Here is a 115,343-nt window from a genome sequence, read left to right on the forward strand (position 1 = left end):
GTCCCGCTATCGGGTTGCGTGGTCCCACTGTCAGGCTGGGTTGTACCACTGTCAGGTTGGGTCGTCCCGCTATCGGGTTGCGTGGTCCCACCGCCGGGTTGGGTTGTTCCACCACCGGGCTGAGTGGTGCCGCCGCTAGTAGCGGTTCCAACCCAAGCGTCATAAGAGAACGGAAACTGCTGAGCCAAATCCGAACCCGCATTCAAGTTGTCAACGATGCTGCCCGGTATGACGCCATACTGGTTGTATCCATCTTGCGCGCCAGTCGCATGATACGTGAACACGCCGTCATATTGGTGGGTCTTGACCAAAGCATTGTCCGTTACATTCCAGTCCGATTGGCCGGAATAGCCATTGATCTGGGAAACAACGTTTTGATTAATCGTGACATTGGTCGAACCACTGGCCACAGATAGCTTCGGAATTGACACACCGCCGGTCAACGCGCCAGGCACTGCCAGAACCGTGTTGTTCGAGATCGTCAAACCGTTAGTTCCGCTCACGGAAATTCCGTGTGTGTGGCCGTTGTAGATCGTGTTATTTTCGATCAGAACATTTTGGTAGGGCTGGACGATTTTACCGTTCCCCATGAAAATCGATTGCGCCCAATCCCCGGACCCCATGTCCAGGACGTTGTCGCGAATGATGATGTCGGTACTTACACCCGTAAGCCTCGAAAACTGGATAAAGTCTCCATGACCTCCAGCATTCGGATTACGTTCAAAGTCGTGAATATAGTTGCCTTCGATCACGGCGCCTTTGATGTTTTCATAAAACATCCCGTCCTCACTGATCGAATGTAAGTTGTTGCCCGAGACAGTCACATCCGTGCTGATCCCCACATACATCCCTTTTAGCCAGTCGTGGAACTCGTTGTTTGTAACATTGATGTTGTCGCTACGAAAAACAAACAAGCCCTGACCCCATCCGTACCCGTCAGCTGTCGCGGATACTCCGGTGGCCACATCCCCCGAGAACGTGGAGTTATCAACCGTGATGTTCGAGCTGTTCACGATTGAAAACGGCCGATAGCTTTTTGCTTCCCCATTAAAGCTATAGTCGAAATTCAGATCTTCGAACGCAATGTTCGACGCGTTGTTCACGTTCATCGCCGTGATCGTAGCGGGTGCGTTCGCATCCGCGGACTTGATTGTTACAGTCGATGCATAGTTCGCGCTTAAGTTCAGCGCGCCATAATCACCTGCTGCAAGAAGTATCGTTTCCCCACCTTTCGCCTGAGACAAAGCCTGATTCAGCTCGGCCGCAGAGGTTACCGTAATTGTGGTCGACATGTTTCACCTTCTGTTTCATAGGCGCTGTGAGTGGCAGCGCACGAGAACCCGCTCACCCGGGACAAAGGGAACAGCCGCACAAGGGCGACAGGTTGGCCAGAATATGGCTATGTTTGGAAACTGTTGCCTGTATTGAGACAGTTTTGCCTCATTGCCTTCATTTCCGAGTGAACTCGATACTCGATACCGGGAATTGTTCCCCATCCCTTAGCGGTCATCTTAGGGTGTGACGAATTGATTCCGGGGTCGCAACAATGGTCAACAAAATGCCATAATTCAGGCGTGACCTCGCGTATCTGCGCTAGACATCGGCAATCACTTGCTGGGTTCCCCAACGTCAACCGCTCGGCGAGCCTCCCTGCCCACGCTCACTTAGTTTCATTTCGATACTGAAAAGTGGCAATGAGAAGATGAGGCGACACCGCAGAGCGCAATTGGCAATCAGCTGGACATCAGATGCAGACCGATAAAAAAAGGTTTCGCACCTCGGCCGGGTGAGCCCGTCTGGCCGCACAGCCAAACCAGGCGCTCAATACTGGCGGCACCGGGCCAATCCTTGAATCCCATCTTGTTTGTTTCCGCATTCACGACACTGTGCGCGATTTCTGCGCGCAAACCGACCTCAAAACCGGTCCTTGCGCCCAGAATTTTGGGAATAGCGCCCATTTGCCAAAAAAATTTGCGACAACAGCACAGCCTGAGTGTATAAATTAACAAAGTTGGTTTCCCTGACTGGTTGTGCAGGGCGGCGTATGAGTTCTTAAAGTTATCCGATGAGATGATCTTGTTATGATCGATATTGAGGCACGACACGAAGTCCAGGGTGGCAGCAACCGTAATTTTGGTTTCGTTTTTGCAGCCGTATTCACCATCATTGGTCTATGGCCGCTGATCCACAGCGGAGGCTTGCGGTATTGGGCGCTGGCGATTGCGGTCGCGTTTGTGCTGGTTACTTTGCTGCGCCCCTCGTTGTTGTCGGGCGCAAACCGGCTGTGGACTAAGTTCGGCCTACTGCTGGGCGCAATTGTTGCGCCTATCGTTATGGCGTTGGTCTTTTTTCTGACCGTGACACCAACCGGACTGATCATGAGGGCCTTGGGAAAGGACCTTTTAAGACAAAAACTAAACAAGGACACAAACACATATTGGATTAAACGCACGGAAAACGTGGGTTCGATGAAAAATCAATTTTAGGAGTATCGGATGTCGTTTCTGATGGAGATGTGGCAATTTCTCAGGTTTCGAAAGAAATTCTGGCTTCTTCCGATCCTTGTCATGATGGTTCTTTTTGGCGGGTTGATCGTTCTAAGTCAGGGTTCGGCTATCGCCCCGTTCATTTACACGCTGTTCTAGGACCGGGTCGTGACTGCAATTCTAGGAATCTCTGCGTTTTATCACGACAGCGCCGCGGCCATTGTCGTTGACGGCTCTTTGGTCGCCGCAGCGCAGGAAGAGCGCTTTACGCGCAAAAAGCACGATGCGGGATATCCGTTTCATGCGATCGAATATGTTCTGGATGAAGCTGGCCTTGGACTTGGCGACGTCGATCACATCGCATTTTATGACAAACCATTCCTAAAGTTCGAACGCCTTTTGGAAACATATGTCTCCTACGCTCCGCGCGGGCTGAAGTCCTTTCGGATGGCCATGCCGGTCTGGCTGCGCGAGAAGCTGTTTCAGAAAGACTTACTGAGCCGGGAACTGCGCCGACACGATCCCGAGTTTCGGCCCGGGGACAAGCTGATGTTCAGTGAGCACCATTTCAGCCACGCTGCCAGTGCATTCTTTCCCTCTCCTTTTGACGAGGCGGTGGTTTTAACGCTGGATGGTGTCGGCGAATGGGCCACGACGACATTGGCGATCGGGCGCGGCAAGGACCTGAAGATTGAAAAGGAAATCCATTTTCCGCATTCGATCGGCCTGCTCTATTCCGCGTTCACGTATTACACGGGCTTCAAGGTCAACAGTGGTGAATACAAGGTCATGGGGTTGGCCCCCTATGGCGTCCCCCGCTTCAAGGATGTCATTCTAGAGAACCTGGTTGACCTGAAGGAGGACGGGTCCTTCAGGCTGGACATGCAGTATTTCAACTATGCCGTTGGTCTGACGATGACCAACCAACGTTTCTCTGACCTGTTTGGCGAGCCTGTGCGCCAACCTGAAAAAGACCCACTGACCCAGTTCCACATGGACATCGCGGCCTCGGTTCAGGCCGTGACCGAAGAAATTGTGCTGCGGCTGACCCGGTCTGCCGCGCAGGAATATGGCATCGAAAATCTGTGCATGGCCGGGGGCGTGGCGCTGAACTGCGTTGCCAACGGTCATATCCTTCGGGACGGCGCGTTCAAGGATATCTGGGTGCAGCCTGCCGCCGGAGATGCCGGGGGCGCGGTTGGGGCCGCATTGGCGGCATGGCATACGGAACTGAAAAACGAGCGTCAAAGCAGCAGCCCGTCCGACAAGATGCAAGGCTCTTATCTGGGCCCATCCTTTGCACAGGATGACATTGAGCAACGCCTGACCGCGATTGGCGCAAAATTCGAGACATTCGAAACCGATGGCATGATCACCGAGGCAGCGACAGCTCTGGTCGACGGTAAGGCGCTTGGCTGGTTCCAGGGCCGGATGGAATTTGGGCCTCGCGCGCTTGGGGGACGGTCCATTATTGGCGACCCCCGGTCCCCTTCGATGCAAAAGACGCTGAACCTCAAGGTGAAATACCGGGAAAGCTTTCGCCCCTTCGCCCCTTCAGTCCTGCGCGAAGATGTAAGCGATTGGTTCGAGTTGGACTATGACAGCCCCTACATGTTGCTGGTTGCGGATGTTCAGGAAAAATTGCGCCGCACGATGACCTCGGAAGAAATGCAGCTTTTTGGTATCGACAAGCTTAATGTTGTGCGCTCGGATATTCCGGCGGTCACCCATGTCGACTATTCTGCCCGGGTTCAGACCGTGCATGCCGAAACCAACCCCCTTTACCACGCGCTGATTAGCGAATTTAAGCAGCGCACCGGTTGCCCGGTTGTGGTCAACACATCCTTCAACGTCCGAGGGGAGCCGATCGTCTGTACTCCCGAAGACGCGTTCCGTTGCTTCATGGGCACCGAGCTGGACATGCTGGTCATCGGCCGTTGCATTTTGCGAAAACCTGATCAGGATCAGGCGCTGAAACAGGATTATAAAGAAGCGTTTGAGCTGGACTAGGACAGATACCTCTCGTCGCGTTGTTTGCGACACGGTCAGTATAGTGCCTACTGGAATTCGATGTATGAGACCAAAATGACGCTCGCAAGATCCAAGTCCGGCTATCGGAAACTGCTCGGGGTTTTCCTGATGGTCCCAAGTGTGGCGTTCAACAAATGGTCGGTACAAGCACTGGTCACGTCGGACGGGCAGATTGACCGGCGCCGGGACCTTGCTCAAAGCGTTGCATTGAGTGTTGCAACTCTCGGGTTTTTGACCCTGTTGATTGAACTGTCCGCCTTGACCGGCCTCATCGATTATCAGCAGATCTTTATACCCAATAGAATTAGCCTTTTAGGACCCCATAACCGGGTCTATGAGCCGGACGGGTTCTATAGCCAACCCAAAAACGACCAGTATAGCAAGACACGACCGGGGGATGCCGTGTTAACATTTGGCGCGCGCACGCGGTCTGGTCACTTCATTGACGCGGCTTGGTCTGAAGAAACGGTAATGCATTTCGCCTATCCCCCTCCCGATAGGGTCGAGGCACGCTTGGCCTATCTGAAAGAGCTATTGATACAAGGGCATGCTCTTGTTCGGGAAAATGGCGGGAAGCTTCTGGTCGCGCACATCCCGATTAAGACAGATGTTTATCGCGATTTGCTGGCCTTTCCCGATGACAGCGTCTTACAGGACTGGGTGTCATTGGAACTGGCCGCTGAACTTAAGACATTGGCCGATGAGAACGGCATAGGCTATATGGATTTGACGCCTGCCTTGCGGAAGGCCGCCGCTGACGGAACATTGGTTTATTTTCTGAACGATGCGCATTGGACCCCAAATGGGCATCAGGTCGCCGCACGGGCAGTGATTGATCGCCTGACAATAAAAGGCTGGTTGGATTAGAGTGCTAGTATGAAAATTCTTTCCTTCAAATCCGGGCATGATGGGGCGGTCGCAGGGGTCGACGCGCCAAAACAGCATCTGATGTTTTCCTATGAAGCCGAGAAAGACAGCCTTCCCCGAAACTCACCAATTGACCCGAATACCCTCCTCGACGCCGGGCTGTGGTTCAACGAGCTTCCTGACGTTCTGGCGCTGAGCGGTTGGTCGACGCCGGGGGAAAGCCATACCGCCATATCCGGTGCCGGAAGCTTTGGCATAGACGAAAGCACGGCCATTGTCGGAACAAAGAACTTTTTCGGGAAACGGCTGGACTATTATTCTTCCTCGCACGAACGCTCGCTCATCTGGGCGGCTTATGGGCTGTCGCCCTTCGAACAGGGCGAGCCTTGTTATGTCCTGGTCTGGGATGATGCGCTGGGTGATTTCTATGAAATCGATCGCAACCTAAAGATACATCACATGGGGCGGGTGCTGGCTGCGCCCGGGCGCCGATTTTCCTTTCTCTATGCGCTTGCCGACCCCAGTTTTTCGGGAACGGATAATACCCCGGGAAAGGAGTTTTCCAGCAAACTGCAATCAGCCAGCGCACATGGCGAGGCAAACGTCATTGATGGCGACGCACAGGGTTTGATTGACGCACTGTTACAAAACGGCGCGGATTCTGGTTTCCTAAACAAGGAAGCGTTCAAAAACTCACCCTACTACAACATTGGCGTCACTTCGCCCAGATTCCACAACCTTGCGGCCAGATATTCAGACGCGGTGTTTTCCCGCTTCCACGACTTCGCAAAAGCCAATCTGACCAAGCGCTATCCGCTGTTGATTACCGGAGAATGCGGCCTGAACTATCGCTGGAACACGCGTTGGCGGGACAGCGGCCTGTTCCGCGATGTCTTCATCCCCCCATGCACCAATGACTCGGGCAGTGCAATCGGTACAGCGGTTGATGCCATGCGTCATTTTACGGGGCGGGCCAAACTGGACTGGACGGTGTATGCAGGCCAGCCATTCAACGACGACCGGGTAGATATGCAAGGTGTCACCAGCCGCGAATTGAATCTTAGAGAGGTCGCACAAGCGCTGCATGACGGAATGGTCATCGGCTGGGTCATGGGAAATTGCGAAATTGGCCCCCGGGCGCTTGGGAACCGCTCGATCCTGGCGGCGCCCTTTTCCAACGAAACACGCGACCGGGTAAACAGAATCAAAGGCCGTGCGGGCCTTGCGCCAGTGTCACCCGTTTGCCTTGAGGACGATGTGTCGAACCATTTCGACTGGTCTGGCCCCTCGCCGCACATGCTTCATTTTCAGCAAGTGACTAACCCAAACCTTAGGGCGGTAAGCCATGTGGACGGGTCGGCACGGGTGCAGACCGTGACTAAAGACCAGAACGCGATGCTGTATGACCTGCTAATCGAGTTCAAGGCAACCAGCGGCGTCGGCGTCTTATGCAACACGTCGCTGAACTTCAAACGCTCGGGCTTTATCAACAAGACAAGCGACCTTTACAAATTCGCGCGCTCTGTTGGACTTGATGGTTTTGTCGCCGGCAGATCGTTTTATCGGCTCTAAGACGCGCTCTGACTGGTAACAGGGCCGCGATAGACAAGGCTTTCTTATGTGCCTAATATTTCTTGTACAGCCAATATTATAAAGAGTTACTCCTATGAGACGTATAAATATCTCTGTTGGCATCCTGTTTTGGTCCATTCTTGTGTTCGCATCTCTGGCAACGCCATTGCTTGCAGCGTCGGCTTGCTCTGGGTTTAAAGGCGGATCACAATCGCAAAACGGCCAGGTTATCCAAAACGCCCAGGGCCTCAATCAAGCCCTCAATCATGCCAGCGGCGGGGAAACCTTGCTGTTGGCCGGGGGAAACTACGACGCTTTGATCGTCAAAAGGGCTTTCAAAACCCCAGTCACGATCCGGTCTGCTGATCCAAGTTCACCGGCATGTTTCACAGGTTTACGCCTGAAGAATGCTGGCAATCTCATGCTGGATGGGTTGATGTTCGACTATTCCTTCCAGCGTGGCGACAAGCACCGTACTAACCATTTCGGCATTGCTAACGGTCACAACATCACCATCACCAATTCCGTATTCGACGGGGATTACAACACCGGCATAGGGCACGGCCTTGGCTTGCAGATCACGGGCAGTTCTAAAATAACCATCTCGAACAGCCTGTTTCGTAAATGGTGGAAAGCGCTGACTGCGTTCAAAACCACACATCTGACGCTGAGCCGAAATCAGTTCTATGACATTCGGGCTGATGGAATGGCCCTAAGCGGAATTGACAACCTGACGATCGAACTCAACAGGTTTCACACTTTCCGCGGCGGCAACAGCCGCGATCACCGAGACATGATCCAACTGATGCGGACGACGAACCGAGGCAGTTCGAATATCGTGATCCGGGATAACGTCTTTGACATCGGAGCCGGAGATTATACCCAGACGATTTTCATGGGCAAAAGCGGTAAGAATACAAGTGACCCCCTTTTGCGGCACAAGAACGTGCTGATTGAAAACAACGTGATCTACAACGCGCATATGCACGGCATTTCGGTTCATGGGGCCGACAATCTTTCGATTCGCAAAAACTCGATCATCCGGGTCCGCCAACCGAAAGGCGGCAAGGTATCGATCCCGCGCATAAATATCTCATATTCGACTTCTGTCGTAATCGAGCAAAACGTAGTCAGTGGGATCAACGGGTACCAGAACCAAAAGGATTGGGCCGTACTCAACAACGTCATTGTTCAGGATCAGTCCCCTTCGAGCCCCGGCTATTATGACCGAGAGTTCATCTATTATGCGACCGGGGCCGCCAATGGCTTTCACGAATACGGGGTGCGCCCTGGCAGCGAGGTCGACCGCCTTAAAGCCGGGTCCACGCTCGTCAATAATTACCCGACACGCCAATAGGAGCCTGCACGCCTTCTATCAGTTGTTTCTGAAGCGAAGTCACTTGCGCCGATAGATAAGAACGTGTCCGTCCCCAAGCGTGCCAGCAAAGGTGCGTTCAAGTTCCAGTTCCTTATCAGCATCCGTCCCAAGCCGTGGAATGACGCGCAGCATCCGGTTCGGAAACAAAACCACCAGCGCCACAGGTCCGGGTTGTTCCATCGCCTTGGCATAGCCCTCTGCATCGCCGATGGTTTTCCAGTCAGCATCAAAGTGACTTTCAAAAACAGGGCCGCCGGGATTGATGGCATAAACGCGTTCTGAAGGGCCGCGCGTTTCTTCGACAAAGGCAAAAGCCCCGGCTAGATTCTGTTTAGGAGCATCATAGTTGCGCTGTACCAGAAACATGGACACGGCAACCATCACCAGAACACCTGCGATAAACAACGGCCGCGAAATCTGAGGCCGTCTGAACAGCCGCGCCACCAGACCGGCACCATAGCCGCAACCGACAACGACAAGAACAATGACCGGACCGATATCGACAAAGAAAAACCTCGGCCAAATCCGCATATCCAGCGACATGAGAATAACCAGCGTCACGACAATATGCATGGCGATGGTGACAAAAAACAGTGGCTGTTTCGCATGCGTCCCCAATGCGCCAAAAGCAACGGTCACCAACCCCGCCACGGCCACGATCACTGTCAATGGCCCGGTATTGCCAATTGCAGTTCGCACGCCTTCGACCATGGTCCAGATCGGGTTTTGATAGACCTGCATCTTGTCGACAGAGGACGTCGCCGATATCTCACCCATGGTATTCAGAACACTGGGTAAAATCGGCAAATAGGCTAAAAAGATCAGAACCAGCGCAAGGGCAACGCCGATCAGCGGCTGCAGCACCCATTCGCGAGTCAGGGGGGCCTCACGACCGAACCCGGTCACCAGTGAGATCAGCCAGACGAACCCTAGCGCGACAAAGAAAAATGCACCCGTCAAATGCGTGAAAACAGCGGCGGCGGCGGTCAGTCCAAAGGCGATCCAGGTTTTCATCGCCGGACGCCGCACACCCCGCAGAAACAGAATGAGGCCAAGCACACTCCAAAAAGCAAGCTCGGTATACCCGCGCGCATTCTGTGAGAACCAAACCTGATGATAGGACAAGGCCACGAGCAAGGCCGAGACATGCGCGATCCAGGTGTTTGCGACCTCTTTGGTCAGCCACCAGATCGCGGCGACGATGCCGACGCCGAACACTACGGCTGGGAAACGGTAGACCCAGGATTCCTCTCCGAATATCTGAGAAAACAGCTTTGCCTTCATGCTGAAGAAATAATGATGGTTCATGGAATATTCGCGCATCATGTCGCCCCAGGGCAAACGAATATGCGTGTCGACAGTCCAGATTTCATCATACCAAAGCGGTGAGTTCAGCCCTGCAATTCTCAACGCGGCAGCGAGCAGCAGAATGAACAATAGAATTGCCAAATCACTGCGGCCAATCGCGGGGGATGGCGGCTTCATGTCAGCTTCTCCGATCACGCGCGCATCTCCGGGTACCAAACCTATCCTAACCTTGCACGAGCCAGACACAGCCGCCCGCTGAAACTTGTCCGATTATCCTCGTTTCCATCCCACGCGTCGAAGCGAATGTACCGTCGCTGGTGTATTTTGATATGGACTGTCTCTTGATTGCAGACATTTTCACTAAATGGCCCAGATTGTTGTGGGGTCGGGCAGTCCAGCCTTGCGGATATGCCCCAGTGTACAGACGGAATGCACTAATTTCGCAGGAAATGCTGATCCAGCAAGGCCGGCATAACCCAGTTTGCTCCAAACTCGCTCAGATGATCGTCATCCCGGTAAAGAGGGCGACCGTCCAGATGAATACGGCAGAACTCATCGCATAAAATATCAGCCGGACGCGCAAGCGCCGCGTCGAATTCCCGCCCGGCATCCGCAAGAATTGCGTAAGAGCGGGAATTGCGTAGATCAAACTCTTCCCGTGACGGGGGCACGCGCAACTGAGTCCCGAACGCAGCGCTGCCTGCGAGGGCATCGGGGACGTTGAACCCGATCTCTGGTATTGACCCGACGATAAGAACCTCGATACCCCGGCTTTCCAGCCTTTGAAGCAGCCGTTTCAGACCCTGTTCCACGTGTTTTGGATTATCCTCAACCCCAGTGGGGCGCTCATCGGTTGCCGCCAGAACGGCTATTCTCCCCTCTTCGCCCGAAACCCGAACACCTTCGGTCGCCAAAGCCCAACGCGACGCCACGACAACCGCGTCTAATTCGGGCAGTCGTTCGATATAGCGCACCACCAATTCGTTATGAGTGTCGCAACCATGAGCAGGCGCCATGTCGGCGCGGCGGACCCCCAACAGCGCAGGGCAGCCAAACTTTACAAAGGCCTCGCCCGGAATGTTGTTGTCTTTCAGCCAGGAATCTATGCCGGGTAACAAAGACCCGGCATGGGAATCCCCCCACACGACGACGCGAGGTTCTGCGTCGGCCTGATTGGATGCTCCTATTTTGCAGGGTTCTTTACCGTCTTCCCACTGTCTGCACGCATCCATCAGATAATGGGATTCCTTGAACTTGTTCATTTTGGCTGCCAACTCAGCCGGAACCCTGCTTGGAACGCCCTCTTTCACAACAAGTATGACGGCTAGCCCCAATATAAGCGTGGCACCTGTGCCTGCACCCGTAAAAATACTGGCTCGCGAAAAGCCCCCTTTGCTGGCCGGAATGCGAAAGGGTCGCTCGATCAGATACAAGCTAGCCGCTGCAAGCAGAACAGACAGAAATACACAAATCATCGCCGTCATAGCGGGCAGATCCGCACTGCCGTTTTGCACTCTGGCCGCGACCAGTACCGGCCAATGCCACAGGTACAGCGAATAGGAAATGAGCCCAATCCAGACTATCGGGCGCAAGGCCAACAACCGGCCGGCAGACGTAGTGTTATTCATTCCCGCCCAGATCAAAAAAGCGGCACCTGCACAGGGCGGCACAGCCATCAACCCGGGGAACGGGGTGTTGTCCGAGATCAGAACGATGCTGCCTAGGATAATTGCCAATCCAATCAGCCCGATTACCTCAGCCACCAGCGGGCGACGGAGTGCCGGAAACGCACCGATGGCCAACAGCGCACCCAGCCCCAGTTCCCAAACCCGCATTGAGGTAAAATAGAAGTTGGCTATCGGCGCAGCGGTCGTCGCCCATATCGAAAGCCCCAGAGATATGAGTGAAATCAGCGCAATCACACCAACCCAAAAGCGGCGCGATTGTTTCGCCATTACCCACAATAATATTGGAAATCCAAGATAGAACTGTTCTTCGACCGCCAAAGACCAGGTATGAAGCAGCGGCGCCAATTCGACCCCCCTGCCGAAATAGTCACCAGCCGCATCCCAAAACCAGACGTTAGACACAAAAAGCAGCGTTGCAGCCGTAGACCTGGCAAGCGCGTCATACTGGCTGGGCAGTAGAAGAAACCAGCCGACAGCCAGGCATGCGACAAGCACTATAAAAAGTGCGGGCAGGATGCGCCTGGCCCTGCGTTCGTAAAAAGATAGCAGCGAAAACTGCCCGTCCCGGATTTCCCGCGTGAGAATTCTGGTTATCAAAAAGCCAGAGATGACGAAAAATATATCCACACCGACGAACCCGCCCGGAACTGCGCTAAAACCAGCATGGTGCAGGACAACAGGAACTACGGCGACCGCGCGAAGCCCATCAATGTCCGGTCTGTAGGAAATTTTCGACACATCGTTCACACAAACTATTAAACCCAGAAAATTTTCACCACTTCTATTTCATTTCACCCAAATCCCAAGGTGCATTTTTTGACTTTATACAGCAAGGCTTGCGGCCCCCTGTTCAATGCTCCCTTCTCTCAGCCGGTCTGTTATTCCAACAAACCGTCCAGATAAGTCCCATACTCATTCTTCGCGAACATCTCGGCCCGCTGACGTAACTGCGCGTCACTGATCCAACCCAGTTGCCAGGCTATCTCTTCGGGGCATCCCGTCTGTAACCCCTGACGTTCTTCAAGGGTGCGCACAAAATTGCCGGCATCCAACAGGCTGGCATGGGTGCCCGTATCCAGCCAGGCATAGCCCCGCCCCATGGTTTCGACCCTGAGATGACCTTTTTCCAGGTACATCTGCAGCAAGTCGGTGATCTCCAACTCGCCCCGCTGTGAAGGTTTGACCTGTCGGGCGCGCTGAGGTGCCGAACCATCCAGAAAGTAAAGGCCGGTAACGGCATAGTTCGAAGGAGGTACCGAAGGCTTCTCGATAATCTCGCGTGCTCGTCCATCCGAGTCAAAAGCAACCACGCCATAGCGCTGAGGGTCGGCCACGTGATAGCCGAACACAGTCCCACCCTCGGCATGCCCATCCGCGGCGGCCAGCAATTTGGGCAGGCCGTGGCCAAAAAAGATGTTGTCCCCCAGAACCAGCGCCGAAGGCGCGCCGGCAAGAAATTCTTCGGCCAGAATATATGCCTGCGCCAGACCGTCAGGGCTGGGCTGCACCACATAGGTCAGGCTAACCCCCCACTGGCTGCCATCCCCTAGCGTGCGCTTGAACTGGTCCTGATCCTGCGGGGTGGTGATCACACAAATGTCGCGAATACCGGCCAGCATCAGCACCGACAGCGGGTAATAGATCATCGGCTTGTCATAAAGCGGCAACAGCTGTTTCGAGACGGCCATCGTGATCGGATAGAGGCGTGTACCCGATCCCCCCGCAAGTATGATGCCTTTCCGTGTACTCATGACGCGTTTTCCAAATCTTGCAAAATATCCCTTAACCCCTGCCGCCAATCAGGACGTGTAATGCCAAAAGTTGTTTCCAGTGAGGAACAATCAAGGCGGGAATTCAATGGGCGTCTGGCGGGGGTGGGATATTCGCCGGACGGAATGTCCGTTACATCACAATCAATCTCTAATTCGGCAAAAATTGCCCGGGCAAACCCGGCCCAACTGGTGTCTGGTGCGCCCGCAAAGTGGTAGATACCCGTTTTGCCCGCATCCTTGATCAGTTGCTGCGCCATGAACAGACAAGCCGCCGCGATGTTCCGTGCGGGCGTCGGGCCGCCGATCTGGTCGGCCACAATCGACAACTGGCCTCGTTCGGCTCCAAGCCGCCGCATCGTCTTGACGAAGTTGTTGCCATGGGCCGACACCACCCACGAAGTACGCAGGATGCCGTAGGCCCCTCCGGCCTGCTTTATGCCTTGTTCTCCTGCAAATTTGGAACGCCCATACGCCCCCAACGGTCTGGTGGGATCTGCGGGTTTCCACGGGGCGTCCCCCGAGCCGTCAAACACGTAATCCGTCGAAATAGAGACGAAAGGGATGCCTAACGCCGCACATTCCCGCGCCATCACAGTGGGAGCCGCCGCGTTGATGACGGTTGCAAGCGCCTCTTCTTCTTCCGCCCGGTCAACGGCCGTATAGGCCGCCGCATTGATCACTGCCTGTGGAGCCGCCGCGCGGATTGCCGCTGCACAGGAGGCGGGCTGTTCCAGATCAACCTCAGAACGGTCGAGGCATGTCACACCCGCATACGCCGCCAGTTCCCGCGCCACCTGCCCGGTTCGGCCAAAGACAAGGATGGTCATGCTTTCATACCCAATCGCTTGCCAACGCCGTCGCGGTTCTGCAGCGCGCGCCACCAGCTTTCATTGTCCAGATACCACTGAACGGTCCGCTCCAAGCCTTCTTCAACACTGACAGAGGGTCGCCAGCCCAGTTCCTGTCGAATACGGGTCGGGTCGATAGCATAACGCGCATCATGACCCGGACGATCAGCGACAAAGGTGATCAGGTCGCCATAGGGCGTGGCCCTGGGGCGCAGACGATCCAGAATACCGCACAGCATCTGCACCAGTTGCAGGTTGGTGCACTCGTTTTCACCACCAATGTTATAGCTGCGCCCGATCTGACCTTTCTGGACCACCAAAAGCAGTGCTTCGGCGTGGTCTTCCACGTATAACCAGTCTCTAACATTGGACCCGTCGCCATAAATCGGCAATGGCTTACCCTCCAGAGCGTTCAGGATGGTGACCGGGATCAGCTTTTCAGGGAAATGATACGGTCCGTAATTGTTCGAACAATTCGTCAGCACCACCGGCAGGCCATATGTTGCGCACCAAGCGCGCACCAGATGGTCGCTAGCGGCCTTGCTGGCCGAATAGGGCGAGCGAGGATCATAAGGCGTCTCTTCGGTGAACTGACCGGTTGACCCCAGCGAGCCATAGACTTCATCGGTGGAGATATGGTGGAACCGGAAGTTGTCTGACCTCCCCTGCCCTTCCCAATATGCTCGGGCCGCTTCAAGTAGGGTATAGGTGCCGGTCACGTTGGTCTCGATAAAGGCACCGGGCCCGTCGATCGAGCGATCCACATGGCTTTCAGCCGCAAGGTGCATGATCACGTCCGGGGCATATTCCGCCAGCGCCCGGTTCAGGGCCGCGCGATCCCGAATATCAGCCTCTATGAAGGTGTAGTTAGGTTCATCCGCCACCTCGGCCACATTGTCGAGGCAGGCCGCATAGGTCAGCGCATCCAGATTGACCACCTGATGCCCATCCCGAACCGCCCGCCGCACGACGGCCGATCCGATAAAGCCCGCACCCCCTGTGACCAGCAGCTTCATGGCCTGCCCTCCCAGACAAATGGGCTGTCGAATTCGGCTAATATGGGGGCCACTGCGTCCTTGTCAGACAGCACCGGGTCGCCGGTCAGGCCCCAATCCACACCGCAACTGTCCCAGCGCACTGTTGCCTCGCACTCGGGTGCATAATAGTCGGTGCATTTATAGCAAATCTCAGTATTGGTTTTCCGCGTGACAAATCCGTGCAAGAACCCCTTGGGCACCAAAAGCTGTTTTCCGTTCTCTGCCGTCAGATCAATACCCAGCCACCGCCCGTATGTGGGTGAACCTTTGCGGATATCGATCACTACATCAAACAATGCCCCCTGCCCACAGCGCACAAGCTTATCCTGCGCATGGGGCGGCGACTGGAAATGAAACCCCCGCAGAGTCCCAACACCAGCAGAAACCGAATGATTATCCTGCACAAAGTCCAGGACGATCCCATGTGCGCCCAAGGTTTTTCGGTTCCAGGATTCAGAGAAAAAACCGCGCTCATCCCCGAACCGCTTAGGCGTCAGGATAAGGACGCCAGATAAGGCGGTTTCTTCAATCTGCATGCACTCAAAACCCGTGTTAACACAACATATTATTAGCAATTGAATACAGGGCTGTCATGAATGGGCGCGCGAATAGAGCAGATCATGTTGCACCCAAAGACCAGCCCACACTTTGATCAAACAGGTGGATCGATCACCGCGCATCGGCAACGTGCCGAGTAAATCCGTCACCAACTGCATCGAATCCTGTTCGTGGAGGCGTCAAGTTGCAACGCGCTTTATTATCGCCGACACCAGATCGCCCACATTTTGGAGGTTCGCAACCTCACCGGTGCTGAACTGAAGCCCTGGAAAAGCTTTCTCGATGGCGATCAGCAACTGGATGTTCGTCAGGGAATCCCAATCCTCAATCGCTTCGGCCGTGGTCTCAGGGCTCAAGGTGATCTCGTCATCCTCGAAGACGTCCTGAAAGACCGATGTTAAACGCTGCCATACCTCACTTTCGGTCACGCAAAATCCTCCACTATTTCAATGCTGACTGGAAACGGTTCGAACCCTGCAAGTGTTCGGCTCCAATTTGTACCACTTTGTTCCGCAGGACCGTCCTTTTCAAAGTTAAGGTCGGCATAGAGGTTTTCGACCAGGCCGTTCTTTGCCGTTGGCCGGTAGAGACCCCTTACATTTGCAATCCCTCGGCGCACGGCTTCCTGCAAAAGATAATTCGCCATAGCAAACTCGGCGCCTCTTTTGAAAACGCGGCAGCTCATCAGCCAAAGATCGAGTGTCAGCGTGTCACCCACAACAGATCCTGCAGCTACGCTGATGAGGCCATTGTCACCAAAGCTGTCCTTCAACCTCATATACGCCGTAAGCGTGCTGTCACTGGCTGCCAGTGCCTCTACCTCGGATTGCGTCATCCGTTGGGTAGTCAGGTTAAACTGATTGGTTTTATTGATAAGCTGCGTAATCCGGTCGAAATGCTCTGGCTCGAACGGGCGGATCACCGCTTTCTGATTCAACGAGCGCAGATAGCTGTCATAGTCTACTGCGCTTTCCGCAAGCTCGGTACGCGATCGATTGGCTGCGTATTGTTCGGATTTCTTGCGGTCCTCACTGGTAATCTCGATTGTCTCAAGCCAGCCGGACCTGCTTAGAAGATATGGGTATTCCGAAGGATCGTCGCCCACTTCCAGAACACGCACTTCCGGTAAGCTCTGCCGTACCAAAGCACGCTCCGCCGGGTTGTCATCGACAAATATGATCGCGTCGAGCCCGATGTTCAGTTCCTTTGCGATGGCTGCGATACTATCGGGCTTGGGTCCCCAGTTTGCCTTGAACGACACGAAATCGGCGAATTTCAACGCCATGTCATCCAGCGTATCGAATGGCGCGCGCGCGTTGGCGTCTTCGTTTTTTGAGGCCACGGCAAGAAGAATGCCACGCGCCTTCAACTCAAGCAGATAGTTTTGAAAGGCCAGGAAGGCCTCACCTTCAGCGCTGCCCTGGCCAATCTTGATGCCATTCACCCCATCGTCACCGACAATTCCGCCCCACAGGGTATTATCCAGATCCAGCACGATACATTTCGAAGTCTTGCCGTAGATGGCCGCGATAATCCCAGCCATGTCGCGCACAAGCGGGATCATGCAATCGAATGAGACAGGTTGTTTGGCATGGTACCAAAAGCGGGGGTCAAACCATTGTTGGACCCCGTATTGGGCCGAGAGAAGCTCCAGGTCCAGTGTATGGACATATTTTGGTGCCCGCTCCGTCAAAAGCTGATTGATCCGACGCACGAAATTGGTTCGGTCCCAAGGCAGGCGACGGCTAAGGTGACCGGTCGATGAAGTCGGTGGCAGATGCAGGTTGCCAAGGATGATTTCAGCCCCGGATTCCCGATTGAACGTTGCGCAAATGTTGTTCAGCCACAGGTCAACAAACCGGTCGGCCAGCTTTGCCACGCCCGCCTCAGTATCCCCCACGGCTGGCCATTCAGTGATATCTGATGCCCCAAGCAGAAGAACTGCAATCTGCGGAGAGAACTCGGCCGTAGCACTGGCAGAATCCATAAGCTCGGAGACATGAGTGTTGAAGTCCGGGCGGTGAATGCGGGCGCGAAGGCCAAAGCTGTCAAGCTCTGCACGAAGAGGAAGTTCAAGGAAGTCCGTTGTTGCGCCGCTCAGAAGCGCAACCCGCAATTCGGCGCGCCCGTCATCGCCGGCGGTCCGGTCGATCTTGCGCCATTTGCGACACAACGAGAGATAGTCCTGAATGGACTCAGTCGCTCGCAGAGAACCCAGAATCCGGGTCCGCGTTTGTTCGTCGGGCATAGCTGTGTCAGGGGAAAAACTCCCTGCCTTTACACCTGAAACCATTTAACCTCCCCCAAAATTCAGGGTAATTGCTTAACTAGTAACACTATAATCAATCACTTCGACAATAAATTCTCTTTCCCCCTCACATTAATTCAATAATGACTGAATCCAAGCTGTTACGTGGGCCGTCAAACGCTGTGACCCTTCTGGTATGGTGTGTTCAGCATCGAAAAATTCACTATCGTGCGCAAAAACACTCAGATCGAGAAACGGTGCTTGACCAATGCCGTCGTGGATCGCTCCGAGATAGTCGTCATACTCGAAAGTAAATCGTTCGCGGGAATATGACCGCTCGGGCATATTTACGACTGCGACGCCTATGCCATGCGCATCAAGGAACTCCATAAGCTGGCGCAGACGTTCAGCTGCAGCGCCGCTATTCTTGCGCGCATCCCAATCGAAAACGGACTCCCACCAGCCGCCTGACATAAAATTAGCAAGATCCGCTTCGCTCAGGCCAGCACTTCTGGCAAATTTGTAAGGTGATACAAGCCTTCCCTGCCTTTCGACCTGCGATTGCCACATATTCAGCAACCCGGTTTGGCGCAAGACAGACTCGCCAATGGGCCATTCTTCGAACTCGCGACCCCAATAGGCAGCCCAAGCACGCAGCGCAGACCTGAAACGCTCGGGCTGCTTTCCGACAAAGCGGATTTTGGCCCGCGCAGCGCCAAATAGCGATTTTTTGTGCAGCTCAACCCCGTTTGGACCAGTTGTCACGAACCAGGGGCTGTAGGTATCAACAATTGATTTAAAAGGCCGATCGGGCGGCAGGTTGGCAATGAAACGGGGCCCGAGGCCAAGGACGACATAATCCGGCAACGCGTCTTCACCGTATGCTGCCTCGATCAGTTTCAGCGAGATTGTCACGTCTTCAATCGTGCCCAGACTGATCCCCCCCTGATAGATGTGATAATCGGGAAACGCCTCCTGCACCTGCTCCCATCGCAGGTTCTCGCGTACTGTAGAGGGGCCAGCCAACATGATGACGGGTTTGTCCTGGACCACAAATTGCGACGGCAGCAGAAAGCGGTACCAGCTTTCCTGTTTATATGGGAACATGAAAAAGCTGCGCTCGGCGCTGATGGCCAGCCATGTCAGCGCCGAAAAGACCAACACAACGACGACCCCAATTGTCCCAAGGGCCGCGAGCGAAAGGCGCAGTTTCCTAGAAACCCGTGTAGACAAAGTCGACCTCCGTCGCGGAGAAAACAAAAAGAATACCAACAAGCCCGGCTGCGACGAGAATCTTCATGGTCATCCGAACAGACCGATTGGGGAAAAGGGCCGACCACATCACAAAAGACCTTTCAAAAACGCAATGACGCTTGGTGTGTCCAACTGGAAGAACAGGAACGCAAAGGCAGCCGCGTGCAAGGTAATCGCCATTCCGACTACCCGTCCGGGCCAGCTTGCCCTGATCTTTCGCAGCCGTTTTTTCCCAAGGCGCGCCACCAAAACGTGATCCCATATCCGATAAATCGCGAGCCACGTCCCATGCACGAGACCAAAGATCAAAAAACCGATTGTGGTGCCGTGCCAAAGGCCAGAAACAAGCATGGTCAGCATGGCCGCAATGATCCCGGCAGCCAGCGGCAAACTGGCGAATGAACTGGAACTGAGGGCCTTTTTATACACCGGGTTGAACACGTAGTCCGTTAACCACAACGTGAGAGTTCTGTGCTGGCGGAGCCAGAAATCAGCGATGTTCTGGGCAAAATACGGGTTGTTGAAATTCTCGGGTGGCCGAATGCCCATCAGACTGCCGATACCGATCACGACGTCGCAGTAGCCGGAAAAATTCATATAAAGAAAAAAGTAGAAGGCTACCAATTGAAGCCAGAATTCACCCAAACTCAACGCAAGGACATCGGTGTTGGGCTGTAGCGCAAAACGGAAGATGAATGTTCCGATGACGTATACTTTGACAAGCCCCCAGAGAATTCTCAGCCCGGCATCAAGATGAGCTTCATACGTCATCTCGATGGCTTGGGTACGATCTGCCCATTGGTCGCGAAAATCCTGATACCGTTGGATCGGACCCATCATGAACGTTGTAAACGCCAAGAGGTAGTTGGGATAAACAGCGGGATCAATGCGGTCGATGACACCCGACCGGGCATCAATCATGACATGCAAGATACGAAACAACAGAAAGCTCAAACCAACTGTTTGCAGGAATGACAGGCGTGCTGCTTCCGGCAGGAACAATCCCAGGAATTCATAGTCCAGCATGTAGATAAAAACGAGGACCAGCAGAGTTGCCGACAGAATTGCCGCCCATCTGGACGCCGTAAGATGCACCCGGGTCAGCCCCCACCCCAAACCTGAAAAGAACAAAGTTGAAGCCAAACCGATTGGACCGAGAAGCGCAAAAATGAAGGCGATATTGGCGCCAAGAAAGCCGACCGTCCGCACAGGCCCTGTCGAAGACGCAACCAAGATTATGGCAAACGCCGAAAACAGCAGGAATTCCCAAGATAGCAAATCTATGAACATTTCACTCTGAACTAATACTCAAAACCGAATACTTTTCACCCTTTCCCGCGTGCCGACCCCTGAAAACATCAGATACTGAAACCAAATAGTTTCAGCACAGATCGGGCCGTGTACAGGTACACCATTTGTCAGTTTCATAGCATTTTTGAGCAAGTCAATGGAATCCTGACGTTGTTTCCAATCAAGCATCATTGTCTCATTCTCAGGCGAAGAGATGAAAGGCATGAGGAACGAGGCCAAAAGGACAAAAAAGGCCACAGACCAACGCGGCTGGCATTCTGAGTGGCAGACAACATCGTTCCCTTGACGCGGCATTTTGTGCTATGAGCGGAATGTTACTTTGTTAAAGGGTTTGTCGTGTTGCGGATTAAAGGTCAGGACCAGTCGAAGGCAATAGGCAACAAAATAAGCTGTGGGTTGGACTGAAACCGGATGTGGCGCGTCGTTGCTATAAATGCCTTGATCCTTGCGGTTCTTCTGATTGGTCTGGAAGCCACGCTTGCCTGGCTTGTCACGCGGGAGTCTCCGACGGGCATCCGCGCAGTGGACCGGCTTGCGCAAAAGATTTACTGGGCGAATGTCTCGTATGTTCAATACCTTCCGGAATGCGCACGCTACGATTCTGAGCTGGGCTATACGTTGCAGCCCGGCAATTGCACCTTCGAAAACACTGGCTTTTCAACCGAGCTTGTAGTGAATTCAGCAGGATACCGCGATGATGAGGCGTCTCTTGATGCGCCCGAAATCGTGGTTCTTGGCGATAGCCAGGCAATGGGTTGGGGTGTCGGGCAAGGAATGACCTTTGCCGACGTTATCGAGGCCGAAACCGGGCGCAAAACGCTGAACACCGGCGTGTCGTCCTATGGCACAGTCCGAGAGCTTATGACGCTGGACCGACTTGACCGCAGCAACCTGAAGACAGTGATTGTCCAATACAGCGACAATGACGGCTACGAAAACCGACGCTATCTTCACGACGGCACGCTGTCTGCTATGTCGCAAGAAACCTATGCCAAACTCGTCGCCGAAAACGAAGGGACAGGCGGAGGGTTTGGGCATTACTTGCCCGCCTTCCTTAATGAGCTTCGCTGGCGTTTCATTGGCGGCGAGGATGGCGAGGATGAGCAGTACGATCTGCAAATGGCAGACCTGAGTGGCCCCGATGTGTTGATCGAGGTTTTGGCCAATTGGGATTGGGGCCCCACCCCACCGCACCTGATTGTATTCGACGTGAACACAGGCGGTCGGGGGGGGCGTTTCACCGAAGTCCTCTCGACCTCGCCAGACCTCGACCTTTTGCGCGCAAAGGTATCTGACTTAACGATCCTTCATACGCCGGACATACTGGAGCCCGAGGACTATCTTTTCCCGGACGGGCATTTGTCGGAAACGGGTCATCAAAAGCTTGCCCGTGCGATAGTTGAGAACCAAATTTTTGGTCAAGCAGACTTAAAGTTTGGCTCAAATTGATTTCCATCAATCTGTTTAATCTGCGCCCAGGGATCGAAAGGTGATCTTTTTTGACTGAGCGAGGCGCAAATAGCCCATCGAGAACCTGAGCCCCCTTAATTGAACCGATCTACTTCGGCGATCAGAAAATGGACAACAACCGACAAAAGCCAATGGAAATTTACAGAATCTACGACGGGTTGATGGCCTTGCCGGAGAAGCGACGAAACTAACGGACGCGACGCGCAATGACCGCCAAACCAAGGTCTTCCCACCCACCATCGTGTTCGATGCAACCGTCAATTATTGGTTATGATTCCTATCGCTAGCTCTTGGCTGAACTGCTCCAATTGGCACTGTTCCACCCAACACCGTTTCCACAAAATCCCGGGACACATAGTCTGCGCCTAGAGTTTCCATTAAAGCGTAATTGACATCTGTGACTTGGCCAATGCGACGTTGGAACGCTGAGAGACTAGTTTGATTAAGGTATTCCCAAATTGGTCTGCCTTCCAATAAGTCAACTTCTAAAACCTGGCCAGTTTCGGAAACCGATACGAGCGCCCGTTCGTTGTTCTCGCTTAATCTTACTAAGCCCTGCTCTTTTGAGAACAGATAGTGTTCTGTATCACCAGCCAATGGGAAAAGGGATGTGCCCAAACCAGATACAGGGTCTATTTCGAGTATACGAGATCCACCTTGCGACGCGAGACCACCAAGATTGTCGAACAGTACGAAAGTGCCGCGCTCTGTGACGACTGGCGAATGCTGAGCAACCATTGGCCCCATTATGACACGATGAATAGTATCATCGTGCCGATCGACAACAATTAGTGAGCTCGAGGATCGTAGTGACATAGCAATATCGCCCGCCTCTGCCCCCTCAATCTTAGCAGCGGTTGCTTCATTTATCTCCACAACCCCATTGATGTGATAAGGGTCACACCCTTCGCGCACTGAGTACGCTAGCCCCATCAGCCCATTTTGTACAAAAAGATCTTCAAACCGTACCGCACGTATTCTCTCCCCAGCCCGATCGAAGATTTGGAAACCCTCCTCGTAAACCGCTCCAAGTATTGAACAATTGGTTTCGATCCGAGTGGGTCCAACATACTGTTCCGGAGGCTGCTCAAGTTGAGCCCAAGGTAAAAGGGCCTCGCCGTTGTCCGCAACATAAGGCCAGTGATGTGCGTGATTAATAAAAGACCAGAGAATTTTGCTGTTCCGATCAATTCGCATCGAACCAATATGGTAAGGGAACATGTTTTTGGCCTGAAACGTAACAACCAGATCACCGTTGTCGTCTAGGTCAACTCCCAACACATTCACATTGTCTCTTCCGGGTTGTCCGCTGAAGCCTTCAAATTCTTGCCCATCAAAAAGGTCTGCTCTCGACACGCTCCAAGTGTGGTATACGTTCCCCTGGCGATCCATTATCCAGGCGATGCAACCGACCTCCGGACAGAGTTCGGGCTGTTCCTCGAACCCACCTGTAATCAGCAACAGATCGTCGTAGTCCCTAGGTTCAACAAGCCAGGTTGTCAGATCTTCCTTTGGGACTGCTACATATTCCACCTTTCCAAAAATTTCTTCTTTGGCTTCAAGTTTTCGCCAAGCGTCGTATCCTGCTTTGGCTTTTTGCAGAATTGGAACAGGAAACCATTCATATTTGTAGCTGACTGCTCCGTAGATATACGCTCCGCTCAAAATCGAAAGCCCAAACAACACCGCGGAGAAATGTTTCTCCAAAAATCGTACTAACTTCATTTGCATTACCAATCCCGAACTTAACGAAGCAATTAAAGGCCATTTTGCTTGAACTCACGTACAACGCGATGTTCATTGCCAGTTCATATTGAGGGCAAATAATGTGAAGGTTAGCGCGACACACGCTGCCTGGAACAAAAATGCTCTCGGCGATTGAATGTATGACATATTCCGCTTGAAGCAGGTCAGCAGGAACTTGTTCTCAAAACTTGTAGTTCTATTCGTACCAGTCTCAAATCACGTTTCGCAGCAGGTTCCGATGGGCGCATTCTTCCAATGCCTCATATACATCTTGCGCGGCCTTCAGGCAGATGGGGTCGAAATGTTCTGCGGCAGCCACGTCAGGCTTCGAATGAAAATACTGTTCGAAACTCTGGCCATCAGACGAAAGCTCAAGGGTGTCATACAACCCCTCCATCGTCGCCTGAGGCGATGCGCGCAAATCGTCCTGCAGAAGAAAGATACACCTATCCTTGTACTCAAGCAGTTCCCGAAAGGCGCAAGTCCAGTATTGCAGCCAGTAATCAGGTGTGTGGGTGTCCTTTTGCGTCGGTTCCATTCCGGAAAACAAAAAGGGCTTATGCAGATTGCCGAACTCGAAATGACCAATATCGGCCATGTAGCGGGTCACAAAATTGTCCTGGGTTTGCAGCTTGCTAAAGTTATTGTGTTGCCGCAGTAGGGACTCAGCATGGCTTTCAGGACGTCTTACGGGAACCACGATCCTGCAATCAGGAAAGGATTTCAGCAGATAGGGAATCCGGGCAATGTTGGCATTGTTCTTTGAACAATAGCGTGTCTTCTCAACGCTCTGCGGCCCGGCCTGAAGATTGCGCGCCCGGATAATGCTGCTCATGTGGTTTTGTAGAAACCGGTCGGCCTGTTCATTTGTATCCCCGGCCTGCCACAGCGGGATTGAGGCTTCCTTGTACCTCTCTGGCCAGAACATTCTCCAGATCACTTCCTCAAACGCTTCTGCGCTTTCAAGGTCGATCTCCATTCCGTCGCCGTGGGCACGCTGCCGTCTGCGCACCCCGCGTCTCTTGCCGCCGGCCAGCTTGTTCCACAGCACAGGTGCCGTAACAAAAGGCATATCCCGATACGTGTGAGTCGCCACTTCGGGTGCATCATGAAGGGCGTTGAGAACCGCTGTGGTGCCACCACGCGCCAGGGACGTCACAAAAATGGGTTGCGAAACGTCAGGCATCGGAGGGCGCGGTATCAGGCGCGCCTCGGCCCGTGCGGCCATTTTCTGAACCCCGGGGCCGGAAAAGGCTAAGTTGTGAACGAACTGATCCACAGGCGAATATTGGGGGCCGCTATTCTCTGCCGCTGCATCGGTACGACGCAGACGGTTGACGATCTTCACCGTTGCAAAGGCCAGGATGGAAACGATGACGATGTAATCCAACCGCAGCATGACATCCAGAACCGCGCTGCCGGGCACCAGGCCCACAAAATCCGCCAGCAAGATGGGAAGGCCCGCCGCAGCCAACGCCACAACAATGCGCCCTGCCAGGTTTAATCCCCCTAAAATTAACTGACCCCCTGCCCGCCGCGCTGCAACTTCTTTGGCATCGTCAGACAACTGGTTGTCAAACAGGGCGGCCACACCCGCCATGCTTGCACCAACAATCCCGCGGGCAATATCCGCGATATTCGTCCACCACAAAGCAAGAATGAACCCCGCCACCGCCAAAAGCGAAACGGCAACAGCCTGTATCATTGCGCCGCGTCGGTCTCTTTACCTGCTTCAGCCGCGACTTTCTTGCCGCGGAGCAATCTCTTCAACGGAAACCAGACGAGCCCGACAATAAGAAAGAGGCCGCCCAGCACCACAGCAATCGTGACCGCGACCGCGCCTAACCCGGCACCGGGCCCGATATAGGCGTGAGCCGGGCTTGCCTGAATCAGAAAAGACAGCGCTCCGGTAAGACAAAGCGGGATCAGACGTTCTCCTAGCCAGATTCTCCTGAACCATTTCATTGCATGCATTCCTTCCAATCAGTTTCAAAATAACTCAATGGGTAGAGTTTTGCATTGGTGATCTCACCCACAAATTCAGCATCGTATTTATTAATATATTCCCAGGTCACGTTTCCGGCGCCGTCCACTTCTAGCACTCGGCCCGCGTCGAACTCCGTGATCAGAAGCCCGCCGTCCTCCAAAACTTCATGTTGTCCCCGAATGACCGATAACATTTCCTGACCGGGCTTGTTGCCGAAGACAACTTCGGTCTCTCGTGTGACCGGGTCAATAATCACAATGTTCGTATCTCGAGGCGCAGCCAACCTTGTCTTCTTGTGCTTGTCGTATGAGGTCAGATAAGCATTATTGTTGAATATCGAAATTTTACCGTCAGGGCGAAACTCTGGGTCGTGCTGACGAATCCATGGACCGGTCTGGTGCCATTTCACCACCCGTGAGGCAGGGTCAACTACGATGACAAGGTTCAGCCCTCGCATCGAAATAACCCAGTCACCGGCATTGAAAATTGGAAACTGTTCCGCCAGTTCAGAGGGGAGTTCATCAATCTTGTTTGAATGAAGCAGCTCGTTCCGAACCACTTTTGCGGATGTGATCTCTTCATTGTTTGCTGTCAGCAACGCTGTCAGACCGCTGTCCATGATCATGCCTGGGATCGATACCCTTTCTAGTACCTGGCCATTGTCATCAAGCCTCAAGACCACGTCTTCCCATATCAAATCGTTTGTCGCCGGTGTCGAAAACGGCGGAAAACGGTCAACAACCTCGGCCGCATTCCAAACATTGCGGCCAAGCGTCAGGTACCCGCCTGTTTCCGATGCAACCATCGAATGATGAGTTTTTTCATCCAACCGCCAGAGTAGATTGGAACACTGATCCAACTTGACCGTTCCGCAATACTCGTAGTTGAACACAAGCTCACCCTTTGGCGTTAGCAACGCGCCGTGCACATCTGTCAACAAAGGGGCTGTAAGGTGGGCACAGGGACGATCTTGAACATCGGGGTAATGTTGAAAGTAGTCTAGTGTCCACTTTCGGATCACACTGCCGTCTCGCTTCACAAGCCTCGCCTGGTTCTCTCCTTCGAAATATCCCATCAGCAGGATCGTATCCTGGCGGTCAGGGTGTTCGTTTACCATGACGCCGTCGCCTTGACCGCGTGACGGTTGAAGATGCTGACGGTATGCTCTGGCTTTGCGTGACAAAGCTTCATAGACGAACAGGACATTATATGCCGTCCGAAATTGCGGGGCCGGAGGCCAATTTTTCTTTTGCGCAAACATCCCATAGAGAACAGACACACAGATAACCGAAAAGACCAGGCAAACCCGGAACAGCCGTTCTGGCAATTTTTCAAAGGCAGGCTTCATTGTCTGTTCTTCAAACTCTGTAACACGACACTCAACACCAAGCAAAAATTACACCCTGTCATCGAAACTAAACCAGCTTGCAAAAATTACGAATAACAGACGCTCATATTGCAGCGATTTGGCAACAACTTTGCGAGATCAGTTGTATTATTGCCAATTCAGATGCCTATGTAGGCGCAAGTTAAAAGGTGACCCAAACCCTTCAATTGCCTGAAAAAGCGCACGAAGCTGAATGGATATGCCGCAAAATGGGCAGTGTGAGTTGATTAAAGCTTGATCACCAACAGACAAAATTCCAACTTTGTCACACAGATTGTAGCTTAGGATTTTGAAATTATGTCTGATCGCCTGCTTGCATTGCTGTCGCTGGCTTGCCTGTTGGCAATCACTTTCTTGGCAGGGCTTGCATCAGCTTACCTGTATCTTGCCCCTTACAGGATCGCCGTTCAGACTTGGGGGGAGATCAAAGCCTTTATGAAGGAACCTGACCGGCTGATGCCGGTGCGATATGATTTTGAAGGGGTTCGCATTCACGACGCCGACGCCATTGCACCCGGCACAACGCTTATCACATCGTATTTTCCTGAATTCGACTGGCATGCAGGCCTCCGGCTGATAGATGAATCCGGCGCGGTCCTGCATTCCTGGGCGCCTGATCCGGGTGAGATCTTCGGCGGGCGGCATAATTATCCCTATATTCACGGCTCGCATCTTTTTCCCAATGGCGACATTTTGTTCAACTTCGAATTCATCGGGATCGCGCGTATGTCGGCCTGTGGCGACGTGTTGTGGGCGCTGTCAGAGCCTCGGGCGCATCACTCCATCTCAGCGAATGATGACGGTTCTTTCTGGGTGTCCGGCAATCAGGAACTGCGCTCTCGTGACGGGCGGGATGAGGCGCTTTTCGATATCGTGTCCTTCCCCGTCTACGAAGACGTATTCATGAAAGTCAGCCCCGATGGCGAGATCCTGAAATCCATCAGCTCGATCGAAGTGTTTGAGAAAAATGGCCTGAGCGACGTGTACCTGAGGACAGGCAGGAATTATCATGGCGATATCTTTCACCTCAACGACATAGAAGAACTGTCACCGGATATGGCCGCTGAATATCCGTTGTTCGATGCGGGTGACATCGTTGTTTCCCTGCGGGATCTACATATGGTCATGGTGCTGGACCCGGATACGCTAAAGGTGAAATGGCGCACCTATTCAGACACTCTGTTTCAGCACGACCCGGATTTCATCGGTGACGGATGGATCGGCATCTTCGACAACAACTACGACCGAACCGAGGGTGGAGGCCTGCAGGGAGGATCCCGCGTCGTCGCAGTGCAACCCCATACGCAAGAACGCGCCATTCTCTTTCCCAAACGGCCCGACCAACCGTTCTACACCAAGTGGTCCGGGAAATGGCAAAAGCTGCCCAATGGCAATCTTCTGCTAACCGAATCCCGCGCCGGACGAGCGCTGGAAGTGACCAGTACGGGCGATCCCGTCTGGGAATGGGTCATGGACCGATATGATGCAAGTCAGGTGCCCGAGGTGATGGAGGCGACAAGATATCCAATAACTGCCGAGGAAGTCGCTGCTTGGAATTGCCCATAACCTCAGAGGGTGTTTCAAACATTCTGTTGCAAGTGTTGATCGTCATGCTTGGAAATTTAACGAGTTGATATCCGCGAACCTGTAACTATTCGGTGGTTAGAGACCGCGTCTGCTGCACACTCGAAGGGACGGTAACTTCTGACGTTGGTGAGCGATAGCACTGATGGACCAGGAGCTAGGAATTGCCAGTAGGTTTCAAACCATTCCCCTCACCTTCCGCCTTTTTCGTGACACCGGCATACTCACCGGCACCAACTTGGGCGGTCGTGGTATGGACGAGGTTCGGTGGCTTGCTCCTGTTTTCCCGGACGACACGCTCTGCGCTCGTGTTACGGTCGAAGCGCTTACGCCGTCTCGTTCCTAACCCGACCGGGGAACGGTACGGTTTCGCTATCGGACATTTAATCAGGATGATGTCGAAGTGCTGAACTTGGTCATGCATCACGTGATGGCGCGGCGGGAATAAATCGGTTCATCTATGCATTGCGAGAGTTAGGTTCTGAGCCTTTAGCAAATCGCGAAACGCACATTCGGGCGTTCTAAACCAGCTGACATTGGTGATTTTGGATCGAAAACAGCGCCCTACTTCACACCGGCAACCTTCAATTTTAGGTTTCAGCGAAAATCTTTCAGAAAGAAATCCTTGCTTCTCCGATAGTTTCAATAAGCGGGGTTAGATGAGATTTGTAGTTTAGCCATTTTTCCTTTGAGGACTTGTACAGCGGCTGGCGCACTTGCTGAACGCTGGCGGTACGAACTCGCCGCGCATCTTTGTGAAATTCAAGGCAGCGATCATCCCATTCAAGACCACAAAAGGCGATCAGGCGACGCGCTTCAAACTCAATGTTCTCGACCAGGTTTTCATAGTGAACGGTGTGAAAACTGCCCGACGGAAGGATATCATTCCAGTGTTGCATGACGCGAACATAGGCGTTGAAGTACCGGCCCAGCTCGACCTGGTCATAGCTGTGATACTGGCTGCGCTGAAAAACCCGTGTGAAACAGGACAGGCACGTATCCATTGGATTGCGCGCGACATGCACGATCCGTGCGTTGGGCATGATCGCGTGTATCAGACCAACCATCAGAAAATTCGCAGGCATCTTATCGACGATAAACGGTTTACCAGGCGCGTGCGCGTCAAGCTGCTGGATATATTGTTGGGCGCGTTTCGAAATCTCGTGATCCGGCAGAGCGGCGATCAGACTACCCGTCTTCTTGTTTCCACCACGCAGCTGATCGGTAAACAGCTTGTGCATATAGCTCAACTCTCCGGCCCCAAAAACGTAGGGGTGGCTGGCGAGGATCGACTCGGTCAGCGTGGTTCCAGATCGGGGCATACCAACAACAAAGATCGGCTGGCTGCTATCTACAGAATTTTGGCGGAGCTTTTGGACCAGCTCTGGCGTAAACATCGAAATCAGATCGTCGGCGGTTTCCTCGATCTCGTCCGCGTCAAAATCGATAATGCTGCGCTTTAGTGCGGCCCCTTTTGCAAAATGCTCAAAAGCGCTGTCGTAGCGCTTGAGGTCCTCATAGCATTTCCCCAAAGCGTAGTGATACGAAACCGATTGTTCGGGCGGCAACTTGTCGACCCCGGGCAACGCGGCCACAAGAGCCTGAAAATCAGGGTTGTCTTCGGCAACCTTGTCCAACCTGACCAACGCGATCTGCGCATTCAGACGCGCCTTGTCCCTTTCAGCCGCCTTATTGAACCAACTGCGGGCGGCGTCAAAGTTGCCGCGCTCCATCTCCAGATGCCCCAATGCGATCATCGTGGCCGAAAAATCTGGTTTTAGTTCAAGGGTCTTTTCGTAATTGGCAAAACCGGCCTCAAGGTCGCCAAGGTGCGATTTGCAGACGGCTATATAGTGATACGCAGGTGCGTGGCTGGGGTCTAAGCGCTGCGCTTTTTCAGCCTCGACAAGGGCAAGTTCATGCAGGTTTTTCTCGGTCAGAACCTGTGCAAGCCCGACATAGGATTCGGGCTTCTTCTCATCCAGCGAAATTGCATTCCGAAAACAGCGTTCGGCTTCGTCCCATTCGCACTGCAAAACGTGTAACCGTCCCCGATTGCGATGCAACTCTGCGGAAACATGTCCCTTGCCAAGGTAATCATCTGCCAGCTCTGTGGCCTCTTCCGACTGTTCAGCTTCGATCAATACGGAAATGAGGTTGTTGACACTCTCCAGATAGCCCGGGCGCAGGTCCAGCACCCGGCGGTAGAATGAAATTGCCCCTTCTCTGTCCTCGTTGTCGCGCGCGATCGATCCCATATTGTTCAACGCCGCAATCAGATCGGGGTTTAGGGCCAACGCTCTTTTCTGACAGGCTTCGGCTTCGGACAGTTCACCCATATCATAATAGGCCAACCCAAGGTTTGAATGCGCATTTGCAACCCCCGGAGCAAGCTGAACCGCACGTTTACCGACCTTGAGTGCTTCTTCAGGTTTTCCGTTCGTGCGCAATACCTCGGTAAAATTTGACAGGAACCCGGCATTGTCTGGCTGCAATCGGATCGCTTCGCGCATGGCATTTTCGGCAGGTCCGGTCTGACCGGTTTGAAACGCAATTACGCCAAGCAGTTGATGCGCAGGGGCATATTCGGGCGCAGCCTTGAGGACTTGGTTCAGAACCTTGACAGCTTTGTTCAATTGCCCTGTTTCAAATGCCTGAACACCTTGGTTATAGGCTTCTCCGATAGACAAAGTCTGGTTTTTTGGCATTCAAGTAGCTCCGGGCTGGCGCATGATAGCAACCTGATACCAAGCGCCGTCAAATTGCCACATTGTGTTGCAGTTTTCCTACGAATTTCCAACAGCAATAGATCATCTTATGCAATGCAAAATTGGTGGATTGCATATATGTTAACGACTTTTTAACAGTTCATAAGCGGAGCCGATCGCGAATACGCGGCAAGCTTCGACAAAAAAAGACAAAAAAAATCTAACGGGATAGTAAATGTCTAAAAATGGGTCGGGGGTGAACGCCCCCAAGCTCCGTGGGGGGCGTCTTTTCAAGTGGAAAGGCCAAATTGTGAGTGCGGCTCCTGCTGCGTTGCTGGCACAGGTATCGATGGTTGCACTGACTACCGGGGACGTACATGCGGATACGATCTCGAATGTGGTGACGACGCCTCAGGTTTTCGCAACCGATGCGGATCACGAAGTGACAGCAAGCGGCGCGATTGAGATTACATCTTCGACGGCCGCCGCCCTGACGATCACTACGGATTACTCAAGCACGTTTACCAATAACGGGTCGATTTCGGTCACTGCCACCGACACGGATACGGCGACGGGCCTGCGCCTGGATGGCGGCCTGCTTGAGGGCGGCGAACTGGTGAACAACGGCTCCATATCGCTGGATATTACGGGCTCTGACCCTCAGGATATTTATGCAATCCAGGTCAATGGTGATGTCGCCGGTTCGATCGTGAACAACGGCACCATAGAGGTCGATGTGCAATCGACTGATGGGGACATCGAAGCTTGGGGTATCTATGTCGACGGAGACCTTACAGAGACCGGCGAAATCTTGAACACCGGCACGATAAGGGTCGATGGGCTTATCAACACCTCCGCGGGAAGCACCGCATCTATCTACGGTATCGCCGTTGATGGCGACGTTGGCGGCTCCATCCGAAACACGGGCACAATCGATGTACGCGCCAGATCCTTCGCCGACGATTACGCCTATGCCTGGGGCATCTATGTCGAGGATGACCTGCTAGAGACCGGTGAGATTGTGAACTCGGGCACCATAAAATCGGTTGCCATCACCACCGTTGACAGTACTGCATCTGCATTCGGGATTTTCGTTGATGGCGATGCGTCCGGTGTGATCTTGAACACGGGCACTCTGGACATTTTCGCATCTGCTCCAACGACCTATGAAGCGATCGCCTATGGCATTGCTGTCGATAGCGATCTGTCCGGCCGAATTGAAAACAGCGGTACGATCAAAGTAACTGCCTTGGCGGTTGAATCCGACGCTTCGGCATATGGTATCTTCGTCGATGACGATATGCTGGAAGGCGCAACCATCATCAACAGCGGCACGATCACTGCATTCGCAAGTGCCGATACCGATGATGAGGCCTATGCAGGCGGCTTTTACCTCGAAGATCTGGTTGAAGGCACCGTAATCAACTCGGGTACGATCACCGGGACCGCGCTTTCTCTAAATACCGGTGACGAGGCGACAGCTTCGGGCATGTATATTGGCGATGACGTTTCGGGAACGGTCACCAACTCGGGGACCATGACCTTGCGCGCCGAGGCTGCCGAAGACTCGGCAACTGCCGCAGGCTTTTATCTGACAGACAATCTGAGCGGCACCATCACAAACTCGGGCAATATCACGGCCACCGCCATCTCGCGGGATACCGAGGCCGAAGCCTACGGCGTATACGTCGACGAAATCGCAACCGGAGACATCTCGAACTCGGGCAATATCACGGTCACCGCCCAGGGTGGGATGGATGGCGGTGGACTATCGCCGGACCAATCAACGGCAATCGGTATCTACGCCAACGACATGCAGGGATCGTTCTCGAACACCGGACAGATCACTGTTCATGGGACCGGTTCTGCCGGGACACGTGCTGCCGGTATCCAATTCGACAACTTTGACGGCACGATCGACGGCCTGGGAACCATCCGGGTTTCCGGCAATGACGAAGTTTATGCCGTTTATCTCGGGACGGGTTCGGGCACGCTTAACGCTGACACCAATGATGATGTCGACGGCGTCATACGGGTTGACGCGCACAACGTAAATCTCGACGCGCAGGGCGGCAGCGCTGTGTTCAACTTTGAAGACGCCACGCCCGGAGCGGGTGTTTTCACGACCACCGTGTCCGAAGAGGGCTCTGTCTGGTTCGTGCAGGATGAGGGCGGAGCAGCACCGATATATGCTGCTGTAGATGCTGATGATTTTGCGGTTTCAGGCGACGTCGTCGCCTTTTACGGCAGCGTCGTAGGCAGCAGTGGCAACGCGCTGAACTATGCACCGTCAGAGCAAGTTGCGCAGGGGTTCACCTTTGCGGGCTTCAGGCCATTTGCGATGATCGATGCACAGTATCGAGAGTTCGACCCTGAAACCGGCAGCGATCTGGACGTATCGCTTTTCAGCGGCAGCGCCGGGATTACCGGTCAAATGGACAACGGCATTGCGTTGGCTGTTGGCATGGGCGTGTTCTCGGCGGACGGAGATAACGAGTCCGCGGACTTTGACACGACCGGCTTTTTTCTTGACGCCGCCGTGGGTCGACAGATTGGTGCCTATACGCTTGAAGCTGGGTTTGGCTATGGCTGGCTCTCGACAGACCGCACCCGTCAAATCAATGGCAGCGATGATGCTCATGCCGATTATGACAGCAGGCTGTTGACAGCGCATATCGCGGTCGAACGCGGGTTCGACGTCAGTGGTGATTTCGGGCTGCTCGGATTTGCGAACGCGCGCTATACCAACCAAAAGGACGATGGCTACACCGAAACACGCTCAAGCGCCAACGCCACGGTCGGAGATGTCACCACCGAAGTCATCGAAGCCCAACTGGGTGTAGAGGCTGAAAAGCAGTTCGGTAATGGCGGTATCCTAAGCGGGCAGCTCAGCGGTGTTCTGCGGCGCGATCTGGGAACAACAGATGCTGATGTGACCGTATTCTCATCGACTCAGTCGCTGATCTTTGCATCTACCGACTTCACCGGCGCTCGTGTCGCGGTTGGCTACGAGCAAGATATTGTTGAGGACATTCAGCTTGAACTGAATGCCGAACAGGAAATCGGCAGCGACGCCCAGGGCCCCTTCCTTCGGGCGGGACTTCGCTGGTCGTTCTAAATAAAAGATCTCCGCGGCACCCGGGACGGTGCCGCGGAATTCCAAATGGTCGAACTCACGCATTGCGGATAGAGCATCATTCGCTACAACTGCTTCGACACAAGTCACTTAGTCTTCTGCATCCCATCTCAATTCTTTGGCAGGAACTACTGCGCTTCCCATGATCTTTACGAATGCAGCCTCAATGTCCTTTTTATGCTGGTCACGAAAACCCAAGTTCGAATCCGGACCAATATCTTCTGCCAACATCACCCATTCAGAAAATTCACTTGCAGCTACGTTCCCATATTCAGGAATGAAATGCGTTACATGCATCGGTTTCCCATCAACGACACCTCCACAATAGCCATAGCGGACGCAGACGAAATCCATCAGTTCATCAAAACGATTTTGGGGCATTTAGCATTCGACACGCTAAAGCTGTCGTGTGGCGCTAGATGAGCGCAGATTAATTAGTGTAGCTTGTCAAAATCGCAGAGAACCGCTGAACTTAAAGGGCCGTTTTCCCAGGCTGTGTTGCAAAGTACGGGCTCGAACCGAACATTCGCTGCGCCGATCATATATGACCGCTCCCCTGCTCGCACAATATCAGCGAGGGCAGCGATGAATACCTACAGCAAATTCTGGGAATAGGTTCAATGGTCAGGAACTGGCCCTGATGTTCCCCGTGCAACCAAGGTCGCGGAATGCTCAAAATGACGGACTGGCAGTTCGGGTTTTCGCATTCGGTCCAGAAGGATTTCAGCCAATCGCGTGCCTAGTTTCTTTGGGTTGATTGCCATGGTTGAAAGGCCCGGCGTCGAAACGGCCGTGTCTTCGATATCGTCGAACCCCTGTCGAACCTCGACGCGCTGTTGCGGATGGAAATGCGTGCCTAGTTGAAGGGGATTTTGGCCGAAAGCGAAACCGCTGCCACTTACGTGACTCACGATAAGGTCGAGGCCATGTCCATGGCTAACCGGATCAGTGTCATGCATCAGGGCAAAATTGTTCAGGCAGCCTCACCCACCGAGGTGTACTGGGATCCAGCGGCCGAGTTTGTGGCCAGTTTCATCGGCAATCCGCCAATGAATTTCCTTCCGGCTGAGTCTTCGGGCTCTGGTCGCTGGACAGTTGCAGGGCAATGCCTTGAGGGCCCAGCCAGCGGCAAAAACCTGAATTGGGCCATTCGCCCGGAAGATTTGCGCGTTTCGGATCAGGTCCTTGGCACGGGCCAAGATTGTGGAGCCATTGGGCCCGCATATACTGGTGACGTGTGACGTGGAAGGGCACCAGTTCCGCGCGGTACTGGACAGTGAGCTTAGCGTGAAGCCCGGCGGCGTTCTCACCCTGGCGCCGCAAGAAGGCCAGGGACGCTGGTTTAGCTATTATGTTCTGGATGTCAGGCTACGATCCGATCTGGATCGGTTCATTCTTTGCGACGTTCACCATGCCGTTCTTCCTGATGGTGCTGGCCGGAGCGTTGGGCATTTCCCAAACCTCGAAGAACCTGCCGGTGATCCAACTTATCAACCTGTCTGCCGTAGCTTGGGTAGTCTACCAAATTTCCTCGCGCGGCGGTTTCACGACCCCAAGTGAATACGTTGCCGTAGGACTGGCCTTGTTTGGCGCGATCACCATGCAATTGTACATCCACATCTTCTCGAACTATGGCCGCAAGCCGAACGTTGCCATTGTGAAAGGCCAAGCGTTATCTGAATTGCCGCTGCAACGGCTGGACGAAACACACACGACCTCCGCGTCCTTTACAGGCGAACAAACACTGCTGGTGTTTTTTCGCGCCAACTGGTGCCCTTTCTGCATGAACCAGCTCAAAGAGGTGAAGGCAAAGGCGGGTGTGAAGGTAAAGTTCATCCCTAACCAAGGCATCAAGAATTCCGAGAAACTGGCAAAGAATCTGATGTTACCGGCCCATTTCGAGATCCTTCAGGACAACGGATTGGCTGCCGCCAAGACCCTGGGTATCGAAGATTTGGGTAGAGCACCGTCTGAGATGCCCGGTTACCCTAGCGATACTGTCAAAGCGACTGTCATCGCACTGGATGAAGATGGCACAGTGATCTTCGGCGATGAGACGGACAACTATCGCATTCGCCCTCATCCCGACGCGTTCCTGCACGTCTTCGAACTGCGCGGCAGCATTCAGGCCTTCTCGGCGGCATAAGTGTCGCAACGAACAAAGCAACGCGCGCCTGCGCGGTGCTGCTGCCCAACCAGACATTAGGTTTGGACAGTTTCTTCAGGACAGTGGTGATACGCAAACAATCAGAAAAAGTGGTGCGGGTGGAGGGACTTGAACCCCCACGCCTTGCGGCGCCAGAACCTAAATCTGGTGCGTCTACCAATTTCGCCACACCCGCACGACCGGCCTTGAGCGCCGGATTGACGTGCTCAATAACAAAGGCTGCGACCGAGTGCGAGAGGGAAATTGGCTTTTGGCAAAGATTATTGCCCCCTTATTGGCGACAATCTTGGCGAGGCTGATCGTCATGCCCGGCGCGCAGAATCCACGCCTCTGAGGGTGCGTGAGCAGACTGAATCGGGCCAATAGTCCCAATTTATTGAATGTTTGGAACTTAGATCCCTGGCGAAAATCAGTACGACAGCATTTGATCCCTCAATTGGTCGTCCTACCAATAGTTGACGATTCATGCACATTAAAGATGGCCGAAAAATTACACTCGCTTACGTTGAGTTATCTGATTGAAAGACGGGCGCACCTAACACGGTTGCTTCGATCATCGCACCGGGAGGGTCGGAAAACCGGCTCGTAGATAAAATCTCTCTTCTAATTTATATTGTTATAAAACAATATATTACCGGCAACTCCCTCAAGATAGTTCATCCTACAATCAACGCCTTGCTCAGCTCTGGCGCCTTGATCCTTCAGTGTCGAAATTCCTCCCACTCGGCCATGAGTTGAGCGGTTGTAGGGGCTGTGACCATATTTGCGCCACAATTCAAACGCCAAAAAATCTTATTCGTGTCAAAATAACACCGCCTTGCCAACAATTATGGAGAGCGGGAATTAATGAGTCTTTTTGCCTTCGGGCAAGTACGAGTTTCTTTTTTGCTCAACTCGAACACGAGGATCTTAACCGTGACCAATATGATGAACGCTGCTTCTGCCGAGCAAGACGCCATTGGTCTTGCCCGTGAAAGTTTTCTTGGTGAACTGAAATCCTTGAACCGGAATCATCCGAACACAGGCTTCGGCGTGTCATTGCGTACGCATTCGGGGGGTCACTACCTGTTGGCCAACTCGCGCATGCCGTTGCCCCGAACGAAATCAAAAAGTTTTCCGACCGGGCGTCGCCTGGCTCTGCTGGAAAACAGTGAACAGTTCAGCGAGATCGAAGTGCTTGCCGATTCTCAAGCTTATGAAACGATCTCACCCGGTGACGAGGCCGATATTCTGGGCACCGCGCTGAATCTGATTGCTCGTATCGACATCATGACCAGCTCTCATGACGGTCAGGACCACAATCCCATCGCTGCCACTGGAACCGGAGGCTGACCATGGCCCGAAACGACCATCTTCTGTCCGTAGGAAATGAGGCGCTGACGCCGATGACTTCGGCCATGACTGCCCTGTCTACGCAGATCGACCAATTGACAGAGGTGGCAGATGCGCGATCCTCGGCGCGGCTTGCAACGCTAAAGACGAAGATGGAGAATTTTACGGCCAGTGTGACACTGGTTGGGCAGGTCAAGGCTGGCAAATCCTCGATCGTGAACATTCTGGCCGGGCGCCCAGCCCTACTGCCGTCGGATGTGAACCCGTGGACCTCGGTCGTAACCACGCTGAACATCAACACCCGCACGGAAGGCGACAAAAAAGCCAAGTTCACCTTCTTCGAACAAGAAGAGTGGGACAACCTGATGGTCGGCGGTGGCCGATTGGGAGAACTGGCCAATCGCGCCGGGGCCGATGATGAGATGGAAGATATTCGCCGCCAGATCGGCGAGATGAAGGCCAAATCCGAATCCCGCCTGGGCCAGCATTTTGACCTGATCCTGGGACAAAGCCACCAGTATGACTATTTCGACGACGAACTGATCCAGCGCTATGTCTGTCTGGGCGATGACGAAGACCCGGATATCAACCCCAAGACCGGGCGTTTTGCCGACGTCACCAAATCTGCGGAACTGTTCATGGACATTCCGCAATATCCGATTTCGCTGAAACTCTGCGATACACCCGGCGTGAACGATACGTTTATGGTGCGCGAACAGATCACGCTGCGCAGCCTGCGCGGGTCCGAGGTTTGCGTTGTTGTTCTGGCCGCCAGCCAGGCGCTGACCACCATGGATATGGCGCTGATGCGGATCATCGCACAGTTTGAAAACCGCCAGATCATCCTGTTTGTGAACCGCATCGACGAATTGTCAGATCCGGTCAATCAAGTGCCGGAAATCCGCGACCGCATTCAGGACACGCTGAAACAGAATAATATCGACACGAGCACAAGCGTTGTGTTCGGCAGTGCCCTTTGGGCCGAAGCCGCCCTGACCGGCAATCCCGACATTCTGACAGAAGAGTCGCGGCAAGCTCTGAATACCTTCTATTTGGCAGCAGGGTTTGGTGATCAGGCCCCGTCGCTGGATAAAATCTGGGCATTGTCGGGTCTTCCCGATCTGCTACTGGCGATGAATGAACGGATCGCTGACGGAGCGGGTACTCGCCTGTTGGATCGCGTCCGGCATCGCGCCCGCAATATCGCCAGCCAAATTCGGGCGACGGCTGTGGCCAAGAACCTGTCCGACGGCCAAGGGGTCGTGCGGGATCTGGATGGTGTGTCCCCCGAAGAGGCAATCGCCAAGGTTGCTGAGGAATACGATAAGAAGGCTGCGGAACTGACGACCGCCTTGCGCGACAAAGTGCTGGAACGTCTGAAATCGGCCGAGGCGAACTTTGTCAAACGCGCAACGGACTCTTTGATTTCGCATCTCGAACAGAATGGCGAGGAAGGCACCTGGCAATATGACCCGGCGGGTCTGCGCACATTGCAGAAAGCGGCCTATTTCAGCTTTGCCCGCGCGATGCGCAAAGAGGCAGGCGCGCTTTACAGTACCGCCGCGGCGGATGTCGAAGCGCTGTATCAGAAGCTTTTGGGCAACCATCTGGGTGAATTCAGCATCGAAGCCCCAATCGTCCCTCGCGTACCTCCGCCACTGGGCATCGGGCGCACCATTGCGCTGGACCTGCAAAGCACATGGTGGCGCCGCTGGTGGCAACGCCGCAAAGGGTTCGAAGCATACGCTGCCGATTATACGCGCCTGATCGCATCCGAGGCGAACTCGATCACCAAGGACCTTGAGGAAAATCAGATCGCTGCGGTTCTGGAAAATGTCCGGGCCGGGTTGTCTGACTTCCTGCGCGAGCAGGCCGAGACCCTGTTGAACATCTCGGCCTCAGCCGAGCAAGACCCAAGCCAGGCCGCGCTTATGGCCGGTATAGCACCCAAGAAATCGCGCGACGATATCCTGGGTGACATCCTGAAAGATCTTAGTAACGAGGCAGCATAAGTAGCGATATGGCAAAAGACACACAAACCCGCTTCGTCTCTCCTAAGGCATGGGAACGCATCGAGCAGTGGTCCCGACGCAAACCGATCTTTGCGCTGATGGGAGAGTTCAGTGCAGGAAAATCGACGCTGATGAACTTTTTGCTGCGCTCGCACGCGCTGCCAACGCAGGTCACGGCCACGCAACTGCCCCCCGTCTGGTTCAGTTGGGGAAAAGGTTCGGCCTATGTGCAGCGCCACGATGGTAGCCGCGAGAACATTACGCTGGACCAGCTTGATACCGTAGGAGTCAACGACGTTCAGTTCGTTCGCATTTTCCTTGAATCCGACATTCTGGAAGCGGTGGACCTGATCGACACCCCCGGCATTTCCGACCCGAAAATTTCCAGCGATGTCTGGCGTCGCGCGGTCGGGCAAGCCAATGGCGTTCTGTGGTGTACTCATGCAACCCAAGCCTGGCGCGAGACCGAGCGGGCGACATGGGTGTCTTTGCCCGAACGGTTGCAGCATAACTCGCTGCTGTTGGTGACCCGCGCAGATGTGTTGGGCCAGAAAGATCGCCAAAAAGTGCTGCGCCGCGTGAACCGCGAAGCCGGTCATCTGTTTAACAGATCAATCCTGTTCTCGGCTCGTGACGCGATCACGGCGCGGGACAAAAGCGGTGACGCCGAACTGTGGGCCCGCAGCGGTGGCGGCAAGATGGTCGACAGCTTCCTCGAAATCACCGAACAGATCATGGACAACCGCGCTGATATGCTGGCGCGTTACCAGATCGACAACAGCCTGTCAGGCGACCTTCGTGTTCAGCCAATTCGCCCCAAGCGAAAGGAAGAACAGGCCGACGAACCGGCGCCGTTGAAACTGGTCGACCCCGTATCCGAATCCGAGGCGGGTGGCGCAGACGAAGTGGTCACCAACTTCCCAATTCGTCCAACGCGTGTCGAGCGCCGCGCCGAGGATACCGACCGGGAAGAACGCATCGATGCGGCCGAGGCCGAGCGCCTACGCGCCGAAATGGTGGCGGAAAAGCAGGATGCTGAACCCGTCCAGGACGCCCAAGAGGACGAGCTGCGCGCCTTTTTCCGCGACACACCGGATACCGGCCTGAACCTGTCCGAACACGTGCGGGGTTTCGACGAGGAAGACTCGTTCGATCTGCTGGATGATGACGAATTGGACGAAGATGACGATATCAACCTGTTGTCTGACCCCGAAGTGGACAGCCCTGCCGAAGAACTGGCCGCTTCGGACCCGATCCTTCCCTCGCCAGAAAGCGAGTTGGCAGACACGTCCGAGCAGAGTGAGAGCGCCGAACAAGCACCGGAAGACCGTCGCGCCGATGTCTCGGTGTCATCAATTACGGCTTTGCTGGCGGAACAGGCGAAAGGCGCAGATGATGAGTATGAGCCCGAGCCCGAATCCAGTGGTCTTGTGGACATGCAAGTTGTGCCGCTGTCCAACGGTGCTGCCCCTGACGAGGCAACCCCGGCCGCAAAAAACGGCGAAAAACTGGAAGACTTGCTGAACGTACCGGCAGGAAAACCGCTGAGCGCGGCATCCATGTGGCGCGACATCACTGCGGATGAGGATTTGCCGGACGACGCTGAAGGCATGAAAAATGTGTTCGACGCGTTCCTCAAGGAATTCGACCAGATCGCAGCCGAACATTACGCACGTCAGGCCAAGGATTCGATGCATACGGTTCCGAACGCTTCAAAAAACGGCGGGGCGGAATTCCATGTGTTGTGACCCGAAGCGCAGGTAGCAAGCGATGACAATAGAAGCCGCATTGAACACCGCGATGGACACCATACCCGACTGCATTGCAGCCGGGTATGTCGATATGGAAACGGGGATGTTGCTGGCGACCAACACCTTGGACACAGACAGCGCGGACGTTCTGGACACTTTGGCCATTGCCGTGGCTAACCTGTTTCAGGGTGGCGGCGTCAAAGCCTTTGAGGAATTGTTGCGCTCGGCCACAGCAGAAGAGTCGGATAGTCCGGGATTTGGGGAAATCGCGGTGTTTTCGAACGATCGGCTGCACATCTTTCTGCGGACCCGGGAATATCCCGATCACGTGGTCTGCTACATCTGTCACAACAGCGCCAATGTCGGGTTGGCGTTGACTAAATCGCATCTCAGCCTGGGGCCGGTAGCGGCTGCAGTTTAGACCGGACCAGAGGGGGGTCACGGCATGATGGACACGGACATACTTGATCTGCTCGACGATATCGGTCGCGCATCTGTCGCCCGCCTGAATCCGGCGGTGACCGTACCAGGCGAAACTGCCCAGGCGCGGCGCGAAAAGGTTTTGCGTACCATTCGCGGCACCATCCTGCCCCGTCGGTTGGAATTCACCGCCGCCAACGGCGATTGCCTGGCGATTGAGGTCAACAGCTCTCGGGTGACGGATGTGTTTCGCGTGCAATCCGGTATTGCCCCGGATTTCGAAACGGAATCGCGTGAGGATCTGGCCGTCAAACTGGCGCAGCTGGTCACGGACATCGCCTGTGCTCCTGCTCCGCTTGAGCTTGTTTCCCTGCAACCAGACACGGCGCTTGAGGCGGATGACGTTGGCATAACCTACAGCGAGATCGAAACCGCCTGTGAAAACATAGAAGTGCCGCCAGAGCCGGTTATTTCCATTGTTGCGGATGCCGACCCGAACGAAATAGCATCCGCCGATGAAGCTTTGGAAAGCAAAGAAAACGACACTCTTGCGCAGCGTTTCTATGACGGGTCCGAGCGGTTTGCACAGGGGCGTGTTCTGGCAGCCGGGGCCGACGGGGCAGCACTGCAAATGGCAGGTGATTGCCAAGAAAATGGATCATTACACCCCGATTCTGACCTGCTGGCCCTCTTTGCCCGCGATCTTGCTGGTTGGAATGGCGACAGCGCCGCCGTGATGGACCATCCGCAATTGATTGTCATGCGCCCTTCGGGTGGCAAAGACGCCGGGCTGGCAATCCTGAACGATGGTAAAAACCTGGCAATGGCCGTACACGAGGCGCGCAAGCTGGGTGCCGTCGTCAATCTGTGGACCAACCTGAAGAGGCCGGGCGGATGATTTCGGCCATAACATTCAATTTTTCGACTAATTCTATCCGTGATTACAAGTTACCAGGGTAAAGTTTATGAGTGAGAACAACCGTCGCGAGTTAATCCGTATTGCCGATGACATGAACGGCACCTCTAATGAAGAGACCCGCCAGTTCATTTCGCGCATTGTCAGCGACCTGACGAATCTGAAACCTTCGATTGCCTTTGTCGGGCAGATCAAGGCCGGCAAATCCCGTTTGATCAACGGCTTCACCGGGCAGGCCGAATACCTGCCGTCGGATGTGAACCCGTGGACGACGGTGATTACCGATATGCATTTCGGCCACCCATCGGGACGCACCGCAGGGGCCGAATTCCACTTTTTCGACAACCGCCAGTGGCAAGCGCTGATCGCCGAAGGCGAAGAGCTGCGCAACATGTTCCCCGATGACGAGGACAGCTATAAGCGCGAAATGATCGAAGAGCAGGTCGAGGCGATGAAAACCCGCGCCAAACTGCGTCTGGGTGAAAGCTATAAGCACTTGTTGGGTCAGCATCACGATCTGGATGACCTGAATTCAGACGATCTGGCGCGCTATGTCTGTGCCGGGGATGATCCAACCGAAGAGGGTGAGCACGACCCTGGATCAGATCGTGGTCTCTACAGCGACATCACCCGCAAGGCCGAAGTCTATTTCGACATCGGCCACTTCCCGTTCCCCCTAACGGTGACGGACACGCCGGGCGTCAATGACCCGCTTTTGATCCGTGAAGAAATCTCGCGCCAGTACCTCAAGGAATCCGACTTCTTTGTTGTGGTTCTGTCTGCGCATCAGGCCCTGTCGCGCGCCGATCTGAAACTGTTCCGCCTGATGCAGGCGTTGGAACTGGGTCAGATCGTAGTTTTCATTAACCGCGTCGACGAATTGGGCGGTGGAGCCGAAGATGCGGGCAAGGTCCGGGCCGATGTATTGGACGGTCTGGAAAAAGCACTTGGCAATTCGGATATCGATGTGCTGATGGGCAGCGCCCAGTGGGCGCATTATGCGCTGACCGGGGATGAAACAGGTATCAACCATGATGAAGTCCTGGCCTGGCTGCGCGCGCATCCGGAACAAATGAAGCAATATCTGGACGGGGTCGAAGAAATCAAACGCGGCTCGGGTCCGATCAGCCGCGAAGGCGTCTTGCGGTTTGCCGCTATGATCGCTTCGGGCTTGCCAGACCTGCGCCGTCACGTGACCAGTGCCCTGACAGAGGGGCCGCGCAATGAACAGTTGCGGATGGCGTGGCAGCACCTCAACAGTTTTGCCCATGGCGAGCTTGAGCGCAGCAAGGCCCATCTACGCGTCATCGAAGAAGAAATCAGCCCTGCCCCCGATAGCGGTGACGAGAACAGTAAGACGCTCGCCGACCTACGCACGCTGGTAACGCAAAAGACCTCGGAAATCGTCAATGACATGGACGATGTTCTGGCCAATCTGCGCGGCGTCATGGATGACACCGTGGCCGAGTCCGTCTCGGCCGTAGTTAGGGGTCCGAACGGCGATTCCCCCCTGCTTGCCAAGGGTGGGGATACCGAGCTGAACTTCACTCCGCTACGCGACCGTATGCGCGAACTGGTTCAGGGGGCCACGCAAGTGGTGCGACAGCGGATGCTGAGCGAATTGTACTCGATCGACATGCAAAGCAATGCCGCCCTGCGCGCCCTACCCGGCTGGCAGGACCCAAGCGACAACCGCATGAATACCAGTGCCGTGCGCTGGTTCCGCCCGGATACCACGGCACTGACCCGCGGCATTACCGTTGAACTGCGGGTCAGCTGGCTGTCGCGTCTGATTTCACGCAAAAGCGTTGTCGCCCGCGCCGAACGCATGATCGTTCAGGAATTCGAGATGATCGGCGACGATCTGGTGGACACCGCCCGCAGCGATTTGTTGGAACGCCTGAACACCGTTCTGGATCATTACCTGGCCTTGCTGGCCGGGCATCTTGAACATCGCACTGGAAGCGGCGAAACCAATGAGCGCAATGAAGCTCAAATGGCCTATGATCAGGCACAGCGCGTCGTGGCAGAACTAAGCGCCGTATTCGGTGCGGATGACGTAGACAAATTACTAGCAGAGGCGGCGGAATGATCGAATTTCCCGGAACCGAACAGGAAGTCAGACAACTTGAACGCTTTCTGAACGCGACCGAAAATGTGTCGGCCGATGAGGCCTTGGGCGATATGCGCGACCGTGCTCTGGCCCATGCCGAACGGCTGTCCAACGCGGTCAACATCGGTTTCGCCGGGGAATTCGGGGCTGGCAAGTCCAGCCTTGCCAACATGTTGGCCGGGGCCGATATCCTGCCCACCGGGCCACAACATCTGAAATTGCCACTGGTTATCGTGGCCTATTCCGAAACTCCGGAAACCACCGTGGGCTGGTGGGATCGTGAGCCCAAGGTTTACTCCGGCATCGCGCTGGAAAAAGCCGCCGCGGATGAACCCGATTTCATTTCGGTCGGGCTGAACACCCCTGCCCTGCAGGAAATCTCTTTGTTCGATCTGCCGGGAACCGGCGCGTTGGACGATAACTACAAAGAGACGCTCGATCTGCTGAAATTCGTCGATTGCGCGATCTGGTGTACCAACGGGACCAATGCCTGGCGTGAAACCGAACGGCATCTGTGGGTACAAGTTCCGCAAGAGCTGCGCGCCAATAGTCTGCTGGCCGTCACCCACACCGATCTGCCGCATGTCAGTGAAGCACTGGATCGGGTTCTGTCGCGGCTTAACAAGGAAAAGGGTGATTTGTTCCGCTCGGTCGTGCCTATTGGCACGCCGGTTGCTGTCCGCGCCATGGCGCAGGAGCCCGAGCCCGATTTTACCCTGTGGGAAACTTGTGGTGGCCAAAATCTGGCCGAACAGGTTTTGGAGATCGCATCCGCCCGCCGTCTGGCTGACCTTGAAGCCGCACAGGCAGACCTGAAACAGGACTTTCTGCCCTTTCTGGAAACGCTGGACCTGCCCGAGGTCGAGCCGCAGCCGGCCGACACTGCCTCGATGCATGCCACGCTGGAATCAGCGTTGCCGCCGCTTGAAAACCCGATCCTCGAGGACTGGCTGGCCGCAATTGCCAGCATCTACGAAGACCTGCGTGAATCGTCGGATATCGAACCGTCGGCCTTTTTGCATTCGTGTCAGGAAATCGTCGAAGATTTCGCCGAACGGTTAGAGCAAGGGGGCGAAATCGACCCCACTGCCGACTGGATCCCGGGCGAGTTCGAAAAGGCCACCGACCTTTTGTTGTTGTTGCAATTTGAAAGCGGTGACGCCCCCTTGAAGGACGCGATCAGCATTCTGGCGCAGCTCAGCGATAACCTTGCTTGGGCAGGCAGCCGAGTGGATTCGGCGCAGCCAAAAACCGGAACCTGAAAGCTTCTCGTTTAAATTGAGTCGCGATGCAGCGATTCGAATGCCCCAGAATCGCACCTAAAACTTTCTGACTCCGTTGACCAAGCGGAGACAAACAGTCGATCAGCTTGCATTTTGTGCAGGCTGATTTTCAACATTTAGAGATACTACCTCATCAAAATACAATATGTAGCATTGATCCGAAAACGGTCCATAGTGAAGCCATGAGGCGGCCCCAATAAAGTCAAATTTGAAACGTCTAACCGTCTTAAGTGTCCTGCGGTTGTGTTTGGTTGTGAGTTCGAGGGCGATTTAGCCCAGTTAAATAAACCGCAAAACGATCAGAACGGGCGGAAAGAAATGAGCCACAACCAGGCGGTCGGTGCATCGCACGACGAACCGAAAATTGAAGGACTTCAACCCGGCGCAAAACTACTGCGCGGTCAGTATGAAATCCTGCGTTTCCTAAGCAATGGCGGCTTTGGGATCACCTATTTGGCCCGCGACAGCCTAGAGCGTGACGTGGTGATCAAAGAGTGCTTTCCGGGTGCCTTGTGCCGTCGCAATGGCGACACGGTCGAACCCGCCGATCCTGACCACAAGGACGATCTGCGCGCCATCATTGATTTGTTCATTCAAGAGGCACGCAACCACGCGCGTCTGGTGCATCCCAATATCGTAGACGTCCACCAGGTCTTTGAAGACAACAACACCGCCTATATCGCGATGGATTTCATCAAGGGATGCGATCTGTTGGATTACGTTGAGAACTCCGACAACAAGGCCGGGCCGGATTTCATCGTACAGGTGACCGAAAGGATGTTGTCTGCGGTGTCCTTCATCCACCAAAGCGGCATGCTGCACCGGGATATCTCACCCGACAATATCCTGATCAACGAGAACGGCGATCCGGTGCTGATCGACTTCGGCGCCGCGCGCGAGCAAGCGGCACAGCAATCCGCGGCTCTGTTGACCCTGCGGGTTATCAAGGACGGTTATTCCCCCCACGAATTCTATGTGCGTGGCGCCGATCAAGGCCCCAGCAGTGACCTCTATGTGCTGGCCGCCACGCTGTATCACGCCATCAGCGGAGAACGCCCAATTGATGGTCAGACCCGCCTGAACGCATTCAACAATGACCAGGACGACCCATACTCTCCGTTGGCTGGGCAGTTCAAAGGCTACCCGGATGGGTTCCTTGAAGCGATCGACAAGGCGATGGAGGTTCACGTCACTGACCGCCTGCAAAGCGCGTTGGATTGGTTGCGCATGTTCCGCGGTCCGGGCGTGATGTTCGATACGTTCGACTATCGTCCGGTTTCCGTCATCGTTGCGATGGACCGTAAGGATGATGAGGTTGAAAAAGCCCGGATCAAAGCCGAAAGCGAAAACGCCGAGGCGGTGGTCACCGCACTACTGGCTGGCAACGCAGATCTGGCTCTGGGCAACGAAGATAAAGACGACGATGAACTGGCCAAGTTCACGTCCAAGGAAGACACGGCCGTCGCCGTTGACACTGTGGTTAAAAGTGGATCAGGCGGCAGCGGAAAACTGGTTGCGGGCATTGCCGTTGTTGTGGCCGGTCTGGCGGCGGGCGGATACTTCCTGATGACCAGCGAAAAACCGGAACCCGCGCAGGACATTGCAGTTGTGGCCGAACCCGCAACGACCGAGGCCACCACCCCAGCAACAACCCAGGTCGAAACTGAAACGGCAGCACCTGTCGAGCAGACTGCTGATACCGAAGCCCCTGTCGAGCAAGCGGCCAACACCGAACCTACGCCGGAACCAGTTGAACCGGCGCCCGTTACGGCAGAACCGACGCCAGAGCCTGTCGAGCAGACACAGGCCCCCTCGGCTGACACACAAGAGGCCCAAGCCCAGACAGCCGAACCTTCACCCGCGGTGGTTTCGTCGGGAACCCCTGCGGAAACGCAAGTTGCCTTCTCGCATTGGGATGTCGAGATTCCGTTCCAGTTCTCGCGACGTCGTGTATCCACCGGCAGCATCATCGCCGTTACCGGTGTTGACCCGGCACAAGACATGTCGGTGATCGGCGATTGGGTCACGCGCGGCGCTGCGATCTATACGCTGAATGGCAAACCCATCCGCGAGAACGCAAGCTTCGCCGCGCATGTTCTGGATGATCTGTCCGTTGATCCTGACGGGTATATCCGTGTGACCGCGCGTTATCGTCCGCTGGGCAAGACCTTGGCCCAGAACGGCTTGCTGGCCCTGCCTGCCATCCGTGTGATCGGTTTGGAAAACGGCATTGGCTTTACCGTCCGCAATGAAGACGGTCAGGGCTGGAAGGCGACTGTAACGAGCACCCCCACCGACACGGCGGGAAGCCTTCGGGCTGGTGACGTTCTAATCTCGGAAGCGCAAACCGGGGCCATCCTGAACGAAGAAGAAAGCCTGGATGCCCTGCTGAAAGCTCTGGTTTCGGACAATCTCACGCAGGCCCGACTGACCGTGCTGCGCAACGGGGCCGAAGCTGAGGCCGTGATGCAGCTAGCGCAGGAGTAATCTGACCGGTTCGAAAGTGATCTGCCGCAAAGTGAAAACGAAGGGTGGTGCCTGGAAATCCGCCACCCTGACGGGGACCGGCCCGTCGCGGCAGATAAAAATTGGTTTGATTTCCAAATTGTAAGTGCCGTTGTGCCGATGCGCGCAGAGGTGAGTAGCAGCCCCGCAGGACGAAAACCCTGTGTCAAAAAGCAAAGGTGTCGACACCATGTTCAAATATAAAAGCCCTCTCAGCCGGCTTCTCGAAGGTGCCGGCAAACCTAAAGAAGCAGAAACCGAAGTAGAAGTGGTCGCGGAAGAAGCCGCAGAGCCCGAGGCGGAAAAACCCCAGCCGATTGCGGATTTCAACGCACTGCGTAACGCGCTGGCCGGTGGCAACATGTCGTCGGAATCCTACGAAGAAGCTGACGAACTGATCCCCGAAAAGGACATGCCTGAGTTTTCCGACGAGCCGGAAGAAGATGCCTCGGATGACGTCGTGGTGACCGAAGTGGTCGAAGAGGCCGAGGATAACATCTTCGAAACGCCCGAAACCCAGCCCGAACCAGAAGAGCCGGTTGTAACCCTGCACATCGCCACCGACGAAGAGGTCGAGACGGAAGAAACCGCACAGGCCGAGGAGCCGCAGGAAGAGGCCATTCTTGAGGTTGTTGTTGAAACACTTGAGACCGCTCAGCCCGAGCCGGTTGAACCTGCGCAACCCGAACCAGTCGCTGAAATCGCGCCTGAACCAGAAATTACACCGGAACCGCCTCAGCCGGTTCAAGCGCCCGCCTCCGAGGACCGCCGTGGTCGCGTCAAGACCACGTTCCTTGGATTTGAGCGCGCCGACACGCACGTTCAGGAGATGATCGAAAGCGCAGAACCGGTAGCCAAGACCGAGACTGCGCAGGAAACCTTCCCTGTGGGTTGGCTGGTCGTAACCGCCGGACCGGGTCGTGGATCCTGCATCACCCTGACTGAGGGGCTGATGCAGATTGGTCGCAACGACGACCAGGCTATTCAACTGGACTTTGGCGACACCGGTATTTCACGCAGTAATCATGCGGTGATCGCCTATGATCCCGAAGACCGCAAATGCTATCTGGGTCACGGCGGCAAAGCCAACCTGGTCCGTCTGAACGGCAAACCGGTGCTGAGTACTGTTGCGCTGTCCAGTGGCGACCTGATCCGGATCAGCGAAACCTCAGTTCGATTTGCCGCCTTTTGCGATGACGGCTTTGACTGGCGGGATGCTTAATAGATGCTGGCGCAACCGGCATATGACATTGCTCTGATCCTGGAACAGGGTCAGCGCGACTCGCAGGAAGACGCGATCGCGGCGCGCATGTTCGATGCGGCCAATGCCAGCTATGTCGTCGTCGCCGACGGCATGGGTGGTCATGCGGCAGGCGAAGTCGCCTCGGAACTTGTGATTGCCGCCTGGCGCGAGGCCCTGGACGCTGAGCTTGAGAGCAATACCCCGACCGAAAGCGCGATAATCGACGCGTTGCCCTTGGCTGCCATGCAAGCCAATGCCGCAATTGCCGCGCGCTGCGAGGAAAACGGCGAGGGCCTCAACATGGGGTCTACCCTTTTGGGGGTGCTGTTGCTGGAACAGCGCGTGTTCTGGATTTCGATCGGCGACAGCCCGTTGTACCTGTTCCGCGACGGGGTGCTGCGCCAGATCAACGAAGATCACTCCATGGCTCCGGTCATTGACGCGCAGGTGGCCCAAGGCACTCTGACAGAGGCTGAAGCGCAGGTTCACCCGGATCGCAACCAATTGACATCAGTGGTCATGGGGGCCGAAATCCCCAAGGTCGATTGCCCGGAAGAGCCGCTGCACCTGACTGCAGCAGATGTGTTGATCCTGGGCAGTGACGGGCTGCAGTTCCTCAGCGACGCGGAAATTCAGACCATTGTGCAAGCCAACGCGCATGCATGGGCGCAGGACATCGCCGAAGCATTGTTGCAGGCGCTTCACGCCAAGTTTGACCCCGATCAGGACAATGCCTCGATCGGTGTTGTGAAATTAACAAGAAACTAACCAAGGCAAAGATACAGGACCCATGAAAACCCATCTGTTCATATCCAGCCTGGCACTTGCTGCCGCGGCCGGAACCGCCTCGGCGCAAGAGGCGTGCTCAACCTACGAAATCCAATCAGGCGACAGCCTGCGCGAATTGACGATCAATGTGTATTCGACCGAGGATTTCCGCATCATCTTTGACGCCAACCGCGACGTGATCGGCAATAACCCGAACATCATCCGCGTGGGCGACGTGCTGACCCTGCCCTGTCTGGAAGATATCGGGCGTGCGCGGGAAGTTCCGCAAACAGAAGCAGAAGCCATGGCAGCCGAGATGGCGGCCGAACTGGTCGCAGCAGCCGAAAAGCGGGCAGCTAAAGCAATAGCCGAGGCCGAAGCCCGCGTAGCAGAAGCCGAGGCCGAAGCTAAAAAGACCAGCGAGGACGCGGTGGTTGCAGCCAAAGCCGCGGCCCGCGAAGAAATCGAAGCCGCCCGCGCCGAGGGTGCCGCACTGATCCGCGACGCGGATGGCGGGATCCGCCCCGATATTCGAGATCGCCAGTTGCTGCTGATCACCGGCGGCAACTATGCGCCGTTCACAGATGAGGCCCTGCCCCATCGCGGCCTTTATACAAATCTGGTGGAAACTGCGATGCTTCGGGCCGCGCCCGAGCAAGCCTACAAGATCCAGTTCGTCAACGACTGGTCCTCGCATCTGGACCTGCTGATGCCGACACTGGCCTTTGACGGCACCTTCCCCTGGTCGCGCCCCAATTGCGAAACGGCCGAAGCCCTCTCGGAAAATGACCGCGCGCGGTGCGAGACTTACAATTTCTCGAACCCGTTCTATGAGGTTGTGGACACCTTCTTTGCCCGCGAAGGCTCGGGCTATGAACAGACGCTGACCTATGCCGATTTTGCGGGCACCACGATCTGCCGCCCCGAGGGTTGGTCACTGTCGCATATGGATGCAGTGGGTCTTTATGAACCGGCGATCACGCTGATGCGCCCGGTGTCACCGGATGATTGCTTTCACGCGGTTATGGAAGGCACCGCCGACATCGTCGCGATCGAAGCTCACTTGGCCGTCGGTGCAATCAGCCGCCTGGGCTATGAGCATCGCATTCTCGAAAACCCCAACCTGGCGGCGATCAAGTCGCTTAACGTCATGACCCACAAAGATAATCCGGATGGGGAAGCGATCCTTGAGACGCTCAACCAGGGTCTGGCAATCATGCAGCAATCTGGCGAATGGCGTGACATCGTTTCGACCGCTCTGCGTCATCAAATGGAAAATGGCTAAGGCCTCAACCGGCCTGACAACTAAAAAGTCTGGAGGAAGTGGACATGTTTGAATTCAACCTGAAGAAAGTCGCGCTGTCGGCAACAGCCGTCACCGCCCTGAGCGCCGGAGCCGCCGCCGCACAAGAAGCCTGCACCAACTATACCGTCGCGGATGGCGACACGATGGCCACGATCGCCATCGCGGCCTATGGCACGTCGAACTATCAGCCGATCTTTAACGCGAACCGCAACCTGATCACCAACCCGAACGATCTGGCCCCTGGTCTGGTTCTTGCGCTGCCTTGTGAAGATGGCAGCCTGCCGAACGGTCAATCCGCTCAGGAAGTTATTGCGGCCGAGGAACAGCGTGCGGCAAGCGTCAAGCGTTCGAATGTCTATGCGCCGCCGATCAAGATGGTCGCGGGCAACGGATGGGAGCCATTTACAACTGAAACCCTGAACGGTGGCGGTATTATGACCCGTCTGGCAACAACCAGCCTTCAGCGTGCGGGCAACCAGCGCGAATACTCGGTCAGCTTTGTTGATGACTGGAGCTCGCACCTGGACACCCTGTTGCCGCTTGGGGCGTTTGACATCTCGATCGCATGGACCGTTCCGGACTGCACTAACCGCTCGTATGAGTGGTCTGAAGCTACCGAAGCCCGCTGCACGCAGTTTGTCGCATCAGTTCCTGTCTATGACATCGTGGGTGGCTTCTTCACACTGCCGGAAAGCGACTATGCAAGTGCGACTTCTTTCAAGGACCTTGAAGGCTCGACCATCTGCCGCATGGCAGGCTGGAGCATGGTGGTGCTTGAAGAGCAAGGCTTGAACCACAACAACACAACCGTGGTCCAGCCCAATACAGCCCGTGAGTGTCTGGATGCCGTATTGACCGGCACCGCAGATGTGGCGGCATTCGAAGTGGATCTGTTCGCATCGACAATGAATGACATGGGCTTGACCTCGGCTGACATCGTTGAAAACCCGTATGTATCCACCTTGTCCTCGATGAGCTTCCTCGCGCACCGCACCAACCCGTTCGCACGCGAATACATTGCGATGATGAACAAAGGCCTGATTGAGATGCGTGAGTCCGGCGAGTGGTACGCGATCATCTCGGATACCCTGCGTGAGCAGAACGAAAAGCTGAACGCAGCGTCGAACTGATCTTTTAGTTCACCTGAAACCCTTGGGGCCGGTCTTAGGACCGGCCTTTTTTGGTTTCTGGTACCGCTATTCGGTCAAATTCTTGGGGTTCAAATGCGGAGCCTACGGGAATCCCCTAATACCCGGAATAGCTCAGAGTGATATTCTGAAATCAACTATACCGGAGAGGTGCAGCCTCCCCACTCACTCAAAAAAGGGCCGACTTTTGGGGGTCGGCCCTTTTTTCTATTTTGATCTCTATTTTTCAGCGAAAAAGCCACGCCTAAAGGCGTGACTTCCGGCGATCAGCCGATGATCGCATTCAAGGTTGCGCTGGGGCGCATCACAGCAGCGGCCTTGGCCGGGTCGGTGTGATAGTAGCCACCAAGATCGGCGGGAGCACCTTGCGCAGCGGCCAGCTCGCCCAGGATCTGACCTTCCTTATCGGCCAACTCTTTGGCGATTGGCGCAAATTCGGCCGCAAGGTCTGCATCGTCGGACTGCGCCGCCAGTGCCTCGGCCCAATAGCGCGCAAACCAATAGTGGCTGTCGCGGTTGTCGGGCTGGCCAACTTTACGGCTGGGCGACTTGTTGTTGTCCAGAATACCCTGCGTCGCCGCCTCGGCCGCGGCACCCAGAACACCTGCCTTGGCGTTGCCTTTGCTGTCGGCCAGGAAGTTCAGCGATTCACCCAACGCGCAGAACTCACCCATCGAGTCCCAACGCAGGTGGTTTTCCTCAACCAGCTGCTGCACGTGTTTCGGAGCCGAGCCACCAGCACCGGTTTCAAACAGGCCACCGCCGTTCATCAGCTTGACGATGGACAGCATCTTGGCCGAGGTGCCCAGTTCCAAGATCGGGAACAAGTCGGTCAGGTAATCCCGCAACACATTGCCGGTGATGGCGATCGAATCCTTGCCAGCGGTGATCGTTTGCAAGCTTTGCTGGGTCGCTTCGCGCGGGGCCATGATCAGGAACTTATCCGCCACGCCAGCGGCCTCAAGCGCCGGTTTCACGTATTTGATCAGCTCTGCATCGTGGGCGCGGTTTGCGTCCAGCCAGAAGATCGCCTCGGAACCTGTCAGACGCTGGCGGTCCAATGCCAGCTGAATCCAGTTTTCGATCGGAGCTTTCTTGACGGTGCAAGCGCGCCAGATATCGCCAGCCTCCACCTCATGTGACAGCAGGACGTCACCGTTAGCCAGCGCGATGCGGATCACGCCATCAGCAGGCGCTTCGAACGTGGTCGGATGCGAGCCGTATTCTTCGGCTTTCTGCGCCATTAGGCCAACGTTGGCGACAGCACCGGCTGTGGCCGGGTTCAGCGCGCCATTGGCTTTGAAGAAGTTAATCGCCTCATCATAAACACCGGCATAACAGCGGTCAGGGATCACACAGTTGGTGTCACCCTTGGCGCCAGTCTCATCCCAACCCTTGCCGCCCGCGCGGATCACTGCGGGCATCGAGGCGTCGATGATCACATCCGACGGTACGTGCAGGTTGGTAATGCCCTTGTCGCTGTCGACCATATACATGGACGGACGGTCAGCTTTCAGGGCGTCAATGGCGGCGACAATCTCGGCGTTGCCTTTGACGCGGTCCAGCAGATCACCCAGGCCCGAGTTCGGGTTCACACCCAAAGCATCCAGCTCAGCGCCATATTTTTCGAACACCGGCGCCAACCAGGCTTTGACGGCATAGCCAAAGATGATCGGGTCCGACACTTTCATCATGGTCGCCTTCATATGAAGCGAGAACATGGTGCCGTCTTTCTTGGTGTCCTCAATAGCTTCGGTCAGGAAGGCAGACAGGGCTTTGACCGACATAAAGGTGGCATCCGCCACGGTGCCTTCGTCCAGCGGCCAGCTGTCTTTCAGGACAGTCACGCTGCCATCTTTGCCGACGAATTCGATCTTTGCATCGCCCGCTTGTGCCGCGGTTATGGTGGCCGATTTTTCGTTGGCATAAAAGTCATTGCCGGACATCGACGACACTTTGGTCTTGCTGTCAGCGGCCCATTCTCCCATCGAATGCGGGTTTTTCTGGGCATAATTCTTGACGGCCTTCGCGGCGCGACGATCGCTGTTGCCTTCGCGCAGAACCGGGTTCACGGCCGAACCCTTGATGGCGTCATACCGCGCGCGGATCGCCTTTTCCTCTTCGGTCGAAGGCTCTTCGGGGTAGTTCGGGATATCATAGCCCTGTGATTGCAGTTCTTCGATGGCCGCAACCAATTGCGGGACCGAGGCCGAGATGTTCGGCAGCTTGATCACGTTGGCCTCGGGCGTTTTCACCAGTTCACCCAACGCGGCCAGATCATCGGTGATGCGCTGTTCGTCGGTCAGGTTTTCGGGGAAGGTCGAAAGAATACGTCCTGCCAGCGAAATATCCTTGGTTCCAACACTGATACCCGCGGCGCCGGCGAATTTGCGAATGATGGGCAGGAAGGACGCGCTGGCCAGCTCGGGCGCTTCGTCTACAATGGTATACAATATATCGAAGTTCGATTTTTCTGCCATATTCTTTTACCTTTTTTCAGCCTTTCGGGGCGTGCGATCCAAGAGTAGCGCCACATCTGTGTGGCTGGTACTGAGGCGCGGGAATCCAAGCGCCCCAATGGTGACTCTGATTTGACAGGGTCTCCCTTAAATCAGGTTTGCCTTGGGATCAATCGTCTAGTGGGGGCGCAAATTGACACGGGGTTGAGAAATCCCGAGGTTGCTTAAACATTCAGCCGTTTAGCTTAGCCTTACTTAACTTTTACCAAATCATGCGGCACTGTGCTGACGGAGCGAAACTTTAGGGGCTCGATCAATCTGCCCGCATGTAAAACGTAGTCAGAAATCGCTTTATTAAGATGCTCAGGTGACCCGTCATACGCTTGGAGTGGAACTGATATTCCTTGCTTGCCGAAGGAATCCAATATCGCTTTTCGTCCTTTGTATCCAAACGATGGCAGAGCATTTTCTAGCTCTGACACCGCCAAGTCCGGTCGTCCCATAACCGCATAGAGATGGCCTCGGAGCATCATTTCTTCTTTATTTCTCCACAAATACCATCCGACGGCATTGTAGAACCACCGTTTTATGAAAATGCCTTTCATTGTGTCATCATCTTCATGCTGATATGCAGCAAGCTTCTGAACGTATTCTATCCCCTTCTTTTCATCACCAATCTCAAGGTGCACGCGGGCCTGTAGCAGCAGCACTGTCCCAATGTCGGACGTCAACCGATCAATTTCTGACACAGCTGCCAACGCGCCAAGGTAATCACTGGTGTAGCTAAGGTGGTATTCCACAAGCAGTTCGTAGGCCCAAATCTGTTCTGGCCAACGCATTGACGCCTGATCCAAGAACGTCTTGACCGCATCTTTTCCGTCTTCTTGATTTAGCAAATAGGCAATTGCATAACCGCTTTTTCGGCTATCAGACTTAATATCAAGCACCCGCTCATATCCCAAAACAGCTTCAGCAAATCTTCCTTGTTTTTCATCAATTTCCGACTTTCCAAGCAACGCATTCGTGTTGTTTGGATCTATCAACAGTGTTTTTGCGTAGTCGGCTACAGCCGCTTCGCTGTTTCCCAGAGCGTCCAAAGCCATAGCGCGTCTCAGAAACGCAGTCGCGTTTTTGGATCGTAAAGCCAGAGCCTGATTATAATCCGCAATGGCGTTCTCATATTGGCGATCACAGTAGAAGGCCCAACCACGTGCCCCCAGTAGCGTGCTTTGATACGCCGGAGTGAGCCCCTCAACCTCCATCAACGTTGTACACGCGCCGGTTACATGGGACGTGCTGCCTTTATTACCCAGACATGCTGCAGTCAGCTCTGCGTGTTCCGCGTCAAGTTTGGACGGTGAATTACTCGACAGCAGCAATGCCGTAATCACAACGATCAGGGCAGCAAGGCGTATATGCATCAAGGCTCCATTGGGTCAGAGATACTCACCTTTAAGTGGTGATCTTCGACCTATTCTCAAGATGCCTAAGCCGTCAACCTGCTGTAAGTGAAACATAAAAACCACACGCGCAACCTTGGCGATCAATCACACGCCCCACGTGTCACTCAACCGGTATCCCCCGGGCCAGGGGTCACCTGGGTCCAGCATGTGCTGGTGGATGCCGGTGATCCAACCACGGCCGCTGATCTCGGGGGTGATGGCCGGGCGGTCGCCGACGCGGGTTTCGGCGACAATCCGACCGGTAAAGTGAGAACCGATGATCGAAACTGCATCGAACGTCTGCCCGACCGTCATCTGCCCCTTTGCCGCCATCAACGCCATACGCGCCGAGACCGCCGTACCGGTGGGTGATCTGTCGACCTTGCCCGGCTGGATGGCCACTGCGGACTTGCCCGTCAGGCCGGTTTCGGTGGTCTCAAGCGGGCCGCAAAAGGCGCAGAATGAGATGTGGTTCCAATCCGGGTTCTCGGGATGGGCAAAGCCAAGCTGTTCGTTGGCGGCATTCGTGATCGCCACACCCATGCGCGCAATGTCGCGGGCCTCATTTTCAACAATCTCGATCCCAAGTGCGGCGGCGTCGACCACCACAAAGCTGTCGCCGCCATAGGCCGTGTCCACGGTCAACCTACCAACGCCGGGAACCTCCAACGGCACTGCGATCCTGTCGGCGAAACTTGGCAGGTTCTGCACGTGAATACGCTGGGCCTTGCTGTCCCGGCATTCTGCGCGGACCCGGACCAATCCGCCCGGCGCCTCAAGCGTCATATAGGTTTCGGGTTCCTGCATCGGGATGATCCCGCCATCCAGCAGCACCGTCGACACGCAGATCGAGTTCGATCCCGACATGGGCGGCGTGTCTTCGGGCTCCATGATGATAAAGGCGGCGTCCGCCTCGGGGTGTTTGGGTGGCACTAACAGATTGACATGGCGAAACACGCCGCCGCGGGGTTCGTTCAATACAAAATTGCGCAGGGTCTGATCCCGGGCGATGAACGCGCGCTGTTCCCACAGGGTTTCTCCGGGCGATGGCTGGACCCCGCCGACAATGACATCCCCCACCTCACCTTCTGCATGGGCCGAAATCACGTGAATGGTTTTGATGCTGCGCATGTCTTGTCCTTAGAACCGGGTGGCGGAAAAAGGGGTTAGGGAAATCTGAGAAGGTTGACCGTCAATCAAAGCTCCGACTAATTCAGCCGTTCCTGCCGATTGCGTCAGACCCAGATGACCGTGGCCAAAGGCATAAATGACGTCCGGCGCGTTCGGCGAGGCTCCGATCACCGGCAGACTGTCTGGCAGGGATGGGCGGAACCCCATCCACTGCGATCCCCCATCGGTGTTCAATCCGGGCAGGAATTGCACCGCTTTTTTCAGCAACGCGTCCGCTCGTTTGTAATTCGGCGGAAGGGTCAGCCCACCCAATTCAACCGCTCCGCCGATCCGAACGCCGCCATTGATCCGCGTGGCGACAAACCCGTGGCCCGCAAATGTCAGATGCATGCGCAGGTCAAACGCACCAGCAGGAAGGGTAGTGTTGTAGCCACGTTCAGTCTCAAGCGGAATCGCGTCGCCCAGTGTCCACGCAAGGTGATGCGACCATGCGCCAGCACACAGAACCACCTTGGCTGCCTTTTTCTCACCGTCAGACAGTGCGATCCGAACGCCGCCTTCATCAGCAGTCAGCCCGCGCGTGTCATGAATTTCAATCTGCCCTCCGCGATCGCGAAAGGTCTGGGCCAGATGCGCAACCCATTTCTTTGGGTCGACAGTGTTCATCCAGTTCGGCGTGAACCCTGCATGGGTAAAACGGGGGCTCAGGCCGGGTTGTTTTTCGGCAAGTGCCTCGCGACTGTCCAGCAGTTCGAAATCGATCCCATGTTGGCGCCGCAGCTCCCACTCGGGCAGGCTGGCGCGGAACTCGGCCTCGCTTTCGTACAGCTGCATTTGTCCGTCACGCCGCATCATCGCTTCGCCGTTCACCGAAGTAACCAAACGGTCCAAAGCCGCGCAGGACAAGTCCATCAGACGCGCCTGCGCGCGCAGGTGGTCTTGATACCGTCCCGGTCGGCTGGCCCGCCAAAACCGGTACATCCACGGCGCGATTTTCAGTGCATAAGCAGGTGGTACGGACAGCGGCCCCAGCGGGTCCAGAAGCCATTTAGGTGCCTTGTGCATAATCCCTGGCTTTGCCAGAGGTTCGACCTCGGAAAAGGCAAACGCGCCTGCGTTCCCGGCCGAGGCCTGTGCTGCAACACCCTCACGATCCAGAACCAGAACGCGATGGCCCCGGCGCTGCAACTCAAGCGCGGTTGTGATGCCGATCACGCCAGCGCCGATCACGACGACCCGCGAGGTCATAGGTTGATGCCCGCCTTGAAGGGGTCATTGTCCCCAAAGATTAGCGTCGCCTCGGCCATAATATGGGCCCGCCCGGTTATCGACGGGATGACTCCACCATTCGTGCCGGGCTGATAGGACAGGTGATAGGCGCTGCCGATGACGCTATGTTGCACAATCTCTTCGCCGGGTTTCAGCACCCCATCAGCGGCCAGACAGGCCAGACGCGCGGAACTGCCGGTGCCACAGGGGGACCGGTCATAATTGTCGTCCGGGCACAGCACAAAGTTGCGACCATGGACCGTCGGATTATCCGAAGCGTCCTGAAAGATCACATGGTCAATCGGTTCACCCTGTTCTCCGCCAATCCCTTGCGCAATCGAGGCCTCTCGGATCGCAACGGTCATATCGGTCAGCTGAGGGATATTTTCGGTTTCCACCGGTATCGGGCTGGGATCGACAATAAAGAACCAGTTGCCGCCATAAGCCACATCGCCGGTCACCGCGCCATAACCCGGCACATCCAGCGTCACCCCGCGATGCACCCGGCGGCTTTCGATATTCGTGACGGTGACAGTGTTGGCGTCGTGCAGGTCGACCGTCACGATCCCAGCAGGCGTTTCAATGCGATGTTGTCCAACACCGATCCGCCCCAGATGGGCCAACGTGACGGTTAGCCCGATGGTTCCGTGACCGCACATGCCCAGCACGGCATCCACGTCAAAATAGATCACGCCAGTCACACAGGTCGGATCAACCGGCTCGACCAGCAGCGCGCCAACCATGGCAGGCTGACCGCGCGGCTCTAACATGATCGAGCGATAGAACTCCTCATAGTCTGTCGCCAACCGGTGGGCGCGTTCGCCCAACGGGCCGGAACCCAAATCGGGTGCGCCACTTAGGATAACCCGTGTGGGTTCGCCCCCGGTGTGGCTGTCGATCACATGCATTCAGCGATTACTCCGCCCTGTTTGGACCAGTCGGCGAACCATGTGCGGAATAGGTCATATTGCTGTTCGCAATAGTTGCGCTGCGCACCTGTCAACTCGTCCGTTTCATTGAAGTGCAGACGGTATTCCTGTTCCCCGTTCAGCACCAGAAGATGCTTGTAATACAGCACCAGGTCCGGACCTTCGTCAAAGCTGGACAGCACATGGATCGCCTCGGTCAGCTCTCGCGCGCGCTGGCGGGCCTCGGCATGGCCTTGGGCCGCCTTTTTGGACAACCCGGCCAGCAACAATGCCTCACGCGGCAAGGCGGTGCCTATCCCGGTGATCGAGCCCGTCGCGCCGCAATTGACAAAGCCATGATAAACCTCGGTATCCACGCCAACCATCAGGGTGACCTGATCATCCTGACTGGTGATGTTCTCGGCCGCATAACGCAGATCTTCCTTGCCGCCGAATTCCTTGAATCCGATTAGGTTTGGATGCTCGGAGCGCAAGGCAAAAAACAGGTCTGCCCGCGTGGCGAATCCGTAATACGGGCTGTTGTAGATGATCGCGGGCACATCCGGCGCGGCGGTCAGGATCGCCTGGAAATGGTTCTTTTGCGCTGCCGGAGAGCTGCCACGCGACAACACGCGCGGGATCACCATCAGGCCAACCGCCCCAACCTTTTGCGCATGGGCCGCATGGGCCACAGCAGATTTTGTATTGATGGCCCCGGTCCCGACCACCACGGGCAACCCTGCATCGATCAACCGTTCAACACCCTCCATCCGCTGTGCGTCTGTCAACAACGGCCAATCCCCCATCGAGCCGCAATAGACCACCGCTGACATTCCCGCGTCGATCATCTGCTTTCCCTTACGCACCAGCGCGTCGAAATCAGGCGTGCGATCAGCCTTACAGGGGGTCATAAGAGCAGGCATGGTGCCGGTGAAAACATTGGTCGTCATCGAAGTTTTCCTTCCAAAAGGCAACGTAGAGGCGGGTTGAATTCACCCTTTTGACTCGCCATAACGGATATTGGATACAAAATCCAGAAAATTTACGACTGACAAAAAACGCACCAGATCACAGAGACCGGTGCGTTTTGCTTCACTCAGGATCTTGCGATTACCGGAACCGTTGCCCGGTTTCAGGATCGAATAGCATTGCACGATCTGACCGCACGGTGATACCGATACGCTCGCCTTGCCTGCTACGCTGGTCTTCGCGCTCTTCAATGATCAGCTTGTCGCCATTGGGGGTCAACAGATAGGTATAACTTACCCCACCAAGCGCTTCGGTCAGATCAACGGCGCAGGTTTCGGCTGCACGATCAACTTCGATATGTTCGGGGCGGATGCCCAGGGTCACCTTGTTCAGACCCGCAGGTACATTGGCCGTCACCTCCAACGGTGCGCTAAGGGCGGGATGCGAGACTTTACCGTCCGCAAAATCACACTCCAGAAAATTCATCGCGGGCGAGCCGATGAACCCCGCAACAAAGCGGTTGTCCGGGTCGCGATACAGATCCATCGGCGCGCCGACCTGTTCAATCCGGCCGTCCCGCAATACCACGATCTTGTCGGCCATGGTCATCGCCTCGACCTGATCATGGGTCACATAGATCATCGTTGCGCCGATCTCATTGTGCAGCCGCGCGATCTCCACCCGCATCTCGACACGCAATTCAGCGTCGAGGTTAGACAGAGGTTCGTCGAACAAAAACACCTCGGGTCCCCGCACGATGGCGCGGCCAATGGCAACCCGCTGACGCTGACCGCCAGACAGGGCCTTGGGCTTACGCTTGAGGTACTGATCCAGCTTCAGGATATTCGACGCCTGCTGAACCTTTTGGTCGATCTCGGATTTGGCGACCCCGTTCATACGCAGACCAAAGCCCATGTTCTCGGCCACAGTCATATGCGGATACAGAGCGTAAGTCTGAAACACCATCGCCACGCCGCGCTTGGCCGGATCCATATGGGTTACGTCTCGCGCACCAATATTAATCTGACCCTCGGTCGTCTCTTCAAGCCCCGCGATCATGCGCAGCAAAGTGGATTTGCCGCAGCCAGAGGGGCCAACGAAAACACAGAACTCACCATCTTCGATGTCCAGATCAATACCGTGGATTACCTGCGTCTCGCCATATCGCTTGATCGCCTGGTTCAGAGTAACTCCGGTCATGTCGCTTGCATCCTGTTGTTGTCGGCGCTTTGGCGGGTCTCGGGGAACCGCCAGGCCTGTGCTTCGGCTCCGATCTGTTCGGCCACTCGGCGAACACGGGGAATCCAGGTTTCCAATTGTTCGAAATTCATCCGCTCGGTCGATCCGGTGACCGAAATTGCCCCCAGCATCCGCCCGCCCGACGTCAGAATCGGACAAGCGATGCAAATAATGCCCGGCTCGTGTTCTTCATCGTCGATGGCATAGCCGCGACTGCGGATCAGGTCGAGGTCAGCGCGCAGCGCCGCCTCAGAGGTCAGGGTTTTATCCGTGAATCGGTGATAGCTCTGCTGAGAAACGGCGCGCTCCAGCGCGACCTCATCCAAATAGGCCATCATCGCCTTACCGACGCCGGTACAATAGGCCGGGCCGACCTTGCCCGCCTGCGAATACATCTCGATCGGTTGCGCGGCGTTGCGCTTGTCGACGTACAGAACCTGACTGGCATCCAGCTGCGCCAGATGCACCGTTTCCCCAGTCTCTGCGCTCAAAGCATCCAGAAACGGCCGCGCTATCGGCGCCAATGAGCTTTGTGTCCAGGCCGAATGCGCAAGCCGCACCAGCCGCAAACCGGGCGTATAGGTTTGCCGATCAGGGTCATATGACAACATGCCCTGATTGGTCAGCGTTTGCAGAAACCGATAGAGCGTAGCCTTGGGGAAATCGCTGCTCTCCAACAGTTCCGCAAATCGGACCGGGCGCGCAAAAGCCGCCACCTGATCCAGCACCTCACATGCTTTTCCTATTGTTCCGTCACCTGCCACTGGCGTCTGTTCTCCTCCTATTGACCCATCGCCATCTTCACGAGGGTCTTGACAAGACTAACCGAGTCGATGTGTAGTTTTCAATATATAAAACACGGTTTCATTATTTGAAACTTAAAATGGAAGCTAAGGGAGGAAACCATGCATTCCATGTTCAAGCGTACTGCGGTGGCGCTGGCGGCCAGTGCGGCACTTGCCGCGCCCGTAGCAGCCGAACTGTCCGGCGAGCTGCGAATCTTCCTCGACACATCGAACCCGGCGCCCCGCGCGACGATGGAAGCGATGATCGATCGGTTCGCGCAACAGCATCCGGGGCTCGAGATTGAAACTACCGTGATCGACCGCGAGGCGTATAAGACTCAGATCCGCAACTTCCTTACGGCGGACACACCGGACGTTGCGACATGGTATGCAGCCAACCGGATGAAGCCCTATGTTGAGGCCGGCCTGTTCGAAGACGTGTCCGATCTTTGGGCCGAACCCGAGATCGCAGACAATCTCGCCTCGACCAAAGGCGCGATGACCCTTGATGGTAAGCAATGGGGCGTGCCCTATACCTACTATCAATGGGGCGTTTACTACCGCAAAGACATCTTTGATGAGCTGGGCCTGACTGAGCCGACCACCTGGGAAGAAGAGCTGGTCAACTGTCAGAAGATCGTCGATTCCGGTCGCGCCTGTTACACCATCGGCACCAAGTTCCTTTGGACTGCCGGTGGCTGGTTCGACTACCTGAACATGCGCACAAACGGCTTCGACTTCCACAACCAACTTGCCAATGGCGAAATCAGCTGGGAAGACGACCGGGTCAAGCAAACCTTCGCCAACTGGAAACAGCTGATCGACATGGGTGCGTTCATCGACAACCACCAGACCTATAGCTGGCAAGAGGCCCTACCCTTCATGGTCAACGGCGAGGCCGCGGCGTATCTGATGGGCAACTTCGCCGTCGCTCCGCTGCGCGAGGCCGGGCTGACCGATGATCAACTGGATTTCTACCAGTTCGTTGCCATCAACCCTGACGTTGAACTGGCCGAGGACGCGCCGACCGACACGTTCCACATCCCGGCCAATGCATCGAACAAGGAAGCCGCACGTGAGTTCCTGCGCTTCGTTGTATCCGCGGATGAACAGTCCCAGATCAACAACGGCGCCAATCTCGGCCAACTGCCAGTGAACGCGCAATCAACCGTGGATGACGACAAGTTCCTGCTACAGGGTTTCGAGATGCTGTCGTCGAACAGCCCCGGTGGCGTGGCGCAGTTCTGGGATCGTGACGCGCCGGCTGAAATGGCCAAGGTGTCAATGGAAGGGTTTCAGGAATTCATGGTCAAGCCGGACAATGCCGACCGCATCCTTGCGAAACTGGAACGCGCACGTCAGCGCATCTACGACAACTGAACCGGTCGGGTCGGGCGAAAGCCCGGCCTGCACCTCAATCCGCGTAAGACGGGTGGCAACCCGTCTTACTCAACCTACCTAAAACCCGAGTTTGCTCATGTCAGCCGTCGACGTCCCAGAACAGGAAAGCTGGTTCCACAGAAACCAACAACGCATTGCGCCCTGGCTGTTTCTGGCCCCGGGCCTGCTGTTCTTCATGGTTTATGTGATCATCCCGGTGTTCCAGTCCTTCAACCTGTCCCTCTATGAATGGGATGGACTTGGGGCGGCTGAATATGTGGGCTTTCGCAACTATGAAGACCTCTATTGGGAATGGGTTGACCGGGATGCATTCTATACCTCGTTGAAAAACAACCTGATCTGGCTGATCCTCTATCTGGCCGCCATCCCGGCGGGCCTGTTCATCGCGCTGCTCTTGAACCAGACGGTCTGGGGCATCCGCCTGTACAAATCACTGTTTTTCTTCCCCTTCGTTATTTCTCAGGTCGTCGTCGGCCTCGTTTTTACGTGGTTCTATGACCCGACCTTCGGCCTGCTCAATGAATTCCTCGGTCTGTTCGGCATCGAGCCGCTGAACGTGCTAGGGGATGAACGCTTTGTCACCTATGGCATCATCTTTGCCGGTCTGTGGCCGCAAACGGCCTATTGCATGATCCTGTACCTGACCGGCCTGAATGCCGTGGACCCCGAACAGATCGAGGCCGGGCGTCTGGACGGCGCCAAGGGCCTGCGGATGTTATGGCACATCATCCTGCCGCAACTGCGCCCCGCCACGTTCATCGCCTTTGTCGTGACCATCATCGGCGCGCTGCGCAGCTTCGATCTGATTTCAATCATGACCCAGGGCGGCCCGTTCGGATCATCCCGCGTGCTGGCCTATTACATGTTCGAGGTCGCCCTGTCCGAATACGGCTTCCGTATGGGATATGGTGCCGCCATCGCTGTGATCCTGTTCCTGATCATGCTCTGCTTCATCGCCTACTTCCTGTGGTCGATGTATCGCGAAGAAAAGGGGCACTGAGATGTTTCCCAAACCTATCGAAAAACAATCCCGCGCGGCGCAAATCAGCTATCAGGCTATGCTGCCTTTGGCTTTGCTGTTGTGGCTGGGGCCGTTGTTGGCGGTCGCCCTGTTCTCGGTCAAACCGGCTGCGGACTTCACCAACGCGAACTATTGGGGCATGCCGTCCAGCTTTGAGGGCGCGTTCAACTATGGGCAGGTCTTCTTTAATTCAGACATGCCACGGTATCTGCTGAACTCGTTCCTGATCACCATCCCGACGGTGGTCGGGTGTGTCGCGCTCAGTACGATGACCGGGTTCGCGCTGGGGATCTACAAGTTCAAATCGAACATCTGGATATTCTTCATGTTCGTGGCAGGCAATTTCGTGCCGTTTCAAATTCTGATGGTGCCGGTTCGTGACCTGACCCTGCAATTGGGTCTCTACAACACCAAAACCGGGCTCGTGCTGTTCCACATCGCCTTCCAGACTGGGTTCTGCACCCTGTTCATGCGCAACTTCATCCGCGCGCTGCCCTTTGAACTGATCGAGGCCGCCCGCGTCGAAGGCATCAGCGAATGGCGCATCTTCTGGTACGTGGTCCTGCCGCTGATGAAACCGGCCATCGCCGCGCTCAGCGTGCTGATCTTCACCTTCATCTGGAACGACTATTTCTGGGCTGTGGTTCTGACCCAAGGCGCTGAAAGCCAACCCGTCACCGCAGGGATCACCAGCTTCAACGCCCAATTCCGGGCCGCCTATCAGTTGATGAGCGCCGGCTCCATCGTCGCGGCCTTACCGCCGGTGGCCATGTTCTTCCTCATGCAGAAACACTTCATTGCGGGCCTGACCCTCGGTGCCGTAAAATAACGTCAAACCAGAGGTTTGCCTCAATGACAAAAATCACCTTTATCGGAGCGGGCTCCACGATCTTCATGCAGAACATCGTGGGCGACGCTCTGCTGACCCCAGCACTGGCAAACAGCCACTTTGCCCTGATGGATATCGATCCCGAGCGTCTGGCCGAAAGCGAAGCTGTAGCCAAGGCAATGATCCGTTCAGTTGGAACCGGAGCAACTGTCACCACCCACACCGACCGCCGCGCGGCACTGGATGGGGCCGATTTCGTGATCACTGCATTTCAGGTCGGCGGGTACGATCCCTGCACGATCACCGACTTCGAAATCCCCAAACAATACGGCCTGCGCCAGACCATTGCCGATACATTGGGGGTCGGAGGCATCATGCGCGGTCTGCGCACGGTTCCGGTTCTGTGGGACGTGGCGCGCGACATGATGCAGCTCTGCCCCAACGCGACGCTGCTGCAATACGTCAACCCGATGGCGATCAACACCTGGGCGCTGGCCGAGCAGTTCCCTACGCTGAAACATGTAGGCCTTTGCCACTCGGTCCAGAATACGGTCGAGGAACTGGCGCATGACCTTGACCTGCCCAAGGGCGACTTCCGTTACAAGGTTGCCGGCGTCAATCACGTCGCCTTCTTCCTGAAACTCGAACATCGGGGTCGCGATCTCTACCCTGCGCTGCGGCAAGGGTATGCCAGTGGCCAGATACCCAAGGCTCCGTTGCTGATGCCGCGCTGCCCCAACAAGGTACGATACGAGGTGATGGACCATCTCGGTTATTTCTGCACCGAAAGCTCCGAGCACCTGGCCGAATACGTCCCCTGGTTCATCAAGGACGGACGGCAGGACCTGATCGAGCAATTCTCGATTCCGCTGGATGAATACCCCACCCGCTGCATCGAGCAGGTCGCCAGTTGGAAGGAACAGGCCAAAACCCTGACCGACGGGCGCGATATCGAGGTGACCCGCAGCCACGAATTTGCCGCCGACCTGATGAACGCCATCGTCACCGACACGCCCTATGCGGCCTATGGCAACTTGCCGAACACCGGTCAAATCCCGCAGCTGCCCCTGGGCGCGGTGGTGGAAACACCCTGTCTGGTGGACAGCAATGGCGTACAGCCCTCGGTCGTCACCGACATTCCACCCCAGCTGATTGCGCTGATGCGGACGCAGATCAACGTGCAGGAACTGACAGTTCGGGCGCTGGTCGACCAGAACCCGGAATACATCTATCACGCCGCCATGATGGACCCGCACACCGCCGCCGAGCTGGACTTACGCCAGATCCGCAATTTGGTGACGGACCTTCTAACCGCACATTCAGACTGGTTGCCTGACTGGTGCCAGCCCGCCAAAGCCGCTTGAAAGGGCTCAGCGAATGACTAAGAAACGCCGTTCACAGCATTGGTATGGAAAGCTCGACAAAGACGGGTTCATCCACCGCTCGTGGATGAAAAACCAGGGCTTCCCCGATCACGCCTTTGACGGACGCCCCATTATTGGCATCTGCAACACTTGGTCGGAACTCACCCCCTGCAACTCGGGCCTGCGCGATCTGGCCGAGGGTGTGAAACGCGGTGTGTGGGAGGCCGGAGGCTTCCCGGTCGAGTTCCCCGTCATGTCACTGGGCGAGACCCAGATGAAGCCCACCGCCATGCTGTTCCGCAATCTGCTGGCAATGGATGTCGAAGAGTCGATCCGCGCTTATGGCATTGACGGCGTCGTCCTGCTGGGCGGCTGTGACAAGACCACGCCGGGGCAGTTGATGGGCGCGGCCTCGGTCGATCTGCCGTCAATCGTGGTCAGTTCCGGCCCGATGCTGAACGGCAAGTATCGCGGGCAGGATATCGGTTCGGGCACGGATGTGTGGAAATTCTCCGAAGCCGTCCGCGCCGGAGAGATGACCCTGCAGGACTTCATGAACGCCGAATCCGGCATGTCCCGCAGCGCAGGCGTCTGCATGACAATGGGCACGGCCAGCACAATGGCGTCGCTGGTCGAAGCAATGGGCATGAGCTTGCCCACCAACGCCGCCCTGCCCGCCGTCGACGCTCGCCGCATGGCGCTGGCGCATCTGACTGGCAAGCGGATCGTCGAGATGGTGGACGAAGACCTCAAACCGTCGGATATCCTGACCAAGGAAGCGTTTGAAAATGCCATCCTTGCCAATGCTGCCGTGGGCGGGTCGACCAATGCGGTGGTTCACCTTCTGGCGCTGGCGGGCCGTGTGGGCGTGGACCTGACGCTCAAGGATTTCGAGATCGGTTCGGAAATTCCGCTGCTGGTGAACTGTATGCCTTCGGGCAAATACCTGATGGAGGATTTCTGCTATGCAGGCGGCGTGCCGGTCGTTCTGAAAGAACTCAAATCCTTCCTGCGCCCGTCCAAAACCGTCCTCAACAAGGACATCTCAGCCCATTATGAAGGCGCCGAGTGTTTCAACACAGATGTCATCCGCCCCTTTGATGAGCCGGTGAAACCGGCCGCGGGCCTTCGTGTCCTGCACGGCAATCTGGCCCCGAACGGCGCCATCGTAAAACCCTCGGCGGCGACGGATGAATTGTTGGAAACCGAGGCCGAGGCTTATGTTTTCGAAAATATCGAAGACCTGAAAGCTAATATCGACCGCGACGACCTGCCGGTGACACCCGAGACCATTCTGGTGCTCAAGGGCTGCGGCCCCAAGGGTTATCCGGGGATGCCCGAGGTCGGCAACATGCCGATCCCGGCCAAGCTGGTGAAGGAAGGTGTGCGCGACATGATCCGTATCTCGGACGCGCGCATGTCCGGCACCGCCTATGGCACCGTCATCCTGCATGTCAGCCCCGAAGCGCAGGCAGGCGGCACGCTGGCACTGGTCAAAACCGGTGACCGCATCCGGGTTTCCGCCAGCAAGGGTGAGCTGGAACTGTTGGTCGATCAAAAGGAACTGGACGCCCGTCGCGCCACGTGGCAACCGGATGACCCGCATTACACACGCGGTTATGCGAAACTCTATATCGACCACGTGCTGCAGGCCGATCAGGGCGCGGACCTTGATTTTCTTGTCGGCAAAGACACCCGCCTTGTGACCAGAGAGAGCCACTGATGGATCAACCAGCCACTTTCCACGATCTCAACGGGGCTTCGGTCTATATCACCGGCGGTGGCTCGGGGGTTGGCGCGGCGCTGACCGATGGGTTTCTTGCGCAGGGCGCCAATGTCGCCTTCATCGGCCGGTCCGACGCCAGTGGGTTTGTCGAGGAAATGCGCGACAAACACGGCCGCGCGCCCCTGTTCATGCAAGGCGACATGACCGACACCGAGCTGCTTCACGTCACCATGCAAAAAGCCGCCGAGGCGCATGGCCCGCTGAACGTGCTGATCAACAACGCCGCCAATGACAAACGCCATTCGCTGGACGAAACCACCACCGAATTCTGGGACTGGATGATCGAGGTGAACCTCAAGGCTTATTTCTTTGCCTGTCAGGAGGCCGCGCGCCAGATGCAGGGCAAGGGTGGAGCAATCATCAATTTCAGTTCTATCAGCTATATGATGGGCAATGCAGGCTATCCGATCTACACCACCTCAAATGCCGGGATCACCGGGATGACGCGATCCTTGGCGCGCGAGCTTGGGCCGCAGAACATCCGCGTGAATGCGCTGGCTCCGGGCTGGGTTCTGACGCAGAAACAGCTGGACATGTGGGCCACGCCCGAAGATCTGGCCGCGCATTTGGACCGTCAATGCCTGAAAGAACACCTGACGCCCGAGGATATGGTCGCACCGACCTTGTTTCTGGCCTCAAACGCCAGCCGCGCGATGACCGGGCAATGCATGGCCGTCGATGGCGGCGTTGTCGTAACGGGGTAAAGCCATGAATACGGAATGGATTGCAGTCGATTGGGGAACCTCGCATCTGCGGGCTTGGGCGATGCAGGGTGATGCGGTGCTGGATCAGGCGCAGTCGGTCAAAGGCATGGCGCGGGTGGACAAAGGCGGGTTCCAAGCCGCGCTGTTCGAACTGATCGAAGGTTGGCTGAGCACTGCTCCGATTGATGTGGTGGCCTGTGGAATGGTCGGCGCGCGCCAGGGCTGGGTCGAGGCCCCGTATTCGGCGGTTCCGTGTGAACCGACACCGGTTGCCCCCTTCCGCGTGCCGAATACAGATCCCCGAATTCGCGCCTTTGTGGTGCCCGGATTAAAACAAACGGCCCCGCCGGACGTCATGCGCGGCGAAGAAACCCAGATCGCTGGTTTTCTGGCCACTCATCAAAACTGGGACGGGGTGATTTGCCTGCCCGGGACCCATACGAAATGGGTGCAGGTCAGCGCCGGAGAGGTTGTCAGCTTTCGCACCTTCATGACGGGCGAGATGTTCGATCTGCTGGGCGGGCAATCGGTGCTAAAACATTCGATCGGCGCGGGCTGGGAGGATGCCGCCTTTGCCGAGGCCACTGCCGATGCGTTGTCGAAACCTGAACAACTGGCGGCGCGCCTGTTTGGCCTGCGGGCCGCTGATCTGCTGCAAGGGCAGGATGGCGGCGTTATCCGGGCACGGCTGTCAGGTTATCTGATCGGCGCGGAATTGGCGGCCACCCGCCCCTATTGGTTGGGTCAGCAATTGGCAATCATCGGGGCCGAGAGCCTGTCGGAAGTTTATGCCAAGGCGCTACAACAACAGGGCGCGTTTGTAGAAACCGCCAACAGCACAAAATGTACCCTGGCCGGTCTGCAACAGGCCCGCAACCTCACGAGGCAAACCGCATGAGCCGACCCATCATCGCCATTTTGCGCGGACTGGCCCCCTCGGACGCAACGAACGTGGGACGGGCGCTGATCGACGCTGGCATCGACAAGATCGAAGTGCCGCTGAATTCACCCGACCCGCTGGCCTCGATCGCCGTTCTGGCCAATGAGTTCAGTGATCGTGCTTTGATCGGGGCAGGCACGGTTTTGACGTCCCAGCAGGTCGACATGGTATCAGAGGTCGGCGGTCGTCTGATCGTGTCACCGAATTGCGACCCCGAGGTGATCTCGCACACACATCGGCTGGGGCTGGAAAGCTGGCCGGGTATTTTTACCCCGACCGAAGCTTTCGCCGCGCTCCAAGCTGGGGCATCAGGTTTGAAACTGTTCCCCGGCGCGCTGGCAGGACCAACTGGGTTGGCGGCCTTACGTGCGGTGCTGCCAGAAGGCACAAAGGTTTATGCCGTCGGCGGGGCAGGTCCCGAAAATTTCGACCTGTGGATCAAGGCCAGCGCTGATGGGTTCGGCATCGGATCGGCGCTGTTCAAACCCGGCATGACCGCCTCGGAAGTCGCAGAGCGGGCGGCCCATATCGTCACCGCCTACGACAAGGCCGCTGGATGAACATCGTCTACGACAACCGCGCCTGTGAACTGGGCGAAGGGCCGTTGTGGCACCCGGAACGGCAACAGCTGTTCTGGTTTGACATCCTGGGCAAACGCCTGATGACGCGGGACGGCAAAGCGCAGCGCAATTGGCAGTTCGACGAACATGTCTCGGCCGCGGGCTGGGTAGACCGGGATAGGCTGTTGATAGCCTCTGAAACGGGCCTGTGGCGGTTCAACCTGCAAAACGACCAGAAAGACCTGATCGCCCCACTTGAGGCGGACAATCCGGTCACGCGCTCAAATGACGGGCGCGCGGATCCTTGGGGTGGGTTCTGGATCGGGACGATGGGTAAAACCGCCGAACCCGGTGCAGGTGCGATTTATCGGTATTGGCGGGGGGAACTTCGGCAACTGGTGGGCGATGTCACGATCTCGAACGCGATCTGCTTCGCCCCGGACCGGTCTTGCGCCTATTACTCGGACACGGCCACCAAGCAGGTCATGCAATGGCCGCTGAATTCCGAAACCGGCTGGCCCAAGGGCGACAGCACGGTATTCCTGGACCTACGCGTCGACGGTTTGAACCCCGACGGCGCCGTGGTTGATGCGAAAGGCAACCTCTGGATCGCGCAATGGGGTGCAAGCCGTGTTGCAGCCTATACACCGTCAGGACAGTTCCTGACGGCCATCCCATTTGAAGCTACCCATGTGTCATGCCCCGCATTTGGCGGCAACGACTTGACCACACTCTACTGCACCACTGCCCGCGAGGGACTGGACAAGGACACGCTTGCTGCACACCCTACCAACGGTATGACCTTTGCCGCCCCCGGCGCGGGTACTGGGCAGGCCGAACACAGAGTCATTCTATGAAGCCCGAACTTGGTGTTTGCTACTATCCCGAACACTGGCCCGAAGAAATGTGGGCCACGGACGCCGCGCAGATGGTCGAAACCGGCCTGAGCTGGGTGCGGATCGGTGAGTTTGCCTGGAGCCGGATGGAGCCAACTCCGGGTGATCTGCAATTCGACTGGCTGGACCGAGCGATTGAGGTGCTGGGGGCTGTGGGCCTTAAGGTTGTTCTGGGCACGCCGACAGCAACGCCGCCCCGATGGATGCTTGAGAAACACCCTGACATGCTGGCGGTGGATGCTCAGGGGCAGCCGCGCAAATTCGGTTCACGCAGGCACTATTGCTTTAGTCATCAGGGATATATCGCCGAATGCGCCCGCATTGTCCGGCTCATGGGCGAACGGTATGGGCGCAACCCGCATGTCGCCGCCTGGCAGATCGACAACGAATATGGCTGCCATGACACGACCGTCAGCTACAGCCAGCCTGCCTTGCGAGAGTTTCAGCGGTGGCTGGCCGATCAATATGGCTCGGTCGACGCTCTGAACGCCGCCTGGGGCAATGTGTTTTGGTCGATGGAATACGCAGGTTTCGATCAGATCGACCTGCCCAATCTGACTGTGACCGAACCCAACCCAGCGCATGTTCTGGCCTTCCGCTGGTTCAGCTCGGATCAGGTGGTGATGTTCAACAAAGCGCAGGTTGATGCGTTGCGGCCACTGACCGACGCGCCACTGCTGCATAATTATATGGGTCGGGTTCTGGATTTCGATCATTTCAAAGTCGGTGCGGATCTGGATATCGCCACATGGGACAGCTACCCGATTGGGTTTCTCTCAGACCGCCTTGAGGCGGACGAGGCCCATAAAGCCGCGTTCCTGCAACAGGGCGATCCGGATATGCAGGCCTTTCATCACGACCTTTATCGCGCCGTTGGGCGCGGGCGCTGGTGGGTGATGGAACAACAACCGGGCCCGGTGAACTGGGCTCCTTATAACCCTGCCCCCCTGCCCGGCATGGTGCGCCTGTGGTCGCTTGAGGCGGTGGCTCATGGGGCCGAAGTGGTCAGCTATTTCCGCTGGCGGCAGGCTCCGTTCGCGCAGGAACAAATGCACGCTGGCCTTTTGACACCGAACAACACACCCGCCCCGGCACTGGCTGAGGCACGTCAAACCGCAGTTGATCTGGCCGAGCTTGGCGCGCTGACGCAAACGCAGGCGGACGTGGCGATTGTGTTCGATTATGCCTCGGACTGGGCCTGGGCGACACAACCGCAAGGGGCCGGGTTCAACTATTTCCGGCTGGTTTTTTCAGCCTATCGCGCGCTGCGGCGGGCCGGGCTTTCGGTGGACTTCATTGCGGCCTCGGAAACGCCCAAGACCGGTTACAAACTGATCCTCGCCCCCGGTCTTGCCACGCTGGATGACGATCTGGAAACCCGCCTGACTGAGGGTTGTGATCTGGCCATCCTTGGCCCCCGTACAGGCGCGATCACTCGCGATTTCCAAATTCCAACCTCAGGCCGCCCGGGCCTGTCCGGGCTGGATTGCGGAGTTGATCTTGTGGAAACCCTGCCCCCTAACGTGCAGCGTGATGTTAACGGAGGTGGCGCGGCGCAACACTGGGTTGACCGCCTCTCCGGAGATGCCCCAGACCTTTTGACCTTTGTTGATGGCACATCTGCCCTAAAAGGCGAAAACGGTCTTTGGTACCTTGCGGGTTTCCCGGATGAGGCTCTTTGGGACAGGGTCATCTCGATGGCCGCCAAAACGGTCGACCTGACCTTGCATGCAATGCCCGAGGGCCTGCGCCGACGGGAAACCGTGCAGTATATTTTTCTGATCAACTACACCGCCGCACCCGTCCTTTGGAACGGGCACGAAATCGCAGCGTGTGACGTCGTCATCCTACCAAAGGGTCCACCCGCACAGGGGTAATGCTCAGGCGTTTAAAAATCTGTCGACAAACTCGGCCCGTGCTTTGGCATACCACGGAGCTTCGGCCAGCCACGGGTTGAGGTTGGCCAACGCGTCGCCCGGATAGGCCTCGGCAAAGTTCTTTCTGAACTCATCGCCCGCGAAATCCTCGGCGCCCAGTACGGCTGTGTTATATCCGTTCACTGCAGCGGCAGCTCCGGCTGGCTCAGGTCGGTACAAATAGTTGATGAGCGCATAGACCTGTTCGATGTTTTCCGCACCGACTGGCATTGCAAGACCATCCACCCACGCCATCGCTCCTTCGATCGGAGCCTGATAATTCACCGGTTCCCCTGCTGATTTCAAAGCCAGCGGCGGCCCGTCCCATGTTTGCCCCACAACCACGCCGCCATTCAGCAAGCCGTATTTCTGAGTTTCAGCATCGTTCCAAATCAGCTTGATCCGATCCCTGCGTTCAATGCACCAGTCCGTGATCCGGTCCCAGACCCTGCGCATGGTGTCTTCGTCGTCATAGGCATCCCAGACGGACTCGGGCTCCATCTCACCCAAGCGTTCCAAATACAGACCCGCACACAGCATCATAGAATGCGCACGACCCATGGTCATACCGGCATTTTCTTCCGCCCAGACATCCCCATAGGATGGAGCGTCGCCTTCGGGCGACCACAGATCGGTACGGTAGGCTATGCCCTCAGTCCCCCAGATATGCGGCAGCCAGTGCGCTCCGCTTTTGTTGAAATTCCAAGCGTCGGTCCCAATTCTAACCATGGAAGGGTTAACCGCGTCCAGGTTCACCTTATCCAGATCAAACGGTTGCAGCAGGTCCAGCGGCGCCCATTGCAAAGACCGCATGTTGGTAGGCGCGACAAGGTCAAACCCCTGGCCATTCGACGCAGTCATCATGTTGAGGATTTCTTCGTTCGATCCGATCCCGATATGATTGACCCTGATCCCCGTTTCCGCTTCGAACCCTTCCAGGAACTCAGGCGGCAGGTAATCCGACCACATCACCACGTTGATCTCACCCGAAGAGGCCAGCGCGCTTTTGCTGTAAAGCGGAGCCGCCAAAACAGCCGCGCCCGCGCCTTTCAGCATCGAGCGTCTGGAAAGGGTTTTCCGTTCAGCCATTTTGATTCTCCTGCTATTGAGTTGTTTTGCAGCCTTCTACTTGCTGCCAACAGGAATGTGGACTGGCAAGATCACGTGTCCCGCCAGATTGAAACCCCATAGGGTGGGATTTCAGTGCCCCCAACCAAATAGGCATGTGGTTCGTCAGTCGGTAATGACAACCCATCTGCCCCGAAATTGAAGGCAAATTTCAATCCTCCGCGACGTGTGATCCGCAGATCCGGTCCGCAATCCGTGACGGGAAGGCCCGCCCAGCTTAACGCGTCCGAAAGTATGGCATGCAGCAATTGGCCGCGTGGGATCATTGCCAGATAGATCGCTCGGTCCGAGCGTACAATCGCCGGGCTGCCATCCCGGTATGCGCTGCTAAACTCTGCCGTTACCATTCCGCTGGTGTCGATGATTTCCCGCCAACCGGTGAAGTCATACGTCGTTCCGTCCTGCAAGCGCACCGATTCCTGCGCCAGTTCTGGTAGCGATTCCACCCGCAAGACCGTCACACCGGTAAGCTCAGCCAACGCTCCGGGCGCAAGGTTGTGCGGTGTGTGCATGTCGGGTGTCTTGCTGCCCGCGCGCGCGCCGATCAGCAGTTTCGCCCCACTGTCCCGCAGTTTGTTGGCCAGATCGTTTGGAACGATCATGCTTTGCGGGACAACAATCAGGGCATACCCGTTCAGCTCATCTTGTGGCCCCACAAAATCCAGATCGACCCCAAGCGCGCACAGCCCGGCATACCATTCGCGGATGACCTGAGCATTTGGGAAGGCATCGTCATGCGGCAGGATATCCGCCGCCCAGATGGATTCGTAATCCAGAATTATGGCCACCTGCGCCCGCTCACGTACCACGGCGGGCAACAAGTCGCGCTCTGCCGCGACCTGCGCCAATTCCACGGCGGCCTGATCCGGGCTGCCGTCCGAACGCAACAATGCTGTGTGATACTGTTCCTGCGCAAATTTAGCCTGTCGCCAGCGAAAAAACATCACCGCCTGCGCGCCATGCGCATAGGCTGCCCAGGTCCACAGTCGCACCATCCCGTCCGCGGGTGAGGGGTTTTTCTCGGCCCAGTCCACCGGGCCGGGTTGCTGCTCCAACACCCACATCCGCCCCTTGCCTTGAGAGCGATACAGATCGCAGTGAAACCCCTGATAATCCGGCGCGCCAGTCCGCAAATAGCGGTGCTTTTCGTCGTCAGACAGGGTCGAGCCCAACAGATTTCCTAAGGGGTAACTGTCGAAGCCAACAATATCCAGATCGGCGGCAACGGCATGGTGATCGAACTCAAAACTGCCCGCCATGAAATTATGGGTGATGTCCCGACCCGGCGCGTATTGACGCAGCACATCCACCTGCGCGCGGTTGAAAAGCCGCACCCGGTCCGAGGAGTATCGCGCAAAATCCAGTGCATGGGTTGGGTTGGGGCTGGCCACCAGCCCGTTGGGCAATTCGATCTGGTCAAAGCTGGAATAGGCAGATCCCCAGAACACGGTCCCCCAAATTTCATTCAGTATCGCGATCGACCCGTACCTATCCGCCAGCCACCGCTGGAATCCGACCCGCGCCGCATCCGAATAGCTAAGCACCGTGTCGTGATCGTTATATTCATTGTCGATCTGCCAAGCGTGAACATAGGGGTTCTGGCCATAACGACGGGCATATTCGGTGGCAATCCGGCGGGCTTCGGCCAGATAGAAATCGCTGGAAAAGCAATAGTGCCGCCGCGATCCAAACCTTCGCACGCGCCCGTCCGGCCCAACTGGCAGAATTTCCGGATGTTCGTCGATCAGCCATTTCGGCGGGGCGGCGGTGGGCGTGGACATCATCACGCGCAGGCCTGCCTCGCCCAGAATGTCGATCACCTCATCCAGCCAATCCCAGTGGAAAACGCCGCGCTCCGGTTCAATCAGGCCCCAAGTGAATTCGGCGATGCGCACCCAATCCAGTCCCATCTCGACCATTCGCTGCGCGTCTTCACACCAGAGCGACCGGTCCCATTGTTCGGGGTAATAGCATACCCCAAGTTCCAACCTGCTCATCGATCTTCCCTTGCCGTGCGGCGTTCGATCCATTTGAGGAAGCTGGCGCAGCCCAACGTGATCACCACATAGAGGATTGCGGCTGTATTAAACGGCGCAAAGGGCAGAAAACTGGCGGCCTGAAATTCGCGCATCCGCTGGGTCATATCGCGGACTGACAGGATCGACAGCAGTGAGGTATCCTTGATCATCGCAATGAACTCATTGCCCAAGGGCGGCGTGACGATGCGCAGCGCCTGCGGCAGGATGATCAGCCGCGCAGTTTGCCAGCGCGAAAGACCCAGCGAGCCACCAGCCTCGATCTGACCCCGTGGGATGGCCTCGATCCCGGATCGGAAAATCTCGGCCATATAAGCGGAATAGCCGACCGAGATCGCGATGATCCCGCGAGTCATATTGGTCATATCGATACCGCCACCCGTGGCATCTTTGACCGCCCCAGCCAAAGGCAGACCGATATAGAGGATGATCACTAGCATCGGAATGCCACGGATCGTGTCCACGAAGAACTCGGCCCCTACGGCCAGCGGATGCAGCTTGTGCTGCGCACCGCCCACCGTCAGCGTCAGCAATAGAAAACCAAACACGGCAAAAGCCAGCGCTGGGTTGCGGTACTGATCCGGCAGGAATTGCGTCTGCCAGATCACCGGATAGCCCTTGGTGTTGGCACCGACCGGGACAAAGGCGCCCGACACGCTGTCGACGGTTTCGATCTGTTCCACCGCGCTGGCAGCGTTTGGGGCGCTACGGATGCGGTATTGTTGGTCTTCGCCCCCGTCGAATTCACCAAACCTGATGATGTCGGCCTGCGCCTGCGGGGTGCCGCGCACAATGGCGATGCGCGCATCCAGCGTACCTATCAGTTCGTATTTGACCTGTGGCTGCATGAAGAAAAACGCCGATACACCCAGCAAAGTCAAGCTGATGCAGCCATAGACAACGGTCGTGCGCGCCTTGGGTTTGAACGATTGCAGCCCGACCCAGATCAGCCCCAGAATGGCGGCGAAGATATAAGCAAAAATGGCGGCGCGAAACGTGATCGCCACTCCGGTTGCAAATTGCCAATGGGCCATAAACATCAGATAGAACAGCGCGGCCCCGGTCAGGATCTCAAACCCAAGCTGAGCAAGTCCCCGCGCCCTGACGGGCAAACGGCCCGACAGCAAAATACCAGCAACCACAAGCGCATAGATTAGCAGTAACACCTGAAGACCTGTCTGAACCTGATCAACAACGTCTGGAAAAAGTACCCAAGTCTGCGCGGAGCGGTCGATCAAGGTCGAAGTATTTTCGCTGAGCGCATGAAAGAAGACGGACTCGGCAAATGGCATCAGCACCTGCGGCGCGACGAAAACCAAGACCGCCAGCGCCAACGCTGCGGGCAAGGCCGCCCATGCCGAGATACGCACCCAACTCGGCGCCGTCTGAAACCGCGCGTTTCGGGCGCAGAGATATCCCAGAATGGCCACCGCAAGAACCAGCAGGAACCCGACAAAAATCGGGCCGGCATTATTCCCGATCCCGAGAATTGCGATCAAAGAGCGCAGGTATTTTGAAGAGGTAGCGAACAGGTAGATAATGAACGGGGCCGCGGCGAGCAGAACAAGATTGCTCGGGCGGATCGAGCTTAGACGCTTCATGGGACCTCACTGCAAACAGGCGGCCCGGTTGCCATCGGCACCGGGCCGTTTCGGATCGGACAGGTTTATTCGGTGCCCCAGTATTTGCCGACCAACTTGTCCAGCGTGCCGTCGGCCTTGATCGCTGCCAGCCCTTCGTTGATGGCGTCGACCGTAGCGTCGCCTTCCTGAAACACGATACCCAGCGGGTCGGATTGCAGGCCGGTGATGCCCACGGTCAGCTCACCCGCGAACTCCTGCTCGTATGCGGCGGCCGAGGTGCCGTCGATGATCACACCCTGCACATCCGCATTTTGCAGTGCCAGGATCGCGGCAGAGAAGTTGTCATACAGGCTGACATTTTCGCGCCCTACTAGATCCTCGGCCAATTGCGCGTTGGTGGTACCAGTCTGCGCCGCCAGCTTCTGACCACCGGCTTTGAAATCCTCAAGCGTCATGTCCGCATTGTCGACCTGGAGCAGAATGGCCTGACTGACTACAATGTAGGGTTCTGAGAAATCCATCGTCTCTTCGCGTTCCGGCGTGATTGAGACGCCCGAGATCACCAGATCGAACTCACCCTGCTGAAGCGCGGCAAAGATGCCGTCCCATGCGGTGTTGACGAAATTCGGGACGCAATTGACCCGTTCGCAGATCGCATTCATCACATCCACATCGAAACCCACGATCTGACCGGTCGTCTCATCGACAGTTTCCATCGGCGGATAGGTGGCGTCGGTTCCGATTTTCAGAACGCGCCCGTCCAGGTCGGCAGCAAAAACTGCGGGGGCTGCTATCGCGGTCACGACCGCTGCGGCTAGTAGATTTTTAAACATCTTCAAGTCCTCCTGAGTGGATTTACGTGGTGGGCGCCTTTTGCGGCGCGGGGGTGTCAGGTTGGCGCTCGATCAGCGTGGCCCTGATCTTTTTCTGGGTCTCGGACGGGTCGCCCCCTTCCAAAGCTTTCAACATGTACTCGCCCAGAAGACGGCTGGTTTCTTCGATGGGCACATAATAGGTGCTGGGCGGGGGTACGAAATATCGGCTAAGTTGTAGGTCATCGGTGGAAATCACCACCATGTCCCGGCCAATCTGCACACCCGCAGCATGGGCTGCGGACAAAACGCCTAGTGTCATCGCCTCATTCGCGCAGATACAGGCCGTGGGTCGGTCGCTTAGCTGCATCAGAGCCTCAAAACACAACTGCCCAGTACGAGCGGTTGTGGGGCCATTGAAAATCAGCGCTGGGTCAGGCGCAAGGCCACCATTGGCCAACGCCTGTTCGTATCCGGTTTGACGTTGTGCTGCATAGATCAGTTCGGCCGGGGGGTTCACCAAGGCAATACGCCGGTGCCCCAATCCCACCAACCGCGCGGTTGCGTCAAACGCAGCCGCCTGACTGTCGAAATCGACATAGGCATGGGCTGTCTTGCTGTCGCTCATACCCATGGTCACGAAGGGAAAACTGTGTCGCTGTAGAAAAGCGATGCGCGGGTCGCCCTGCAATGTGCCCGAGAAGATGACACCATCGGCCAAACCGTCCTGAACAATCCGCGCCAGAACGGCCATGGCATCCGGCAGATCGGCCACGTTGAACACAGACATCTCGTATCGCGAACCCTGCAAGGACGCCGAGATACCGGCCAGAATGCGGGTGAATTCTACCCCTTCCCATTCCTCTGCTGCGTCAGGTGACACGCTGACCAGCACCGCGATACGGTAGGATTTGTTGGTGCGCAGCTTCAAACCGTCCATATTGACACGGTACCCGAGACGCGTGGCTACAGCCTGAATCTCTTGGCGTGTTTCTTCCCGAACTGACGCAGCCCCCCGCAGCGCGTTCGAGACGGTGCCAACAGAATAGCCCGTCTCCTTGGCGATCGACTTGATCGTTGCGCGCGCCATTATCCGACCTCCGAAGACATCTGTCCCATCAGAAACTTTCGCCCCGTCCGCAAGGTCTCGGCGTGGTCGGGCGTTTCATCGTGTTCGACAAACAGATCGCTGCAGGGGCTGTCATTCAGAATGCGCAACAGCCGGGGCCAATCGACCACGCCCTGCCCCAGATTGCGCCAGCGATCATCACCCTGCCCCGAAGCCGGTTCTGCATCCTTGGCGTGTACTGATACGATCCGCCCCGCGTACCGCTGCAACACCTCGGCCGGGTCCGGCACCGAGACGGCCAACCATCCGATATCGGGCTGCCAATGCAGCGTGTCATGGGCCAGGATCAGGTCCAAAGGCGTTTCTCCAACAGGGCCAACCAGATCAAAATCATGGTTGTGATAAGCCAGTCGAACCCCCTGGCCCGCCAATCGCGCCGCCCAAGCAGAGAGTTGGTCTGCTACATCCTGCCATCCCGCGACCGTGCCGGGGCGGGCCTGTGGCGCCAGCCATGGCATCACGGCAACCGGGCAGTTCAAAAGATCAAGCAGGGTCAGAATATCGTCAAACCGGGCTTCGAATTCCTCCCAATCGAAATGCGCCGACCGGACGGTCAGGCCCGACTGCGCAACCTGCAACGCCATGTGTTTAGGGGACAGATCGTGAAATCCAACTGTTTCAACATCCGCAATACCGCAGGCGAGGATCAGATCCAACTGCGCAGCCAGACCCCCGAGCTGCCTGACGGTATAAAGCTGTGCCGCTATCCGCATTTCCTGAGATTCACCGCGATTGAAACGTTTCAATAACGGTGAAACAGCCGCACTATGTTTGTCAAGCCCAGCGTTTAGCTTGGAACGGTAGCCCTATTTTGAAGTACTTTCTGAACTACCAGTGTGGAAAAGACAGCGAGGAACAGCAATATCACTGCGAAATTCAAAACAAACAGGAATTGCCACTGGTCCTGCGCTGAATTGCTCAATTTATCCGTTCTACTGGAGATCAAAGCATGTGTTGCAAGATAGACCCAGCACACCAGACTGAGCGCGGGAAGACAAAAATGTGGCATAAGCACCGTAAAGAGGATTGAGTTCAAACCGGTTTGCTCAGCGGCACCAACACGATTAGTCAGCTTTTGAACTTCAGCTTGCGATCCACGGATTACGAAGTGTGCGGCTAGGGTACCCAAAATCAAGGACATCGAAGCTACTGCACCCAGGCTGGTAAGAACAATGTTTTCTGCAGTCAGGGAAAAACCGCCTTTGTTGCCGGACCCAATGAAAATGGCGGCAAACAGTATACCCTGAAAAATCATGCCCCAATGCAGCCTTTGGTTTACCAGTGCATTTTCTTTTTCAATCAAATTCAGATAAAATACAGTATTATTGTTGTCAGACATATCCTAGCTGGGTACCGCCTATTTTACTTTCCAAGCCAAAATCTGTTCTCACGGTACACAAGAAATAACAAGAGGTTACTCCTTGGTCTTGGGTCGTAAGGGTTGCCTGTTTCCTTGTGATCGATGGGTTGATGCTCCTGCAAGCCAAGTGTGTCAAATCCGCAGCCGGTCTGTTTAAAACTGGATTGCAGATGGCTGAACTGTTAGTTGGCATCTCAATGCGTTCCGACAGGCTTCTACAATGCACTACACTTGCATCGATTTCCCCGCAGAGTTCTGTTCACGTCTGGATCGGGATGCTCGGGCACACGATCGACTATGCCAGAATGGCTTTGTTGACATAGAATTCTCATAACTGGAACGCAATCTGAAATGTCTACCAAGGACTTAAAAACCACCCTGTCTGGAAAATCAGATTCTTTGCCCCTATTGCAACCCACTGCTTCCAACCGCGCGCATTGGAACTTGGTCGCGGATATCGGCGGCACCAATACGCGCTTGGGCGTGATCGCTGACGGAAAGCTGACCGATCTGCGCAAATACCCAACCGGCACCCTGCCAGAATTGCTTAACGCCTTTCACACCCTGCGCGATGAGATCGGCACCGATCCACGCGCCGTGGTGGCCGCCGGGGCCGGGCCTGTGAAGAACGGGAAGATCTGCCTGACGAATGCAAAGCTCGACCTGTCCGAGGGTGATATCGGCAAGGCCACGGGCGCGCAGCATACCTTTGTCATCAACGACTTTACCGCCGCTGCTTGGTCGGTGGCCGAAATCACAGGCGATGATGTCGAGGTGTTGCAAGGCACCGCGAACCCACCCCCTGGCACCCGGTTGGTTGTCGGTCCCGGCACAGGTCTTGGGGTTGGGGCGTTGCTTTATTCTGAGGGCCGGTATCACACCGCATCTGGTGAAGGCGGCCATATTGGCCTGTCACCGCGCCATGTGGATGAGGTCGAGATTTTCAAAGCCGCCCGGCACATCGCGCCGGATTGTTTCTTTGATGAAACTTTGGTGCTTGAGGCGGAAATGTTCCTTAGCGGCACAGGTCTGCCGGTCCTCTATCAAGCTGCAAGCATGGCCGCAGGACAGACCAACACGCCAATGCGCAGCGCCAAGGACATTCTTGATGACGCGCGCGCGCAGACAGATCCGATCGCCGAAAAAACGGCGCATATGTTCACCACCCATCTGGGCGCAGTGATGGGTGATCTTGCCGTCGTGCTGATGCCTGTGGGCGGTGTGTTCCTTGTGGGCGGTGTGGCCGAGAAAAACCGCTGGCTCTTCAAGGAAGCCTTCCGCGATGCGTTCAACGCGGGCGGGCGGTTTACCGATTTGCGAAGGTCAATGAGCCTGTATGTTTCGGAACAGGACGAATTTGGCATTGTTGGCGCTAACAATTTCTGTAAAAGTGCGCTCGCGCGTTAATATGGCCGCCTGATCCCACAAGACAGAAAGGACCCGGCATGATCCTGTGCTGCGGTGAAGCCCTGATCGACATGATCGCCACCCCGACCATTTCGGGCGGTGATGGATTTGTGCCCCATTCCGGTGGCGCGGTCTTTAACACTGCCATTGCCTTGGGGCGGCTGGGGTCGCCGGTTGGGCTGCTGACCGGTCTGTCTTCGGATATGTTCGGAGAGCAACTGACCGATGCCCTGAAGACCAGCCATGTGGATGCAAGCCATGTGATCCGAGCAGATCGCCCCACGACGCTGGCCTTTGTGCAGTTGAAGGACGGGCACGCCTCTTACAGCTTTATCGACGAAAACTCGGCGGGTCGCATGCTGATGCCCGAGGATATGCCGGATCAGCTCCCCGCTATTTCGGCGCTGTATTTCGGCGGCATCAGCCTGGCCTGCGAGCCTTGCGCCGACGCTTACGCCGCATTGCTGGACCGGCAAGGGGCGGATCGGGCGGTGATGATTGATCCCAATATCCGGCCCGATTTCATCAAGGATCAAACCCGGTATCGCACCCGTCTGAACCGGATGATCGCACAGGCGGATATCGTAAAGGTCTCGGACGAGGATCTGGATTGGATCATTCCCGGCCCGGAAAGCATCACTGAGAAAGTGCCGCTGTTGCTGCAAGCCGGGCCTGCCGTGGTTATTGTAACGCGTGGCGGTGACGGCGCGTCAGGCTATCTGGCGGACGGGTCCGAAACCTCAGTCCCCGTTCGAACGGTTCAAGTTGTCGATACCGTCGGTGCAGGTGACACGTTCAACGCCGGTGTGCTGGCCGAGCTGGAGCGCGGTGGGCACCTGACCAAAACCGCGCTGCGCACCCTGAGTACCGAAAACCTGCGCGCCGCTTTGGCCAAAGGCGCAGAGGTTGCAGCCATCACCGTTTCCCGCGCCGGGGCCAACCCGCCCTGGGCGCACGAGCTTTGAACCCCAAAGAGATCTAAATGAAACGTTCTGACATCAACGCCATCAAAACCGAAGCCGAGGCCTTTATACGCTCCTTCGGTGCGGTCCTGCCCCCCTTTGCCAATTGGTCGCCTGACCAAATGCGCAGTGACAAAGCCGCAGGCATTCGCGAACGCGGGCTGGGTTGGGACATCACCGATTACGGGCAGGGTCGCTTTAATGAGTTGGGCCTGTTCCTGTTCACCTTGCGCAACGGCGATGTGGGTGATCTGAACAGCGGTCGGGGCATGCTCTATGCCGAAAAGCTGCTGGTGTCGCGAGACAAACAGCTGTCGCCAATGCACCGCCACATTGTGAAAGCCGAAGACATCATAAACCGCGGCGGTGGTGATCTGGTGATGGAGATCTATGCCTCGGACCCGCAAGGCGGTATCGACCGTGAAAATCCTGTTGTCGTGCCCAGCGACGGTTGCCCCGTCACAATTCGGCCCGGTGAGTTGCTTCGCTTGAAACCCGGCGAAAGCGTCACTCTGATGCCCGGCATATGGCACGCCTTCTGGGCCGAACAAGGCGATTGCCTGATTGGCGAGGTCTCGACCGTCAATGACGACCGAACCGACAACGTGTTCGAAGACCCGATCCCGCGCTTTGCAACCATCGAAGAAGACGTCGCGCCGGATTTCCTGTTGGTCGCGGATTACTACGCTTGATACGCAGTTTTCAGGCTGACCTGACCGGCAAAATGATAAGTCCCTTTTCTTAAACCGGAAAAACGCATTAACATGGGCTGCGAAACCGTGGGTGGGGGTTCTAACCCTGACCTGTTAGCGCAACAACTGTTAGGGGGCCAATCCAATGGTCACGAAAGCCGAGCTTGAAGCGCAAGTTGCCGATCTGCGCCGCCAACTGGCCGAGCAAACTGCGACCCGTGAACAGACACAAAGGCCGGAACCACACGATACTGTGGCCGACAGGGTTGCCGAGAACATCGACAACTGGACCGGACAGCTTGAAGAAGCCCTGACCGAGTTGGAGGATCTGCCGCACAAAAGACCGATCCTGTTTGCGCTTGGCATTTTTACGCTTGGCTATCTGCTAGGCCGATCCCGGTAGGAGCCTGAACATGAGCCGCATTTCCCGTAATATCTCGATCATTCTGCGAGCCGAACGGTTGATTGCCCAACGCCATGTTGCCGTGGCCGCACGGCGTACCGGCTTTTACGCTGCGGCGGGGCTGGCCGTGGGGCTGGCTGTCATCATGCTGAACGTGGCCGGTTTTTTCTGGTTGTCAGCAACCCTGTCCAAACCGCTGGCCGCGCTGATCATGGCTGGGGCCAACCTGTTGCTGAGTGTGATCCTGGTTCTGATGGCCAACACGCAGAACGCGCAGGCGGATACGACAGCCGCGGTCGAATTGCGCGATATGGCACTGTTAGATATCGAAACCGAGATCAAAGACACTCTGTCCGACGCACGTAACACCGTGACAGGCATCCGGCGCGACCCGCTGGGTGCCCTGACACCCGATGTTATCAGCGCCATTCTGAGTACGCTGATCAAATACGCCAAGCGTCGCAAAGACAAACCCGAGCAATAGCGACTATTGCACCATCCGGGCGGCGGCGCGGGCGATCACCATCTCTTCGTTCGTGGGAATTGCCAGAATGCGCACGCGGCTGAAATCGGTCGACAGAACCGTGCCATTGTCGGCGTTCCTGTTGGGATCCATTTCAATCCCGATCCAGCGCATCCCGTCACAAACCCGCTGACGGATCTGTACTGCATTCTCACCAATGCCGCCCGTGAACACCAGCGCGTCCAACCCTTCCAGCGCAGCAGACATGGCGCCAAGCTCTCGGCGAATGCGAAAGACATAATAATCGATCGCCTTGCGGGCCTCGGGCGTTTCGGCGGCCAGCAGGGTGCGCATGTCCGATGACATCCCCGACAGACCCAGCAGGCCGGAATTACGATAGAGCATGTCGGCGATTTCATCCGCGCTCATCCCTTCCTGCTGCATCATGTACAGCACGACACCCGGGTCCAGCTGACCGCTGCGGGTGCCCATCGGCAGGCCGTCCAATGCGGAAAAACCCATGGTCGACGCCACAGCCCGCCCGCCTGACACAGCACACATCGACGCGCCGTTGCCCAGATGCGCGATGACAACGCGGCCATCATACAGGCTGGGCGCGATCTCTTTCAGCTTTTGCGTGATGTAGTCATAGCTCAGGCCGTGAAAGCCATACCGGCGCACGCCCTTGTCATAATAGCTCTGCGGCAGGGCGAAGGTATCGTTGACCCATGGATGGGTGCGGTGAAAGGCGGTGTCGAAACAGGCCACCTGAACCGTGTCTGGAAAGGCGGCGCTGGCTGCACGGATACCGGCCAGACTGAATGGCTGGTGCAGCGGCGCAAAGGGGATGAACCCGGCCAGAGTATCCAGAACCTTGTCGTCGATCCGCACGGGTTCGGAATACACCGTCCCCCCATGCACAACCCGGTGACCTATGGCCCGGATTTGGATGTCCGGCAGATATTCGCGTGTCATGTCCAGAAAGGCCTGGATTGCCTCGTCATGGCTTTGGGTATCCGTCAGCGCCTGGTTGATCGAGCGGCCCCCGGCAGATTCCGCCAACAAGCGCGGCGCATCCCCCAAGCGTTCGATCTGGCCGTGCCAACGCATGCTGGGGCGATTGCCTTCGACCAGTTCATACAGCCCGAATTTTAACGAAGACGACCCGGCGTTCAGCGCCAGCACATGGTCAGCCATGAATTTTACCCTTATTTGCCTGCGCATGCAGCGCCGCTACCGCGCAGGAAGCCAACCGCGAGGCATCATCATCCGCTCGGGACGTCAGAATGATCGGGGCGGCGGCACCTACCACAATTCCCGCTGCCTCGGCATGGGAAATGTAAGTCAGCTGTTTGGCCACCATATTGCCAGCTTCGATATTCGGGGCCACGAGAATATCCGCCGCCCCGGCGACGGCGGACTTGATGCCCTTTGTTCGCGCCGCCTTCAGATCAACCGCGTTGTCCATCGCCAGTGGGCCATCGACCAGCCCACCGGTGATCTGACCCCGCTCGGCCATTTTCGACAACAGCGCCGCATCCACAGACGAGGGCATATGCGGGTTGATCGTCTCAACCGCCGACAAGACGCCAACCTTTGGTGTTTCTATCCCGATCGAGTGTGCCAGATGGATGGCATTCTGCACAATGTCTGCCTTGGTCTCGAGGTCCGGAGCGATGTTCACGGCCGCATCCGTCACCATGATGGGCCGTGAAAAGCCTGGCACATCCATCACAAACACATGCGACAAGCGACGGCCTGTCCGCAGACCTTTGTCCCGACGCAGAACCGCTCGCAGCAAAACATCGGTGTGCAAATGCCCCTTCATCAGGGTTTGCGCCTTACCTTCAACCACCAGGTCCACAGCGCGATGGGCCGCATTTTCATGACTGCGGGCTTCAATGATCTCGATACTCGACAAATCGGCCTTCAACTCGGCGGCTGCAGCAACGATTTTGTCAGGATCACCCAGAAGGATCGGCGCAATAATACCCTTGGAATGCCCTAGCAAGGCGCCGCCCAGCGAGTTCGGCTCTTCCGGGGCGATCACGGCTGTGGGCATCGGATCCAGAGGCTTTGCCTTTGCGATCAGTGCATCGAAATGGCGATGGCGCTGAACGATCAGGCCGGGCACGTCAACCGAGTCAAACGTCAGGTGTTTGGCTGGCGGCGTCACTTGCACCTCACCACTGAGGATCAGAGCGTTGTCGCCCACGCGGCGCACTTCGGTCGCACAAAGCAAATCACCGTCGTCCCGCTTTTCGGTCACGGTCAGCGTCGCTGTCACCTCGTCATCAGCCAGAACAGGCGCATGAAAAGACAGGTTCGCCGACCGCGCCTGGGTGCCCGCGCCGGGCAGGATATTGCCCAAAATTGCCGCAATCAAACCGGCAGGCCACAGGGCTGGGGCCACTGCCTCGGGGTGGCCGTCGCCATCGCCATCATATCCCGCCAGATGCAATGGATTATGATCGCCCGAGGCCGAGGCAAAGGCATAAAGATCATCGACCGTACATAAGCGCGTCACCTGCGCCACGTCCCCGACCTTGATCTGCGTGTAGGTGCGGTTTTCTGTTATTTTCATTTCTGTTTGGCCTTGTTCGCAGCAGCCGAACTGCGCCCTTTAGGTTTGGACCGAGTTCCGGTTTTCTGTTTGATCTCAGCAAGATCAAGCGTGTCGTACAGTGCTTGTGCCATCTCGACAAGCTCAGGTGAAGGGTTCGGAATTTCACCCAGAACACGCTTGAGCAGATCAACCGCCTGTTTTCTGTCAGCAACCCGCGGCAACAGGTCGGGCAACGTATCGATCGCACCCTTTTCGTCAAAAGTGACAATCACTGTCTGTTCGCGCAACATGCGTTGGCGGTCTTCGACGGTGAGATCCCTGAACGGGGCCTCATGTTGGAACACATGCGCCCAGCGATGCAGAATTTCAGCCCGAAAACTTTGGTTGCTTGAGGCCAGCAACAGCAACAACCGGATCACGGCCTCGGGCAGCCCGCCCTGTTTCATATGCGCCAATGCTGCCTCAACCTCGGGCAGGGCTTTCAGGGTTTCAGGATCAGGCAAGGTACGGTGGGCAGCGTTCTTCTTGCCGAACCACGCGGCCAGCGGACCACCCCAAAGCACATAGAACATCCCTTCATACCAGGCGTCGCGCAGGTCTCGACTCAGATCCATGGCCTGTTCGACCCAGTCGCCGGTCAGCTTTTCCATCTCAAGAAACGGGTTATCAGCTGTCGCCGGGGCGCGCAGTTCGCGCGTCATCCCGGCTAATTGCGCACCCCCCTTCATCACCGGATTGTCCGAGGACATCGCCGCGCGTTGAACGCGCAGAGGGTGCAGATCACGCAATGCCTTTGCGCCCATCGGTGTCGACACGGACCGCACAAAAGGGCGCCCGAAGGTTTCATACGCATTCGCCTGCACTTCGGACATATGGGCCACCGCGGCAAAGCTGGCCTCATCCTGCTGGCCGTCGTCCAACGCGGCTACATCCCCGAGCGTGCGGTCATAGAACCGAACCTCGAACTGTTTATCCTGGCCTTCGCCTTGGGTGTTTTCGATCACCATCTCGTAGAGGCCTGGTGCCATTGCTTCGACCGTTTCCAGGGTCGAAGCCATCTGCGTATGTTCCTTACGCGCCACTTTGGACGAAACAAAAATGCCCAGATGGCCAACCTCATCATGCAACATGTAGATGATCCGCTGACCGCGCAGACGGATTTCCTCTTCATCTGCGTATGTGGCGGCAATCCAGTTGAGTGCCTGCTGGGGCGGGGTGATGTTATCACCTTGGCTGGCAAAGACAAATATCGGGCCTTTCACCGCCTTGATGTCGATCGGCACGCCCGGTTCCAACTGCGCGGTGTTCTTGATCAGCCGATTGCCAACGAACAGCTGCTCGACGATCCAGTGAATCTCGGCCTCGTTCAATAGGAAGTAACCACCCCACCAGCGCTCAAAATCAATGAAGCGTTTCCGACCGCCGTCAGGGTCGCGGTAGAGGTCGAAATACTTGCCGAAATAATTCCGGCTGGGGTTCAGCTGCTCGAAATTCATCACCAGATTGGCGCCATCGAACAGGCCCGCTCCAACATCCGACCAGAACATCGGTTGCCAGGTGCCACCCAGAACACCGGCGTTATATCGCATCGGATTTTCTCCTACCTCGCCCGACCATGGCGCAATGGGGGCGCCATTCAGGATCAGCGGTCCGGTCAGATCCGGGTTGCAGGCGGCCATCAGCAAAGTGGCCCAGCCACCTTGGCAATTGCCAGCCACGACCGGCTGCGGGCTGTCGGGATGGCGCGCGCGGACAGTGCGCACGAACCCGGCCTCGGCATGCATGACGTCGGCAAGGGTCTGCCCCGACACAGGGTCTCGTCCGAAACTGACGAAATAAACCGGATGCCCTTTTGACAGGGCAACGCCAACTTGACTGTCTGGTTTGAATCCACCGATCCCGCCACCATGACCAGCACGCGGATCGATGATGATGTAGGGACGCCGGGTGTCGTCAATGGTTACACCTTTGGGCGGCAGGATGCGCAGCAGTTGGTAATTGCAGGGGCGTTTCAGGTTCGCCCCGTCGACGATGACCTCATAGTCATAGATCAGCACCGGCGGGCAACCCGCGGCTTCATGCTCCAGAAAAACGTCTCCGCGTTCACGCAGCGCGTCCATGGTCAGCACCACGCGCTGGGTGGCGTCTTTCAGATAAGCTGTCCAATCGTCGACAATCGATTGCGAACGCGCAATGCGCTGCGAAACCTCGGCGAAGCCCTGCATCAGATCTCGGGTCCGCTCTGAATGCGTTTCGATAATCCGCGTCGATTGCAGCCGGGCGGATTGGGACAACAGGGTCCATTGTACGCCGGACCGATCCAAAGCGCGGGTTACGATATCAACCGTTCGGTCCTGAACCGCAGCCGCATTTTCAGCCGTCTCGGACCGAAGGTTCAACGAGGTCTTCTGCACATTGGTCACCATGAGCCTGTCCTCTAACCATCGAAAACACATGCGGCACCACCGTAAAATTCTGCCAGTGGCCGAGTCGATTTCTGCGACGCAGCATAGTTTGTTTCGAAATGATACTCAAACCCAACTCTGCGCCGCGCCGTCTTGGTTCTAGCCGTTGGTGCAGCCACCGCCTGAGCAGCATTGGACAACTTCAACTGTCAGGTGACTGGCGAAAAGGCGAAAAATAAATGTTTCAATAATGATCTGGATCAAGATTCATCACATTCGAAATCGCTATTGGGATAACCTAGTAAGGGAATCAAGCGCGTACAGTCCAGCCAAATGAGCCAGATGACCAGTCGTCGGGCGTTTCTAAGCGCCAAAGTATGTCGGGAGGACAGCAGCACTGTCCGTCCTCCGGGATCACATGTGCCGGGTTTCCTGGATCACTGCACCAAATGTGGCGACTGCGTCGACGCCTGTCAGGAAACGGTGATTGTCGTCGGTCAGGACGGTTTCCCCGTGTTTAAGCCCAGTGAAAACCCCTGCACCTTTTGCGGCGATTGCGCCACGGTCTGCCCGACAGACGCGTTGCAAATCGAACGCCTGCCGGACTGGCCCTGGCGCGCGGCGATCGAGACATCCTCTTGCCTGTCCATGAACGGGGTCAGCTGTCGCGTCTGTCAGGATAATTGCGAACAGAATGCCATCCGCTTCAGGTTACAACTGGGCGGTCGGGCCGAGCCTTCGCTGGATGCCGACACCTGCATTGGGTGCGGTGCCTGCGTGCCCTCCTGCCCTGTCAATGCCATCGCGCTTGACCGTCAGCCCACATCTAAAACGGAAGCGATACAATGAATATTTGCGGTTGCCTTGTACATATCGTCCCTGACCAAGCTGAGGCCGCGGCGCAAACGATGCGCGACACACCAGGCGTCGAGGTGCATGCCCAGGCCGAAGACGGCCGTTTCGTCGTCGTCGTCGAAGACACATCAGATCACCTGGCGTCCGAGATCATCATGGATTTGCATCAGATCCCCGGAGTGGTCTCACTGACGCTGACCTATCACCATTTCGAGGAACTTGCGGAGGCTACCCCGCATCCCGATGCCCAAAGCCAAACCACCAGCCGGAGGCTCACGCTATGACTACATCAGAATCTCGCCGGACTTTTCTCAAGGCCTCAGCGGCCGCTGCCACTGCATCAGCCGCTGGCATTCCTCTGGCCACCGGTCAGGCCAACGCGCAGGCCGGGGCCCCCGATATCCGCTGGGACAAGGCGGCCTGCCGGTTCTGCGGTACCGGATGTTCGGTGCTAGTCGGCACCAAGGACGGCCGTGTGGTGGCCACGCAAGGCGACCCGGACGCGCCGGTCAACCGTGGCCTGAACTGCATCAAGGGCTATTTCCTGTCCAAGATCATGTACGGCAAGGACCGTCTGACCACGCCGCTACTGCGCAAGACCAATGGCGAATACGACAAAAACGGTGAATTCGAGCCGGTCAGCTGGGACGAAGCCTTCGACGTCATGGCCGCCAAGTGGAAAGAGGCCCTGGCCAAGAAAGGCCCGACCAGTGTTGGAATGTTCGGTTCGGGTCAGTGGACAATCTGGGAAGGCTATGCCGCCTCAAAGCTGATGAAGGCCGGATTCCGGTCTAACAATATCGACCCCAACGCGCGGCACTGTATGGCATCCGCCGTTGTCGGATTCATGCGCACATTCGGCATTGATGAGCCGATGGGCTGTTATGACGATTTCGAACACGCGGACACTTTTGTGCTGTGGGGCTCGAACATGGCCGAGATGCACCCGATCCTGTGGTCGCGCCTGACCGATACCCGCCTGACCAAGCCGGGATGTGAAGTCCACGTGCTGTCGACCTTCGAACACCGTTCGTTCGAACTGGCAGACAATGGCATCGTGTTTGAACCACAGACCGATCTGGCGATCCTAAATTACATCGCGAACTACATCATCCAGAACAACGCGGTGAACGAGTATTTCGTCAGAAATCACGTCAACATCACGAAGACTGCCACCGATATCGGCTATGGCCTGCGAGAAACCAACGCGCTGCAACAAGAGGCAGAAAACCCGAACTCTGGCGCGCTTGAGAGCATCAGCTTTGAAGAATACGCCGAAGCGGTTGCGCCCTATACGCTGGAATACACCTCGGAATTGTCGGGCGTTCCGGCGGATAAGCTCGAGAAGCTCGCGCAGCAATATGCGGACCCGACCCGCAAGGTCATGAGCCTTTGGACTATGGGTTTCAACCAGCACACCCGCGGATCTTGGGTGAACTCGCTGATGTATAACGTGCATCTGCTGGTGGGTAAGATTTCCGAACCGGGCAACTCGCCCTTCTCGCTGACCGGTCAACCGTCAGCTTGCGGGACTGCACGCGAAGTCGGCACTTTTGCCCACCGCCTGCCCGCCGACATGGTGGTGGCGAATGATGAACACCGCGAGATTTGCGAAACTGCGTGGAACATCCCCGAAGGTACCATTCCGCCCAAACCGGGCTTCCACGCTGTGTTGCAACACCGCAAGCTGAAAGATGGTGAGCTGAACGCCTATTGGGTGCAGTGCAACAACAACATGCAGGCCGCGCCCAACATCAACGAAGAAGGCTATCCCGGTTATCGCAACCCCGAAAACTTCATCACTGTCTCTGACCCTTATCCCACCGTCACAGCCGTCTCTGCCGACCTGATCCTGCCCACCGCCATGTGGGTCGAGAAGGAAGGCGCCTATGGCAACGCCGAACGCCGCACCCAGTTCTGGCGGCAGCAGGTGCAGGCCCCAGGTGAGGCCAAGTCCGACCTGTGGCAACTTATGGAATTTTCCAAACGCTTCACGGTTGAAGAGGTTTGGGGCGAAGAACTGCTGGCCAAGATGCCCGAGCATCGCGGTAAGACCATGTTCGACGTGCTTTATGCCAACGGTAAGGTGGATCAGTTCCCGCTGTCCGAAACGGCAGAAGGGTTCCATAACGACGACGCCGAGCACTTTGGGTTCTACGTTCAGAAAGGTCTATTCGAAGAATACGCTGAATTCGGTCGCGGCCATGCGCACGATCTGGCTCCGTTCGAAATGTACCATCAGGCACGCGGTATGCGCTGGCCGGTCGTGGATGGCAAAGAAACGCTATACCGCTTCCGCGAAGGCTTTGACCCGTATGTTCCCGAAGGGGCTGACGTAAAATTCTACGGCCACAAGGATGGCAAGGCCAAGATCATCTTTGCGCCCTACGAACCCGCGGCTGAAGAGCCGGATGAAGAATTTGATCTGTGGTTGTCCACGGGACGTGTGCTTGAACATTGGCACTCGGGCTCGATGACCCGCCGGGTGCCGGAATTGCACCGCGCCTTCCCATCCGCTGTCGTCTACATGCATCCGCAGGACGCCAAGGATCGGGGTCTGCGCCGCGGGCAAGAGATCATTCTGTCCACTCGCCGTGGCGAGGTTACCAGCCGGGTCGAAACCCGCGGACGCAACAAGGTGCCGCGCGGTTTGGTCTTCATGCCGTGGTTCGACGAACACCAGCTGACCAACAAACTGACGCTGGACGCGACCTGCCCACTGTCGAAAGAAACCGACTATAAAAAGTGCGCCTGCAAGGTCGAGCGCGCGTAACCGGCCCGGATCGCAAAGGTAGCCCCCATGTCTCTGGCTGGTACCCCCCTCTCGCCGCAACGGCGCCGTTTCCTGCAGGATTCGGCGCGCGCGGCAGGCGGCTGCGTGGTCGCAGGGTCTTTGCTGGCCTGGCTGGCCCGTGATGCCCGTGCGTTACCGGCCGAGTCATTGCGTCCACCCGGCGCACTGCCTGAGGAGGCGTTCCTGTCGGCCTGCATCCGCTGTGGGCTGTGCGTGCGGGACTGCCCTTACGATACGTTGAAACTGGCCGAACTTGGGGTGGATGCCGTGGCCACCGGCACCCCCTATTTCACGGCGCGCAATGTGCCATGTGAGATGTGCGACGACATTCCCTGCGTTGCCGCTTGCCCCACAGGTGCGCTGGACCCGGGGCTGGACAATATCGACGACGCGAAAATGGGTGTTGCCGTTCTGGTCGATCAGGAGAACTGTCTGAACTTTCAGGGCCTGCGCTGCGACGTCTGCTATCGCGTCTGCCCCGTCATTGATGACGCGATCACGCTGGAAGCGGCCCATGACGCCCGATCGGGCCATCATGCGATGTTCATCCCCACCGTGCATGCCGAGCGCTGCACCGGTTGCGGCATGTGCGAAAAAAGCTGTGTCCTACCGGAAGCTGCCATCAAGGTTCTACCGGAACGACTGGCGCGGGGCAGCGCGGCCGACCACTATCGCAAAGGCTGGGAAGAAAAAGAGGCCCATGGCGGGCCTTTGGTGGACGGCTTGATCGATCTGCCCGACCGCTTGCCGGGACCGGGCACAGACAACCTGACCACACCGGGCGGCTTTGCACCGTCATATGACCTGCCGGGGGTAGGCCAATGAGCGCGCGCACGCATATTCCTGTCGGTCACGAAGCGATCGAAGCCAAAGGCTGGATCGGAGCGCATCGTTTTCTGCTACTGCGTCGCACCAGCCAGTTGTTCTTTCTGGTCCTGTTCCTGTTGGGCCCCTGGTTCGGCATCTGGATCGTGCAAGGCACACTGGCCGGGTCACTGACCCTTGGCGTGTTGCCTCTGACCGATCCGTTTATCGTATTGCAAAGCATCATTGCCGGGCATTGGCCCGAACTGACCGCTCTGATTGGCGGGCTGATCGTTCTGGTCGCTTATGCGCTGATCGGGGGCCGCGTGTATTGCTCGTGGGTCTGCCCAATCAACCCGGTAACCGACGCCGCCAATTGGCTGCACCGGCGACTGGACCTGCCGAAAGGTTGGCAACCAAAACGCAGCGCACGCCTGTGGGTACTGGCAATGGTTCTGGTCGTGTCGGGCCTGACCGGCGTGATCGCTTGGGAGCTGATCAACCCCATCACCATGCTGCATCGCGGGCTGATTTTTGGCGCGGGTTTTGTCTGGGCCATGGTTGCTGCGATCTTTATCTTTGACCTGTTCGTCGCGCGCCACGGATGGTGCGGTCATATCTGTCCGGTCGGCGCTTTCTATGGTCTGATCGGCAGCAAAAGCTTGCTGCGAGTCAGCGCCGCAAACCGGGCGGCCTGTGACGATTGCATGGATTGCTATGCCGTCTGCCCAGAAAATCAAATCATATCCCCCGCGTTGAAGGGCAAGCCCGGGACAACGCCACTGATCCTTTCCCCGGACTGCACCAATTGCGGCCGCTGCATCGACGTATGCGCTGTCGATGTCTTCACCTTTACTCACCGGTTCGACGACCATGTCGCCGCGCCTTCCGATCCAGTTCCCGCGCCCGACCGGCGCGCAGCCAGACCTATTTAAGGGAGTGCCAAGATGAAAAAATCAATCGTGACAGGCGGAATGGCCCTGATCCCCGTTTTGCTCCTGAGCGGGTTCGCCCTTGCCCAGTCGGCCCAAGTGGAAACCCTGCGTGGGGCGGAAGTGGATGAGCTTATTCCACTCGATCAGATCCACAAAAATGTCGAAGGGCGCATGCAGCGCAACTATCGCCAGCAACCGCCGCTGGTTCCTCATTCGATCGAACAATACCAGATCGACGTGCGCACCAATCAGTGTCTGTCCTGCCACGACTGGACCAAGGCAGGTGAACGCAACGCTCCGACCCTGTCGATGACCCACTATCTGGATCGCGACGGCAACGAGCTGGATCACATTGCGGGCACCCGCTATTTCTGCAACCAATGTCACGTGCCTCAGGCAGACGCGCCTGCGTTGGTCGACAACGTGTTTGAACCCTCTTCTGGCAACTAATCCAACGCATGTCTGAAAGGAGCACCAAGATGGCAGACTCCCCCGAAAAACGCGGTTGGATTGGCCGCCTCTGGAACTGGATCTGGACACCGGCCGTGGCGTTCAGCTCGGGCTTTCTGATCCTAGCGGGCTTTCTGGCCGGCATCCTGTTCTGGGGTGGGTTCCACTGGACACTGGAACTGACCAACACCGAGGAGTTTTGTACCTCGTGCCATACGATGGAGGTCAATCTGGGCGAATATCGCGAAACGATCCACTACAACAACCATTCCGGCGTGCGCGCGATTTGTTCCGACTGCCACGTGCCGCATGAGTGGAACCACAAGATCAAGGCCAAGATCATGGCCGTCAAAGACGTCTATCACGAACTGGCCGGAACCATCAGCACGCCCGAAAAATACGAAGCGCACCGTCTGAGCATGGCTTCGGCCGTCTGGAAAAAGATGAAGGCGTCGGACAGCCGCGAATGCCGCAATTGCCACAACTTCGACTATATGGATTTCACCATTCAGGAAACTCGCGCCGCATCCGAACACCAGCGCGCCATCGACACCAACATGACGTGCATCGATTGCCACCAGGGCATCGCGCACAGCCTGCCTTCGGATTACCTTGAGGAATACCAGAGAGTTACGGATGAGCTGGCCGGTGAGACAACGGGCGCACAATCGCATCAGGTTGCAGATAGCAGCGATGAGATCCGGTCATTTCTGAACAAGAGCGCGGACTAAAGAGAGGCACGATATGCTGGAACTTCTGGGAACAATCGGGGCCAACATCATCAGCCTTCCGGGCATTCTGGGCCTTGCGCTTGGCATGATGACCCGCCGCCTGTGGCTGGGCGGCTTGATGGGGGCCGTGGTCGGCGTGCTGGAAACGGTGATCTTCGCCCATTGGAACTTTGCCAATGTCAGTATGGTCGAACTGTTAATCGCCGTCGTCATCGGCCTGTGCGCAGGTACGTTGGGTTCGGTCATCCGCATCAAGGGTGCGACAGTCTGAATTCGCCAAACTTTGCATCAATTCGGCGCCCCGCTGCGGAATGCAGTCGGGGTTCGCCCGAATTCGGCCTTGAACGCACGGGTCATGGCGCTGGCGTTTTCATACCCGCAGCGACCGGCAATTTCCGCGATGGTTTGTTCGGTCTCCTCGACCAGTTTCCGGGCCATAGTCAGCCGCAGGCGCCGATACAGTGCCTGCGGCGTGGTGCGTAATTCGGCCTGAACCCGCATCTCGATCTTCTTTTGCGAACAGCCAAGTTTGCGGGCAACGTCCCGGATCGTCAGCGGTGTTTCTATGTTCCCCTGCATCACCGTTAACGTGCGATTGACCAGCGTATCTTCGGATTTCAGAGGTAAGGCATAGGGATCGGTCGCGCTGCGGCTCATCAGCAGGTGGGCTACCTCCATCGACAGTAGCGGGCCATGATCCCGACGAATGAGGGCCGAGGCCAGATCAAAGGCCGCCATCGCCCCCGAACAAGTCAACCGGTTGCCGTCTATGACAAAGCGTTCCTGCACAACGTCGACTGCTGGAAAAGCTTCTTCGAACCGCGACAGCTCATCCCAGTGAATCGTCGCGCGGTGATCGTCCAGCAAGCCAGCGCGCGCCAGTAGCCAACTGCCGGTATCCAGCCCGGCCACTTGCGGATGGGCCCGCGCCGCCGCCAGCAGGGCGCGCGTGGTGGCACGGGTATCCAGCGACAAATAGCCGTAAGATGGCATCACGACCAATACATCGCCGCTGTGATCGTGCAAGGCCCCATGCGGCGTGACGACCAGCCCGCTGGAACTTTGCACGGGCTTGCCATCCAACGAACAGAATCGCCAGAGATACAGCGTCTGCCGCGACAACGAGTTGGCCGCCCGTAGCGGTTCGACCATGTTGGCGAGGCAGTGGTTCGAAAACCCATCAAACAACAGAATGTTATAGCGTTGGGACAATTTTTTCTAACTCTGCATACTAAGCGGCTAACTTTGCATGTCGTGACCGTGACCTGTGGCGTTTCATTCGTCAACCACCAGCCAGGGAACACGCGCCATGCAATTCGGTCTGTCAGAAGAACAGGAAATGATCGTTTCAACGGTCCGCAGCTTTGTCGAGAAAGAGATCTACCCCCACGAAGACGCGGTGGAGCGCAGCGGAACCGTGCCGTCAGAGCTGGGCGAAGAGATCAAACAGAAGTGTATCGACCTTGGCTTTTACGCCTGCAACTTCCCCGAAGAAGTCGGCGGCGCTGGTCTGTCGCATCTGGATTTCACATTGGTCGAACGTGAATTGGGCCGCGGTTCCATGGCGCTGACCCACTTCTTTGGCCGTCCGCAAAACATCCTGATGGCCTGCAACGATGATCAGCGCGAGCGCTATCTGCTGCCCGCCGTGCGTGGTGAAAGAATGGACGCGCTGGCGATGACCGAACCGGATGCCGGGTCGGACGTGCGGGGCATGAAATGCCAGGCCGTGCGCGATGGCGGGGACTGGGTCGTCAATGGTTCGAAACACTTCATCTCGGGCGCGGAACACGCGGATTTCTTCATTGTCTTCATCGCAACCGGGGTCGATGAGACCCCGAAAGGTCCAAAGAAGCGGATCACCACCTTTCTCGTGGATCGCGGCACGCCGGGGTTCGAGGTTCGCGAGGGCTATAACTCGGTCAGCCATAAAGGTTACAAGAACTACATCCTTTATTTCGACAATTGCCGCCTGCCCGATGCCCAGGTTCTGGGCGAGGTCGACGGCGGCTTTGCGGTGATGAATGAGTGGCTCTATGCCACCCGGCTGACGGTCGCGGCCTTTTCAGTCGGGCGCGCGCGCCGGTGCTTTGACTATGCGCTGAATTATGCGGCCGAACGCAAGCAGTTCGGCCAACCCATCGGCAAGTTTCAGGGCGTCGGCTTTCAGATCGCCGACATGATCACCGAGATCGACGCTGCAGACTGGCTGACCCTCGCCGCCGCGTGGCGACTGGACCAGAACTTGCCATCGAACCGTGAGATCGCCTCGGCCAAACTCTATGCCTCCGAGACGCTGGCGCGGGTGACCGATACCACACTGCAAATCTTCGGCGGCATGGGTCTGATGGATGACTTCCCGATCGAACGGTTCTGGCGCGATGCAAGAGTTGAACGTATCTGGGACGGCACCAGCGAGATTCAGCGCCACATCATCAGCCGCGATCTGCTGCGTCCCTTGGGCGCCTAAAGATGAGCAAAGATCTGAACCGGCTGCTACGCCCGAAATCCATTGCCGTTATCGGCGGTGGGGCGTGGTGTCAGCAGGTCATCCTGCAATCGGAACGCATGGGCTATGCCGGCCAGGTCTGGCCGGTCCATCCCAAGGCAAGTGATATCGCTGGGCACACGGTTTTCGCCCGTCTGGAAGACCTGCCACAGGCCCCGGACGCCGTTTTCATCGGCATCAACCGACACGCCACGATTGAGGCGGTACAGACCCTGTCCGCCATGGGTGCCGGAGGGGCGGTATGCTTCGCCTCGGGCTTTTCCGAAGCAGTGGCCGAAGATGACACCGGCGCGGACCTGCAGGAGCAGCTGCTAGCCGCCGCAGGAGACATGCCTATTCTGGGACCGAATTGTTACGGCTTCATCAACGCGCTCGACGGGGCGCTGCTATGGCCGGATCAGCATGGTGCAACGCCGGTGGACAAGGGCGTTGCGATCTTGACGCAAAGCTCGAACATCTCGATCAACTTGACGATGCAGAAACGCGCGCTGCCGATTGCCTATATGGTGGCTTGCGGAAACATGGCGCAAACCAGTCAGGCCGAGATTGCCTCGGCCCTGATCGACGACCCGCGCGTGACCGCCGTTGGCCTACATATCGAAGGGTTCAAGGATATCCGACAGTGGGAGGCGCTAGCCGCTAAGGCGCATGCAAAGGGCATCCCCCTGATAGCGCTCAAGGTCGGCGCGTCGGAACAGGCGCAGGCGGCAACCGTGTCGCACACCGCGTCTCTGGCAGGCAGCGACGCCGGGGCGCAGGCGCTTCTGGAGCGGTTGGGCATACCGCGCCTGTCTGCCTTGCCTGATTTCCTGGAAACGCTGAAACTGTTGCACTGCTACGGGCCATTGCCGGGTGGCAACATCGCCTCGATCAGTTGCTCGGGGGGCGAGGCCAGCTTAATCGCCGATATGGCCATTGGCACTGGTCTGAGTTTCCCTCAGTTGACTGACGACAAGAAAACCAAACTGCGTGATGCGCTTGGTCCGATGGTCGCTTTGAATAACCCGCTGGACTACCACACTTATATCTGGCGCGATGAGGGTGCGATGACGCGGGCGTGGTCGGGAATGACAGGCGAAGATATCGACCTGACCTTCTCGATTGTCGATTACCCGACCACTGATCCGACAGATTGGGCCTGCGCATCGCGAGCGGCGTTGAAAGTGCGGGCCGAGACCGGAGCTCGTTTCGCTATCGCGGCAACTCTGCCTGAACTTCTGCCCCAGGACATCGCGCAAGACCTTATGGCCGGTGGCGTCGCCCCTCTTATGGGTCTGCAAGAAGCGCTTAGCGCCACCCGTGCAGCGGGTCAGGTCAAAGCACCCGCCGAGGCCGTAGTTTGCCTGCCCGGCACGATCGAGGCAACGCGTACATTGACCGAGGCCGAGGCGAAATCAGCGTTGGAAGTGTGTGGCTTGCGTGTCCCTCAGAACCGCACAGTTCGGGGCGCTGACGAAGCACGCGCTGCGGCGTCGGATATGACCGCGCCCTTTGCCATCAAAGGCATCGGGTTGGCCCATAAATCCGAACACGGCGCAGTATGCCTTGGCGTCCAGGTTGACGACGTGGCCGATGTGGCCGCCGATATCGGGACGGATGAGGTGCTGATCGAAGAGATGATCACCGGTACCGTAGTCGAGCTTTTAATCGGCGTCGTCCGCGATCCGGCGCATGGGTTCGTCCTGACGCTGGGTGCAGGCGGTGTGCTGACCGAAGTGCTACGCGATACCGCGTCGCTGTTGGTACCCAGCACATCCGACGATATCCGCGCCGCACTGGCCAAGTTGAAAATAGCCCCGTTACTTGCGGGCTATCGCGGCCAACCTGCCGCTGATATGGATGCGATCATCACCGCAATTCAGGCCGTTCAGGCCTATGTCATGCAAAATGCCGACACGCTTGGCGAGGTCGAAATTAACCCGCTTCTCTGCACGCCCGACACGGCGGTTGCAGTGGATGCCCTGATTAGAAAGGCCTGAGACATGGACCCGATCAAAACCCGACGCGACGGAGCGATCCTTGAGGTGACGCTGGACCGGCCCAAGGCCAATGCTATCGACCTGATCACCAGCCGCAGAATGGGTGAGGTTTTTGCCGAATTTCGCGATGACCCCGAACTGCGCGTCGCCATTCTGACAGGCGCGGGCGAAAAGTTCTTCTGCCCCGGCTGGGATCTGAAAGCCGCTGCCGATGGCGATGCAGTTGACGGCGATTACGGCGTTGGCGGGTTCGGCGGCCTGCAAGAACTGCGCGATCTGAACAAGCCGGTGATCGCAGCGGTGAACGGGATCGCCTGTGGCGGCGGTTTGGAACTGGCCCTGTCGGCTGATATGATCCTGGCGGCCGAACATGCCACATTCGCCCTGCCCGAAATCCGCTCAGGCACTGTTGCGGATGCGGCCAGCGTCAAACTGCCCAAGCGTATCCCCTATCATATCGCGATGGAGTTGCTGCTGACCGGGCGCTGGTTCGATGCCGAAGAAGCCAACCGCTGGGGTCTGGTGAATGAGATCATCGCCGCCGATCAGCTGATGGCCCGCGCATGGGAGCTGGCGCGGCTGCTGGCCTCGGGCCCTCCTCTGGTTTACGCCGCGATCAAAGAGGTCGTGCGCGACGCCGAGGACAGCAAGTTCCAGGATGCTATGAACCGCATCACCAAGCGCCAGTTGCGCACGGTAGATGTGCTGTATGCCAGCGAAGATCAGTTGGAAGGCGCGCGCGCCTTTGCGGAAAAACGCGACCCGGTCTGGAAAGGAAAGTAAGCGTTCAACGCGGCGGCGGAGTCAGCCATTGCGCTGACATCCCGAAGTTTGACTCTTTGATCTCTTGTTTCGCGATGGCTTGCAGATGCACCTCGTCCGGGCCGTCCGCATATCGCAATGCCCGCGCCCATGTATAGCTGTCGGCCAGCGGCGTATCCGGCGTCATCCCCATGGCACCAAAGACCTGCATTGCGCGGTCGGTCACGGCGGCATGCACATTGGGTGCCACCACCTTGATTAGGGAAATCTCACGCCGCGCCGCCTTGGCGCCCACCTGGTCAATCTTCCACGCAGCCTGCAGGGTCAGCAAACGTGCCTGTTCGATCTCAAGCCGCGATTTCGCGATCCATTCCCGGATTACGCCTTGATCTGATAGTTGCTTGCCAAAGGTTTTCCGTTCTTGCGCGCGTTCAACCATCAGCGACAACGCCATCTCTGCGGCCCCGATTGAGCGCATACAGTGATGGATACGTCCCGGCCCCAGCCGCGCCTGCGCCAGAGCAAACCCGCTGCCTTCTTCGCCCAGAAGATTGCCGACCGGCACGCGTACATCCTTGAACAGCAGCTCGGCATGGCCTTCGGGGTCATGCATATTCAGGATCGTGGGGTTTCGGACAATCTCCAGGCCGGATGTGTTTTTGGGCACGATCACCATGCTTTGCTGTTTATGCCTGTCGGCATTGGGATCGGTCTTGCCCATGACAATGAACATTCTGGTGTTCGGATGGCAGGCATTGGTGATGAACCACTTGCGCCCGTTGATGACATATTCATCCCCCTCGCGCCGGATCGAGGTGGTGATGTTTGTCGCGTCCGAACTGGCCACATCCGGTTCCGTCATCGCAAAGGCCGAACGGATTTCGCCGTTCAGCAATGGCACCAGCCATTCTTGGCGCTGCTCGGGCATGGCGAACATGTGCAACAGCTCCATATTGCCGGTGTCCGGCGCATTGCAGTTGAACACCTCAGAGGACCAGCTGACCTGCCCCATCAACTCGGCCAGCGGGGCGTATTCCAGATTGCTCAGCCGGGTGCCGGGTTCATCGTCGCGCAAGGAAGGCAGGAACAGGTTCCACAGCCCTTCGGCCCGGGCCAGCGCCTTGAGGTCTTCCATGAATGAGACCGGGAATTTGCCTGCTTCAATTTCTTCCTTATGAGCACGGATGCGAGGGTAGATATGCGCCTGCATAAAGCGTTTCAGCTGCTCGCGGATTTCCGCAGCGCGTGGCGATGGGGCAAAGTCCATGACGGTCCCTTTTCAGAACGTTGCAACACTACGTTGCCTCTGCGGGTACCCTATCCGCACCCACCGCATTTGTGAAAGCTGCCAGTTGGTTTCCAACGGTTTTTGCCGCAAGGTCATTTGAGTTGCGACAGGACTTGCCGGGTTTTGTATCGTCAAGCGTGGCAGAGTTAACGACCAAGCTGTTGCGACGACAACCATCACCTGTTGCCCATCACCTTGCAGAGCGATAATCGTCTGATCATATGACCAAAGCGACGGAGTTCAGGTGTCTGAGCAGCAGATCAAAAAATCGGATGACATTGCGCAGAAACTGTTGACCAGGATTGTCCGTGGCGCATTGAAACCCGGCGAAAAGCTGCGGCAGGACCTGATCGCGCGTGAGTTCGGAGTCAGCCAGGTCACTGTACGCGAGGCGCTGCTGAACCTGGCATCAAAAGGACTGGCCGTCGCTGTACCACGCCGAGGTATGTGCGTGGCGCCAATGGACCAGAACGCCATTCAAGAGCTGCGCGTGATGCGACGCGCGCTTGAACCGGTGGCCTTGCTACATTCCGTTCCAAACCTGACGGCCCAGCAGATTGCCCAGATAGAACAGGTACACGAAGACTGCGACAGCGCCCAAACTGCTGAAGATTGGGAAGACGCCAATCAGCGTTTTCATATGGCCGTCATCGCGGCCTGCAACATGCCGCGCATGATTGACGAGATCAGGAACCTGCAAGTGCTGTACACGTGGCATTTCAACAACCTGTACACCGCCAAATGGCGACCGCGCGCCGATCCGGATCACGCTGCAATTCTGGCCGCCATCAAGGATCGCGATGCGGCCAAGGCGCATTCGGTTATGCAGCGCCACCTGACCCGCCTGCCTTAGGCGGGATCAGTCGGGTTTCCGGGCGATGATCCAGGTCGGGTGATAGGTCAACGGAACCCCGTCCTTGCCGCCAAACTGCCGAACATAGTCATTATTGAAGGAAAGCAGGCTCGACTTTGTCCACGGCTTCTGCGCGCGCCCGTTCACTCCGGTTCTGCGCAGATGGTCCAGCACGTCGCGAGGAGAGGAAAACTGCATCTGCTGTTTGGATTCTCCGGCACTGACGACGTTCAGAATACCTTCGACAGCAGCGGCCAAAACCTCCGGTCCACAAAGGCCGGGCGCCTTCGCCGCCGATCCAATCTGCACCAGTTCCTGATATTGCAGCGGGCCAAAACCGGAAACCGCCAGCCAGCCTCCGGGGGCCAGCGCCTGCGCGGCCCGGTGCAGGAACGCGGCGGGATCGGGCAACCACTGGATCATTGACGCCGAGGCAATCAGATCCGGTTTCGCAGGCCATGCGACCGTTTCCGCATCACCACACAGAAATCCTGCACCAAAGGACGCGGCGGTCTCATATGCCTCGGGTGACAGATCGTTGACGGTCAAACCATCAAACGCGAACTGCGCGCAAAGCCTTTGGGTCAAATGACCGGTGCCACAGCCAAACTCCAATCCGGACGCAAAATGCGTCGGAGCACCGTCACGTTGCAAATCCTTCGCCAATCGCTCAGCTATCCGCGCCTGTTGGTTGGAAGCCTCGTGGTACGAGTGGAAACTGCGGCTAAAACTACGCTGGACGCGGCTGGTCATCTGGGCATTCATGCGATCCACTCCTGCCAGTTCTGACCGTTGGCAAAGGGTATATGCGCGGTTGGAACAGTTCGGACTGCTTCTTGTTGATCAACCCACGCTGCCTTTTGGGCGGATGTGGAAATGATCCGGTCCCTCAGCGGCATCCAAATCCGGTCGAACCCGGGATCGGGTGCCGGGCCACGTTCGATCACCGCGTGCAGCTCTGCTTTTGCCGTGTCGATATCTATTTCGGGCGCCGGACCTTCCAGCCCAGCTCGGCGGCAGAACTTGGCAAAGCTGGCGGTGCTGAGTTGATCGGCCGTGGCCCGGATCATGTCTGGCGCGATGCCGCGTTCGACATCGGCGGGATGCAATGTGCCGCTGACCGCGATCAGCCGATCTGGCCGCACCCCCGTTTGTGCCAACCAATGCGCGGCCGAGGCCACGCCAAACGAGAACGCGATCAGGGTGACCCTGTCATAGTTTGACAGCTCGCTCAGCGGGTTATCCAAACGGATATAGTCGTCGACGAACAAGACATCCGTATTGCCCTCAAGGCTTTCGAAAGGACCCGGGCCAAGGGCCCAGCCCCCGAAGACCAAAAGCACCTCGGCCGTGCCTGAGCGGGACATCCAGCGCTGTTTCATGACATCCCTCGAACCAGCGATACCATGGCCGAGGTTACGCGGCTTAGCTCATCTGATGAGATGATATAGGGCGGCATGCAATAGATGTTGCGCGCGAACGGTCGCAGCCAGACGCCGGTTTCCAACGCCAACCCATGCGCCACCGACGGGTCGACCCAGCCTTCCATCTCGATAACACCGATGGCACCCAAGACGCGCACATCTGCCACACCGGGCAAGTCGCGCGCCAGAGCCAGCTCCTGCGTCATCTGCGCAGCGATACCCGCCACTTCCGACCGCCAATCGCGGACCGAGAGTTGTTCCAGACTGGCCACCGCCGCCGCGCAGGCCAGCGGGTTAGCCATATAGGTGGGCCCGTGCATCATGACGCCGGCCTCGCTTTCCCCAATCCGTCGTGCGACGGTTTCGGTGGTGACCGTGGCCGCCAACGTGATATGCCCACCTGTCAGCGCCTTACCCACGCACAGAATATCTGGCAAAATGTCGGCATGGTGCAGGGCAAACAGCTCACCGGTGCGGCCAAAGCCAGTGGCGATCTCATCGAAGATGACTAGCACGTCATGTGCCTTGCACATCTCATGGGCGCGCTGCAGCCAAGTCGGGTGGTAGAAATACATCCCCCCTGCCCCCTGAACCACAGGTTCAAGGATCAGCCCCGCGATCTGGTCAGCTTTCGCCTCCAGCAACTGTTCCAGTGCATTCAGCCCGTTCAGGTCACCATCCTCGGACCAGTCCTGACCAAAGGCGATCTGTGGGCGCGGCAGGAAATGCTGAACGGACAGGGCGCCCGCAAACAACCCGTGCATTCCGTTGACCGGGTCGCACACGCTCATCGCTTTCCAGGTGTCGCCGTGATAGCCGCCGCGGATGGTGGCAAACTGCGTTCGCCCCTTGCGACCCTGCGCCATTTGGTACTGCACCGCCATTTTCAGGGCTACTTCAATGGCGACCGACCCGCTGTCGCTGTAGAAAATGCGATCCAGCCCGTCGGGTAAAAGCCCGATCATTTTCCGGCCCAGTTCAATCGCGGGTTCATGTGTCAGCCCACCAAACATCACGTGCGGCATCCGATCCAACTGCGACTGCATGGCTGCGATGATGGCCGGGTGACGATGCCCGTGCACCGCGCACCACCAGGACGACATGGCGTCGATCATCTGTGTGCCATCCTCAGCCGTCAGCCAAACCCCATCTGCCCCCGTGATCAGGTGCATCGGGCCGGGTTCCAGCACGTTTGTGTAAGGGTGCCACAGATGGCGGGCATCAAACTCCAACGGTGTCATAAGGCACCTCGGATCGCGTCAATGTCGATGGCAGAAAATGCGTTAGACAGAGTTTCGCGTGAAAGGTTTTCGACGAAGGGCAGCCTGCCCAAATGGCGGATATTGGTCATTTCGGCGATGGTCTGTTCCACGTCCGGCTCTGGGTCGCCAACAAAGGCCACACCAATCACTTTGCACCCTGCATTGCGCAATGCCATCAGGGATAGGGTCGTGTGATTGATCGTACCCAGTGCGGTACGCGCCACCAGCACAATCGGGGCCTGCCACTGCGCAATCACATCCAGGAAAAAGACCTGACGGTTCAGCGGCACCATCAACCCGCCCGCGCCTTCAACCACAAGTGGGCCGGGTACCGGCGGCAAGGTCAGGCGGGCCGGGTCGATTTCAATCCCCATATCCTCGGCAGAGAGATGTGGCGAGGCGGGCATGTTCAGCCGATACGCCTCGGGCAGCACCTCGGCCCCGGTCAGGGCCTTGACGGTTTCCGAGTCGGTGGCCTCTTCCAGCCCCGACTGCACAGGTTTCCAATACCGCGCGCCAAGGACTGCTGTCAGGCCCGCTGCAAAGACAGTTTTCCCGATGCCCGTATCCGTTCCGACTACGATGACAGGGCTCATGCGGCCTCGCTTTGTTGATGCGCTAGGGTTTCGAACAAGGCGGTAATATTGGCCTGTGAAACATTGCCTGTAATCGAAACCCGTAGCCGCGATGTGCCGCGCGGAACCGTAGGAGGGCGAATGCCGCGCACGTCAAAGCCTTGCGACTGCAGGGCTGCGGCCGTCTGCATCGTGTGCGCTTCGTCCCCAAGAATGACGGGGATGATCTGACTGTTCAGCGCACCCGGCGACACGCCGATCCGGCGCGCTTCGGCATGGGCATGATGTATTCGAGCGTTCGCCGCCTCAGTCAGTCCGGTGTCTGATTGCAAATGCGCCAGTACAGCCCGCACCAGGGCCGCGTTAAACGGAGATGGCGCGGTCGCAAAAATGAACGGCCGTGCCCTGTTGATCAGCGCGTCGATCATCAGCCGTGGGCCACAGATCAGTCCGCCCGAAACACCCAGACCCTTACCGCAGGTATGCAATGTCAGCAATTCGGCCTTCAACCCATGCGCCAGTCCTTTGCCGTGTGGGCCGAAAACACCGGTCGCATGGGCTTCGTCCACGACCAACACCGCTTCTTGCTCCACAGCCAGATCGGACAGCGCGTTCAGGGGTGCGAGATCACCCTCCATCGAATAAACGCTTTCCACGGCAATCCAGATTTGACCGGACCCTCCTGCGGAAAGCCAATCGGCAATAACACGGCGCGCGTCGGCCACATCGTTATGAGCAAAGGCCCGCGTGTCGGCCCGGCCCATACGCATGCCTTCATGAGTGCTGGCATGAACCAGATCGTCATACAGGATCAGATCACCACCGGCGGGAAGGGTCGAAAAAATCGCCTGATTGGCCTGAAACCCGCCACCCATGAACAAGGCGGCCTCGGCGTCGAAAAACGCGGCGGCCTCAGCCTCCAACGCCTCATGTTCCGGGTGATTGCCGCGCAGCAACCGCGACCCACCCGATCCCAGCGGCACACCGCGATCCAGCGCCTTTTGCGCGGCACCTTGCAGCCATGCAGATTCGGACAGACCCAGATAATCATTCGAGGCAAAGTCCAGCCCACGCCTCGGGGTCAGCACCCGGCGACGATGCCGGGCGCCTAATGTTTCAAGCATCGAGTTCAGGCGACCCAATGCTTTCATTCAGCAGCTTCCGCGCAGCTTTGCCCGGCCACGGTTTCGGCTTGCAGCCCAAGCTTGGCAAACAGGATCGCATCGGTGTCTTCTTCCGGGTTCTCTGCCGTCAGCAGCGTTTCCCCCACAAAGATCGAGTTCGCCCCGGCCAGGAAACACATCGCCTGATGCTCATCGGTCATGTCGCTGCGTCCGGCAGACAAGCGAACATAGGATTTCGGCATCATGATGCGGGCGGTGGCGATCACACGCACGAACTCGATCGGATCGATCGGCTTGGCGTCCGCCAGCGGTGTGTCTTCCTGCGGCATCAGCATGTTGATCGGCACTGATTCAGGTGCTGGTCCCATATTGGCCAGTGTGACCAACATATCGACACGGTCGCCGACCTCTTCACCCATCCCCAGGATACCGCCGGAACACACTTTGATCCCGGCTTCTTGCACGCGGGTCATTGTATCGATCCGGTCGGCAAAGGTGCGGGTGGTGATCACTTCGGGGTAATACCGCTCGGACGTGTCGATGTTGTGGTTGTAATAGTCCAGGCCGGCGTCACGCAGGCGAAACACCTGGTTGTCGTCCAGCATGCCCAGCGTCATGCAAGTCTCCATACCCATCTCGCGAACGCCTTCGACCATGGCCACTAGCGCATCCATGTCGCGATCTTTCGGTTCACGCCAGGCCGCGCCCATGCAGAACCGGGTAGCACCACCATCCTTGGCCTTGCGGGCCTCGGCCAACACGCGCTGAACCTCGATCAGTTTCGAGGCCGACAGTTTTGAGCCGTTGCGCGCCGATTGCGAACAATAGGCACAATCCTCGGCGCAGCCACCTGTCTTGATCGACAACAGCTTGGAGGTCTGAATCTTGTTGGGATCGAAATTCTCGCGATGCACGGTCTGCGCGCGGAACAGCAAATCCATCAGGGGAAGATCATATACGGCCTGCGCCGCCTCGCGGGTCCAAGTGGGGGAGGTGTTTTCCATTTTATCGATAATCTATCCAAAACTCCATGCCTAGCCTTTCTAATATCGATAATCCGACAAACTACAACTTAAATCTAATTCAACAGCGCCGAACCGCGAAGCGTGATCAAAGCCCGGCCACCTGCGGTAAAAGGTAGACTCCTGTTTCAGGGGCACAATTGACCGCAATACGGCAGCCATACGCCTGACTGAGCAAATCGTCGCACAATGTATCCACCGGCATGCCCTGGCTGAGGATTTGCCCATCCGACAGTAGAATCACATTGTCGGCACACATGGCCGTCAGGTTCAGATCATGCATCACCATGACCACCCCGCCGCCGCTGGCCGCGAAATCCCGAACAATTTGCATCACCTGCAATTGGTGGCCGATATCCAGGCTGGAAACGGGTTCGTCCAGAAACAACCAGCGCGACCCTGCCGGCCCGGTCGGTTGCCACACCTGCACCAGAACGCGGGCCAGTTGAACACGCTGCTGCTCACCCCCTGACAGTTCCTGATAGAACCGCCCTTCAAATCCACCCAAACCGACACGAGTCAGCGCATGCAGGGCAATCCGGTCGTCCATAGATCTGCGCATACGCCCTATGCGGATCACCTCTAACACGGTGAAAGGAAAGCTCATCGGAGTCGCTTGTGGCAGGACGGCACGAATGTCGGATAGCTCAGCAGCGCTGGTTCGCGCGATATCCCGACCGTTCAACGTAACGGCCCCGTCATGGTCCAGATCGCCGGTCAGCGCGGCCAACAAGGTAGATTTACCCGCCCCCGACGGGCCGACAACAGCAGTCACCTGTCCGGGCTGGGCTGAGAAAAACAGATTGCTTAGGATCGTGCGGCGTCCCAGCTGAACGCTCAGGTCTGTGACAATCAACATGGTCTAAAGGTCCACAATTCCGCGTTGCCTCAACAAAATCCACAGAAAGAACGGCGCGCCGATGACTGCGGTGACAATCCCAATGGGCAACTCAGACGGCGCGATGATCATTCGGCTGATCAGGTCGGCCAGCACCAGAAGCGCCGCACCCAGAAGGGCCGAATTGACCAGCAGGTATTTGTGATCGGGCCCCGAGGCCAGTCGCAGCAGATGTGGCACCACGATACCCACAAACCCTATCCCACCACTGACGGCCACAGCTGCCCCGGTCGATGCGGCGACGACCAGAATGGCGCAGGTTTTCAGATGTTGCACGCGGATGCCGATATGCCCGGCTGCGGCTTCGCCCAGGGCCAGACCGTTCAGACCCAGCGCCAGAAATGGCGACAGCATTAGGGGGATCAGGATCAACGGGGCTGCAACCATGATCTTGCCCCAACTGCTGCCCGCCAGAGAGCCCATGGACCAAAAGGTGAAATCCCTCAACTGCGCGTCATCCGCCACATAGACAAGGATGCCTGTCAATGCCATCGCCAGTGCGGTCAGCGCAATCCCGGCCAGCAGCATCGTTGCAACAGAGGTTCGGCCACGCCGCGTTGCAACCCGATAGAGCAGCATTGTGGTGATCCAGGCGCCAAGGAACGCAGCAATCGGGACAAGCCATGTTGCCAGCCCGGCGGCAACGGTCAAAGTCCCGCCCAGAACAATCGCACCGACCGCCCCCAAGCTGGCCCCGGCGCTGACGCCAACTATGCCCGGATCGGCCAGCGGGTTGCGGAATAAGCCCTGCAGCACCGCCCCAGACACAGCCAGCGCCGCCCCAACAAAACAACCCATGATCACACGGGGCGCGCGGATATCCAGCAAAACCACCCGGTCCCGCAAGGACAGGTCTTGGCCCTGTGCCATATCAATCAATGCCTGCCACAACGACGTGCCCGCTGATCCCGTTGCAAGCCCGGTCAGCACCACCACACTCAATACAACGATCAAAACCCAGCTGAGCCGACGCGCGGTTACGCTCCGGTCGCCGTCGATTGCCATCCCGTCAGCGGTTTGGTCAGCCATTGGCGCCGCGCAATCCAGCTGCAAGATCAGAGATGGCCTGCCCGGTGCGCACCGAAAAACCCAACAACAACATGCCATCCATCCGCAACAATTTAGCGTTCTGACCTGCCGGTGTGGCCGCAATCGCAGGGTGTTTGAAAACCTCTTCATCTGTCAGGGAAATCTGTCGGCCGCTGTCCATCAGCAAGATGACATCGGGGGCTGCTGTAATGATCGCCTCATCCCCCAATGGTTTATAGCCCTGAAACCCCTTAACAGCATTTGTGGCCCCGGCCAGCTCGATAATACCCTGCGCTGCCGTATCCTGCCCTGCGGCCAGCACGCGCCCACCCTGCATTGCCAGTACAAACAGAACACGCTGATCGGCCAATTCACTGTGCGCAGTGGCGGCATCGATTGCGCCGCCAACGCGTTGCGCCAGTGCTTCGCCTTCATCAGGAACATCCAGCGCCTTGGCAACGGCCTTGATCTTGGCGACAACCGCCGCGCGATCATGGCCCATCGGTATACTGACCAAAGGGATATGACTTTCAGCCAGAACCTCCAGCGTTTCCGGCGGGCCTGCGCCCTCTTCTGCCAAGATCAGATCGGGGCTGACCGACAGCAACCCCTCGGCGGACAAGCGGCGCATGTAGCCTATGTTTGGCAATGCGGCGACCTGCGGCGGATGGTTCGATGTGCTGTCGCGTGCCACCAACCGGTGTTCTTGTCCCAGCGCATAAATGATCTCGGTGATCGATCCCCCGGCCGAGACAATGCGTTGCGCCGGGTCGGCATGCAGACCAAATGCAGATACCAACAGCACCAATCCGGCAAGTTTCAGTTTTGCGCGCACCCGAGTCATGCCGGAACCTCCTCTGGGCGGCCCTCAAGCGACGCAACAAGGTCGTTCCAGATTGCAGCTGAGGCAGGCTCGGCCAGCACGCCAAAGATTTGCAATATCAGTGCGCCCTGCGCGTCAAACGCCTCGACCGAGATCGCATCGCCTCGTTTGGTGAATTTCCTGGCCTGCCAGACCTCGGCGATGTGGTCGGTGCGTAGGTGCAGGTTAAAGCCAGGATCCAGCACATTCAGCCATGGGCCCATCTGCTTGACCTCTTTGATGGGTCCGGTGTGAATTTCGATGCACCCCTGATTGCCAACAAAAACCATGATCGGCAGGCCTGTTTTGGCGGCGCTGTGCAGAATTGTGTCGACATCCGATATCGCCAGAGGCCGCACATATGGCGCCCCGGCCATGCGATAGGCCCCCAACCTGTTCAGCTTGAGCTTGCGAACCATCTGGAGAAACTGATGGGTATCTGTGATTTCATCCCATCCAGCACGCAGACGGTCGGTTTTCTCGGGCTCGACCTTGGCGGGTTCAACCGCTGCGCGCGATTCAACTGTCAGAGTGTCTGACTGGTCCGGCAGTTTCAGGGCCTCGATCACGGCATCCCATTCCTCGATCACAGAGGTATCGCGCAAAAAGACCTTGTGAACCGCATCACCTGCGGCGTCGAAAATCTGAAGGGACAGGCGTTCCGAGCCATCCTCAAGAGTTTTGGGTACAGCAAAGCCGTAAACCCAGTGACGCGGGAACATGCGCAGATCAATCTCGTGATTGGCGATCAGCGCCGCGTGGGGGCCGCCACGGTAATCATCGTAAATCCCCACCTTCTCGATCACGCAGCTTTCGTTGCGAGTCAGTGCCATGACCTCGCCCAATCGGTTCACCAAAGGCATCAGCCGATCCATGTCGGGGCTTATGCGGGTGGCTCCGTGTCCGACATGCGCGGCCACCAGCTGTGCCTCGGTGATGCCGAGTTGATCCGCCAGATCACGCTCGCGCCGCTTGGGGTTTTCCAACCGCGCAGCACGGATTTCAGAAGGGCTTGGATGGGTCATGGTCGTCTCCACAATGGTATCGAAACGCATTTGGCTGGGACCGAGACGACCGGGCTGCGCGCTGTTTTTAGCTTTCTTTGCCCTTGTCCTAAGCGGTCCGGCCTGTGGCATCAAGGGCACGCAGCAGTTTTCTGACAAAAATAGTATGGTATTAAAAAATCTAATCCGCTAAGGAGCCGCCCACATGGACCACAGCGCGCAGCATCTAGCGCGCAGGCCCGTAGAAACACCCAGCACATCGCGAGGTAGCATCTGAA

Annotated in this window: 98 protein-coding genes and 1 tRNA gene; 50 read left to right on the forward strand and 49 right to left on the reverse strand. The window is 56.9% G+C overall.

From position 1 onward, the window contains the following. A partial coding sequence (locus ACR0B0_RS08015; protein WP_480567109.1) for a right-handed parallel beta-helix repeat-containing protein occupies positions 1 to 1,292 on the reverse strand: 1,292 nt, incomplete at its 3' end. A 789-nt stretch (positions 1,293 to 2,081) separates the two neighbouring features. Here ACR0B0_RS08015 and ACR0B0_RS08020 point away from each other — a divergent pair. From ACR0B0_RS08020 to ACR0B0_RS08045, 6 genes are all read left to right on the forward strand, one after another. Next, the gene (locus ACR0B0_RS08020; RefSeq protein ID WP_170349857.1) at positions 2,082 to 2,486 is read left to right on the forward strand and encodes an SxtJ family membrane protein; all 405 of its coding nucleotides are present in this window, start codon (positions 2,082 to 2,084) and stop codon (positions 2,484 to 2,486) included. Between the two features lie 9 nt (positions 2,487 to 2,495). Beyond that, positions 2,496 to 2,645: a DUF5989 family protein gene (locus ACR0B0_RS08025; RefSeq protein ID WP_170349858.1), complete on the forward strand. Its 150-nt coding sequence runs from the start codon at positions 2,496 to 2,498 to the stop codon at positions 2,643 to 2,645. Positions 2,646 to 2,654: 9 nt separating this feature from the next. Continuing rightward, positions 2,655 to 4,496 carry a carbamoyltransferase family protein gene (locus ACR0B0_RS08030; RefSeq protein WP_480647215.1) on the forward strand — a complete coding sequence of 614 codons (1,842 nt, stop codon included), beginning with the start codon at positions 2,655 to 2,657 and terminating at the stop codon, positions 4,494 to 4,496. Positions 4,497 to 4,571: 75 nt separating this feature from the next. Next, a complete protein-coding gene (locus ACR0B0_RS08035; RefSeq protein WP_480647217.1) occupies positions 4,572 to 5,384 on the forward strand; it encodes an alginate O-acetyltransferase AlgX-related protein in 813 nt (270 codons plus the stop codon). Positions 5,385 to 5,393: 9 nt separating this feature from the next. Next, positions 5,394 to 6,956, forward strand: coding sequence for a carbamoyltransferase C-terminal domain-containing protein (locus ACR0B0_RS08040; RefSeq protein ID WP_480647219.1), 1,563 nt, complete (start codon positions 5,394 to 5,396; stop codon positions 6,954 to 6,956). Between the two features lie 94 nt (positions 6,957 to 7,050). Next, positions 7,051 to 8,313, forward strand: a complete 1,263-nt coding sequence (locus ACR0B0_RS08045; protein WP_480647221.1) for a right-handed parallel beta-helix repeat-containing protein — start codon at positions 7,051 to 7,053, stop codon at positions 8,311 to 8,313. A gap of 39 nt (positions 8,314 to 8,352) precedes the next feature. Here the strand turns inward: ACR0B0_RS08045 and ACR0B0_RS08050 are convergent, their stop codons facing one another. The 10 genes from ACR0B0_RS08050 to ACR0B0_RS08095 form a co-directional block, all read right to left on the reverse strand. After that, positions 8,353 to 9,819, reverse strand: a complete 1,467-nt coding sequence (locus tag ACR0B0_RS08050; RefSeq protein WP_480647223.1) for a glycosyltransferase family 39 protein — start codon at positions 9,817 to 9,819, stop codon at positions 8,353 to 8,355. 257 nt (positions 9,820 to 10,076) lie between these two features. Next, positions 10,077 to 12,077, reverse strand: a complete 2,001-nt coding sequence (locus ACR0B0_RS08055) for an acyltransferase family protein (RefSeq protein WP_480647225.1) — start codon at positions 12,075 to 12,077, stop codon at positions 10,077 to 10,079. A gap of 131 nt (positions 12,078 to 12,208) precedes the next feature. After that, on the reverse strand, positions 12,209 to 13,081 hold the full coding sequence (rfbA, locus tag ACR0B0_RS08060) for a glucose-1-phosphate thymidylyltransferase RfbA (RefSeq protein ID WP_170349865.1): 873 nt from the start codon (positions 13,079 to 13,081) through the stop codon (positions 12,209 to 12,211). Then, positions 13,078 to 13,929, reverse strand: a complete 852-nt coding sequence (rfbD, locus tag ACR0B0_RS08065) for a dTDP-4-dehydrorhamnose reductase (protein ID WP_170349866.1) — start codon at positions 13,927 to 13,929, stop codon at positions 13,078 to 13,080. Before rfbD ends, rfbA begins: the two co-directional genes overlap by 4 nt. Continuing rightward, the gene (gene rfbB, locus ACR0B0_RS08070; protein ID WP_170349867.1) at positions 13,926 to 14,966 is read right to left on the reverse strand and encodes a dTDP-glucose 4,6-dehydratase; all 1,041 of its coding nucleotides are present in this window, start codon (positions 14,964 to 14,966) and stop codon (positions 13,926 to 13,928) included. The genes rfbD and rfbB overlap by 4 nt, the downstream gene beginning before the upstream one ends. Then, positions 14,963 to 15,523, reverse strand: coding sequence for a dTDP-4-dehydrorhamnose 3,5-epimerase (gene rfbC, locus ACR0B0_RS08075; protein WP_170349868.1), 561 nt, complete (start codon positions 15,521 to 15,523; stop codon positions 14,963 to 14,965). Before rfbC ends, rfbB begins: the two co-directional genes overlap by 4 nt. 201 nt (positions 15,524 to 15,724) lie before the next feature. Then, positions 15,725 to 15,973, reverse strand: coding sequence for an acyl carrier protein (locus ACR0B0_RS08080; RefSeq protein ID WP_170349869.1), 249 nt, complete (start codon positions 15,971 to 15,973; stop codon positions 15,725 to 15,727). Beyond that, positions 15,970 to 17,793 (reverse strand): HAD-IIIC family phosphatase, encoded by a 1,824-nt coding sequence (locus ACR0B0_RS08085; RefSeq protein WP_170349870.1) that lies wholly within the window; start codon positions 17,791 to 17,793, stop codon positions 15,970 to 15,972. The genes ACR0B0_RS08080 and ACR0B0_RS08085 overlap by 4 nt, the downstream gene beginning before the upstream one ends. A 132-nt stretch (positions 17,794 to 17,925) precedes the next feature. After that, positions 17,926 to 18,774, reverse strand: coding sequence for a hypothetical protein (locus ACR0B0_RS08090; RefSeq protein WP_480647227.1), 849 nt, complete (start codon positions 18,772 to 18,774; stop codon positions 17,926 to 17,928). 360 nt (positions 18,775 to 19,134) lie between these two features. Continuing rightward, positions 19,135 to 20,337, reverse strand: a complete 1,203-nt coding sequence (locus tag ACR0B0_RS08095; protein WP_170349872.1) for an MBOAT family O-acyltransferase — start codon at positions 20,335 to 20,337, stop codon at positions 19,135 to 19,137. Between the two features lie 432 nt (positions 20,338 to 20,769). Here ACR0B0_RS08095 and ACR0B0_RS08100 point away from each other — a divergent pair, with 432 nt between their 5' ends. Next, complete coding sequence (locus ACR0B0_RS08100; protein ID WP_170349873.1) at positions 20,770 to 21,807, forward strand: SGNH/GDSL hydrolase family protein; 1,038 nt, start codon at positions 20,770 to 20,772, stop codon at positions 21,805 to 21,807. A gap of 282 nt (positions 21,808 to 22,089) precedes the next feature. Here ACR0B0_RS08100 and ACR0B0_RS08105 read toward each other — a convergent pair whose 3' ends face one another. The 4 genes from ACR0B0_RS08105 to ACR0B0_RS08120 form a co-directional block, all read right to left on the reverse strand. Next, on the reverse strand, positions 22,090 to 23,553 hold the full coding sequence (locus ACR0B0_RS08105; RefSeq protein ID WP_480567112.1) for an arylsulfotransferase family protein: 1,464 nt from the start codon (positions 23,551 to 23,553) through the stop codon (positions 22,090 to 22,092). Between the two features lie 232 nt (positions 23,554 to 23,785). Beyond that, positions 23,786 to 25,279, reverse strand: a complete 1,494-nt coding sequence (locus ACR0B0_RS08110; protein ID WP_480647229.1) for a sulfotransferase — start codon at positions 25,277 to 25,279, stop codon at positions 23,786 to 23,788. Continuing rightward, complete coding sequence (locus ACR0B0_RS08115) at positions 25,276 to 25,539, reverse strand: hypothetical protein (protein WP_480647231.1); 264 nt, start codon at positions 25,537 to 25,539, stop codon at positions 25,276 to 25,278. Before ACR0B0_RS08115 ends, ACR0B0_RS08110 begins: the two co-directional genes overlap by 4 nt. Then, positions 25,536 to 26,909: an arylsulfotransferase family protein gene (locus ACR0B0_RS08120; protein ID WP_480647233.1), complete on the reverse strand. Its 1,374-nt coding sequence runs from the start codon at positions 26,907 to 26,909 to the stop codon at positions 25,536 to 25,538. Before ACR0B0_RS08120 ends, ACR0B0_RS08115 begins: the two co-directional genes overlap by 4 nt. Before the next feature lie 336 nt (positions 26,910 to 27,245). On the opposite strand from ACR0B0_RS08120, the gene ACR0B0_RS08125 reads away from it, so the two are divergent. After that, positions 27,246 to 28,514 carry an arylsulfotransferase family protein gene (locus ACR0B0_RS08125; RefSeq protein ID WP_480647235.1) on the forward strand — a complete coding sequence of 423 codons (1,269 nt, stop codon included), beginning with the start codon at positions 27,246 to 27,248 and terminating at the stop codon, positions 28,512 to 28,514. A gap of 629 nt (positions 28,515 to 29,143) precedes the next feature. On the opposite strand, the gene ACR0B0_RS08130 is transcribed toward ACR0B0_RS08125, so the two are convergent. Continuing rightward, positions 29,144 to 31,240 carry a tetratricopeptide repeat-containing sulfotransferase family protein gene (locus tag ACR0B0_RS08130; protein WP_480647237.1) on the reverse strand — a complete coding sequence of 699 codons (2,097 nt, stop codon included), beginning with the start codon at positions 31,238 to 31,240 and terminating at the stop codon, positions 29,144 to 29,146. A 310-nt stretch (positions 31,241 to 31,550) separates the two neighbouring features. On the opposite strand from ACR0B0_RS08130, the gene ACR0B0_RS08135 reads away from it, so the two are divergent. Further along, positions 31,551 to 34,358, forward strand: coding sequence for an autotransporter outer membrane beta-barrel domain-containing protein (locus ACR0B0_RS08135; protein WP_480647239.1), 2,808 nt, complete (start codon positions 31,551 to 31,553; stop codon positions 34,356 to 34,358). Positions 34,359 to 34,466: 108 nt separating this feature from the next. Here ACR0B0_RS08135 and ACR0B0_RS08140 read toward each other — a convergent pair whose 3' ends face one another. Both ACR0B0_RS08140 and ACR0B0_RS08145 read right to left on the reverse strand, forming a co-directional pair. Beyond that, positions 34,467 to 34,757 (reverse strand): hypothetical protein, encoded by a 291-nt coding sequence (locus ACR0B0_RS08140; RefSeq protein WP_170412438.1) that lies wholly within the window; start codon positions 34,755 to 34,757, stop codon positions 34,467 to 34,469. A gap of 236 nt (positions 34,758 to 34,993) precedes the next feature. Continuing rightward, positions 34,994 to 35,335 (reverse strand): substrate-binding domain-containing protein, encoded by a 342-nt coding sequence (locus ACR0B0_RS08145; RefSeq protein ID WP_480647242.1) that lies wholly within the window; start codon positions 35,333 to 35,335, stop codon positions 34,994 to 34,996. Here ACR0B0_RS08145 and ACR0B0_RS08150 point away from each other — a divergent pair. Together ACR0B0_RS08150 and ACR0B0_RS08155 are read left to right on the forward strand one after the other, a co-directional pair. Continuing rightward, positions 35,237 to 35,617: a hypothetical protein gene (locus ACR0B0_RS08150; protein WP_480647497.1), complete on the forward strand. Its 381-nt coding sequence runs from the start codon at positions 35,237 to 35,239 to the stop codon at positions 35,615 to 35,617. The genes ACR0B0_RS08145 and ACR0B0_RS08150 overlap by 99 nt on opposite strands. A 110-nt stretch (positions 35,618 to 35,727) precedes the next feature. Then, a complete protein-coding gene (locus ACR0B0_RS08155) occupies positions 35,728 to 36,522 on the forward strand; it encodes a TlpA family protein disulfide reductase (RefSeq protein WP_480647244.1) in 795 nt (264 codons plus the stop codon). Between the two features lie 111 nt (positions 36,523 to 36,633). Here ACR0B0_RS08155 and ACR0B0_RS08160 read toward each other — a convergent pair. Beyond that, a tRNA-Leu gene (locus ACR0B0_RS08160) sits at positions 36,634 to 36,718 on the reverse strand. Positions 36,719 to 37,389: 671 nt separating this feature from the next. Here ACR0B0_RS08160 and ACR0B0_RS08165 point away from each other — a divergent pair. The 12 genes from ACR0B0_RS08165 (at position 37,390) to ACR0B0_RS08220 (ending at position 53,322) form a co-directional block, all read left to right on the forward strand. Then, entirely contained in the window at positions 37,390 to 37,875 is a 486-nt protein-coding gene (locus ACR0B0_RS08165) for a hypothetical protein (protein WP_226689470.1), read from the forward strand. A 2-nt stretch (positions 37,876 to 37,877) separates the two neighbouring features. Further along, complete coding sequence (locus tag ACR0B0_RS08170) at positions 37,878 to 39,887, forward strand: dynamin family protein (RefSeq protein WP_170349884.1); 2,010 nt, start codon at positions 37,878 to 37,880, stop codon at positions 39,885 to 39,887. Between the two features lie 8 nt (positions 39,888 to 39,895). Then, the gene (locus tag ACR0B0_RS08175; protein WP_170349885.1) at positions 39,896 to 41,635 is read left to right on the forward strand and encodes a dynamin family protein; all 1,740 of its coding nucleotides are present in this window, start codon (positions 39,896 to 39,898) and stop codon (positions 41,633 to 41,635) included. A 22-nt stretch (positions 41,636 to 41,657) separates the two neighbouring features. Next, complete coding sequence (locus tag ACR0B0_RS08180; RefSeq protein WP_480647246.1) at positions 41,658 to 42,059, forward strand: NUDIX hydrolase; 402 nt, start codon at positions 41,658 to 41,660, stop codon at positions 42,057 to 42,059. A 24-nt stretch (positions 42,060 to 42,083) separates the two neighbouring features. Beyond that, positions 42,084 to 42,956 (forward strand): hypothetical protein, encoded by an 873-nt coding sequence (locus ACR0B0_RS08185; protein ID WP_170349887.1) that lies wholly within the window; start codon positions 42,084 to 42,086, stop codon positions 42,954 to 42,956. A 67-nt stretch (positions 42,957 to 43,023) separates the two neighbouring features. Next, positions 43,024 to 45,066: a dynamin family protein gene (locus tag ACR0B0_RS08190; RefSeq protein WP_480647248.1), complete on the forward strand. Its 2,043-nt coding sequence runs from the start codon at positions 43,024 to 43,026 to the stop codon at positions 45,064 to 45,066. Beyond that, the gene (locus ACR0B0_RS08195) at positions 45,063 to 46,349 is read left to right on the forward strand and encodes a dynamin family protein (protein ID WP_480647249.1); all 1,287 of its coding nucleotides are present in this window, start codon (positions 45,063 to 45,065) and stop codon (positions 46,347 to 46,349) included. The genes ACR0B0_RS08190 and ACR0B0_RS08195 overlap by 4 nt, the downstream gene beginning before the upstream one ends. A gap of 339 nt (positions 46,350 to 46,688) precedes the next feature. After that, a complete protein-coding gene (locus ACR0B0_RS08200) occupies positions 46,689 to 48,857 on the forward strand; it encodes a serine/threonine protein kinase (protein ID WP_480647252.1) in 2,169 nt (722 codons plus the stop codon). A 208-nt stretch (positions 48,858 to 49,065) separates the two neighbouring features. Continuing rightward, the gene (locus ACR0B0_RS08205) at positions 49,066 to 50,097 is read left to right on the forward strand and encodes an FHA domain-containing protein (RefSeq protein ID WP_480647253.1); all 1,032 of its coding nucleotides are present in this window, start codon (positions 49,066 to 49,068) and stop codon (positions 50,095 to 50,097) included. A gap of 3 nt (positions 50,098 to 50,100) precedes the next feature. After that, entirely contained in the window at positions 50,101 to 50,886 is a 786-nt protein-coding gene (locus ACR0B0_RS08210; RefSeq protein ID WP_170361723.1) for a PP2C family protein-serine/threonine phosphatase, read from the forward strand. Between the two features lie 22 nt (positions 50,887 to 50,908). Next, positions 50,909 to 52,171: a substrate-binding periplasmic protein gene (locus tag ACR0B0_RS08215; protein ID WP_480647256.1), complete on the forward strand. Its 1,263-nt coding sequence runs from the start codon at positions 50,909 to 50,911 to the stop codon at positions 52,169 to 52,171. Between the two features lie 44 nt (positions 52,172 to 52,215). Continuing rightward, the gene (locus ACR0B0_RS08220; RefSeq protein WP_170349894.1) at positions 52,216 to 53,322 is read left to right on the forward strand and encodes a transporter substrate-binding domain-containing protein; all 1,107 of its coding nucleotides are present in this window, start codon (positions 52,216 to 52,218) and stop codon (positions 53,320 to 53,322) included. Positions 53,323 to 53,606: 284 nt separating this feature from the next. On the opposite strand, the gene ACR0B0_RS08225 is transcribed toward ACR0B0_RS08220, so the two are convergent. The 8 genes from ACR0B0_RS08225 to ACR0B0_RS08260 all read right to left on the reverse strand — a co-directional run bounded on the left by ACR0B0_RS08225 (position 53,607) and on the right by ACR0B0_RS08260 (position 63,521). Next, a complete protein-coding gene (locus ACR0B0_RS08225) occupies positions 53,607 to 55,820 on the reverse strand; it encodes an NADP-dependent isocitrate dehydrogenase (protein ID WP_480647258.1) in 2,214 nt (737 codons plus the stop codon). A gap of 230 nt (positions 55,821 to 56,050) precedes the next feature. Next, a complete protein-coding gene (locus tag ACR0B0_RS08230; protein WP_480647260.1) occupies positions 56,051 to 57,220 on the reverse strand; it encodes a tetratricopeptide repeat protein in 1,170 nt (389 codons plus the stop codon). A gap of 126 nt (positions 57,221 to 57,346) precedes the next feature. Then, complete coding sequence (locus ACR0B0_RS08235) at positions 57,347 to 58,372, reverse strand: trans-3-hydroxy-L-proline dehydratase (protein WP_480647262.1); 1,026 nt, start codon at positions 58,370 to 58,372, stop codon at positions 57,347 to 57,349. Positions 58,373 to 58,381: 9 nt separating this feature from the next. Then, positions 58,382 to 59,620, reverse strand: coding sequence for an NAD(P)/FAD-dependent oxidoreductase (locus ACR0B0_RS08240; protein WP_480647264.1), 1,239 nt, complete (start codon positions 59,618 to 59,620; stop codon positions 58,382 to 58,384). Further along, complete coding sequence (locus ACR0B0_RS08245) at positions 59,617 to 60,549, reverse strand: 4-hydroxyproline epimerase (protein WP_480647266.1); 933 nt, start codon at positions 60,547 to 60,549, stop codon at positions 59,617 to 59,619. Before ACR0B0_RS08245 ends, ACR0B0_RS08240 begins: the two co-directional genes overlap by 4 nt. Further along, on the reverse strand, positions 60,540 to 61,499 hold the full coding sequence (locus tag ACR0B0_RS08250) for a dihydrodipicolinate synthase family protein (protein ID WP_170349900.1): 960 nt from the start codon (positions 61,497 to 61,499) through the stop codon (positions 60,540 to 60,542). The genes ACR0B0_RS08245 and ACR0B0_RS08250 overlap by 10 nt, the downstream gene beginning before the upstream one ends. A 160-nt stretch (positions 61,500 to 61,659) precedes the next feature. Next, positions 61,660 to 62,718 carry an ABC transporter ATP-binding protein gene (locus ACR0B0_RS08255; RefSeq protein WP_170349901.1) on the reverse strand — a complete coding sequence of 353 codons (1,059 nt, stop codon included), beginning with the start codon at positions 62,716 to 62,718 and terminating at the stop codon, positions 61,660 to 61,662. Next, positions 62,715 to 63,521, reverse strand: coding sequence for an IclR family transcriptional regulator (locus tag ACR0B0_RS08260; protein WP_170349902.1), 807 nt, complete (start codon positions 63,519 to 63,521; stop codon positions 62,715 to 62,717). The genes ACR0B0_RS08255 and ACR0B0_RS08260 overlap by 4 nt, the downstream gene beginning before the upstream one ends. Before the next feature lie 141 nt (positions 63,522 to 63,662). Between ACR0B0_RS08260 and ACR0B0_RS08265 the strand changes: the two genes are divergently transcribed. The 10 genes from ACR0B0_RS08265 (at position 63,663) to ACR0B0_RS08310 (ending at position 74,920) form a co-directional block, all read left to right on the forward strand. Continuing rightward, the gene (locus ACR0B0_RS08265; protein ID WP_170361732.1) at positions 63,663 to 64,922 is read left to right on the forward strand and encodes an ABC transporter substrate-binding protein; all 1,260 of its coding nucleotides are present in this window, start codon (positions 63,663 to 63,665) and stop codon (positions 64,920 to 64,922) included. Positions 64,923 to 65,019: 97 nt separating this feature from the next. Further along, entirely contained in the window at positions 65,020 to 65,943 is a 924-nt protein-coding gene (locus ACR0B0_RS08270) for a carbohydrate ABC transporter permease (protein ID WP_170349904.1), read from the forward strand. Between the two features lies 1 nt (position 65,944). After that, on the forward strand, positions 65,945 to 66,793 hold the full coding sequence (locus ACR0B0_RS08275) for a carbohydrate ABC transporter permease (protein WP_170349905.1): 849 nt from the start codon (positions 65,945 to 65,947) through the stop codon (positions 66,791 to 66,793). A gap of 23 nt (positions 66,794 to 66,816) precedes the next feature. Next, the gene (melA, locus tag ACR0B0_RS08280) at positions 66,817 to 68,157 is read left to right on the forward strand and encodes an alpha-galactosidase (RefSeq protein WP_480647268.1); all 1,341 of its coding nucleotides are present in this window, start codon (positions 66,817 to 66,819) and stop codon (positions 68,155 to 68,157) included. A gap of 13 nt (positions 68,158 to 68,170) precedes the next feature. Next, complete coding sequence (locus ACR0B0_RS08285) at positions 68,171 to 69,880, forward strand: IlvD/Edd family dehydratase (protein ID WP_480647271.1); 1,710 nt, start codon at positions 68,171 to 68,173, stop codon at positions 69,878 to 69,880. After that, entirely contained in the window at positions 69,880 to 70,647 is a 768-nt protein-coding gene (locus ACR0B0_RS08290) for an SDR family NAD(P)-dependent oxidoreductase (RefSeq protein WP_170349908.1), read from the forward strand. Before ACR0B0_RS08285 ends, ACR0B0_RS08290 begins: the two co-directional genes overlap by 1 nt. Positions 70,648 to 70,651: 4 nt before the next feature. Beyond that, positions 70,652 to 71,545 (forward strand): 2-dehydro-3-deoxygalactonokinase, encoded by an 894-nt coding sequence (locus ACR0B0_RS08295; RefSeq protein ID WP_480647273.1) that lies wholly within the window; start codon positions 70,652 to 70,654, stop codon positions 71,543 to 71,545. Next, entirely contained in the window at positions 71,542 to 72,147 is a 606-nt protein-coding gene (locus ACR0B0_RS08300; RefSeq protein ID WP_480647275.1) for a 2-dehydro-3-deoxy-6-phosphogalactonate aldolase, read from the forward strand. The genes ACR0B0_RS08295 and ACR0B0_RS08300 overlap by 4 nt, the downstream gene beginning before the upstream one ends. After that, positions 72,144 to 73,004, forward strand: coding sequence for an SMP-30/gluconolactonase/LRE family protein (locus tag ACR0B0_RS08305; protein ID WP_480647277.1), 861 nt, complete (start codon positions 72,144 to 72,146; stop codon positions 73,002 to 73,004). Before ACR0B0_RS08300 ends, ACR0B0_RS08305 begins: the two co-directional genes overlap by 4 nt. Continuing rightward, the gene (locus ACR0B0_RS08310; RefSeq protein ID WP_480647280.1) at positions 73,001 to 74,920 is read left to right on the forward strand and encodes a beta-galactosidase; all 1,920 of its coding nucleotides are present in this window, start codon (positions 73,001 to 73,003) and stop codon (positions 74,918 to 74,920) included. The genes ACR0B0_RS08305 and ACR0B0_RS08310 overlap by 4 nt, the downstream gene beginning before the upstream one ends. A 3-nt stretch (positions 74,921 to 74,923) precedes the next feature. Here ACR0B0_RS08310 and ACR0B0_RS08315 read toward each other — a convergent pair whose 3' ends face one another. The 7 genes from ACR0B0_RS08315 to ACR0B0_RS08345 form a co-directional block, all read right to left on the reverse strand. Further along, positions 74,924 to 76,048 carry an ABC transporter substrate-binding protein gene (locus tag ACR0B0_RS08315; protein WP_226689454.1) on the reverse strand — a complete coding sequence of 375 codons (1,125 nt, stop codon included), beginning with the start codon at positions 76,046 to 76,048 and terminating at the stop codon, positions 74,924 to 74,926. 71 nt (positions 76,049 to 76,119) lie between these two features. Then, positions 76,120 to 78,084: a beta-galactosidase gene (locus tag ACR0B0_RS08320; protein ID WP_480639309.1), complete on the reverse strand. Its 1,965-nt coding sequence runs from the start codon at positions 78,082 to 78,084 to the stop codon at positions 76,120 to 76,122. Continuing rightward, entirely contained in the window at positions 78,081 to 79,724 is a 1,644-nt protein-coding gene (locus tag ACR0B0_RS08325; RefSeq protein ID WP_425081947.1) for an amino acid ABC transporter permease, read from the reverse strand. Before ACR0B0_RS08325 ends, ACR0B0_RS08320 begins: the two co-directional genes overlap by 4 nt. Before the next feature lie 65 nt (positions 79,725 to 79,789). After that, positions 79,790 to 80,539: a basic amino acid ABC transporter substrate-binding protein gene (locus ACR0B0_RS08330; protein ID WP_170349916.1), complete on the reverse strand. Its 750-nt coding sequence runs from the start codon at positions 80,537 to 80,539 to the stop codon at positions 79,790 to 79,792. Between the two features lie 22 nt (positions 80,540 to 80,561). Further along, on the reverse strand, positions 80,562 to 81,608 hold the full coding sequence (locus ACR0B0_RS08335) for a LacI family DNA-binding transcriptional regulator (protein WP_480647283.1): 1,047 nt from the start codon (positions 81,606 to 81,608) through the stop codon (positions 80,562 to 80,564). Further along, complete coding sequence (locus tag ACR0B0_RS08340; RefSeq protein ID WP_170349918.1) at positions 81,608 to 82,360, reverse strand: sugar phosphate isomerase/epimerase family protein; 753 nt, start codon at positions 82,358 to 82,360, stop codon at positions 81,608 to 81,610. The genes ACR0B0_RS08335 and ACR0B0_RS08340 overlap by 1 nt, the downstream gene beginning before the upstream one ends. A 74-nt stretch (positions 82,361 to 82,434) precedes the next feature. Beyond that, a complete protein-coding gene (locus ACR0B0_RS08345) occupies positions 82,435 to 82,986 on the reverse strand; it encodes a hypothetical protein (protein WP_170349919.1) in 552 nt (183 codons plus the stop codon). Positions 82,987 to 83,358: 372 nt separating this feature from the next. On the opposite strand from ACR0B0_RS08345, the gene ACR0B0_RS08350 reads away from it, so the two are divergent. The 5 genes from ACR0B0_RS08350 (at position 83,359) to ACR0B0_RS08370 (ending at position 86,955) form a co-directional block, all read left to right on the forward strand. Next, positions 83,359 to 84,414, forward strand: a complete 1,056-nt coding sequence (locus ACR0B0_RS08350; protein WP_170349920.1) for a glucokinase — start codon at positions 83,359 to 83,361, stop codon at positions 84,412 to 84,414. Between the two features lie 38 nt (positions 84,415 to 84,452). Continuing rightward, a complete protein-coding gene (locus ACR0B0_RS08355) occupies positions 84,453 to 85,379 on the forward strand; it encodes a carbohydrate kinase family protein (RefSeq protein WP_480647285.1) in 927 nt (308 codons plus the stop codon). Between the two features lie 17 nt (positions 85,380 to 85,396). After that, entirely contained in the window at positions 85,397 to 86,068 is a 672-nt protein-coding gene (locus ACR0B0_RS08360; RefSeq protein ID WP_480647287.1) for a D-lyxose/D-mannose family sugar isomerase, read from the forward strand. A 145-nt stretch (positions 86,069 to 86,213) separates the two neighbouring features. After that, on the forward strand, positions 86,214 to 86,471 hold the full coding sequence (locus ACR0B0_RS08365; protein ID WP_170361749.1) for a hypothetical protein: 258 nt from the start codon (positions 86,214 to 86,216) through the stop codon (positions 86,469 to 86,471). A 10-nt stretch (positions 86,472 to 86,481) separates the two neighbouring features. Continuing rightward, complete coding sequence (locus tag ACR0B0_RS08370) at positions 86,482 to 86,955, forward strand: hypothetical protein (protein ID WP_170361750.1); 474 nt, start codon at positions 86,482 to 86,484, stop codon at positions 86,953 to 86,955. Positions 86,956 to 86,958: 3 nt separating this feature from the next. Here the strand turns inward: ACR0B0_RS08370 and ACR0B0_RS08375 are convergent, their stop codons facing one another. From ACR0B0_RS08375 to ACR0B0_RS08385, 3 genes are read right to left on the reverse strand one after another with little or no spacing between them, the layout of a single operon-like run. Then, positions 86,959 to 88,131, reverse strand: coding sequence for an acetate/propionate family kinase (locus ACR0B0_RS08375; protein WP_170349925.1), 1,173 nt, complete (start codon positions 88,129 to 88,131; stop codon positions 86,959 to 86,961). Further along, positions 88,124 to 89,518 carry a bifunctional enoyl-CoA hydratase/phosphate acetyltransferase gene (locus ACR0B0_RS08380; protein WP_480647289.1) on the reverse strand — a complete coding sequence of 465 codons (1,395 nt, stop codon included), beginning with the start codon at positions 89,516 to 89,518 and terminating at the stop codon, positions 88,124 to 88,126. The genes ACR0B0_RS08375 and ACR0B0_RS08380 overlap by 8 nt, the downstream gene beginning before the upstream one ends. Next, positions 89,515 to 91,926 (reverse strand): DUF3141 domain-containing protein, encoded by a 2,412-nt coding sequence (locus tag ACR0B0_RS08385; protein ID WP_480647291.1) that lies wholly within the window; start codon positions 91,924 to 91,926, stop codon positions 89,515 to 89,517. Before ACR0B0_RS08385 ends, ACR0B0_RS08380 begins: the two co-directional genes overlap by 4 nt. 312 nt (positions 91,927 to 92,238) lie before the next feature. Here ACR0B0_RS08385 and napF point away from each other — a divergent pair, with 312 nt between their 5' ends. The 8 genes from napF to ACR0B0_RS08425 are packed head-to-tail and all read left to right on the forward strand — an operon-like array spanning position 92,239 to position 98,745. Continuing rightward, entirely contained in the window at positions 92,239 to 92,754 is a 516-nt protein-coding gene (gene napF / locus ACR0B0_RS08390) for a ferredoxin-type protein NapF (RefSeq protein WP_480647293.1), read from the forward strand. Beyond that, positions 92,751 to 93,044 carry a chaperone NapD gene (locus ACR0B0_RS08395; RefSeq protein ID WP_480639298.1) on the forward strand — a complete coding sequence of 98 codons (294 nt, stop codon included), beginning with the start codon at positions 92,751 to 92,753 and terminating at the stop codon, positions 93,042 to 93,044. Before napF ends, ACR0B0_RS08395 begins: the two co-directional genes overlap by 4 nt. After that, positions 93,041 to 95,533, forward strand: coding sequence for a nitrate reductase catalytic subunit NapA (napA, locus tag ACR0B0_RS08400; RefSeq protein ID WP_170349930.1), 2,493 nt, complete (start codon positions 93,041 to 93,043; stop codon positions 95,531 to 95,533). Before ACR0B0_RS08395 ends, napA begins: the two co-directional genes overlap by 4 nt. A gap of 27 nt (positions 95,534 to 95,560) precedes the next feature. Further along, complete coding sequence (gene napG / locus ACR0B0_RS08405) at positions 95,561 to 96,379, forward strand: ferredoxin-type protein NapG (protein ID WP_480647295.1); 819 nt, start codon at positions 95,561 to 95,563, stop codon at positions 96,377 to 96,379. Further along, the gene (napH, locus tag ACR0B0_RS08410; protein WP_480647297.1) at positions 96,376 to 97,293 is read left to right on the forward strand and encodes a quinol dehydrogenase ferredoxin subunit NapH; all 918 of its coding nucleotides are present in this window, start codon (positions 96,376 to 96,378) and stop codon (positions 97,291 to 97,293) included. The genes napG and napH overlap by 4 nt, the downstream gene beginning before the upstream one ends. Positions 97,294 to 97,305: 12 nt before the next feature. Next, positions 97,306 to 97,743 (forward strand): nitrate reductase cytochrome c-type subunit, encoded by a 438-nt coding sequence (locus ACR0B0_RS08415; RefSeq protein WP_170349933.1) that lies wholly within the window; start codon positions 97,306 to 97,308, stop codon positions 97,741 to 97,743. Positions 97,744 to 97,772: 29 nt separating this feature from the next. Then, entirely contained in the window at positions 97,773 to 98,474 is a 702-nt protein-coding gene (locus tag ACR0B0_RS08420; RefSeq protein WP_170349934.1) for a NapC/NirT family cytochrome c, read from the forward strand. A gap of 13 nt (positions 98,475 to 98,487) precedes the next feature. Beyond that, positions 98,488 to 98,745, forward strand: a complete 258-nt coding sequence (locus ACR0B0_RS08425) for a hypothetical protein (RefSeq protein ID WP_170349935.1) — start codon at positions 98,488 to 98,490, stop codon at positions 98,743 to 98,745. Between the two features lie 17 nt (positions 98,746 to 98,762). Here ACR0B0_RS08425 and ACR0B0_RS08430 read toward each other — a convergent pair whose 3' ends face one another. Further along, positions 98,763 to 99,686, reverse strand: a complete 924-nt coding sequence (locus ACR0B0_RS08430) for a GlxA family transcriptional regulator (RefSeq protein ID WP_480647300.1) — start codon at positions 99,684 to 99,686, stop codon at positions 98,763 to 98,765. Positions 99,687 to 99,783: 97 nt separating this feature from the next. Between ACR0B0_RS08430 and ACR0B0_RS08435 the strand changes: the two genes are divergently transcribed. Genes ACR0B0_RS08435 through ACR0B0_RS08445 form a run of 3 tightly spaced genes read left to right on the forward strand, consistent with a single transcriptional unit; the run spans position 99,784 to position 103,745 of the window. Beyond that, complete coding sequence (locus ACR0B0_RS08435) at positions 99,784 to 100,944, forward strand: acyl-CoA dehydrogenase family protein (protein ID WP_170349936.1); 1,161 nt, start codon at positions 99,784 to 99,786, stop codon at positions 100,942 to 100,944. Positions 100,945 to 100,946: 2 nt separating this feature from the next. Next, a complete protein-coding gene (locus ACR0B0_RS08440; RefSeq protein ID WP_480647302.1) occupies positions 100,947 to 102,962 on the forward strand; it encodes an acetate--CoA ligase family protein in 2,016 nt (671 codons plus the stop codon). 3 nt (positions 102,963 to 102,965) lie between these two features. Further along, positions 102,966 to 103,745 carry a carnitinyl-CoA dehydratase gene (locus ACR0B0_RS08445; RefSeq protein WP_480647304.1) on the forward strand — a complete coding sequence of 260 codons (780 nt, stop codon included), beginning with the start codon at positions 102,966 to 102,968 and terminating at the stop codon, positions 103,743 to 103,745. 4 nt (positions 103,746 to 103,749) lie between these two features. Here the strand turns inward: ACR0B0_RS08445 and ACR0B0_RS08450 are convergent, their stop codons facing one another. After that, the gene (locus ACR0B0_RS08450) at positions 103,750 to 104,991 is read right to left on the reverse strand and encodes an acyl-CoA dehydrogenase family protein (protein ID WP_480647306.1); all 1,242 of its coding nucleotides are present in this window, start codon (positions 104,989 to 104,991) and stop codon (positions 103,750 to 103,752) included. Positions 104,992 to 105,256: 265 nt separating this feature from the next. Here ACR0B0_RS08450 and ACR0B0_RS08455 point away from each other — a divergent pair, with 265 nt between their 5' ends. After that, positions 105,257 to 105,865 (forward strand): GntR family transcriptional regulator, encoded by a 609-nt coding sequence (locus ACR0B0_RS08455; RefSeq protein ID WP_170349940.1) that lies wholly within the window; start codon positions 105,257 to 105,259, stop codon positions 105,863 to 105,865. 6 nt (positions 105,866 to 105,871) lie between these two features. Here the strand turns inward: ACR0B0_RS08455 and ACR0B0_RS08460 are convergent, their stop codons facing one another. From ACR0B0_RS08460 to ACR0B0_RS08505, 10 genes are all read right to left on the reverse strand, one after another. Continuing rightward, a complete protein-coding gene (locus ACR0B0_RS08460) occupies positions 105,872 to 106,630 on the reverse strand; it encodes a methyltransferase domain-containing protein (protein ID WP_170349941.1) in 759 nt (252 codons plus the stop codon). After that, positions 106,627 to 107,247 carry a pimeloyl-ACP methyl esterase BioG family protein gene (locus ACR0B0_RS08465; protein WP_480647308.1) on the reverse strand — a complete coding sequence of 207 codons (621 nt, stop codon included), beginning with the start codon at positions 107,245 to 107,247 and terminating at the stop codon, positions 106,627 to 106,629. The genes ACR0B0_RS08460 and ACR0B0_RS08465 overlap by 4 nt, the downstream gene beginning before the upstream one ends. Continuing rightward, positions 107,244 to 108,530: an adenosylmethionine--8-amino-7-oxononanoate transaminase gene (gene bioA, locus ACR0B0_RS08470; protein ID WP_480647310.1), complete on the reverse strand. Its 1,287-nt coding sequence runs from the start codon at positions 108,528 to 108,530 to the stop codon at positions 107,244 to 107,246. The genes ACR0B0_RS08465 and bioA overlap by 4 nt, the downstream gene beginning before the upstream one ends. Beyond that, positions 108,527 to 109,147, reverse strand: a complete 621-nt coding sequence (gene bioD, locus ACR0B0_RS08475; RefSeq protein WP_170349944.1) for a dethiobiotin synthase — start codon at positions 109,145 to 109,147, stop codon at positions 108,527 to 108,529. Before bioD ends, bioA begins: the two co-directional genes overlap by 4 nt. Beyond that, on the reverse strand, positions 109,144 to 110,277 hold the full coding sequence (locus ACR0B0_RS08480) for an 8-amino-7-oxononanoate synthase (protein WP_480647312.1): 1,134 nt from the start codon (positions 110,275 to 110,277) through the stop codon (positions 109,144 to 109,146). Before ACR0B0_RS08480 ends, bioD begins: the two co-directional genes overlap by 4 nt. Then, positions 110,274 to 111,254, reverse strand: a complete 981-nt coding sequence (bioB, locus tag ACR0B0_RS08485) for a biotin synthase BioB (protein ID WP_170349946.1) — start codon at positions 111,252 to 111,254, stop codon at positions 110,274 to 110,276. The genes ACR0B0_RS08480 and bioB overlap by 4 nt, the downstream gene beginning before the upstream one ends. Positions 111,255 to 111,360: 106 nt before the next feature. Then, entirely contained in the window at positions 111,361 to 112,131 is a 771-nt protein-coding gene (locus ACR0B0_RS08490) for a heme ABC transporter ATP-binding protein (RefSeq protein ID WP_480647314.1), read from the reverse strand. A 3-nt stretch (positions 112,132 to 112,134) separates the two neighbouring features. Further along, a complete protein-coding gene (locus tag ACR0B0_RS08495; RefSeq protein WP_480647316.1) occupies positions 112,135 to 113,199 on the reverse strand; it encodes a FecCD family ABC transporter permease in 1,065 nt (354 codons plus the stop codon). After that, positions 113,192 to 114,043 carry a heme/hemin ABC transporter substrate-binding protein gene (locus tag ACR0B0_RS08500; RefSeq protein WP_480647318.1) on the reverse strand — a complete coding sequence of 284 codons (852 nt, stop codon included), beginning with the start codon at positions 114,041 to 114,043 and terminating at the stop codon, positions 113,192 to 113,194. Before ACR0B0_RS08500 ends, ACR0B0_RS08495 begins: the two co-directional genes overlap by 8 nt. Next, the gene (locus tag ACR0B0_RS08505; RefSeq protein WP_480647320.1) at positions 114,040 to 115,086 is read right to left on the reverse strand and encodes a hemin-degrading factor; all 1,047 of its coding nucleotides are present in this window, start codon (positions 115,084 to 115,086) and stop codon (positions 114,040 to 114,042) included. The genes ACR0B0_RS08500 and ACR0B0_RS08505 overlap by 4 nt, the downstream gene beginning before the upstream one ends. Between the last annotated feature and the right edge of the window lie 257 nt (positions 115,087 to 115,343).

The sequence above is a fragment of the Ruegeria sp. BA12 genome (assembly GCF_056539625.1).

Bases quoted from the DNA above. Each gene is read 5' to 3' on its own strand.
- ACR0B0_RS08020 (WP_170349857.1), top strand. From the start codon at position 2,082: ATGATCGATATTGAGGCACGACACGAAGTCCAGGGTGGCAGCAACCGT.
- ACR0B0_RS08025 (WP_170349858.1), top strand. From the start codon at position 2,496: ATGTCGTTTCTGATGGAGATGTGGCAATTTCTCAGGTTTCGAAAGAAA.
- ACR0B0_RS08035 (WP_480647217.1), top strand. From the start codon at position 4,572: ATGACGCTCGCAAGATCCAAGTCCGGCTATCGGAAACTGCTCGGGGTT.
- ACR0B0_RS08040 (WP_480647219.1), top strand. From the start codon at position 5,394: ATGAAAATTCTTTCCTTCAAATCCGGGCATGATGGGGCGGTCGCAGGG.
- ACR0B0_RS08045 (WP_480647221.1), top strand. From the start codon at position 7,051: ATGAGACGTATAAATATCTCTGTTGGCATCCTGTTTTGGTCCATTCTT.
- ACR0B0_RS08050 (WP_480647223.1), bottom strand. From the start codon at position 9,819: ATGAAGCCGCCATCCCCCGCGATTGGCCGCAGTGATTTGGCAATTCTA.
- rfbA (WP_170349865.1), bottom strand. From the start codon at position 13,081: ATGAGTACACGGAAAGGCATCATACTTGCGGGGGGATCGGGTACACGC.
- rfbD (WP_170349866.1), bottom strand. From the start codon at position 13,929: ATGACCATCCTTGTCTTTGGCCGAACCGGGCAGGTGGCGCGGGAACTG.
- rfbB (WP_170349867.1), bottom strand. From the start codon at position 14,966: ATGAAGCTGCTGGTCACAGGGGGTGCGGGCTTTATCGGATCGGCCGTC.
- rfbC (WP_170349868.1), bottom strand. From the start codon at position 15,523: ATGCAGATTGAAGAAACCGCCTTATCTGGCGTCCTTATCCTGACGCCT.
- ACR0B0_RS08085 (WP_170349870.1), bottom strand. From the start codon at position 17,793: ATGCCCGACGAACAAACGCGGACCCGGATTCTGGGTTCTCTGCGAGCG.
- ACR0B0_RS08095 (WP_170349872.1), bottom strand. From the start codon at position 20,337: ATGTTCATAGATTTGCTATCTTGGGAATTCCTGCTGTTTTCGGCGTTT.
- ACR0B0_RS08100 (WP_170349873.1), top strand. From the start codon at position 20,770: ATGTGGCGCGTCGTTGCTATAAATGCCTTGATCCTTGCGGTTCTTCTG.
- ACR0B0_RS08105 (WP_480567112.1), bottom strand. From the start codon at position 23,553: ATGAAGTTAGTACGATTTTTGGAGAAACATTTCTCCGCGGTGTTGTTT.
- ACR0B0_RS08110 (WP_480647229.1), bottom strand. From the start codon at position 25,279: ATGATACAGGCTGTTGCCGTTTCGCTTTTGGCGGTGGCGGGGTTCATT.
- ACR0B0_RS08115 (WP_480647231.1), bottom strand. From the start codon at position 25,539: ATGAAATGGTTCAGGAGAATCTGGCTAGGAGAACGTCTGATCCCGCTT.
- ACR0B0_RS08120 (WP_480647233.1), bottom strand. From the start codon at position 26,909: ATGAAGCCTGCCTTTGAAAAATTGCCAGAACGGCTGTTCCGGGTTTGC.
- ACR0B0_RS08125 (WP_480647235.1), top strand. From the start codon at position 27,246: ATGTCTGATCGCCTGCTTGCATTGCTGTCGCTGGCTTGCCTGTTGGCA.
- ACR0B0_RS08130 (WP_480647237.1), bottom strand. From the start codon at position 31,240: ATGCCAAAAAACCAGACTTTGTCTATCGGAGAAGCCTATAACCAAGGT.
- ACR0B0_RS08140 (WP_170412438.1), bottom strand. From the start codon at position 34,757: ATGCCCCAAAATCGTTTTGATGAACTGATGGATTTCGTCTGCGTCCGC.
- ACR0B0_RS08145 (WP_480647242.1), bottom strand. From the start codon at position 35,335: ATGCATGACACTGATCCGGTTAGCCATGGACATGGCCTCGACCTTATC.
- ACR0B0_RS08155 (WP_480647244.1), top strand. From the start codon at position 35,728: ATGTTCTGGATGTCAGGCTACGATCCGATCTGGATCGGTTCATTCTTT.
- ACR0B0_RS08165 (WP_226689470.1), top strand. From the start codon at position 37,390: ATGAGTCTTTTTGCCTTCGGGCAAGTACGAGTTTCTTTTTTGCTCAAC.
- ACR0B0_RS08170 (WP_170349884.1), top strand. From the start codon at position 37,878: ATGGCCCGAAACGACCATCTTCTGTCCGTAGGAAATGAGGCGCTGACG.
- ACR0B0_RS08175 (WP_170349885.1), top strand. From the start codon at position 39,896: ATGGCAAAAGACACACAAACCCGCTTCGTCTCTCCTAAGGCATGGGAA.
- ACR0B0_RS08180 (WP_480647246.1), top strand. From the start codon at position 41,658: ATGACAATAGAAGCCGCATTGAACACCGCGATGGACACCATACCCGAC.
- ACR0B0_RS08185 (WP_170349887.1), top strand. From the start codon at position 42,084: ATGATGGACACGGACATACTTGATCTGCTCGACGATATCGGTCGCGCA.
- ACR0B0_RS08190 (WP_480647248.1), top strand. From the start codon at position 43,024: ATGAGTGAGAACAACCGTCGCGAGTTAATCCGTATTGCCGATGACATG.
- ACR0B0_RS08195 (WP_480647249.1), top strand. From the start codon at position 45,063: ATGATCGAATTTCCCGGAACCGAACAGGAAGTCAGACAACTTGAACGC.
- ACR0B0_RS08200 (WP_480647252.1), top strand. From the start codon at position 46,689: ATGAGCCACAACCAGGCGGTCGGTGCATCGCACGACGAACCGAAAATT.
- ACR0B0_RS08205 (WP_480647253.1), top strand. From the start codon at position 49,066: ATGTTCAAATATAAAAGCCCTCTCAGCCGGCTTCTCGAAGGTGCCGGC.
- ACR0B0_RS08210 (WP_170361723.1), top strand. From the start codon at position 50,101: ATGCTGGCGCAACCGGCATATGACATTGCTCTGATCCTGGAACAGGGT.
- ACR0B0_RS08215 (WP_480647256.1), top strand. From the start codon at position 50,909: ATGAAAACCCATCTGTTCATATCCAGCCTGGCACTTGCTGCCGCGGCC.
- ACR0B0_RS08220 (WP_170349894.1), top strand. From the start codon at position 52,216: ATGTTTGAATTCAACCTGAAGAAAGTCGCGCTGTCGGCAACAGCCGTC.
- ACR0B0_RS08225 (WP_480647258.1), bottom strand. From the start codon at position 55,820: ATGGCAGAAAAATCGAACTTCGATATATTGTATACCATTGTAGACGAA.
- ACR0B0_RS08230 (WP_480647260.1), bottom strand. From the start codon at position 57,220: ATGCATATACGCCTTGCTGCCCTGATCGTTGTGATTACGGCATTGCTG.
- ACR0B0_RS08235 (WP_480647262.1), bottom strand. From the start codon at position 58,372: ATGCGCAGCATCAAAACCATTCACGTGATTTCGGCCCATGCAGAAGGT.
- ACR0B0_RS08240 (WP_480647264.1), bottom strand. From the start codon at position 59,620: ATGACCTCGCGGGTCGTCGTGATCGGCGCTGGCGTGATCGGCATCACA.
- ACR0B0_RS08245 (WP_480647266.1), bottom strand. From the start codon at position 60,549: ATGCATGTGATCGACAGCCACACCGGGGGCGAACCCACACGGGTTATC.
- ACR0B0_RS08250 (WP_170349900.1), bottom strand. From the start codon at position 61,499: ATGACGACCAATGTTTTCACCGGCACCATGCCTGCTCTTATGACCCCC.
- ACR0B0_RS08255 (WP_170349901.1), bottom strand. From the start codon at position 62,718: ATGACCGGAGTTACTCTGAACCAGGCGATCAAGCGATATGGCGAGACG.
- ACR0B0_RS08265 (WP_170361732.1), top strand. From the start codon at position 63,663: ATGCATTCCATGTTCAAGCGTACTGCGGTGGCGCTGGCGGCCAGTGCG.
- ACR0B0_RS08270 (WP_170349904.1), top strand. From the start codon at position 65,020: ATGTCAGCCGTCGACGTCCCAGAACAGGAAAGCTGGTTCCACAGAAAC.
- ACR0B0_RS08275 (WP_170349905.1), top strand. From the start codon at position 65,945: ATGTTTCCCAAACCTATCGAAAAACAATCCCGCGCGGCGCAAATCAGC.
- melA (WP_480647268.1), top strand. From the start codon at position 66,817: ATGACAAAAATCACCTTTATCGGAGCGGGCTCCACGATCTTCATGCAG.
- ACR0B0_RS08285 (WP_480647271.1), top strand. From the start codon at position 68,171: ATGACTAAGAAACGCCGTTCACAGCATTGGTATGGAAAGCTCGACAAA.
- ACR0B0_RS08290 (WP_170349908.1), top strand. From the start codon at position 69,880: ATGGATCAACCAGCCACTTTCCACGATCTCAACGGGGCTTCGGTCTAT.
- ACR0B0_RS08295 (WP_480647273.1), top strand. From the start codon at position 70,652: ATGAATACGGAATGGATTGCAGTCGATTGGGGAACCTCGCATCTGCGG.
- ACR0B0_RS08300 (WP_480647275.1), top strand. From the start codon at position 71,542: ATGAGCCGACCCATCATCGCCATTTTGCGCGGACTGGCCCCCTCGGAC.
- ACR0B0_RS08305 (WP_480647277.1), top strand. From the start codon at position 72,144: ATGAACATCGTCTACGACAACCGCGCCTGTGAACTGGGCGAAGGGCCG.
- ACR0B0_RS08310 (WP_480647280.1), top strand. From the start codon at position 73,001: ATGAAGCCCGAACTTGGTGTTTGCTACTATCCCGAACACTGGCCCGAA.
- ACR0B0_RS08315 (WP_226689454.1), bottom strand. From the start codon at position 76,048: ATGGCTGAACGGAAAACCCTTTCCAGACGCTCGATGCTGAAAGGCGCG.
- ACR0B0_RS08320 (WP_480639309.1), bottom strand. From the start codon at position 78,084: ATGAGCAGGTTGGAACTTGGGGTATGCTATTACCCCGAACAATGGGAC.
- ACR0B0_RS08325 (WP_425081947.1), bottom strand. From the start codon at position 79,724: ATGAAGCGTCTAAGCTCGATCCGCCCGAGCAATCTTGTTCTGCTCGCC.
- ACR0B0_RS08330 (WP_170349916.1), bottom strand. From the start codon at position 80,539: ATGTTTAAAAATCTACTAGCCGCAGCGGTCGTGACCGCGATAGCAGCC.
- ACR0B0_RS08335 (WP_480647283.1), bottom strand. From the start codon at position 81,608: ATGGCGCGCGCAACGATCAAGTCGATCGCCAAGGAGACGGGCTATTCT.
- ACR0B0_RS08340 (WP_170349918.1), bottom strand. From the start codon at position 82,360: ATGCGGATAGCGGCACAGCTTTATACCGTCAGGCAGCTCGGGGGTCTG.
- ACR0B0_RS08345 (WP_170349919.1), bottom strand. From the start codon at position 82,986: ATGTCTGACAACAATAATACTGTATTTTATCTGAATTTGATTGAAAAA.
- ACR0B0_RS08350 (WP_170349920.1), top strand. From the start codon at position 83,359: ATGTCTACCAAGGACTTAAAAACCACCCTGTCTGGAAAATCAGATTCT.
- ACR0B0_RS08355 (WP_480647285.1), top strand. From the start codon at position 84,453: ATGATCCTGTGCTGCGGTGAAGCCCTGATCGACATGATCGCCACCCCG.
- ACR0B0_RS08360 (WP_480647287.1), top strand. From the start codon at position 85,397: ATGAAACGTTCTGACATCAACGCCATCAAAACCGAAGCCGAGGCCTTT.
- ACR0B0_RS08365 (WP_170361749.1), top strand. From the start codon at position 86,214: ATGGTCACGAAAGCCGAGCTTGAAGCGCAAGTTGCCGATCTGCGCCGC.
- ACR0B0_RS08370 (WP_170361750.1), top strand. From the start codon at position 86,482: ATGAGCCGCATTTCCCGTAATATCTCGATCATTCTGCGAGCCGAACGG.
- ACR0B0_RS08375 (WP_170349925.1), bottom strand. From the start codon at position 88,131: ATGGCTGACCATGTGCTGGCGCTGAACGCCGGGTCGTCTTCGTTAAAA.
- ACR0B0_RS08380 (WP_480647289.1), bottom strand. From the start codon at position 89,518: ATGAAAATAACAGAAAACCGCACCTACACGCAGATCAAGGTCGGGGAC.
- ACR0B0_RS08385 (WP_480647291.1), bottom strand. From the start codon at position 91,926: ATGGTGACCAATGTGCAGAAGACCTCGTTGAACCTTCGGTCCGAGACG.
- napF (WP_480647293.1), top strand. From the start codon at position 92,239: ATGAGCCAGATGACCAGTCGTCGGGCGTTTCTAAGCGCCAAAGTATGT.
- ACR0B0_RS08395 (WP_480639298.1), top strand. From the start codon at position 92,751: ATGAATATTTGCGGTTGCCTTGTACATATCGTCCCTGACCAAGCTGAG.
- napA (WP_170349930.1), top strand. From the start codon at position 93,041: ATGACTACATCAGAATCTCGCCGGACTTTTCTCAAGGCCTCAGCGGCC.
- napG (WP_480647295.1), top strand. From the start codon at position 95,561: ATGTCTCTGGCTGGTACCCCCCTCTCGCCGCAACGGCGCCGTTTCCTG.
- napH (WP_480647297.1), top strand. From the start codon at position 96,376: ATGAGCGCGCGCACGCATATTCCTGTCGGTCACGAAGCGATCGAAGCC.
- ACR0B0_RS08415 (WP_170349933.1), top strand. From the start codon at position 97,306: ATGAAAAAATCAATCGTGACAGGCGGAATGGCCCTGATCCCCGTTTTG.
- ACR0B0_RS08420 (WP_170349934.1), top strand. From the start codon at position 97,773: ATGGCAGACTCCCCCGAAAAACGCGGTTGGATTGGCCGCCTCTGGAAC.
- ACR0B0_RS08425 (WP_170349935.1), top strand. From the start codon at position 98,488: ATGCTGGAACTTCTGGGAACAATCGGGGCCAACATCATCAGCCTTCCG.
- ACR0B0_RS08435 (WP_170349936.1), top strand. From the start codon at position 99,784: ATGCAATTCGGTCTGTCAGAAGAACAGGAAATGATCGTTTCAACGGTC.
- ACR0B0_RS08440 (WP_480647302.1), top strand. From the start codon at position 100,947: ATGAGCAAAGATCTGAACCGGCTGCTACGCCCGAAATCCATTGCCGTT.
- ACR0B0_RS08445 (WP_480647304.1), top strand. From the start codon at position 102,966: ATGGACCCGATCAAAACCCGACGCGACGGAGCGATCCTTGAGGTGACG.
- ACR0B0_RS08450 (WP_480647306.1), bottom strand. From the start codon at position 104,991: ATGGACTTTGCCCCATCGCCACGCGCTGCGGAAATCCGCGAGCAGCTG.
- ACR0B0_RS08460 (WP_170349941.1), bottom strand. From the start codon at position 106,630: ATGAATGCCCAGATGACCAGCCGCGTCCAGCGTAGTTTTAGCCGCAGT.
- ACR0B0_RS08465 (WP_480647308.1), bottom strand. From the start codon at position 107,247: ATGAAACAGCGCTGGATGTCCCGCTCAGGCACGGCCGAGGTGCTTTTG.
- bioA (WP_480647310.1), bottom strand. From the start codon at position 108,530: ATGACACCGTTGGAGTTTGATGCCCGCCATCTGTGGCACCCTTACACA.
- bioD (WP_170349944.1), bottom strand. From the start codon at position 109,147: ATGAGCCCTGTCATCGTAGTCGGAACGGATACGGGCATCGGGAAAACT.
- ACR0B0_RS08480 (WP_480647312.1), bottom strand. From the start codon at position 110,277: ATGAAAGCATTGGGTCGCCTGAACTCGATGCTTGAAACATTAGGCGCC.
- bioB (WP_170349946.1), bottom strand. From the start codon at position 111,254: ATGGAAAACACCTCCCCCACTTGGACCCGCGAGGCGGCGCAGGCCGTA.
- ACR0B0_RS08490 (WP_480647314.1), bottom strand. From the start codon at position 112,131: ATGTTGATTGTCACAGACCTGAGCGTTCAGCTGGGACGCCGCACGATC.
- ACR0B0_RS08495 (WP_480647316.1), bottom strand. From the start codon at position 113,199: ATGGCTGACCAAACCGCTGACGGGATGGCAATCGACGGCGACCGGAGC.
- ACR0B0_RS08500 (WP_480647318.1), bottom strand. From the start codon at position 114,043: ATGACTCGGGTGCGCGCAAAACTGAAACTTGCCGGATTGGTGCTGTTG.
- ACR0B0_RS08505 (WP_480647320.1), bottom strand. From the start codon at position 115,086: ATGACCCATCCAAGCCCTTCTGAAATCCGTGCTGCGCGGTTGGAAAAC.